The organism is Capnocytophaga sputigena (genome assembly GCF_900446695.1).
Classification (GTDB): Bacteria; Bacteroidota; Bacteroidia; order Flavobacteriales; family Flavobacteriaceae; genus Capnocytophaga; species Capnocytophaga sputigena.
Map to the genome: position 1 here is coordinate 57672 of NZ_UAVP01000008.1, position 112432 is coordinate 170103.

Annotated in this window: 138 protein-coding genes and 4 pseudogenes (1 of these 142 running past the window's edge); 84 read left to right on the forward strand and 58 right to left on the reverse strand. The window is 38.6% G+C overall.

The genetic code is table 11. The features are described from left to right. Positions 1–15 precede the first annotated feature (15 nt). The 3 genes from DR017_RS06620 (at position 16) to DR017_RS14560 (ending at position 2607) form a co-directional block, all read left to right on the forward strand. Complete coding sequence (locus tag DR017_RS06620; RefSeq protein WP_002679339.1) at positions 16–744, forward strand: RNA methyltransferase; 729 nt, start codon at positions 16–18, stop codon at positions 742–744. 33 nt (positions 745–777) lie between these two features. Continuing rightward, entirely contained in the window at positions 778–1833 is a 1056-nt protein-coding gene (locus DR017_RS06625; RefSeq protein WP_002679330.1) for a DUF6688 domain-containing protein, read from the forward strand. A 468-nt stretch (positions 1834–2301) separates the two neighbouring features. Then, on the forward strand, positions 2302–2607 hold the full coding sequence (locus DR017_RS14560) for a hypothetical protein (RefSeq protein ID WP_502243687.1): 306 nt from the start codon (positions 2302–2304) through the stop codon (positions 2605–2607). 97 nt (positions 2608–2704) lie between these two features. Here the strand turns inward: DR017_RS14560 and DR017_RS06635 are convergent, their stop codons facing one another. Together DR017_RS06635 and DR017_RS06640 are read right to left on the reverse strand one after the other, a co-directional pair. Further along, complete coding sequence (locus DR017_RS06635) at positions 2705–3259, reverse strand: hypothetical protein (RefSeq protein ID WP_002679237.1); 555 nt, start codon at positions 3257–3259, stop codon at positions 2705–2707. 84 nt (positions 3260–3343) lie between these two features. After that, positions 3344–4483: a DUF6884 domain-containing protein gene (locus DR017_RS06640; protein ID WP_040361191.1), complete on the reverse strand. Its 1140-nt coding sequence runs from the start codon at positions 4481–4483 to the stop codon at positions 3344–3346. 156 nt (positions 4484–4639) lie between these two features. Here DR017_RS06640 and DR017_RS06645 point away from each other — a divergent pair, with 156 nt between their 5' ends. Further along, entirely contained in the window at positions 4640–5890 is a 1251-nt protein-coding gene (locus tag DR017_RS06645) for a hypothetical protein (RefSeq protein WP_002679425.1), read from the forward strand. Between the two features lie 56 nt (positions 5891–5946). Here DR017_RS06645 and purB read toward each other — a convergent pair whose 3' ends face one another. The 4 genes from purB to DR017_RS06665 all read right to left on the reverse strand — a co-directional run bounded on the left by purB (position 5947) and on the right by DR017_RS06665 (position 9846). Further along, positions 5947–7278: an adenylosuccinate lyase gene (gene purB, locus DR017_RS06650; protein ID WP_002679354.1), complete on the reverse strand. Its 1332-nt coding sequence runs from the start codon at positions 7276–7278 to the stop codon at positions 5947–5949. A gap of 27 nt (positions 7279–7305) precedes the next feature. After that, positions 7306–8430, reverse strand: coding sequence for a DNA polymerase III subunit (locus tag DR017_RS06655; protein WP_002679536.1), 1125 nt, complete (start codon positions 8428–8430; stop codon positions 7306–7308). A gap of 262 nt (positions 8431–8692) precedes the next feature. Next, a complete protein-coding gene (locus DR017_RS06660; protein WP_002679278.1) occupies positions 8693–9067 on the reverse strand; it encodes a hypothetical protein in 375 nt (124 codons plus the stop codon). Further along, a complete protein-coding gene (locus tag DR017_RS06665) occupies positions 9064–9846 on the reverse strand; it encodes a TerC family protein (RefSeq protein ID WP_002679348.1) in 783 nt (260 codons plus the stop codon). The genes DR017_RS06660 and DR017_RS06665 overlap by 4 nt, the downstream gene beginning before the upstream one ends. 145 nt (positions 9847–9991) lie before the next feature. Between DR017_RS06665 and DR017_RS06670 the strand changes: the two genes are divergently transcribed. The 11 genes and pseudogenes from DR017_RS06670 (at position 9992) to DR017_RS06720 (ending at position 18447) form a co-directional block, all read left to right on the forward strand. After that, positions 9992–11860 (forward strand): M1 family metallopeptidase, encoded by a 1869-nt coding sequence (locus DR017_RS06670; protein ID WP_002679422.1) that lies wholly within the window; start codon positions 9992–9994, stop codon positions 11858–11860. Between the two features lie 185 nt (positions 11861–12045). After that, positions 12046–12750: a hypothetical protein gene (locus tag DR017_RS06675; protein ID WP_040361193.1), complete on the forward strand. Its 705-nt coding sequence runs from the start codon at positions 12046–12048 to the stop codon at positions 12748–12750. Between the two features lie 44 nt (positions 12751–12794). Next, positions 12795–13481 (forward strand): hypothetical protein, encoded by a 687-nt coding sequence (locus DR017_RS06680; RefSeq protein WP_002679467.1) that lies wholly within the window; start codon positions 12795–12797, stop codon positions 13479–13481. Between the two features lie 13 nt (positions 13482–13494). Beyond that, positions 13495–14052, forward strand: coding sequence for an RNA 2'-phosphotransferase (locus DR017_RS06685; RefSeq protein WP_002679226.1), 558 nt, complete (start codon positions 13495–13497; stop codon positions 14050–14052). Between the two features lie 6 nt (positions 14053–14058). Further along, positions 14059–15015: a hypothetical protein gene (locus DR017_RS06690; protein WP_002679412.1), complete on the forward strand. Its 957-nt coding sequence runs from the start codon at positions 14059–14061 to the stop codon at positions 15013–15015. A gap of 44 nt (positions 15016–15059) precedes the next feature. Beyond that, positions 15060–15311 (forward strand): hypothetical protein, encoded by a 252-nt coding sequence (locus DR017_RS06695; RefSeq protein ID WP_002679394.1) that lies wholly within the window; start codon positions 15060–15062, stop codon positions 15309–15311. Between the two features lies 1 nt (position 15312). Continuing rightward, positions 15313–16095: pseudogene (locus tag DR017_RS06700) on the forward strand (SMI1/KNR4 family protein). A 66-nt stretch (positions 16096–16161) separates the two neighbouring features. Further along, a complete protein-coding gene (locus DR017_RS06705; protein ID WP_040361195.1) occupies positions 16162–16662 on the forward strand; it encodes a hypothetical protein in 501 nt (166 codons plus the stop codon). A 31-nt stretch (positions 16663–16693) separates the two neighbouring features. Next, a complete protein-coding gene (locus DR017_RS06710) occupies positions 16694–17356 on the forward strand; it encodes a hypothetical protein (protein ID WP_002679231.1) in 663 nt (220 codons plus the stop codon). Then, positions 17349–17936 (forward strand): SUKH-4 family immunity protein, encoded by a 588-nt coding sequence (locus DR017_RS06715; RefSeq protein ID WP_002679220.1) that lies wholly within the window; start codon positions 17349–17351, stop codon positions 17934–17936. Before DR017_RS06710 ends, DR017_RS06715 begins: the two co-directional genes overlap by 8 nt. A 34-nt stretch (positions 17937–17970) precedes the next feature. Further along, the gene (locus DR017_RS06720; protein WP_002679347.1) at positions 17971–18447 is read left to right on the forward strand and encodes a hypothetical protein; all 477 of its coding nucleotides are present in this window, start codon (positions 17971–17973) and stop codon (positions 18445–18447) included. Positions 18448–18449: 2 nt separating this feature from the next. Here the strand turns inward: DR017_RS06720 and DR017_RS06725 are convergent, their stop codons facing one another. Together DR017_RS06725 and DR017_RS06730 are read right to left on the reverse strand one after the other, a co-directional pair. Continuing rightward, positions 18450–18905: a methyltransferase family protein gene (locus tag DR017_RS06725; protein ID WP_002679419.1), complete on the reverse strand. Its 456-nt coding sequence runs from the start codon at positions 18903–18905 to the stop codon at positions 18450–18452. Positions 18906–18926: 21 nt separating this feature from the next. After that, on the reverse strand, positions 18927–19511 hold the full coding sequence (locus tag DR017_RS06730) for a DUF4303 domain-containing protein (protein WP_002679264.1): 585 nt from the start codon (positions 19509–19511) through the stop codon (positions 18927–18929). 142 nt (positions 19512–19653) lie between these two features. Here DR017_RS06730 and DR017_RS06735 point away from each other — a divergent pair, with 142 nt between their 5' ends. The 10 genes from DR017_RS06735 to DR017_RS06780 all read left to right on the forward strand — a co-directional run bounded on the left by DR017_RS06735 (position 19654) and on the right by DR017_RS06780 (position 29870). Continuing rightward, on the forward strand, positions 19654–20178 hold the full coding sequence (locus tag DR017_RS06735) for a hypothetical protein (protein ID WP_002679423.1): 525 nt from the start codon (positions 19654–19656) through the stop codon (positions 20176–20178). A gap of 66 nt (positions 20179–20244) precedes the next feature. Further along, a complete protein-coding gene (locus DR017_RS06740; protein ID WP_002679479.1) occupies positions 20245–21027 on the forward strand; it encodes an SDR family NAD(P)-dependent oxidoreductase in 783 nt (260 codons plus the stop codon). Positions 21028–21045: 18 nt separating this feature from the next. Then, positions 21046–22038 carry an SMI1/KNR4 family protein gene (locus DR017_RS06745; protein ID WP_002679525.1) on the forward strand — a complete coding sequence of 331 codons (993 nt, stop codon included), beginning with the start codon at positions 21046–21048 and terminating at the stop codon, positions 22036–22038. Continuing rightward, the gene (locus DR017_RS06750) at positions 22031–23047 is read left to right on the forward strand and encodes an SMI1/KNR4 family protein (protein ID WP_002679274.1); all 1017 of its coding nucleotides are present in this window, start codon (positions 22031–22033) and stop codon (positions 23045–23047) included. The genes DR017_RS06745 and DR017_RS06750 overlap by 8 nt, the downstream gene beginning before the upstream one ends. Positions 23048–23062: 15 nt before the next feature. Further along, positions 23063–23740 carry a DUF6348 family protein gene (locus DR017_RS06755; RefSeq protein WP_002679458.1) on the forward strand — a complete coding sequence of 226 codons (678 nt, stop codon included), beginning with the start codon at positions 23063–23065 and terminating at the stop codon, positions 23738–23740. Positions 23741–23807: 67 nt separating this feature from the next. Continuing rightward, on the forward strand, positions 23808–24548 hold the full coding sequence (gene sufC / locus DR017_RS06760; protein ID WP_002679493.1) for a Fe-S cluster assembly ATPase SufC: 741 nt from the start codon (positions 23808–23810) through the stop codon (positions 24546–24548). A 36-nt stretch (positions 24549–24584) separates the two neighbouring features. Next, entirely contained in the window at positions 24585–25445 is an 861-nt protein-coding gene (locus DR017_RS06765) for a hypothetical protein (RefSeq protein ID WP_002679374.1), read from the forward strand. A gap of 77 nt (positions 25446–25522) precedes the next feature. Beyond that, positions 25523–26692 carry an immunity 26/phosphotriesterase HocA family protein gene (locus DR017_RS06770; protein ID WP_002679386.1) on the forward strand — a complete coding sequence of 390 codons (1170 nt, stop codon included), beginning with the start codon at positions 25523–25525 and terminating at the stop codon, positions 26690–26692. Positions 26693–26696: 4 nt separating this feature from the next. Further along, a complete protein-coding gene (sufD, locus tag DR017_RS06775) occupies positions 26697–27998 on the forward strand; it encodes a Fe-S cluster assembly protein SufD (protein WP_002679537.1) in 1302 nt (433 codons plus the stop codon). 63 nt (positions 27999–28061) lie between these two features. Further along, a complete protein-coding gene (locus DR017_RS06780) occupies positions 28062–29870 on the forward strand; it encodes a DUF262 domain-containing protein (protein WP_002679331.1) in 1809 nt (602 codons plus the stop codon). A gap of 750 nt (positions 29871–30620) precedes the next feature. Here DR017_RS06780 and DR017_RS06785 read toward each other — a convergent pair. The 34 genes from DR017_RS06785 to rpsL form a co-directional block, all read right to left on the reverse strand. Continuing rightward, positions 30621–31874: a hemolysin family protein gene (locus DR017_RS06785; protein WP_002679469.1), complete on the reverse strand. Its 1254-nt coding sequence runs from the start codon at positions 31872–31874 to the stop codon at positions 30621–30623. 57 nt (positions 31875–31931) lie between these two features. Next, positions 31932–32600 (reverse strand): YceI family protein, encoded by a 669-nt coding sequence (locus DR017_RS06790; protein WP_002679443.1) that lies wholly within the window; start codon positions 32598–32600, stop codon positions 31932–31934. 133 nt (positions 32601–32733) lie between these two features. Next, positions 32734–33225: a 50S ribosomal protein L17 gene (gene rplQ, locus DR017_RS06795; protein WP_002679266.1), complete on the reverse strand. Its 492-nt coding sequence runs from the start codon at positions 33223–33225 to the stop codon at positions 32734–32736. Positions 33226–33256: 31 nt separating this feature from the next. Next, positions 33257–34249, reverse strand: coding sequence for a DNA-directed RNA polymerase subunit alpha (locus DR017_RS06800; protein WP_002679221.1), 993 nt, complete (start codon positions 34247–34249; stop codon positions 33257–33259). 26 nt (positions 34250–34275) lie between these two features. Beyond that, positions 34276–34881: a 30S ribosomal protein S4 gene (rpsD, locus tag DR017_RS06805; RefSeq protein ID WP_002679534.1), complete on the reverse strand. Its 606-nt coding sequence runs from the start codon at positions 34879–34881 to the stop codon at positions 34276–34278. An 83-nt stretch (positions 34882–34964) separates the two neighbouring features. Continuing rightward, complete coding sequence (gene rpsK, locus DR017_RS06810) at positions 34965–35366, reverse strand: 30S ribosomal protein S11 (RefSeq protein WP_002679512.1); 402 nt, start codon at positions 35364–35366, stop codon at positions 34965–34967. 13 nt (positions 35367–35379) lie between these two features. Then, the gene (gene rpsM / locus DR017_RS06815) at positions 35380–35754 is read right to left on the reverse strand and encodes a 30S ribosomal protein S13 (protein WP_002679429.1); all 375 of its coding nucleotides are present in this window, start codon (positions 35752–35754) and stop codon (positions 35380–35382) included. Positions 35755–35756: 2 nt separating this feature from the next. Continuing rightward, the gene (gene ykgO, locus DR017_RS06820; protein WP_002676536.1) at positions 35757–35873 is read right to left on the reverse strand and encodes a type B 50S ribosomal protein L36; all 117 of its coding nucleotides are present in this window, start codon (positions 35871–35873) and stop codon (positions 35757–35759) included. Between the two features lie 274 nt (positions 35874–36147). After that, entirely contained in the window at positions 36148–36363 is a 216-nt protein-coding gene (infA, locus tag DR017_RS06825) for a translation initiation factor IF-1 (protein WP_002675066.1), read from the reverse strand. A 9-nt stretch (positions 36364–36372) separates the two neighbouring features. Next, positions 36373–37716, reverse strand: a complete 1344-nt coding sequence (gene secY, locus DR017_RS06830; RefSeq protein ID WP_002679405.1) for a preprotein translocase subunit SecY — start codon at positions 37714–37716, stop codon at positions 36373–36375. 10 nt (positions 37717–37726) lie between these two features. After that, positions 37727–38179 carry a 50S ribosomal protein L15 gene (gene rplO, locus DR017_RS06835; RefSeq protein ID WP_002679513.1) on the reverse strand — a complete coding sequence of 151 codons (453 nt, stop codon included), beginning with the start codon at positions 38177–38179 and terminating at the stop codon, positions 37727–37729. A gap of 17 nt (positions 38180–38196) precedes the next feature. Continuing rightward, positions 38197–38379 (reverse strand): 50S ribosomal protein L30, encoded by a 183-nt coding sequence (gene rpmD / locus DR017_RS06840; protein ID WP_002679387.1) that lies wholly within the window; start codon positions 38377–38379, stop codon positions 38197–38199. Positions 38380–38390: 11 nt separating this feature from the next. After that, complete coding sequence (gene rpsE, locus DR017_RS06845) at positions 38391–38915, reverse strand: 30S ribosomal protein S5 (protein ID WP_002679388.1); 525 nt, start codon at positions 38913–38915, stop codon at positions 38391–38393. A 5-nt stretch (positions 38916–38920) separates the two neighbouring features. After that, on the reverse strand, positions 38921–39277 hold the full coding sequence (rplR, locus tag DR017_RS06850) for a 50S ribosomal protein L18 (RefSeq protein WP_002679484.1): 357 nt from the start codon (positions 39275–39277) through the stop codon (positions 38921–38923). A gap of 11 nt (positions 39278–39288) precedes the next feature. Beyond that, complete coding sequence (gene rplF, locus DR017_RS06855) at positions 39289–39831, reverse strand: 50S ribosomal protein L6 (protein ID WP_002679470.1); 543 nt, start codon at positions 39829–39831, stop codon at positions 39289–39291. A gap of 21 nt (positions 39832–39852) precedes the next feature. Continuing rightward, entirely contained in the window at positions 39853–40251 is a 399-nt protein-coding gene (rpsH, locus tag DR017_RS06860) for a 30S ribosomal protein S8 (protein WP_002675052.1), read from the reverse strand. Between the two features lie 21 nt (positions 40252–40272). Further along, positions 40273–40542 (reverse strand): 30S ribosomal protein S14, encoded by a 270-nt coding sequence (gene rpsN, locus DR017_RS06865; RefSeq protein ID WP_002675050.1) that lies wholly within the window; start codon positions 40540–40542, stop codon positions 40273–40275. 4 nt (positions 40543–40546) lie between these two features. Beyond that, positions 40547–41098 (reverse strand): 50S ribosomal protein L5, encoded by a 552-nt coding sequence (gene rplE / locus DR017_RS06870; protein WP_002679281.1) that lies wholly within the window; start codon positions 41096–41098, stop codon positions 40547–40549. Position 41099: 1 nt separating this feature from the next. Next, positions 41100–41414, reverse strand: a complete 315-nt coding sequence (gene rplX / locus DR017_RS06875) for a 50S ribosomal protein L24 (protein WP_081450867.1) — start codon at positions 41412–41414, stop codon at positions 41100–41102. 15 nt (positions 41415–41429) lie between these two features. Continuing rightward, complete coding sequence (rplN, locus tag DR017_RS06880) at positions 41430–41798, reverse strand: 50S ribosomal protein L14 (protein WP_002675043.1); 369 nt, start codon at positions 41796–41798, stop codon at positions 41430–41432. A 2-nt stretch (positions 41799–41800) separates the two neighbouring features. Next, a complete protein-coding gene (rpsQ, locus tag DR017_RS06885) occupies positions 41801–42058 on the reverse strand; it encodes a 30S ribosomal protein S17 (protein ID WP_002675041.1) in 258 nt (85 codons plus the stop codon). A gap of 14 nt (positions 42059–42072) precedes the next feature. Next, complete coding sequence (gene rpmC, locus DR017_RS06890; protein ID WP_002675028.1) at positions 42073–42264, reverse strand: 50S ribosomal protein L29; 192 nt, start codon at positions 42262–42264, stop codon at positions 42073–42075. Between the two features lie 10 nt (positions 42265–42274). Beyond that, positions 42275–42694: a 50S ribosomal protein L16 gene (gene rplP / locus DR017_RS06895; RefSeq protein WP_002679503.1), complete on the reverse strand. Its 420-nt coding sequence runs from the start codon at positions 42692–42694 to the stop codon at positions 42275–42277. 20 nt (positions 42695–42714) lie between these two features. Beyond that, entirely contained in the window at positions 42715–43455 is a 741-nt protein-coding gene (gene rpsC / locus DR017_RS06900; RefSeq protein WP_002679516.1) for a 30S ribosomal protein S3, read from the reverse strand. A gap of 8 nt (positions 43456–43463) precedes the next feature. Continuing rightward, entirely contained in the window at positions 43464–43874 is a 411-nt protein-coding gene (gene rplV, locus DR017_RS06905; protein WP_002679352.1) for a 50S ribosomal protein L22, read from the reverse strand. 8 nt (positions 43875–43882) lie between these two features. Beyond that, positions 43883–44161: a 30S ribosomal protein S19 gene (gene rpsS / locus DR017_RS06910; RefSeq protein WP_002675018.1), complete on the reverse strand. Its 279-nt coding sequence runs from the start codon at positions 44159–44161 to the stop codon at positions 43883–43885. Between the two features lie 11 nt (positions 44162–44172). After that, complete coding sequence (gene rplB / locus DR017_RS06915; RefSeq protein WP_002675016.1) at positions 44173–45000, reverse strand: 50S ribosomal protein L2; 828 nt, start codon at positions 44998–45000, stop codon at positions 44173–44175. 21 nt (positions 45001–45021) lie between these two features. Next, a complete protein-coding gene (rplW, locus tag DR017_RS06920; protein WP_002679350.1) occupies positions 45022–45309 on the reverse strand; it encodes a 50S ribosomal protein L23 in 288 nt (95 codons plus the stop codon). Between the two features lie 7 nt (positions 45310–45316). Continuing rightward, positions 45317–45946 carry a 50S ribosomal protein L4 gene (gene rplD, locus DR017_RS06925; RefSeq protein WP_002679296.1) on the reverse strand — a complete coding sequence of 210 codons (630 nt, stop codon included), beginning with the start codon at positions 45944–45946 and terminating at the stop codon, positions 45317–45319. Then, entirely contained in the window at positions 45946–46563 is a 618-nt protein-coding gene (gene rplC / locus DR017_RS06930) for a 50S ribosomal protein L3 (protein ID WP_002675012.1), read from the reverse strand. Before rplC ends, rplD begins: the two co-directional genes overlap by 1 nt. 167 nt (positions 46564–46730) lie before the next feature. Beyond that, complete coding sequence (rpsJ, locus tag DR017_RS06935; RefSeq protein ID WP_002679460.1) at positions 46731–47042, reverse strand: 30S ribosomal protein S10; 312 nt, start codon at positions 47040–47042, stop codon at positions 46731–46733. A gap of 12 nt (positions 47043–47054) precedes the next feature. Further along, positions 47055–49175 (reverse strand): elongation factor G, encoded by a 2121-nt coding sequence (gene fusA / locus DR017_RS06940; protein ID WP_002679399.1) that lies wholly within the window; start codon positions 49173–49175, stop codon positions 47055–47057. Between the two features lie 8 nt (positions 49176–49183). Then, positions 49184–49660: a 30S ribosomal protein S7 gene (gene rpsG, locus DR017_RS06945; RefSeq protein WP_002679527.1), complete on the reverse strand. Its 477-nt coding sequence runs from the start codon at positions 49658–49660 to the stop codon at positions 49184–49186. 32 nt (positions 49661–49692) lie between these two features. Then, the gene (gene rpsL, locus DR017_RS06950) at positions 49693–50106 is read right to left on the reverse strand and encodes a 30S ribosomal protein S12 (protein WP_002679283.1); all 414 of its coding nucleotides are present in this window, start codon (positions 50104–50106) and stop codon (positions 49693–49695) included. A gap of 738 nt (positions 50107–50844) precedes the next feature. Between rpsL and DR017_RS06955 the strand changes: the two genes are divergently transcribed. From DR017_RS06955 to DR017_RS07075, 26 genes are all read left to right on the forward strand, one after another. Then, positions 50845–51996, forward strand: a complete 1152-nt coding sequence (locus DR017_RS06955) for a hypothetical protein (protein ID WP_002679280.1) — start codon at positions 50845–50847, stop codon at positions 51994–51996. A 13-nt stretch (positions 51997–52009) separates the two neighbouring features. After that, the gene (locus DR017_RS06960) at positions 52010–52210 is read left to right on the forward strand and encodes a helix-turn-helix transcriptional regulator (RefSeq protein WP_040361220.1); all 201 of its coding nucleotides are present in this window, start codon (positions 52010–52012) and stop codon (positions 52208–52210) included. Between the two features lie 111 nt (positions 52211–52321). Continuing rightward, on the forward strand, positions 52322–52981 hold the full coding sequence (locus DR017_RS06965; protein ID WP_002679243.1) for a transmembrane-type terpene cyclase: 660 nt from the start codon (positions 52322–52324) through the stop codon (positions 52979–52981). Positions 52982–52994: 13 nt separating this feature from the next. Next, positions 52995–53492 (forward strand): hypothetical protein, encoded by a 498-nt coding sequence (locus DR017_RS06970; protein WP_002679313.1) that lies wholly within the window; start codon positions 52995–52997, stop codon positions 53490–53492. Between the two features lie 8 nt (positions 53493–53500). Continuing rightward, positions 53501–54694, forward strand: coding sequence for a hypothetical protein (locus tag DR017_RS06975; RefSeq protein ID WP_002679369.1), 1194 nt, complete (start codon positions 53501–53503; stop codon positions 54692–54694). A 19-nt stretch (positions 54695–54713) separates the two neighbouring features. Continuing rightward, positions 54714–55286: a Crp/Fnr family transcriptional regulator gene (locus tag DR017_RS06980; RefSeq protein WP_002679373.1), complete on the forward strand. Its 573-nt coding sequence runs from the start codon at positions 54714–54716 to the stop codon at positions 55284–55286. Positions 55287–55359: 73 nt separating this feature from the next. Continuing rightward, a complete protein-coding gene (locus DR017_RS06985) occupies positions 55360–56103 on the forward strand; it encodes a helix-turn-helix domain-containing protein (RefSeq protein WP_002679477.1) in 744 nt (247 codons plus the stop codon). A 29-nt stretch (positions 56104–56132) separates the two neighbouring features. Then, entirely contained in the window at positions 56133–56414 is a 282-nt protein-coding gene (locus DR017_RS06990; RefSeq protein WP_232501553.1) for a hypothetical protein, read from the forward strand. Beyond that, complete coding sequence (locus DR017_RS14320) at positions 56404–56559, forward strand: VOC family protein (RefSeq protein ID WP_232501554.1); 156 nt, start codon at positions 56404–56406, stop codon at positions 56557–56559. Before DR017_RS06990 ends, DR017_RS14320 begins: the two co-directional genes overlap by 11 nt. After that, positions 56559–56912, forward strand: a complete 354-nt coding sequence (locus DR017_RS06995; protein ID WP_002679424.1) for an MmcQ/YjbR family DNA-binding protein — start codon at positions 56559–56561, stop codon at positions 56910–56912. The genes DR017_RS14320 and DR017_RS06995 overlap by 1 nt, the downstream gene beginning before the upstream one ends. 167 nt (positions 56913–57079) lie before the next feature. Next, positions 57080–57550, forward strand: coding sequence for a DinB family protein (locus tag DR017_RS07000; protein WP_002679506.1), 471 nt, complete (start codon positions 57080–57082; stop codon positions 57548–57550). A 3-nt stretch (positions 57551–57553) separates the two neighbouring features. Then, positions 57554–57910: a TfoX/Sxy family protein gene (locus DR017_RS07005; protein ID WP_002679337.1), complete on the forward strand. Its 357-nt coding sequence runs from the start codon at positions 57554–57556 to the stop codon at positions 57908–57910. Between the two features lie 13 nt (positions 57911–57923). Continuing rightward, positions 57924–58583 carry a DUF2461 domain-containing protein gene (locus DR017_RS07010; RefSeq protein WP_002679485.1) on the forward strand — a complete coding sequence of 220 codons (660 nt, stop codon included), beginning with the start codon at positions 57924–57926 and terminating at the stop codon, positions 58581–58583. Positions 58584–58734: 151 nt separating this feature from the next. Next, positions 58735–59517: a DUF481 domain-containing protein gene (locus DR017_RS07015; RefSeq protein ID WP_040361205.1), complete on the forward strand. Its 783-nt coding sequence runs from the start codon at positions 58735–58737 to the stop codon at positions 59515–59517. A 25-nt stretch (positions 59518–59542) separates the two neighbouring features. Then, a complete protein-coding gene (locus DR017_RS07020) occupies positions 59543–59980 on the forward strand; it encodes a DUF2262 domain-containing protein (protein ID WP_002679472.1) in 438 nt (145 codons plus the stop codon). Between the two features lie 15 nt (positions 59981–59995). Continuing rightward, on the forward strand, positions 59996–60466 hold the full coding sequence (locus DR017_RS07025) for a hypothetical protein (RefSeq protein ID WP_040361207.1): 471 nt from the start codon (positions 59996–59998) through the stop codon (positions 60464–60466). Between the two features lie 230 nt (positions 60467–60696). After that, positions 60697–61185: a hypothetical protein gene (locus DR017_RS07030; RefSeq protein ID WP_002679417.1), complete on the forward strand. Its 489-nt coding sequence runs from the start codon at positions 60697–60699 to the stop codon at positions 61183–61185. 61 nt (positions 61186–61246) lie between these two features. Next, on the forward strand, positions 61247–62077 hold the full coding sequence (locus tag DR017_RS07035) for a leucine-rich repeat domain-containing protein (protein ID WP_002679257.1): 831 nt from the start codon (positions 61247–61249) through the stop codon (positions 62075–62077). A 76-nt stretch (positions 62078–62153) separates the two neighbouring features. Continuing rightward, positions 62154–63470, forward strand: coding sequence for a DUF389 domain-containing protein (locus DR017_RS07040; RefSeq protein WP_002679510.1), 1317 nt, complete (start codon positions 62154–62156; stop codon positions 63468–63470). A gap of 118 nt (positions 63471–63588) precedes the next feature. Further along, the gene (locus DR017_RS07045) at positions 63589–65151 is read left to right on the forward strand and encodes a hypothetical protein (protein WP_002679476.1); all 1563 of its coding nucleotides are present in this window, start codon (positions 63589–63591) and stop codon (positions 65149–65151) included. A gap of 52 nt (positions 65152–65203) precedes the next feature. Continuing rightward, complete coding sequence (locus DR017_RS07050; RefSeq protein ID WP_040361211.1) at positions 65204–66373, forward strand: alpha/beta hydrolase; 1170 nt, start codon at positions 65204–65206, stop codon at positions 66371–66373. Positions 66374–66381: 8 nt separating this feature from the next. Further along, on the forward strand, positions 66382–66846 hold the full coding sequence (locus DR017_RS07055) for a DUF302 domain-containing protein (RefSeq protein ID WP_002679332.1): 465 nt from the start codon (positions 66382–66384) through the stop codon (positions 66844–66846). Between the two features lie 238 nt (positions 66847–67084). Then, positions 67085–69190: a subtype B tannase gene (locus tag DR017_RS07060; protein WP_002679530.1), complete on the forward strand. Its 2106-nt coding sequence runs from the start codon at positions 67085–67087 to the stop codon at positions 69188–69190. A gap of 159 nt (positions 69191–69349) precedes the next feature. Next, positions 69350–69775, forward strand: a complete 426-nt coding sequence (locus DR017_RS07065) for a MarR family winged helix-turn-helix transcriptional regulator (protein WP_002679416.1) — start codon at positions 69350–69352, stop codon at positions 69773–69775. 12 nt (positions 69776–69787) lie between these two features. Then, positions 69788–70210, forward strand: a complete 423-nt coding sequence (locus tag DR017_RS07070) for an organic hydroperoxide resistance protein (protein ID WP_002679235.1) — start codon at positions 69788–69790, stop codon at positions 70208–70210. A gap of 18 nt (positions 70211–70228) precedes the next feature. Further along, positions 70229–70822, forward strand: a complete 594-nt coding sequence (locus tag DR017_RS07075) for a nitroreductase family protein (RefSeq protein ID WP_002679529.1) — start codon at positions 70229–70231, stop codon at positions 70820–70822. 135 nt (positions 70823–70957) lie between these two features. Here the strand turns inward: DR017_RS07075 and DR017_RS07080 are convergent, their stop codons facing one another. Next, entirely contained in the window at positions 70958–71806 is an 849-nt protein-coding gene (locus DR017_RS07080) for a CPBP family intramembrane glutamic endopeptidase (RefSeq protein ID WP_002679431.1), read from the reverse strand. Between the two features lie 83 nt (positions 71807–71889). On the opposite strand from DR017_RS07080, the gene DR017_RS07085 reads away from it, so the two are divergent. From DR017_RS07085 to DR017_RS07095, 3 genes are all read left to right on the forward strand, one after another. After that, positions 71890–72534 (forward strand): response regulator transcription factor, encoded by a 645-nt coding sequence (locus DR017_RS07085; protein ID WP_002679294.1) that lies wholly within the window; start codon positions 71890–71892, stop codon positions 72532–72534. 98 nt (positions 72535–72632) lie between these two features. Further along, a complete protein-coding gene (locus DR017_RS07090; RefSeq protein WP_002679414.1) occupies positions 72633–74180 on the forward strand; it encodes a hypothetical protein in 1548 nt (515 codons plus the stop codon). Between the two features lie 48 nt (positions 74181–74228). Next, a complete protein-coding gene (locus DR017_RS07095; RefSeq protein ID WP_002679333.1) occupies positions 74229–75071 on the forward strand; it encodes an aldo/keto reductase in 843 nt (280 codons plus the stop codon). A gap of 83 nt (positions 75072–75154) precedes the next feature. Here DR017_RS07095 and DR017_RS07100 read toward each other — a convergent pair whose 3' ends face one another. Then, the gene (locus tag DR017_RS07100; RefSeq protein WP_002679514.1) at positions 75155–75574 is read right to left on the reverse strand and encodes a hypothetical protein; all 420 of its coding nucleotides are present in this window, start codon (positions 75572–75574) and stop codon (positions 75155–75157) included. Between the two features lie 138 nt (positions 75575–75712). Between DR017_RS07100 and DR017_RS07105 the strand changes: the two genes are divergently transcribed. Continuing rightward, on the forward strand, positions 75713–76540 hold the full coding sequence (locus DR017_RS07105; RefSeq protein ID WP_002679254.1) for a glycoside hydrolase family 16 protein: 828 nt from the start codon (positions 75713–75715) through the stop codon (positions 76538–76540). 100 nt (positions 76541–76640) lie between these two features. On the opposite strand, the pseudogene DR017_RS14325 reads toward DR017_RS07105, so the two are convergent. Then, a pseudogene (locus DR017_RS14325) lies at positions 76641–76772 on the reverse strand (MerR family transcriptional regulator); the annotation flags it as partial. A gap of 2 nt (positions 76773–76774) precedes the next feature. On the opposite strand from DR017_RS14325, the pseudogene DR017_RS07120 reads away from it, so the two are divergent. From DR017_RS07120 to DR017_RS07160, 10 genes and pseudogenes are all read left to right on the forward strand, one after another. Then, positions 76775–76951: pseudogene (locus DR017_RS07120) on the forward strand (SDR family oxidoreductase); the annotation flags it as partial. A gap of 85 nt (positions 76952–77036) precedes the next feature. Further along, positions 77037–77504: a hypothetical protein gene (locus tag DR017_RS07125; RefSeq protein WP_002679273.1), complete on the forward strand. Its 468-nt coding sequence runs from the start codon at positions 77037–77039 to the stop codon at positions 77502–77504. Positions 77505–77523: 19 nt separating this feature from the next. Then, on the forward strand, positions 77524–77700 hold the full coding sequence (locus tag DR017_RS14180; RefSeq protein ID WP_002679446.1) for a hypothetical protein: 177 nt from the start codon (positions 77524–77526) through the stop codon (positions 77698–77700). Between the two features lies 1 nt (position 77701). Continuing rightward, on the forward strand, positions 77702–78178 hold the full coding sequence (locus tag DR017_RS07130; RefSeq protein ID WP_002679377.1) for a hypothetical protein: 477 nt from the start codon (positions 77702–77704) through the stop codon (positions 78176–78178). Between the two features lie 7 nt (positions 78179–78185). Then, the gene (locus tag DR017_RS07135; protein ID WP_002679518.1) at positions 78186–78863 is read left to right on the forward strand and encodes a tetratricopeptide repeat protein; all 678 of its coding nucleotides are present in this window, start codon (positions 78186–78188) and stop codon (positions 78861–78863) included. A gap of 21 nt (positions 78864–78884) precedes the next feature. Further along, entirely contained in the window at positions 78885–79934 is a 1050-nt protein-coding gene (locus DR017_RS07140; RefSeq protein WP_002679433.1) for a hypothetical protein, read from the forward strand. A 188-nt stretch (positions 79935–80122) separates the two neighbouring features. Beyond that, the gene (locus DR017_RS07145; protein ID WP_002679311.1) at positions 80123–81112 is read left to right on the forward strand and encodes a hypothetical protein; all 990 of its coding nucleotides are present in this window, start codon (positions 80123–80125) and stop codon (positions 81110–81112) included. 24 nt (positions 81113–81136) lie between these two features. Further along, complete coding sequence (locus DR017_RS07150; protein WP_002679511.1) at positions 81137–81712, forward strand: DUF4303 domain-containing protein; 576 nt, start codon at positions 81137–81139, stop codon at positions 81710–81712. Between the two features lie 14 nt (positions 81713–81726). Next, a complete protein-coding gene (locus DR017_RS07155; protein WP_002679384.1) occupies positions 81727–82263 on the forward strand; it encodes a DUF4303 domain-containing protein in 537 nt (178 codons plus the stop codon). Positions 82264–82620: 357 nt separating this feature from the next. After that, entirely contained in the window at positions 82621–82926 is a 306-nt protein-coding gene (locus tag DR017_RS07160; RefSeq protein ID WP_002679381.1) for a hypothetical protein, read from the forward strand. Between the two features lie 26 nt (positions 82927–82952). Here DR017_RS07160 and DR017_RS07165 read toward each other — a convergent pair whose 3' ends face one another. After that, positions 82953–84527 (reverse strand): Na+/H+ antiporter, encoded by a 1575-nt coding sequence (locus DR017_RS07165; RefSeq protein ID WP_002679439.1) that lies wholly within the window; start codon positions 84525–84527, stop codon positions 82953–82955. A gap of 98 nt (positions 84528–84625) precedes the next feature. On the opposite strand from DR017_RS07165, the gene DR017_RS07170 reads away from it, so the two are divergent. The 15 genes from DR017_RS07170 (at position 84626) to DR017_RS07235 (ending at position 102697) form a co-directional block, all read left to right on the forward strand. Next, positions 84626–85264, forward strand: coding sequence for an NAD(P)H-binding protein (locus tag DR017_RS07170; RefSeq protein ID WP_002679239.1), 639 nt, complete (start codon positions 84626–84628; stop codon positions 85262–85264). Positions 85265–85328: 64 nt separating this feature from the next. Next, entirely contained in the window at positions 85329–86387 is a 1059-nt protein-coding gene (locus DR017_RS07175) for an AAA family ATPase (protein ID WP_002679382.1), read from the forward strand. Beyond that, positions 86387–87193: a hypothetical protein gene (locus tag DR017_RS07180; protein WP_002679253.1), complete on the forward strand. Its 807-nt coding sequence runs from the start codon at positions 86387–86389 to the stop codon at positions 87191–87193. The genes DR017_RS07175 and DR017_RS07180 overlap by 1 nt, the downstream gene beginning before the upstream one ends. A 96-nt stretch (positions 87194–87289) precedes the next feature. Beyond that, the gene (locus DR017_RS07185) at positions 87290–88225 is read left to right on the forward strand and encodes a DUF6268 family outer membrane beta-barrel protein (protein WP_002679282.1); all 936 of its coding nucleotides are present in this window, start codon (positions 87290–87292) and stop codon (positions 88223–88225) included. A 191-nt stretch (positions 88226–88416) separates the two neighbouring features. Beyond that, positions 88417–89007 (forward strand): porin family protein, encoded by a 591-nt coding sequence (locus DR017_RS07190; protein WP_002679260.1) that lies wholly within the window; start codon positions 88417–88419, stop codon positions 89005–89007. A 111-nt stretch (positions 89008–89118) separates the two neighbouring features. Next, entirely contained in the window at positions 89119–89754 is a 636-nt protein-coding gene (locus DR017_RS07195) for a porin family protein (protein ID WP_002679268.1), read from the forward strand. A 93-nt stretch (positions 89755–89847) separates the two neighbouring features. Continuing rightward, entirely contained in the window at positions 89848–90435 is a 588-nt protein-coding gene (locus DR017_RS07200; RefSeq protein ID WP_002679409.1) for an outer membrane beta-barrel protein, read from the forward strand. Between the two features lie 20 nt (positions 90436–90455). Continuing rightward, a complete protein-coding gene (locus DR017_RS07205) occupies positions 90456–91535 on the forward strand; it encodes a sensor histidine kinase (protein WP_002679482.1) in 1080 nt (359 codons plus the stop codon). Continuing rightward, positions 91532–92224 carry a LytR/AlgR family response regulator transcription factor gene (locus DR017_RS07210; protein ID WP_002679378.1) on the forward strand — a complete coding sequence of 231 codons (693 nt, stop codon included), beginning with the start codon at positions 91532–91534 and terminating at the stop codon, positions 92222–92224. Before DR017_RS07205 ends, DR017_RS07210 begins: the two co-directional genes overlap by 4 nt. A 55-nt stretch (positions 92225–92279) precedes the next feature. Then, a complete protein-coding gene (locus DR017_RS07215) occupies positions 92280–92729 on the forward strand; it encodes a hypothetical protein (protein WP_002679376.1) in 450 nt (149 codons plus the stop codon). A 259-nt stretch (positions 92730–92988) separates the two neighbouring features. Next, on the forward strand, positions 92989–93909 hold the full coding sequence (locus DR017_RS14330) for a hypothetical protein (protein WP_002679277.1): 921 nt from the start codon (positions 92989–92991) through the stop codon (positions 93907–93909). An 11-nt stretch (positions 93910–93920) separates the two neighbouring features. Further along, positions 93921–100733, forward strand: coding sequence for a T9SS type B sorting domain-containing protein (locus DR017_RS07220; RefSeq protein WP_256587554.1), 6813 nt, complete (start codon positions 93921–93923; stop codon positions 100731–100733). Between the two features lie 156 nt (positions 100734–100889). Further along, positions 100890–101384 (forward strand): 3'-5' exonuclease, encoded by a 495-nt coding sequence (locus DR017_RS07225; protein WP_002682376.1) that lies wholly within the window; start codon positions 100890–100892, stop codon positions 101382–101384. A gap of 109 nt (positions 101385–101493) precedes the next feature. Then, positions 101494–102243, forward strand: a complete 750-nt coding sequence (locus DR017_RS07230) for a helix-turn-helix domain-containing protein (RefSeq protein ID WP_172458401.1) — start codon at positions 101494–101496, stop codon at positions 102241–102243. Positions 102244–102319: 76 nt separating this feature from the next. Continuing rightward, a complete protein-coding gene (locus DR017_RS07235) occupies positions 102320–102697 on the forward strand; it encodes a VOC family protein (RefSeq protein ID WP_040362047.1) in 378 nt (125 codons plus the stop codon). Between the two features lie 58 nt (positions 102698–102755). Here DR017_RS07235 and DR017_RS07240 read toward each other — a convergent pair whose 3' ends face one another. Beyond that, complete coding sequence (locus DR017_RS07240; protein WP_040360811.1) at positions 102756–103100, reverse strand: hypothetical protein; 345 nt, start codon at positions 103098–103100, stop codon at positions 102756–102758. Positions 103101–103218: 118 nt separating this feature from the next. Between DR017_RS07240 and DR017_RS07245 the strand changes: the two genes are divergently transcribed. The 4 genes from DR017_RS07245 (at position 103219) to DR017_RS07260 (ending at position 105992) form a co-directional block, all read left to right on the forward strand. Then, the gene (locus DR017_RS07245) at positions 103219–103836 is read left to right on the forward strand and encodes an endonuclease III domain-containing protein (protein ID WP_040360808.1); all 618 of its coding nucleotides are present in this window, start codon (positions 103219–103221) and stop codon (positions 103834–103836) included. A 91-nt stretch (positions 103837–103927) separates the two neighbouring features. Next, the gene (locus DR017_RS07250) at positions 103928–104719 is read left to right on the forward strand and encodes a hypothetical protein (protein ID WP_040360806.1); all 792 of its coding nucleotides are present in this window, start codon (positions 103928–103930) and stop codon (positions 104717–104719) included. Positions 104720–104724: 5 nt separating this feature from the next. After that, positions 104725–105687, forward strand: coding sequence for a bile acid:sodium symporter family protein (locus tag DR017_RS07255; RefSeq protein WP_002677731.1), 963 nt, complete (start codon positions 104725–104727; stop codon positions 105685–105687). A gap of 83 nt (positions 105688–105770) precedes the next feature. Then, positions 105771–105992: a hypothetical protein gene (locus tag DR017_RS07260; protein WP_040360804.1), complete on the forward strand. Its 222-nt coding sequence runs from the start codon at positions 105771–105773 to the stop codon at positions 105990–105992. A gap of 6 nt (positions 105993–105998) precedes the next feature. Here the strand turns inward: DR017_RS07260 and DarG are convergent, their stop codons facing one another. The 11 genes and pseudogenes from DarG to DR017_RS07315 all read right to left on the reverse strand — a co-directional run. Beyond that, complete coding sequence (gene DarG / locus DR017_RS07265; RefSeq protein WP_002677760.1) at positions 105999–106394, reverse strand: flexirubin biosynthesis protein DarG; 396 nt, start codon at positions 106392–106394, stop codon at positions 105999–106001. After that, positions 106391–106828, reverse strand: coding sequence for a hotdog family protein (locus DR017_RS07270; RefSeq protein ID WP_002677947.1), 438 nt, complete (start codon positions 106826–106828; stop codon positions 106391–106393). Before DR017_RS07270 ends, DarG begins: the two co-directional genes overlap by 4 nt. A gap of 23 nt (positions 106829–106851) precedes the next feature. Then, positions 106852–107286: pseudogene (locus DR017_RS07275) on the reverse strand (hotdog family protein). Between the two features lie 2 nt (positions 107287–107288). Beyond that, positions 107289–108416 (reverse strand): dialkylresorcinol biosynthesis protein DarB, encoded by a 1128-nt coding sequence (darB, locus tag DR017_RS07280; protein WP_002677688.1) that lies wholly within the window; start codon positions 108414–108416, stop codon positions 107289–107291. A 51-nt stretch (positions 108417–108467) separates the two neighbouring features. Continuing rightward, entirely contained in the window at positions 108468–108737 is a 270-nt protein-coding gene (locus tag DR017_RS07285; RefSeq protein WP_232501544.1) for a hypothetical protein, read from the reverse strand. A gap of 12 nt (positions 108738–108749) precedes the next feature. After that, positions 108750–109454 carry an HNH endonuclease gene (locus DR017_RS07290; protein WP_002677969.1) on the reverse strand — a complete coding sequence of 235 codons (705 nt, stop codon included), beginning with the start codon at positions 109452–109454 and terminating at the stop codon, positions 108750–108752. A gap of 5 nt (positions 109455–109459) precedes the next feature. Further along, positions 109460–110350 (reverse strand): NADPH-dependent FMN reductase family protein, encoded by an 891-nt coding sequence (locus DR017_RS07295; RefSeq protein WP_002677864.1) that lies wholly within the window; start codon positions 110348–110350, stop codon positions 109460–109462. Beyond that, the gene (locus DR017_RS07300) at positions 110347–111246 is read right to left on the reverse strand and encodes a lysophospholipid acyltransferase family protein (RefSeq protein ID WP_002677677.1); all 900 of its coding nucleotides are present in this window, start codon (positions 111244–111246) and stop codon (positions 110347–110349) included. Before DR017_RS07300 ends, DR017_RS07295 begins: the two co-directional genes overlap by 4 nt. Then, a complete protein-coding gene (locus DR017_RS07305) occupies positions 111236–111484 on the reverse strand; it encodes an acyl carrier protein (RefSeq protein WP_002677904.1) in 249 nt (82 codons plus the stop codon). The genes DR017_RS07300 and DR017_RS07305 overlap by 11 nt, the downstream gene beginning before the upstream one ends. Positions 111485–111541: 57 nt before the next feature. Beyond that, positions 111542–112102 (reverse strand): four helix bundle suffix domain-containing protein, encoded by a 561-nt coding sequence (locus DR017_RS07310; RefSeq protein ID WP_040360801.1) that lies wholly within the window; start codon positions 112100–112102, stop codon positions 111542–111544. 123 nt (positions 112103–112225) lie between these two features. Beyond that, positions 112226–112432 carry the end of a glutamine--tRNA ligase/YqeY domain fusion protein gene (locus DR017_RS07315; RefSeq protein WP_002677782.1) on the reverse strand. The gene runs 1482 nt beyond the window's last position, so the window shows 207 of its 1689 coding nt (coding positions 1483–1689); its start codon lies off the right edge, out of view — the gene reads right to left on this strand; its stop codon occupies positions 112226–112228.

Consider the following 112432-nt stretch of genomic DNA (forward strand, 5'->3'; position numbering starts at 1 on the left):
ATACACAATTATTTTATGCTTAGCAAAAATCAACTCAAATTAATTCAGAAACTACAACAGAAAAAATACCGCAACGAGCTGAATCTCTTTATAGTAGAGGGAAAAAAGAGCATCGTGGAATTTCTGCAAGCAGGCTACCGATTAGAACTGCTCATCGCCACCGAAGTGTTTGCCGAAGTTCTTAGCCATCACCCTATCACGCTGGTGAGCAAAGAGGAATTGAGGAAAGTGAGTGCCCTCAAAAACCCTGATGAGGGCTTGGCAATTTTTCACCAACGCAAGCACAAGGGCATACTGCAAGAGGGGATAATTCTCGCTTTGGACAACGTGCAAGACCCTGGCAATTTAGGCACCCTGATACGCCTCTGCGACTGGTTTGGCATCGAAACTTTGCTCTGTAACACCCAAACCGTAGATTGCTATAACCCTAAAGTAGTGCAAGCCACAATGGGCTCACTTACCCGTGTAGCAGTGCATTATGTAGATTTAGCGGGATTTTTGGCTACTTGTAGTCTGCCAGTATATGTAATGGATTTGGAAGGTGAAAACCTCTATACTACTGAATTTCCCGAAGATTGCGTACTCATCTTAGGCAATGAAGCCAATGGGATAACCCCCGAAGTGCGTTCCTTAGCGAATAAGGCAATCACTATTCCGCGTTTTAGCAAACACCAACAGACAGAAAGCCTGAATGTGGCAATGGCAGGAGCGATTGTTTTAAGTAAGGTAAGAGGCAAGAATTAAGAGATAAGAGGTAATAATTAACAAGTAAGAGTTATGATTTTATTATTGCCAATTTTAATATTAGTAGGTTTATGTTGCTACGGACTTATGAAGCAACAAGTTCCTTTGGCACAAAGTTTAACGATTTTGTGTTATATCTTCTTGTTTTTTCTCTTCCTCATAGGGGTAGCTATCGATGTACATCCTTATGATAAAGCTATTGACCCTATTGACAATGGTTATGAGTTCATCGCTAAACAATACAGCCTTATATATTTAGTATTTTTCTTACTATATCACATTGCTTTAGTGCTTCTTTGGTTTCGCAAATCAGCTTTGCCACCACTTATTTTAGCATTGGGATTGTGCGTGCTCTATATAGGGTTGTTTTTTAACGGGGTACTCATCTTGCAACTTTTAGGCTCACAAGAAGGTGCTGAAATCTTAGCTTGCTTTCCTGTTTTCAGTCTGTTATTAGGTTTGGGTATCATCATTCGCACGCTCATCGATTTGCCTAAAAACCTATCTTTTAGTCCTTCTAAACACCAATGGCTCAACCAGCTAAACGAAAAACTCTCTACAAAAAGTGCGCTGTTTTGCTCCTCGGTAATAGCTATATTGCCTGTGTTTGTGCTCATTACCTTAGTACTGATGCTCTTTGGAGAAGATTACGATGCTGTGAGCAAAGCTCTGACAGAGACTACAACTTGGGGGTTCTCACAACACGACCACCCGCCGCATTTACCCCACCAAGGGCATTATCTTTGCACGGTAGCTGCCTGTGGGAGTCCGCAATTAGTAAAACCTTTGCGCTGGGGGATACGAGGCAAACAGCGCATTATCGTAAACCGACAGTTGCAGATTGCTAACGCCTTTGAAGAACTTATCGCCGACCTCTCTCCTACCCTACACCGCTTTATACGCAAGAACTACGACCGCTATGGCTACAACCTCTCTAAAAAAATCAAAACCCGCTGGGCTTCCAACCTCACTTATATACTGATGAAGCCTTTAGAATGGGGATTCCTACTTTGTCTATACACCTTCTGTTTACGACCAGAGGAGAAGATTAGGAGGCAGTATTCTTTACAATTAACAATTAATAATTAACAACGGACAGATAACAATGAAAAGGTTAGAGGATAGAGTATAAATATTTAATTATCAATTATTAAGTATAGTTGATAGAAATATTGCAAATAAAGAACAGCTAAAAAATTTGCGTATGTATTAAAAAAGTAGTATCTTTGCAACGCAAAACAGATTAAATTCGTTTTGAATGGTGCGGGACGAGACTTTGGGTCTCTATACGCCTTCACCCCTCCGGGAGGCAAATTGATGAAGAGTCAGTTTGCCTCCTTGTTATTTTAGCCTATCTGTTTTATTAGTAATTGACAATTCGCCAATTTGCTCATTAGGAAAGTTAAGGCAATAAAGAACCACCGCTGAGCGAGTAAATGCACAGCGGTGGTTTTTGTTTGATTATCTCTTCTTTAGACACTCAATATTGCTACTGCGATAAAAAAGAGTTTTTTCATTGAGATAAAATAGTTATTTGAGTGTTGATAATTATCTAATTTGTATTTTGAAAAGTTTTTTATAAGCTTCTACACTACCAGTAGGGACAATTTGGTGCTCCAGGTGATGCAGAGGTTAAGATTACAAGATTTATATAAATCCTATTACTTTTTTAGATTGGTATGCGCTTTTGTAAAAAGAGCCCTGTCTCAGATTTATGGTACTTTTGAATTTAAATTACCAGGTGGAGTTACGTTGAACTATTCCACTTTTACTGATAGTGCTAATGATGATATCCAAGAGGTAAAAGAATGGGCTGAGAATAATAGAAGTATAAATTTCTTTTATAATACTAATACTATTTAAAAAAATAAAACAAAATAAAAAAATATCCATTAAGTTTATCTTTTCGAATAACCTAATGGATATTTTTATTTTATTATTGTTATATAAATACCTATCATTAATATTCTATTTTTTCTACTTTTTTATTGGTGTCAATTTTTAGGAAAGCTTCAATTATTTTTTTAGCCCATTTTTCATTAGGATCATTAATATTAATTATTCTTTTATTTATATATTCTTTTTCTATATATTTAGTGCGGTATGCATATATTATATCTTTTTGATCTATATTAGAAGGATTAATGTCTAATAAATAATTCGAGCTGGTGGATTCTACAAAGCCATCTTTTTTATTATAAACGAAAGTAAGCACTTCCCGAGAATCATGAGCCACGTAAATAGTATGTTCATCTCCTATAATAGCATCAATTTCTTTTATTTTATTTATTAATAATTGTTTTTCAGATGCAGGGGACTGGTTATTATTATTACCATTGTTTGGATTACCAGGTTTGATATTATCTGAATCCTCATTAGATGAACCATCATATTCAACTTTATTAGGCTTCTTTAACTCATCCTGCTTATCAGAATCCTTTTGGCAAGATGTGAAAGTTAAACCGAAAACTACTAAAACTACAACTAAAACTGATTTTTTTAAGATTGATTTCATTACTTTTGACTTTTATTTAATTGTTAATAAATTGATTTTGTTTTTACGATAGGATAGTTGTTATTAATTGCTAAACTACAAATATTAGAGTTTGTATTTAGCATTAGATTGTTGTATTATTTGCAAAAGTTGTTGCAACTCAGCAAGGGTAAGAGGGAGACCATTCATATCATCATCTTGCCAAAGACCACTTGCTTTAACATTGGGATTAGACGAGTGCTTACCTAACCAATTATTTGATGATTTTATAATTCCATTTTTACCGGCTTGACCAAGGGTGGATATGAGTTTATTTTCCCAGAATTCCCGCTCGTTTTGAGTTTCTACTTCAAAAACGACAAACGAAAAATTCTCTTTCATATAATTAGAAACTTCTTTTTCTATATCTGTGATAGAATGTTTAGCTTTGTTTTGCAGGCTATTCCCTACATATTTTCTAAAACTACTTGCTTTCATATTCCCTCTAAAATGCTGATCTAAACGGCTAAATAGCTTATTACCTCTTTGAGAATCTTTATCACTATCTTTTGTGTGAATTCCCACTCTCACAATTCTATCTTGTGAATAGCCTTGTGGATTTGTGTATATTTCTCCTTTTTCAAAGAAGACATAGATACCATTACGAGGTACAATCCATTTTTTACCTCTTTTCTTTTGGTAAGGGTAAGAAAAACGTCTTAGGGTATTAAAGAAATCGTGTAGCGCAGAAAGGAAAGTTTCGCTTGCTACAGTAGTGGAGTTGAGGGCAGCAATTCTTTTGCTTATTTTCTGTAATTCAGCGCCCATTAGTTTTTGCTCTGCTACCCATTGTTTTTCTTCTTCTTCATTGAGTATTTGGAGCATTTCGCCATTTCCTTTTACACCTTCAAAAGGAAGTTCAACATTTTTTAAACTACCTTTGAGAGACTTTACATAGTCCTTGCCAGCCAAGATGATAAACTTATCATTTTGCAGGTCGGCTACTTTTTTGAGGTGCTCAATTACTTTAGCACCCCACGCTTTATTTTCAGCTTTTTTGTTGCTTACTCTTTGATTGTAAGGTTCTATTACCTTATCTAAAGGCAGTAGGTAATGCTTTGCTGAAAGAATGTAGATAGCATCAGGATTTAGTTTTTTAGCGTGTGCTAAATTTTTCTTAAACAGAGGGCTTGTATACAATTGTTCAGCAGTTGTTGCTGCATTTGCTTTTTTAGAAGCACACGAAATAAGTACAATTGTTCTCATTTTACAATTCATTTTTTCAGCGGCAAAAGTATAATCGCTCCAAAAAATACGAAAGTCCAATTTTGTACAATTGTGTATAAATTTTCTGTACAATTTTGTACAGCTTAGTGTTTTTGTGTATATTTGCACCCCAATTATAAATACTTGACGTGGAAAATGACAAATGATTTAGCTACTGATAACGCTTATAAACAACACATTAACCGCTTACAAAACGAAGTAAACCGCTCCTTTGGAAAAACAGTTTTCTCAACCACTGACTTTGAAAAATTATCAGAAGAAACACGTCTATCTACCCAAACCTTGCGCCGCTTTTTTGGGAAAATTGACAAGGAGAAACAACTAAGTATTACAAGTTTAAACCTGTTGTGTAACTACATTGGTTTTGTTGACTGGCAGAGCTTTTGCAACAACACAACCCCTGCTACCCCTACACAACTGCGCGAGGTTATCAACTCTTTCTACGACACTATTGCTTTCTCGGGCGCGAGTTTTTTCGACGTTAAACTGCGTGACACTCACGAGGCTTACGCTCCTATCATTTTGAACGATTTACCTTATGCTTATTCGTTCTTGGAACGCTATAAGAACACCCCAAAAATCACTCAGTCGCTTTACCCTTGGTTTCCATACTACGACTATATGGCACAAGCAAGCTATGTACATCTCATCGAAACCTATCTCGCTACTCAGCCTTTGGAACACTTGAGAGTGTGTCAGAATTCTTTTCTTGCTTATGGTGTGTTTTGCAGTACAAAATGGGGGGAAGGTGGAGCAGGTCTTGTAGAAAAATATACTAAAGAAGCTGATAAATACATTGAATCGGTATGGCGAGATTATCCTGATAGTTTCTTTCATTATCCTGAAACGCGTTATACCATAGCCAAAGTAGTATTGGCTTACTTAAACAACAACGAACAAGAAGCGATTCGCGTGGCTGAAGCTGCTTTACATCGCAACCTACGCGCTAAACCCTTACACGTGTTTGATGAGGAATTTAACACTCCTGATATCCTCATTTCTAAACTGTGTAATGCACTTATATGGATGGGAAAAGTGGATTTTGCAATAGAGATTTATAGTACTTTTAGCGAAGAACTTTTTCTAACGAAAGATCCTGTAGAAAATATGTCGCAGCGTTTTGTATATGAGCGCGACACTCAATTTGCTGCCCAAACGGTGGATATGTTGCGTTTGTTTGATCCTTCAATTCCTGAGCTTGTTTCTAAACGTCAGCCGCATTGGAAAACGAGGGTATATGAAGAAATTCAGCAACTTCTCATCGATTTGAAGCGCTGTAAAAAAGGAGAGTTGAGCAAGCGTTTGACCTTAAAAGAGCGCTTGCGCACCCTTGCTAAGCAAACCAACTTCGGGGTCATAGAAAATTTGATACAACTATTCCAATAAAAAAATGCTCAGGGATTTACCTGAGCATTTTTCTTACTTCTTATCTCTTACCTAAACTAAACTCCTGTGTAGTTCTCGGGGGTGATGACTTTTAGTTCAGCCTTTACATCTTCACTTACTTCCAAGGTATCGATAAAACTGCTGATAGTCTCGGCTGTGATAGCGGTATTGGTGCGCGTGAGAGCTTTGAGGGCTTCATACGGATTAGGATAGCCTTCACGACGCAAAATCGTTTGGATAGCCTCGGCTACTACTGCCCAATGGTCTTGTAAATCTTGGCGGATTTTATCTTCGTTTAAAAGGAGTTTGTTGAGTCCTTTGAGGGTAGATTGCAGGGCGATGAGTATATGACCAAAAGGCACCCCTACATTGCGCAATACTGTACTATCGGTGAGGTCGCGCTGCAGGCGGGAAATAGGCAATTTCGCCGATAAATGCTCTAAAAGAGCGTTGGCAATGCCTAAATTACCTTCAGAATTTTCAAAATCAATAGGATTTACCTTATGAGGCATAGCCGAAGAGCCTACCTCGCCTGCTTTTATCTGTTGTTTGAAGTAGTCCATAGAGATATACGTCCAAATATCGCGATTCAAATCGATGAGAATGGTATTGATGCGTTTGAGCGCATCAAAAAGAGCGGCTAAATGGTCGTAATGCTCAATTTGGGTAGTGGGGAATGAGTGGTGTAACACCAATATTTCCTCTACAAAGCGGGTTCCGAAAGCCTTCCAATCGATATTAGGGTAGGCTACTTTATGAGCGTTGTAATTACCGGTTGCTCCCCCAAATTTGGCAGCATAAGGCACTGCGATAAGGGTTTGTAACTGTTGTTCCATACGAACGACAAACACCTCGAATTCCTTGCCCAAACGCGTAGGAGATGCCGGCTGACCGTGAGTGCGTGCTAATAATGGTACGTCTTCCCATTGGGCTACTAAACTTCTCAGTTTGCTGAGCAATTGTTCCAAAGCAGGCAAATACACTTGTTGTACGGCTTCCTTGATGCTAAGTGGAATAGCGGTATTGTTGATGTCCTGAGAGGTGAGCCCGAAGTGTATAAACTCCTTATAGGGTTGCAGTTGCAGATAATCAAAAGCTTCTTTGATGAAATATTCTACCGCTTTCACATCGTGATTGGTAGTCTGCTCTATTTCTTTTACTTTTAGAGCCTCCTCTTCGGTGAAATTTTGGTAGAGTTTTCTCAAATCGGTGTATTTTTCCTTAGGAAAGGCAGCGAGTTGAGGCAAGGGGAGTTCACAGAGCGCGATGAAGTACTCTACTTCCACTTGCACACGATAACGAATAAGTGCCATTTCGGAAAAGAAAGGCACAAGGGAAGTCGTTTTATCGGCATAACGACCATCGATGGGGGAAATTGCTTTGAGCATAGTTTATTAGGTGTTAGGGGTCAGTTTTCAGGTGTTAGGGGTGTGTAATAGTCGGGTGAGTTTGATAGCCAAATCGGTAAAAATAACTTTGCCATTGCCGTTGCGCTCTACGTGTAACTGGGCTTCTTCGAGGAGGTTGTGTATTGCCTCAATATTGTTGCCGTGAATAAAAGGCGCAAATTTGGCAAGTTGGAAAGTAGGGTCGTTAAATTGCATATACACCAAATTGGAGGCTGTGTAGTTAAGCAGAAATGCCTGACGGAATACCTCAGCGCAGTACTGCAAAAACTGTTTTTGCGCCTCACGCCCTACCGTATTAATCTCGTCGCTCCATTGCAAGAGTCCTTGTATAGAGGCTTTGTTGCCACGCGCGCGGTAGGCAGTACGCACCCACGCAATAAACCAACGTTCAAAAGTAGTTTCTTCGCTTTCTTTGTTGTCCATCAGTTGGAGGGCTTTGTTGAAGTTTCCTTGAGCGCGTAGGGCTATTTTAGTTGCTTCGGCTTCAGCCAAACCACGTGTGATGAGTGCTTCCTTGATAGCTTTCTCACTGAGTGGCGGAAAGCGCAGAATTTGGCAACGCGATTTGATAGTGTCTAACAAGGCATTTTCATCTTCTACCACCAAGAGAAAGACCGTTTTATCGGCGGGTTCTTCAAGGAGTTTGAGGAGCTTGTTAGAGGCTTCTACGTTCATCTTCTCTGCCATCCAGATAATCATTATCTTATAACCGCCCTCAAATGATTTCAGCGCTAACTTATTGGTAATCTCTTTAGCTTCGTTTACTCCTATGTTGGCTTGTTTCTTCTCAATACCAAGGAACACGAGCCAATCGAAAAGAGAGCCATAGGGCTGTTCTTTTACAAAAGTGCGCCATTCGTCCATAAAGAGCGAGCTAATAGGGTCTTTTTTCACCTTGTCGTTAGTAGCTGTAGGAAATGCAAAATGAAGGTCGGGGTGAGCGAGTTGGGTGCATTGGTTTTTTGCTTTAGGGTTGTCGTGCGAAAGAATGAGAGTTGCGTAGGCAATTGCCATTGGCAGTCCTCCTTGTCCTTCGCCAGCGACAAATAACTGAGCGTGTGGAATGCGACCTGCTTCCACACTGGCTTGCAAATAGTTTTTTATAGTGTCATATCCTAAAATATTGTCCATTGTTTTTACTATTTTTTTAATTTATCAATTTCATTACAAACATTTTGAATATGATCTAAACCATAAAGTAGTATCTTTAAAATCATCAAAAACCATTATGTTTTTTTGTTGTTTCTAAAATTATTCGTATTTTTGCCCCAATTTTATTCCCGATAGGTCTCTGAGCAATCAAACTATCGGGTTTTGTTTTTCTATAACTTATACAACTTCAGCAATTTTACTAAGATGTGTCAAGATGTATTATTTTATATTTTCTGGTAAGTTATTCTCTTTGCGACTTTCTTCTAAAAAGCACTTGGTTAAAACTGCTTACTCTGCTGCGGTCTTGCTGGGTGATAATCGCATAAACAGCCCACGGAATCAGTAAATAGCCTCCTAATACAATGTAGTTTTTTCCCGCAAAAGCATAGATAAGAGCAGGCACTCCCAAAATAAGAATAACTAAGGCTACTATTTGCCCTATTTTTGAGGGTTTGGCGCGAAAATCGTTAGGTTCATAAGTAAAACGGCGGTTACAATTAGGGCAGACGAGTGATTTTTCTTCCCCTTCTCGCATCGCAAATTCTACACGATCAGTAGCTTCTGTAGTACAAGAGATTTCTTCAGCGCAATGTTTGCATTTAGTATATACTTTCATTTTTCAGTCTTCTTCCGCATTCTCATATTCAAAAACTCAACGCCCAATGAGAAGGCAATGGCAAAGTATAAATAGCCCTTAGGCACTGCCCCTACCGTTTGTCCAGCGAGTACCGCTTCTGATAGGTGCATACTCTCAGTGATAAGCATAAAGCCAATGAGTATCAGGAATGAAAGTGCTAATATTTGGATTGACGGATTGCGGTTCACAAAATTACCTACTGGGTTAGCAAAGAGCATCATTATTGCCACTGAAAGGATTACAGCGATAATCATTAGGTAAATTGCACCTTCCAATCCATTAGTCATTCCCACAGCTGTGAGGATACTATCTATTGAAAAGATGATGTCTATCAGTAAGATTTGCACGATAACTCCGCTAAAAGAAGCCTGTTGTCGCGCTTGAGGCTGTTCCGATTCGGTAACGTGTTCTATATGATTTACTTTAGCGTGAATTTCTTTAGTTGATTTGTAGAGTAAGAAAATACCTCCCGCGAGAAGTATCAGTGCTTGTCCGTTGAAATGTGCTGAGAACCAACCCCAATCAAAACTTATAAGCGGGTCTTTGAGGCGAATGAGGAAGGAAATTCCCAATAGCAAACCTATACGCATAAACATTGCCAAGAAGAGTCCCAAGCGAGTAGCACGTTTGCGTTGGTTTTCGGGTAATTTACCTGTAACGATAGAGATAAATATCACATTATCAATCCCCAAAACGATTTCGAGGAAAGTAAGGGTAAGGAGTGCCACAAGGGCATCAACAGAAAATAAAAAATCCATAATATTTCAATTAACAATTGACAATGAATAATTAACAATAATTGAGGCGACAAAGGTAGTAAAGAATTTGCTAATGAGCAAATTTGGAAATGAGCAAATTAACCTTTATCTTTGCGCTTTCTAAAAAACTAAAACAATTCATCTGATGAGAAAAATGCTATTAGCCCTTTGTGGCTTCGCTTTTGCGCTGAATGTAAGTGCGCAAGACAATCCTTGGCAACAACAAGCTGATTACCAAATGGACGTAACAATGGACGTGAAAACCTTTCAGTACAAAGGCACTCAAAAACTCACGTATACGAACAACTCCCCCGACACTCTTCGCGTGGTGTTCTATCACCTCTACTACAATGCTTTTCAGCCTAATAGCGAGATGGACAGCAACTTGCAAGCTCTCCCCGACCCCGATAGACGTATGGCTAACAACGTAGGTACTAAACAAAAACCTGTCTACGAGAGTAGAATTGCCAAACTATCACCTTCCGAAATAGGCTCTTTGCGCATTACAGCTATGACTCAAGATGGGCAAAAAGCAACTTTCACTCACGAGAGTACTATCTTAAAAGTTACCCTTCCCTCCCCTATCCTCCCTCATAGCAAAACTGTGCTCGATATGACTTTTGAAGGTCAGTTGCCCGTAATGATACGCCGTGCAGGGCGCAACAACCCCGATGGTGTAGCTCTTTCAATGGCACAATGGTACCCCAAAATGGTGGCTTACGATCACCAAGGTTGGCACACCACCGAGTACTTAGGACGTGAGTTCTATGGCGTTTGGGGTAATTTTGATGTAAAAATCACCTTGGACAAAACCTATGTGGTAGCTGGTTCGGGTATACTCCAAAACGCTAATGAAATAGGCTTTGGCTATGAAGATGAAGGGATAAAAGTTCCTGCCCTACCTAAAAAAGCTAAAACCAGAACTTGGCACTTTGTCGCTGAACGCGTACACGATTTTACTTGGGCTGCCGACCCTCAGTTTGTTCACGACAAACACAAACTCAGCGATGGTAAAACTATGCACTTCTTCTACAAAAAATATCCTGAAACTTGGAAACGCATTCAGCCTGATATGCTAAAAGTATTTGATTTTTTCAACAAGCTCATCGGTGCTTACCCTTGGCCTCAATACTCTTTTATCCAAGGTGGTGACGGCGGTATGGAATACGCAATGTGTACCCTTATGGTAGGTGGTGAAAAATATGAAAAATTAGTAGGCACAGCCACTCACGAATTGGCTCACGCTTGGTTTCAACACCTTTTAGCTACTGATGAAGCTGCTTATCCGTGGATGGACGAGGGCTTTACTTCGTATATACAAACCCTTGCCGAACAACAAGTTTTAGGACTTATCCCTCAAAACGAATACCCTTTTGAAGATGCTTATGAGGGCTACTTCAATTTGGTGAAATCGAGATTGCAAGAACCTACTATCACTCATTCCGATCGTTATGCGACCAACTACGCCTATAGCATTGCCGCTTATTACAAAGGTCAGTTGTTTCTCACCCAGTTAGATTACCTAATGGGTAATGAGGCACTACTAAAAACTCTCAAACGTTACTACCGCGAATTTGCTTTCAAAAACCCTACTCCTAACGATTTTATTCGCATTGCCGAAAAAGTATCGGGTTTGCAATTGCAGTGGTTCCTCAACGAGTTTATGCAAACTGACCACGTAGCCGATTACGCTATCGACAAGGTGACTGCCAAAGGTAATAAAACTAGCGTTACCCTCAAGCGTTTAGGCAGATTGCCTCTCTCTATCGACCTTTTTGTAACTGATAAAGCTGGAAAAACTCAATATGTATATGTACCTTCGCGAATGACTTACGGCGAAAAACCTAATACTTATCCTGCTTACTCTCGCCTTGTACTCCCTGCTTGGGGCTGGGGTAACCTCACTTACACTTTTGAGCTTGATATGCCACTGAGTGATATCCAAAGCATAGTGCTAGACCCTAACAACAGAAGTGTGGATATCAATAGAGAAAACAACGTGTTTAAACAATAGGTTTTAAATAATAATCAAGGGTTGAAGGTGGTGTAAAGGAAAGCAAAACCATTTTTCAACCTTTGATTTTTTACTAAACTTTTGACTTTTAAGAAGAATATAACGAGACATTTCGATTGAAATAATTAAAACTATAAAAGATTCTTTCTTAGCAATAGACAAACAAATATTTGACTGAAAACACAATGAAACACCTCCTATTATTCTTTTGCTTGGTTACAGCCCCTATATGGGCGCAACAAACGAAAACCATACACGTTTTGGTAGCCCTCTGCGATAATAAGTATCAGGGCATTGTGCCAGTACCCAAAGGGATTGGCAATGGGCAAGATGCCGATAGTAACCTTTATTGGGGTTGTGGTTATGGCGTGCGCACTTATTTTAAACGCAGTAAGGAATGGAAGTTCGTAAAATCGGAAAAGCCTTATAGTGATATTATTTTGGAGCGAGTAACCTTTAAGCACGCTACTAAAAACTATACGCTCATCGCCGATGCTTACGACGGCAAATATATCAAAACTTGTACAGAAAACTTCTTGAAAAATGCCGCTGCTGGCAATGCCGATTTGGTTGCGTATGTAGGACACGACGGACTGATGGATTTTCAGCTCAATACCACTTATAAAAATACCGATGGCAAGACACGCGATGTGATTATCTTGGCGTGCTATAGCAAGCGTTTTTTCGAGCCTCACCTGCAGCACGCAAAGGTAAATCCACTGGTTTGGACTTCAGGATTGATGGCTGCCGAAGCCTACACGCTTCACGATGCACTTACGGGCTATGTGAATGGTGAAAGCGATGAACAGATACGCCTGCGTGCTGCTAAGGCTTATGCTAAACACCAAAAATGCAGTGAGAAAGCAGCGAGGAACTTGTTTCGGAAATAATTGTTAAATAGCAACTAAAAGCTAACCCCTAAATAATTATCATTATGTATTTTGCAAACACTTGGCACAAAAGTTTTAATTTTGTAATCACTCCTGAGGAGTTTGAAGCGGTATTCAGTAGAGATGATTATGAGTTTGTAACTAGCAATATGCTAGTGGATATAGACTATATCAGCACTGAAAAGCAGGAAATCTTTAATGCTTATCAACAATATTATGAAAAAATACTACTCCGTGAGGAAAAGTATAATCACAAAACTTTATGGACTATCGAGGATAAGATGCGACAAAGTATGATTGATCAAACCAAAAAACTCATTTTCCTCGAAGTAGAGGACAACAAGAAAGATGCTGTTAAGTATAAACGAGTGCGTACGAAAGAGCCTTTTATGAATCTTGATCCATTTTATCTTCTCTATAAAAAGGAAAAAAACTTGCTCTCTACCATTTATCACGCGCCTGAAAACACATTCGGGCTCAAGCTCACCTATCCTAAAACCATCAGTCTTGCAGACAAGAACGATAACCTAAGAGGTAATTACGACACCGAAAAGTACCCTATGTATGCCATTTTCAAGGATATCATCAAGCAGATTAAGAAAATCAGCCATAAAGCAAAGATAATGAAAGGAGAGCAATTGCTCAAACCCGATTTTTGGATTTCCGACAAGGCAAAAGAACAAGTAGGGAAGAACTATTACTTACAGCAAATAGGATTGGTGTTTGTTTAAAGGATATAGAACAATGTCTAAAGAAGAAAAATATAAAAAAGAGAGCAAGTTTCTCAGTTTGGTACTGCGACACCACCCTGAGGCGATTGGTATTAGCCTCGACACACACGGTTGGGCTGAGGTGAATGTGCTCATTAAGAATATGAAGCGTAAATTCCCAGTGTTCAGTCTTAAAATATTAGAAGAAATCGTCGCTACTGATAGCAAACAGCGATATGCTTTTAGCGAGGATAACACAAAAATACGCGCCAATCAAGGGCATTCGCTTGCCGTAACATTAGAATTACAGCCCCAAACACCTCCTGAATGTTTGTATCACGGCACTGCCAGCAGGTTTGTAGAGAGCATTCTCAAAAGCGGACTCCAAAAGCAAACCCGCCAACACGTACACCTTAGTATGGATATAGCAACCGCAACCAAAGTAGGTGCGCGACACGGCAAACCTGTCATTTTTAAAGTAAATACAATAGCAATGCATAAGGCAGGGTATGTTTTTTACCTCTCTGCCAACGGGGTTTGGCTTACCGATGAAGTACCACCGAAGTTTTTAAACCTAATCGTTAATAATTAAAACACTATGCAAACAGAAATCATTTGGAAAACAACACTGAAAAACGGTATTTTTGGGAGTCTTACTCCTCCACTTGCCGACCCTTTTAATTCCGACCATTTTTATGTAGCTGATGGTTGGGGCTCAATGTATGCCTCTATGCGATTGCACAAGCTCTCCTTCTCTACGGGTAAAGAAGTAGCCAATGTGTTGATACGCAACACTGTGCGCTGTATGTATTTCAGCGCAGATGGGCAACATATATTTGCTATTACTGATAATAAGATATTTCAACTGAGCAGAGAGACTTTGGCAGTAGTCAAAAAACACGAAAAAGGCATACCTAAGTTTTCTGATTATATAGCCTCCAATGACCAAGACACCCTTATACTAATGAATTTCAACAGTATAACTGTTACCGCTTACAACTATATAGAAGAAAGTACAAGGAAAAAGAGAATCAAAGGAGAAGGCTGTGCCTTGATAACACGAGAAAAAGCAGACACTTACATCATAGCTTCTGACCAAAATGGAGTAATACAGCGCTATGATACCACAACTAACAAAATAGAACTCCTTTTTAAAACAGACAGCTTTCATTCTGTTTGCCGAGATAGTAAGGGCAATTGGTATTTCCATTTGGGAAAATATACGCCACCAAAGACTTATGCCAATTATGGAACAGGAGCTAAAATGGATCCTTTGTACATCATACGAGTACTGAAAACAGATGGTTCTCAAAAGGATTATCAATTGGATATACCTTTTTATAATCCTATACAACTTTCAGAGGATGAGCAATCACTCTTTTTAAGCAATGACCACAATCTATGGAAGTTCTCTTTGCAAGAAGAGAGGATAACAGATACAACTGTAATCTCAGGAGGCGAGAAGCTCATTCATTTCTTTGAAAAACAGCAGTTTTTATTATGTGTAGAAGCTGATAGTGATTATAAAAAATTGGTAGGACGTAGCCTTCAATAGTAACAATTTGTTACCCACAGTCAAGCACTAATAATTATTTTAGTATGAAATTATTCAAGCAAAAAACGTGGCAGTTTGAAACCTCGGGAGTAGAAGGCGAGGTAAAACTCTTTGGCGTAAATATATTTGACTACAAATGGCAAGAAACGGGAGAATATGTAAAAGTAACAGACCCTCTCTATCACGCCGAAAGGTCTTTTTGTCTTTATAAAGTAGTGATAAACAGCGAGACACACAGCTTTGTAGCAGGAGAGTTTAGCAATATGATATGGGGCTTTTATTTGCTGAAATATTGATATGGAAAACATCAAAAAATTATACAATCTCACGGCAAAGGACTGCAAGGGCTTCTCGGAAGCACAGTTGTTAAAAGCTGAAAAATGCTTACACATCACCTTGCCTGAGGAGTTCCGAGCCTATTACTTACAGTTAGGGGCAACCAAAAGTGTAAACCAATCCTATAACTCGTTGGCTACACCTCAGCAATTGTATTTTGCAGGGGATTACTTATGCTTTTGTGAAGAAAACCAAGGAGTAGTGATATGGGCAATTCGCAAAGAAGATTTAAACACCCCTAACCCTCCCGTTTGGGGTAATTACGGCTCTGAAACCGACCCCAATTGGATACAAGAAACTCAAAGTCTCTCCGACTTTTGGCTCTACCTCGCCATTTACAATGGTGTGATGGGAGGCTTGCCCTACAATGCCAATGCAATGGGCGGTTGGGGTATGGAAAACTTTGAAGTACCCGAGCAAGCAGTTGCTCATATAGAAAAACAATATACCGAGCTTACCTCCCTCAGCTGGAAAGGGCAACGCACCTTTACCGATGCCGATTTTCAAATAGTCATTACCCTTGCCATACATTGAGACACAAACCGAGCCACAGCTATTTTTATAGGCAGCACTCAACAAGAGTTATTTGATACTCTTTTAGATGCTATGGAAAACTTTGGCTTGGAATGGGGTTACACTTCCTACGACGATGACGATGATGACGATGATGACGATGGTTTTCAAGTAGTCTCGGAAGCTGAATTAAATGAACTAAAAGCCAAAGGCTTATGGACGCTAAGTTAGATGTTTTTACACTATCAATGATAGTATAGTAACGATTTTGAAGAGTTTTAAAAGAAATCTATCTTTATGAAAAGGAAAATACTGGGGTATACATACATCCTTTCGTATGGGGTTTTACTTGTTATGATTATTGGAGGTTTGATATTAATGATAATTTCATTTGTGCAGCATCGTGATATGATCTTTAATCCCGATACCTATACCAAAAGGTTTGTAACACTTGATTCTGTCATATATTCTACTACAAAAGGGGCTCCACGCTACCCTCGGCAGGCTTATTCAAACCAAGTGAACAAGGGTAAAACTACTATTGAAATTGTGAATATTGAAAAAGGTACTTTTTATAACTATGTTCAAAAGGAAAATGATAAAAACTATATATACATTTGGTACAAGCCTAATGAGGAGTATGCTTATTTAGCTAAAAAAGAAGAAACTATTTTTCCAGTAAAGGAATATTTGCGCGATGATAGAAATCTAATAATTGTATTTTTAGCAACAATTATCCTCAATAGGGTACTCCACCGATACCTGTTTAAAAGATGGTGGACTTTACCACGCAAATAGCTTTATAAGTCCCTTTAAATTATTAAAAAATATGACCGAAGCAGTAGCAAAACACATCAAAAAGCTCCATCAGTTGGAGAAAAAAGGCAATTTGGAGGTAGAAGACCTCTTGAAAATTCTCAAAACGCCTAATAAGGAATACATTACTCCCTTGCAGGAAATGGTAGCGCAATACCATTGGCAACCACTCAATGATGAGCTTATTGTGCCTTTCGCCTCGTGGGTAGATGCCCTTTGCATTTATTTAGAAGAAGGGGTACAAGGCTTGGTAAAATCAATACACAAAACAAAAGACTTTTTTAGCATCATTTTTGGAGTATTGAAAGGGTTACCTACTGAGGAATCACTCCCTGCTTTTCTGGAAATTGCCCAAAATTTTTCTGCTAAAATCACCGATGAACAGGAGGATTTTGTAAAAGAATACACCTATGAACTTTGTGATATATCACACCAGCTCAAAGGCGAGAAAGTAAACAAAGACCTTCACGAGGCTTTTGTACCTATCTTAAAGCAAATTATCAGCTTTGGGCAGTCTAAAAAAGACGAAATACTAATGTGTAGTGCAGCAGTGTGTTTTCAAGCATTTGGTAACAAGAGTGATATCCCCTACCTCAAAGCACTCTCTTTTACAGAAGCCTATTACAAAAACACAGGAAAAACTATTGCCAAAAGAATAGAGAAGAAATATGCTTAGTTTTACAAAAGACGATATAGAAGCCCTACACCAAGCCGGCATTACCGCTGAGTTGCATTCTCCTCAACCCCAGCTAATGAGCCTTGATGAGGTACTGCAAAACAAGTTTGCCCTACTAAATGACTATCCACAAATGGGGTTTTACTTCATTCGCTTTCCCGATGAACTTGTACCTATGCAACAGCAAGGGCAGCACTTCCAATGTTTTGAAAAATGTTGTTATGGTTATTTTGTACTGAATACCAAGGGGAATGTATACTTACTCTCTACTAACGACGATTATACCGACGCCTCTGTGGTGTGGGTGAATCATTCACTCGACGAGTTTATCAAAAGTTATAGTCGCTTATTAGCAGGGGTATTTCAGCTCAAAGGTAGTGATACATCTACCCAAGAAAAACTTTTTGCAATACTGGATAAAGTCGCCCAGCAAGTAACCGAGTCTATTCGTGAACTTAATCCTAAATTATTAGAGGAAGGAAGTCTTTGGGAGCAATTTATTTATATGATAGAAGACGGCTGGTTTAACATCGCTTATCACGAAATATTCTATATCAGAGAAGGAAGAAGAAGTCTATAATAATTTTGACAATTTGTTAATTAAAAATACCCCTATGCAAAAATACAAGGAACTATTTCCATCCACAGAAGACTACCATCGCTATATAGAGCAATTGGAAAAGAAAATAAGCACCTTTGCGACTTCGTATATGAGCAATGCCAAATGGCGCAAACTCTTTACGGCTATCATCGCTCATAAAAATCTTATCAAGCAGTGCGAAATATATGATTTCTTTGGCTATTGTGTGAACGAAATCGCTTGGCACAAAGTAGGCAATGACAGCGATTTGTACATTCAAGAAGATTATATTTCGGAAAATATTACCACTGGTGAACACCCTACTTATTACCGCGAAATTGAATATATAGAGTTCAAAGCACGCTGGCAAAAGGCATATATTGGCAAGTCAGTCCCTCCCATTTACGAGACACAAGACCTCAACGCTATCGAAACCTTGCTCCACAGTATATGTCAGTTTCAGTTATTAAAAACAGAAGATAGTTTGAGGGTATTGGGGTATGGCAATTAAAATTATAGCCAGCGACGTACTTTCAAGCAATAGTTTTCGTATTCTTTGCCAAATTTCAGTCTGAGAGCGCGCTCTTCTGGAATGATTTGGAAGCGTGTCATATAAGCTATAAATAGCGGTATTCCTATCCAAGTTAAAAGATAAGATAGCCATATCGCCCAAGCGAGCAAACAGCAAGCCAAGCCTACGTACATTGGGTTACGGCTCAGCTGGTATACCCCTTTTGAAACAAAATGAGTAGCCTGCGATGGCTCAAGAGGATTGATAGTAGTGCGGACTTTGTAAAAACTCCAAAGACTAGCTAATCCAACTCCTATACCTATCCCTGCGACAGCTATAGCCAGTGCAGGCAAGTGAGGCAATGCGCCAAAAGGCAATAAACGAGCAAGCACCCACATTATCAAGGCACAGATAAACCATACTGCAGCTGGTGGGATTTTAAGTTCTAAATTCTTCATTTATAAATCAACTAATGTTTTTTAGAAAGGAGCATACACCCCCAAGTCTTCTCCCCAATCCAATTCGGCAAAACGAGTACTAAAAGCCTCATACACTTCTCTGGAATTGATTTGTAAAGCGGTGTAGTTCTCAATTTCTTGTAGTTTTGAAATATCAGTAAATGATACAAAAATAGGCAGGTTGCTATGCTTTAATGAGTTTTCTATTTGAGGTTTGGCTTTAGCAAGAGCAGCCATACACACTTCAAGCATAGTTTTCCTATAGTTATCACAATCACTTTTGATAGCACTCACCTCTTCCCTAAGTTTTTTATTAAAGGCTTTCAACTGACTATCTTCTAAATCATAACTCATACACAACCATTCATTAGGCGACCATTTAAAATATAGAAAATCGTCAGTATCAGTAGGTGTTACCTCATTTTCTGATAGAATCTTCTCCAAGTCTTCAGTATTGGCTAATGCTAAAAAGAAATGCTCCATAGTATCATTGCCAACCAATGCCAAGGCATAAGGTTGTTTGTGAGTGTCCTTCATTTGGTTCAAATCGCTCACAATACTATTGCACAAGGTACTGGTGAGTTCTTCTATTTTTTGTTTATCCATAACGTTATTATTCTAATAGCAAAGGTAGTGATATTTTGGTAATTAGCAAATTATCTATATCTTTGTAGCCTAAAAAATGAAAAAGTGTCATTAGTGAGTTATCCTGATTTGCACTTTTTCAGCTTATAAAATTAATAAACTAATGAACACTTTAAGAAAAGAACTACGCCCCGATTTTGCGACAGCAGAAAAGCTGTATCCACTTGTACTAAAACGTTTGGAAGACTACGAAGCTTTTCATGATGCCCAAAGTGAAGACACTCCTGAGGAAGTATTTGATAAAGAATACAAGGCGATGGAGCAATATCTTAGTGAGCTTACGGGCAAAGACCTTTCCGATATTTGGCTATGGGAATGGTGGGAAGGCAATGGTATTGAGGTTTTTGCCTTTGATCTGGCAATGCCCGACCCTGTAAAGCATAACAACCTCACTCGTGAAGATATCACTGCTTTTGTTCGTATCATTATAGACAATGAATTTGAGTGCGAAAACGACTTTCAGGAGGAGTTTATGCCTTATATGTTCTACGCACATCAATACTTTTATAAGTTTTTAGCACTCAACTGTCCACACTTCGACCCTACTGTGTTCAATACCACTAAGGATAAAAAAGGCAAGTATCACGAGCCTACTGTCGAGGAGGTAATGAAGAAAATATGGAGGTAGGTGTCAGGTGTCAGGTATCAGGCGTCAGGGAATAGAATTGACAATTAATCTTAAAAATCTAAACAAATGGAACTAAATCGTATCAAAGGAAAAATCGCTTTTATCTCGGGCGCCAGCAGTGGGATAGGTAAAGCCGTAGCCGAAAAGCTGGCACAAATGGGCGTAAACCTCATTCTTTGCGCACGCCGTGCTGAGGTGTTGGCTGAATTGAAAACCCAACTCGAAAAAGAACACGCTATAGAGGTCATTACCTTAGCTTTCGACGTGAGAAACTACCAAGAGGTGGCGAAAAATATCCAATCCTTACCCGAAAAATGGCAACAAATTGAGATTCTCATCAACAATGCAGGGTTGGCAATAGGATTGCAACACCTCCATACCTACGCCATAGAAGATATAGACCAGATGATCGACACCAATATCAAAGGGTTTACCTATATTGCCAACAGTGTGATTCCGCTAATGATTGCCACTGGTAAGGTGGGCACGATAGTGAATGTCGGCTCGGTAGCGGGAGAAATAGCCTACCCCAATGGCAGTATTTATTGCGCAACCAAGTTTGCCGTAAGAGCCCTCAGCGATGCGATGCGCATAGAGCTAATGGACAAAAATATAAAGGTAACCAACGTAAAACCAGGGTTGGTAGAGACCAATTTCAGCAAGGTGCGTTTCAAAGGCGACCAGCAGAAAGCGGATAATGTATACAAAGGCATCACACCCCTATATGCCGAAGATATTGCCGACACTATCGCCTATATCGTCAATCTACCTGATAAAGTGCAGATTACCGATATTACCGTCACCCCCCTCCACCAATCGGATGCTATTCACGTACACAAAGAAGTATAGTTTGCTAATTTCCTCCTTATGTTAAAAACCTTAGAACAACAATACCAATTTCAATATCCTGAACTATATCATCGGCTTTATGTTGACCAAATGCTCGATATAGGCGAATACACTTCACATTGGAGTAAAGAAGTATATCCACAACTTAAAAATCACCCACCGCTTTTTTTGTACAGCGGTGATTTTGAGTTAATCCCACTTACTAATATTGCCGAAACTGTTGAAGAACTCAATGGCGAGGACAGTTGGTTCAGTATCAATCCCGATTACCTTTTTATTCCATTCGGACAAACGGGTGGCGGTGATTATTATTGCTTTTTGTACGACCAAAATCACCCTAAACCCACACCTCCTATTGCCTTGTTACAACACGACTCGGACGAGGCTGAACTATTAGCAAACACCCTCGAAGACTTTTTTTTCTATGAGATGCTCAACTCGGTGAACGATATATACGAGGGGTCGCTCGTACGCAGTGAAGGTGATTTCTACGAGAATATTACCCGCCTACTACAAAGCCACCTGCCTTACATAAGCAACGAGGCGCAACGGCAAGTAATACAAGATGTTTACAGCCGGAAACTCACCGATTTCACACGTGTGTTGCCACATTCTACCCAAACCTATCAAGGATTATTATCCGATGAAGAATTGGAGCAACTTCTGCAGCAATATATCCCCATAGCAGGCGAAAAGACCTTTGTATATACAACTGAAAATGAAGTAGAAAGTACCCCTCCACGATATATAGACGGAACACTCTATGTACGGGTAAGTCCTATTCCTGCTAAAAACGACAAAGTGTATGATGCCCTCAAAGCCCTCAATTGGCGACAAAACAAAGCCGTTACCGACCGCTTAGAGTACAGCAAGAAAATGCAATTGTACTACAACGACCAGTATGGTATCCCGTGGGAAGAGTATATTTTAGGTGCTTTCAAAGAGCGTATTGAGGTGCTGAAGCAATTCCCCAATGTAACCGTAACTTTTGAACAAGAAAATAATGACTAAACAAGAAAAAGATTTCAGCGACCTCTCTCAAAAACTCCTCACCACTACCGATGGCAGTGAGTATCACGAATTGGTAAGAAAAATAGTAAAGAAGTACGGCGAGAAAATGCGTCAAGAAACCTTACAAACCTTAGTACGATCAGTAAAAGAAAGCAAAATTACCCACGCTCGCAACTTTGTAATCGCACGTATCTCGGAACTTGTGACCGAAAACGACACTGCGCTCGCACCTTTCTTCTACGAAATGATATCCAAAGGCTTACCCTATTGGGCTTTTAGCGGACTGCTGAAAGTAGAGGGAGACAAGTGCTATCCTTTTTTGGTAGACTACTTGCAAAAGGAGGATAACAAAGAAAATAAAGGCAGTGCTATCATCGCCTTAGCTGAACATAGCGGACAGCCTTTTAATAACGACCTCCCCTCCGACCCTGCTTATTGGCAAGCCCTACCTATAGAAAAAGTACTTGAATGGCAGGCGCAAGGTTACCCAAGAAAACAAGCACACAGCGAGTTTCCTTTTTTGCTACAAAATCCACAAACCGACTTAGAAAAGGCAATGGCTAAAATAGAGCAGGCTTTAGCAAAGGAGAGAGCGTTTTGGCACGTAAAATCATATCAATACAACCGCGCTATTTTGGAAGTACCCGAAAAGCAAGTTATCGACAATATTAAAACGCGTTGGGAACTGCCTGCGGTTTATCTCACTTTCTTAGAGCGCTTTTCGCCTGCTGATGATGCTTTCCTCAAGGGCATCAATCTGTATGGTGCTAATACTTTAATAAAGCATCAATGCGGTTATGCTTTCAGTAGTCCCGATGATGAACTCTTCCCCGATTGGAAAGCCCATTGGCTCGTAATCGCCGATAAAGATGCCGACCCTTATATACTCAACCTTTCCAAAAGTGATGGCAACGATGCGCCTATCTACAAAGCTCCCCACGGAGCAGGTCAGTGGAAATGGCGCAAAGTAGCGGGAAGTTTCTTAGAATTTTTAGAGAAATTAAGCTAATGAATTATATATATTATGGAAGAAATAATACTTTTAGAACTTTCTAAACAGATAAGAGATCAAGGCTATGATGCCACTCCTGATTTGCCTAATCTTATGATACGAATAGGCGACAAAATGCGTATTGAGCTCGATCCTATCCCTATCACCCCCGATATTCATAAAAGTGTGTTGCCAATGCATATAGGCACTTATTTAGAGGATGGTTTTTTCCCACAAGGAATTTTGGATAATATAGCAGGTTTTGGTGATACCGATGAAGAAAAGATAGATTCATTCATAGAAAATTATCTTTCTACTACATTCCAAGCCATCATCAATAGTTTGGGTTGCCTTTTTGATAAAGGTTGCGATATCTATCGGGACAATTATCATTGGCATACCTCTATAGGCAACCTATATTTGTTAGGAAAATGGCAAACGCCTCCCAATGAAAGAGATTTCTACAACCTTCTGATAGACATTCTGCCTCAAAAATTCACTACCGAATACCGTATCCAGTCGCTAAAATGTTTTGTAGCACGTACAAAAAGCGGATATGTAACCGAGTGCTTGTTAAACAATGAAGATTGGGATGAAGGAGCAGAACGCCTGCGCCAATACGCCCAAACTTGGCAAGACGAAGCCTCATTCCTATCTATAAAACAACTACTGATATTCCGCCTTTGTGACGCAATACACAATGAGAAATAAACGCCTAATTTTGCATAATTCAAAATAATATCGGAACTTTGCGCCCTTAACGCTAAACTCAATTAAAATGTTAATAATAAAAAATCTCCACGCTGGTGTGGACGGCAAAGAAATCCTCAAGGGGATTGACTTAGAAATAAAAGCAGGTGAAGTACACGCCATTATGGGACCTAACGGAGCCGGAAAATCTACCCTCTCTTCGGTAATTTCAGGCAACGAAAACTTCGAAGTAACCGAGGGTGATATCCTCTTAGAAGGCGAAAGTCTGTTAGAAGATGCCCCCGAAGAGCGCGCTCACAAAGGTATCTTTATGTCTTTCCAATACCCAGTGGAAATCCCTGGTATATCTGTAACGAACTTCATCAAAACAGCTATCAACGAGAGTCGCAAAGCAAAAGGACTCCCCGATATGCCTGCTGCCGAACTCCTCAAGAAAATACGCGAAAAAGCTGCCCTTCTTGAAATAAACCCCGATTTCCTCTCTCGCTCCCTCAACCAAGGATTCTCTGGCGGTGAGAAGAAACGCAACGAAATCTTTCAAATGGCAATGCTTGAGCCCAAAGTCGCTATCCTCGACGAAACCGATTCTGGTCTCGATATCGATGCCCTCCGCATTGTCGCCAATGGGGTGAACAAACTCAAAAACGAAAACAACGCAGTGCTCGTTATCACCCACTACCAACGCCTCTTAGACTACATCGTCCCCGATTATGTACACGTGCTTTCCGATGGTAAAATCGTAAAAACAGGCGACAAAAACCTCGCCTTAGAATTGGAAGCTAAAGGTTATGATTGGCTGAAAGGATAATGGTTAATTATTAATTATTAATGATTAATTACGGTTATGCTCATTGAAAAATACACAGAAACCTTAACAAACCCTTTGTTACCTGAGGCGTTTCAGTTCTCAAAAAGAAAAGACATCTTTGCTATCAACTATGAACATCAGCAAATAGGCGTATGCAATGAGTCAGAAGGATTTTCACTCTACACTTTTGAAAAAGAACTGCTTTGGCAAATAAACAAACCTATTGTGGGGGCTTTATTAGCGATAGAACGCCAGCAAATTTGGCTTGCCCAGCGCCACGATGCCCAGCACATCACCGTATGGGTGTATGACCTGCAAGGGAAGGCTTTGGCGTCTATACCTATGGACGACGAAATCTACGATGCTAATATAGAGCTGAAAGCATTGCCTAATAACAAAGTGGTCATCACTTTCTATGGCGGACAAGATGGTTGTATGAGCTATCTGCTATCTTTTGAAAACGAAAAACTAAAAGTAGCCAAACAATTGCCTAATGATGTAGATTTCTGCTGTATGCTCAGTGAAAAAGAAGCTGTATTCACCAATTTCTACGAGGCAGAGCTTTATGTAATGAGTTATCCATCGCTAAAAACACTCAAAAAACACCATTTCTCCAAGGATTGGGGAGCCATAGCACAACCTTTCAAAGGTGACAAAATACTGATTACTGATATGTATTGCAATCGGCATTACATTTTTGATATCAGTACCCTCACAGTGGAAGACGAAATCATTTTCAAAGGTTTTGAACCTTATCAAGATGAGGTAGAAGAGTTTTTAGTAAGCGATATCGACGAACTCTACTATCACAACGGTCAGCTGATAGGAGGATATACCGAAGTAGATAGCGATCGTAACGCCATATACCATTGGCTCATTAGTAAATTAGAATATTAGCAATCACCCGTACGGTTCATACTGGCTTGTCCCCCTTCGGGGGAACGGGGGCTAAATCGACAAATTGACAAATCGGTATGTTTGAACTCAACAACGAACAACGCAAATACGTAGGCTTAGACCCTATATTACCTCATTGGGATAGGGTTTTATTGGCAGGCGACAAACACCGCCCTGAGAGCATATTGTATTTTGACGGCGATATCATCAAAAGGCAAATCATCTCCACAAAGGAAAAGTATATTGAAAAACAGTACGAGGAAGCGACACGCAACCGCAAAATATTGTTACCTAAAACCCAAAAAGGTAAAGAAGTGCCTTTGCAAGCCAATCATTTTGAAAAACGCACCCCTATTGGTGTGTGGGTAGAAATCAAAAATGACCGGTTGGCAATAACAAGCTACACCTCCGAAATCACTTTTTACGACACTCTTTGGGAAAAGCCTTCCGATAGAAAGCAAACCTCTATCCCACAGCAAATAGCTGATTTTATCGCTCAATCACCAGCAAATCATTTAGAGGAAATAGCCGAATTTAAACAACAGAAACGAAAGCACGTAAAATTCAAAAAAGGCGATATTTTCTGTTTTAAACTCAATCGCACCCAATATGGATTTGGCAGAGTGGTTTTAGATATCTATAAGGTTCAAAAAGAAAATATTATCCCCAAAAACCATTTTTGGAGATTTCTTTTCGGTCGACCTGTGATGATACAGTTCTTTGTATATGCTTCCGATACTAAAAATGTAGCTATAGAAGTATTGCAACAGCAGAAAACAATGCCCTCTAACGTGATGATGGACAACAATTTGTTCTATGGCGAATACGAAATTATAGGCAACGTTCCTATCCCCGATGAAGAATACGACTTCCCTATCAACTTTGAAGACGATGGATTTATGTTATACGGCGGTCCTAAATATTTTTTGCAATGGGGATTGATACAATTAGGAATGAGTGAAGCCGCCTTTGACGAAAGAGCCGAAAAACTCAAAACCCTCACCGATAATTTGGATTATAACAATAGAGGAAATGGTATTTCACCACAGATGTATAGAAAACATCGTTTAGCGCAAATGCTCAGTGGCGAGGACTTATGCTGGTGTGATAGAGATTTGCGCGCTCCTTTCAACAAAGCTATCAAAGATGAAATCCTTACAATTTTCGGTCTTGACCCTACAGCAAGCTATGCCGCAAATTGCAAGAAGTTATACACAATACCCTTACCAAGTGAATTAAAAGATTAAGAAGATGAATTTAAAAGAAAAATGGGTTACTGCCTTCGAGGCATTCCCTCATAAAGACGATATATTAAATGACATTCGCAAAGAAGCCCTTAGTTTCTTTGCCGAAAAAGGTTTCCCACATAAAAAAGTAGAAGCGTGGAAATACACTTCACTCTCTGACCTCCAAGCTACTGATTACAGTTTGTGGCAACCTATTCACAATAAAACAACCCTCTCACCCGAAGTGTTACACAAGTACGCTATCGCAGATTGCTATCAGCTTGTGTTTGTAAACGGCTATTACTGCCCCGAAATGTCGAGCAAAGAGATTGCAGGCGCTACTATTAGCCCTCTATTAGAGGCGTTGCACAAGGGCGGAGAAGCCTTTATCAAAAAATACTTTAATACCAATACCGAAAAAGGTGATATATTCACAGCCCTCAACACAGCTTTTACCTCAGAAGGGCTCTATATAGAAGTACCTAAAGGGAAAGTAGTAGATAAACCTATACAATTGTTGTATTTCAACGACAGAAAAGAAACCACTTGCTATCAGCCGCGCAATATTATTGCCGTGGGAGAGAATGCACAGCTCAAAGTCATTGAAGTACACCAAAACCTATCGGATACTGCTACGGCTATCCTTACCAATGCAGTAACCGAGGCATTTGTAGCCAAAGAAGCTTTCCTCGACTATTACAAATTGCAAAACGATAGTCTTAGCGCTTCTCTTATTGATAACACCTATATTTCGCAAGAAGCAAATAGCCACGCCAGCGTGCATACCTTCTCATTTGGGGGTACACTCACTCGCAACAACCTCAATTTCTATCACCAAGGCGAGCATTTAGAATCTACCCTCAAAGGGTTGAGTATCCTCAAAGGCTCACAACACACCGACCATTATACGCTGGTGAACCACGCATATCCTAACTGTGAGAGTCATCAGGATTATAAGAGTATCGTAAGTGATGAAGCTACCAATGTGTTCAATGGTAAGATAATGGTAGAACAAATCGCCCAGAAAACGAATGCTTATCAGCAGAATGACAATATCCTCCTCTCCGATAAGGCAACAGTATACACCAAGCCCCAACTCGAAATCTTCGCCGATGATGTGAAGTGTTCCCACGGTTGTACCGTAGGCTCTCTCAGCGCAGACTCTTTATTCTATCTGCAAACACGAGGCATAGGCAAAAAAGAAGCGGCTGCCCTACTCACTTATGCTTTTGCTAATACTGTATTAGAAAGCGTAAAAATCCCTGCTCTTTCAGCCTATATCAATGCTATTATTGCTGAAAAATTAGGCGTAACCGTAGATTTTTAAGAGAAGAAGCATGAGCTAACAACGTGTAAAATACTCTTTAATAAACATAACCAACATAAATATATGGCAGTAAAATCAAATGACACTAATCTTTCTGAATTGCTTAAGACAGTAGGCAACGGGAAAAGCCAATTACCCGACTTTCAACGCAGTTGGGTATGGGATGATATGAGAATTTGCAAACTCATAGAAAGTTTAACTTCCGATTTCCCTATGGGAGCAGCAATGTTTCTTGATTATAGTGCAGATACAGGTATAAAATTCAAGTATCGTTTATTTGAGGGGGTAGACAAGCAATACGAGAGTGTAGTGCCCGATTCATTGGTTTTGGATGGACAACAGCGTCTCACTACTCTCTACCAAGTGTTTATGAGTAAAAATCCTGTTGTTACAAGAATGGATACAGATAAAGATAGTACCATCAAGCGATACTATTATATTGATATAGAGAAAGCAATTAACCCAGAAATAGACCGATTAGATGCTATTATATCAATATCTGAGGATAAAATTAAGACAGAAAATATAGGACGAGAAATCATTCTTGATTTGCGTACAAGAGAAGATGAGTATAAGAACCTGATGTTTCCTCTTAACCTAACCTTTTCAGACACTATGGATTGGATATGGGGATTAATCACTTATAATAAAGAGGCAATGCCTATTGTTCAAAAGTTTCAGCAAGAAATTTTGGAACCTTTGAAGAAATATACATTCCCTGTTATTACCCTTGCCAAAGATACTACTCCAGAGGCTGTATGCCAAATCTTTGAGAATGTAAATACAGGTGGTGTTACACTCACAGTATTCGAGCTTGTTACTGCAAAATTTGCTGCAATGGGCAGTAAAAATCTAAGAGAGGAGTGGAATACGCTAAAAACAGATTTCAACAAGAGAAACGACAAATTACTTAAAGACCTTTCAGGACCAAATTTTCTTACCTCAATGACTCTCCTTTTATCATACTTAAAAATGAAAAAAGGAGTGCGACAAACAGTATCTTGTAAGAAAAAGGATGTGTTAAAGTTAGAATATGATGATTTTTTCACCCATCTTGAAGATTTGAAGCAGGGTTTCACTTGTGCCGCTAATTTTATGGTTCAACAAGGAATCTACAAATCAATAGACATTCCCTATAGTACTCAGCTCATTCCACTTGCAGCCATTTTTGCATACGATAATTTGAATGGCAAAAAACTAAGTTTAATGCAAAATTTAGATTTATTAGCTAAGTGGTTTTGGTGTGGTGTTTTTGGTGAACTTTATGGCAGTGCCAATGAAACTAGATTTGCCCAAGATATAGTAGGAATCTTTGAATGGATGGAGAATGAGAATGCTGTGCCTGAAACCGTTACAAGAGCAACTTTTGATGCTACCCGGTTATTATGGTTGCAAACTCGCAACAGTGCTGCATACAAAGGTGTTATGGCTTTAATCAACAAGCAACACCCTAAAGATTTTATGAGTGGACAAGATATGGAAATTGCTAATTATCTCTTAGAACTTACGGATATTCATCATATTTTCCCACAAGCATATTGCACAAAGGAAAATCTGCCACAAAGAAAATGGAACTCTGTAATAAATAAGACACCCATCTACGCTACAACCAATCGTTCAATAGGTGGTAAAGCTCCAAGTCTTTATATTCAGACCATTCGGAACAAAGGAGTTTCAGAAGATAAAATAGATTATGCTTTAGAATCCCATAATATAAACCCAACTTTACTTAAAATAGATAGTTTTGATGCCTTTATTGTAGATAGAGCAAAACGTCTGCTCAATCTAATTGAAAAGGCTATGGGCAAAGCTGTCTCTGGAAGAGAAAGTAATTCAACAATTCAACATTTTGGGGAAGCTCTAACTGAATAGTTATAAACAAGTTTGAACTATTTTTTTAAAGATATAATTCCTCTCTCAGTGCTATTTTACTACAATTATTGCTAAAAAATTAGGGGTAACCGTAGATTTTTAAGAGAAGAAGTATGAGCTAACAACGTGTAAAATGAGAAAGTTATACAAAATTCTTGTGTAGCGCATATACAAAAAGTGTTAAAATCAGTTTTTGGCACGAGGCATCAAAACTTTATTTAACACTGATAATAAGCAACTTATATGTAAAACAGATAGACTTTTCATTTTTGGCACGCTATTTTCTATATAGTAAGTGTAAGTTTGACAGACGGGATGTTAGTAAAACTTGCAAGTGCATCATAAATCATAATAAATGATTATACTGAAAATTGCTTGAAAAAACTGAATTAAACAAATTACTGAAAAATTGCTATAAGAAACATTGTTAGATAAAGATTATTTCATTGAAAACAAGATTTTGAGAAACAGAGATTGCTAATATGTTAATCAAAATTGCTTACTATAAGAAACATCATTAAAGCAAAATTTGAAAAAAATTAAATTACTGAAAAAGATCATTTATTAAGCTATTTATAGACAAAATTTTATGAGAAAAACAAATACTTTTAAGTTCATAAAATTTTTTATAAGCTTAAAAGTATTAATTTTGGAGTTAGTAGTAGTATTTATATGCATTGTGAAAAAAGGCTCTTCCGAAAGGGAGAGTCTTTTTTTCATTAGCACATTCAACTAATTATCAATTAACAATTATTCGTTGTTCACTACAAGTCTTACGGTCTCTATTTTGGTTTGAGAACAAGCTTCTATAACAAAAGAAAATGGGGGAATTTGTATGAGCTCACCTTGGGTGGGGATACCCTCGTTGTGAAGTACTATAAAGCCGCCTAAAGTCTCGTATTCTTCACTTTCAGGAATTTCTAAGTGATAGGTTTCATTGAGGTATTCTACCTCCAAACGAGCTGAAAATAGGTATTCAGTTTCTGATAGTTGTTCTTCTATAAATTTATCTTTATCGTGTTCGTCTTCAATTTCGCCAAAGAGTTCTTCTACAATATCCTCTAAGGTTACAATCCCCGAGGTACCGCCATACTCATCGAGTACTACCGCCATACTTTTGCGTTTGCGGGTAAGAATATTCAACACTTCGTTTATTTGAATAGTTTCAGGAATATTTACAATAGGAATAAGCACCTCTTTGATATTTTTGGGTTTCTTGAACATATCAAATGAGTGGACATAACCCAAAATATCATCTATATTTTCGTTGTATATCAATATTTTGGAGAAGCCCGAAGAGACAAAAGTAGCAATCAGATTTTCTATAGACTCATTGAGTTCTACAGCTACTATTTCGGTACGTGGTATCATTATCTCACGCGCTTTTACTCCCGAAAACTCTAAAGCGTTCTGGAACATCTGCACTTCACTATCCATTTCCTCTTTTTTAGGCACATTTTCGAGCTGTTCGGAGATGTAGTCTACTAATTCTACTTTAGTAAACGAAAGAGGCACGTAATCCCCTTTTGTTTTGAAGAATACTCGCAATACAAAATCGGAAATCCACATCACCAAACTTGAAAGCGGGTAGAACAACAAGTAGAAAAAGTAAGCAGGAATAGCAAACAGTTTCAACAACTGATTGGCGTAAATCTGGAAGAATACTTTAGGCATAAACTCTGCCGTGATGAGGATAATAAGAGTGGAAATGATAGTATGCCAAAGCACATTTTGGAAGAAATCGGGTAGAAGGGCGGTCATTACTTTGCCCATTTCAAACCCATAGACTACTAAGGCAACATTATTGCCCACGAGCATAGTAGCCAACAGTTTAGAAGGCTTTCGGGTGAGTTTAGTAAGGACATTTGCTATCACACCCTCTTGTTTTTTAAGGATTTCTAAGTGTACTTTGTTAGACGATACGTAGGCTATTTCAAAGCCCGAAAAAAAGGCTGAAAGTACCAGCGTAGTAAGGATAATAATTATAGAAATAGGTTCAACCATAAGAATAATAGAAAAAGGCAGTTGCTACCAACTGCCTTTTATTTATGAAAAGAATTTTTACTTGGTAGCCTTAGCTTTTACTACTAACTCTACATCATCGTTGATGAATTTGTCTTTCAAATCATCAAACACTGATTTAGAACCGTAGTTTACTCCAAAATCTACACGATTGATTTTGAAGGGTTGAGAAACGATGCTCACTTCGTTATCGGTAATAGTAACAGTAGCAGGGAAAGACACTTCTTTAGTTTTACCTTTGATAGTAAGGTCGCCAGTAAGGTTTTTACCATCAAATTTTTTGAATACGAAAGAAGCTGTAGGGAAATCTTTCACATTGAAGAAGTGGTCTACCTTTTCAGGATCAGTACCTTTAAGGTGAGCTTCGAGGTCTTCTTTACCTTTGCCAGCTTGAAGGTCAAGCACTGTAATTGTATTCATATCCAATATAAATTCGGCTTTGGTAATAGCACCATTCTCCACATTTACACCACCTTTAGTAACATTCACAGTACCATTGTGTTTTCCTGCAGGTTTACTACCTACCCATTCTACTACTGAAGTAGGATCAACTGAGTAAGCAAAAGCAGGAGCTTGAACAGCTTCAGGAGCAGTTGCTTGCTCGGTAGTAGGGGTAGTTGTTTCAGCATTTTGCTGAGTGTTTGTGTTATTGCAACTCACAAGTGCAACGCTTGCTATAACAGCTAAGCTCAAAACGATTTTTTTCATTAATGATTCTTATTTTAAGTTATTAATTGGGCAAAAGTATGAAATATATTTTATTCTGCCAAATTTATTTAGGAAACAAAAAGAGGCTTGCCGTGGCAAACCTCTTTATTTTTATTAACTTTAACAACTGTAATTATTCAGCTGCTTCAGCTTTAACTTCAGATTTTACTTCTGCTTTTGCTTCAGTTGCAGTTTCTTCAGTTGCTTTTTTTCTACCACGACGAGTAGTTTTCTTTTTAGCTGCTTTATTAGCTACGTTGTAAGTAGTGTTATAGTCTACGAACTCAATCATAGCCATTTCGGCGTTATCGCCTAAACGATTTCCTAATTTGATGATACGAGTGTATCCACCTGGGCGGTCGCCTACTTTTACTGCTACTCCTTTGAAGAGTTCGGTTACAGCGTATTTGTTGCGCAATTTACTAAAAGCGATACGACGATTGTGAGTAGTATCTTCTTTAGATTTAGTTACCAATGGCTCTACAAAAAGTTTTAGAGCTTTTGCTTTTGCCAAGGTAGTATTGATGCGTTTATGCTCGATAAGAGAGCAAGCCATATTGGCGAGCATTGAATTTCTATGAGCAGATTTTCTTCCTAAATGATTAATTTTATTTCCGTGTCTCATTTTTCCTTAGTTAAAATATCGCAAGAGCGAGTTAATCTTTATCCAATTTATACTTTGAGGTATCCATACCGAACACCAAACCTTTGTTAGCCACTAATTCGTCGAGCTCGATGAGAGATTTTTTACCAAAGTTTCTAAATTTCATCAAATCGGCTTTGTTGAATGACACTAAGTCACCTAATGTTTCTACTTCAGCGGCTTTCAAGCAGTTGAGAGCGCGCACTGAAAGGTCCATATCTACCAATTTAGTTTTGAGTAACTGACGCATGTGCAATGATTCTTCATCGTAAGCATCGGTTTGAGCTACTTCATCGGCTTCGAGGGTAATTCTCTCATCGGAGAATAGCATAAAGTGGTGGATAAGTGTTTTAGCGGCTTCAGTAAGGGCTTGTTTAGGGTGGATGGAACCGTCGGTTTTAATTTCGAAGACTAATTTTTCGTAGTCAGTTTTTTGTTCAACACGATAATTTTCAATGGTGTATTTCACGTTTTTGATAGGAGTAAAGATTGAATCGGTAGCAATCACTCCTATAGCGGCGTTTGGTTTTGCGTTTTCTTCGGCAGATACGTAACCACGACCTTTTTCAATGGTAATTTCCATTGTAAAAGATGCAGAAGTTTCCATATTGCAAATTACCAAATCGGGGTTTAGCACTTGAAAACCTGAAAGAGTTTTTTGAAAATCACCGGCAGTCAATTGTTTTTTACCAGAAACAGTAATGGTAGCTGTTTCATCTTCTACGTCTTCCACTTGGCGTTTGAAGCGAACTTGTTTCAAGTTGAGAATGATTTCGGTTACATCTTCTCTCACGCCTGGTATAGTAGAAAATTCGTGGTCTACTTTATCAAATTTCACAGAGGTAATAGCGAAACCTTCGAGAGAAGAGAGCATAACTCTGCGCAATGCGTTACCTATAGTTAAACCATATCCTGGTTCCAAAGGGCGAAATTCAAATCGCCCTTCGAAATCAGATGATTCAATCATTATAACTTTATCTGGTTTTTGAAAGTTAAATAATGCCATATTTTGACTGCTGTCTTTTTTATTTATTATTTAGAGTACAACTCTACGATTAACTGTTCTTTAATATTTTCAGGAATCTGAATACGTTGAGGTACAGCTACGAAAGTACCTTCTAATTTTTCAGGGTTCCAAGTGATCCATTCGTATACGGTGCTGTGAGCAGCCAATGAATTTTCGATCACGCTTAAAGATTTTGATTTTTCGCGAACGCCTACTACATCACCAGGTTTAAGGGAATAAGAAGGGATGTTTACGATGTTACCGTTCACAGTGATGTGGCGGTGAGACACCAATTGACGGGCGGCGCTACGAGTAGGTGCGATACCCATACGGTATACGACGTTGTCTAAGCGAGATTCGCAAAGTTGAAGAAGCACCTCACCGGTGATGTGTTTACTTCTTTTAGCTTTTTCATATAGGTTATGGAATTGTTTTTCGAGGATTCCATAAGTATATTTAGCTTTTTGTTTTTCTTGTAGCTGGATGGCGTATTCAGAGCGTTTTGCTCTACGGCGAGCCAAGCCGTGTTGTCCGGGAGGATAGTTTTTTCTTTCAAAAGATTTATCATCTCCGAAGATAGCTTCACCAAATTTACGAGCTATTTTAGTTTTTGGTCCTGTATATCTTGCCATTTTGAATTGTTTAAAATGAAAGGCAGTTATGAATTAAGGCATTCCTTCGATAACAACTCACCTTTCTTAAATGTTATTAAAAATTATACTCTACGTTTTTTAGGAGGGCGGCATCCGTTGTGAGGAAGAGGAGTAACGTCGATAATTTCAGTTACTTCGATACCAGCGTTGTGGATAGTACGGATAGCAGATTCTCTACCGTTACCTGGTCCTTTTACGTATACTTTTACTTTTTTAAGACCTGCGTCGAAAGCTACTTTTGCTGCATCTTCTGCTGCTACTTGGGCTGCATAAGGGGTATTTTTCTTAGAACCTCTAAAGCCCATTTTACCTGCTGACGACCAAGCAATTACATCTCCTTTTTTGTTGGTAAGAGAAATGATAACGTTGTTGAAAGTAGCTGAAACGTGAGCTTCGCCTACGGACTCAACGACTACTTTTCTCTTTTTAGAGACTTTTGCATTTTTTGCATTTTGTTTTGCCATACTCTACTACTTATTATTTAGTTGCTTTTTTCTTGTTCGCAACAGTTTTTCTTTTACCTTTTCTTGTACGAGAATTGTTTTTAGTTTTTTGTCCGCGCAAAGGTAATCCGTTACGGTGGCGGATACCGCGGTAGCAACCGATGTCCATCAAACGTTTGATGTTTAATTGGATTTCGGAGCGCAATTCTCCTTCAATTTTATAAGACGCAACAATTTCGCGAATGCGGCTGATTTCGTCATCATTCCATTCGCTTACTTTAGTGTCTTCGTTTACTTGAGCTCTACTTAAGATTTCTTTAGCTCTACTTTTTCCGATACCAAAAATGTAGGTTAAACCAATAACCCCTCTTTTGTTTTTTGGTAAGTCAATACCTGCAATTCGTGCCATAATTATCCTTGTCGTTGTTTAAATTTAGGATTTTTCTTGTTAATTACGTACAATCGTCCTTTTCTGCGCACAATGATGCACTCGGAACTTCTTTTTTTAATTGATGCTCTAACTTTCATTTTGTTTTGTTTATATCAATAGAGTGCGCAAAACTACAATTTTTTTTTGTAATAGCCACATTTTTAGTGTACAAAAATTTCATTTTGCATTTAATTCACTCGTTTTTGAGCGTAAATTTTATATTCAACAAATTGAATACAAACGTTTTACGCTAAAATACCACAAATAAAAAATTCTTATTTTATGATTGTAATTTCTCACAGATATAACTAAAATGGTTTTATCTGTGAGAAATTATCAACCAAAATATTGGAAGAATTCTCTTAATTAAAACTAATAACGGTAGGTGATGCGAGCTTTGCTTAGGTCGTAAGGGCTCATTTCGAGTTTTACTTTATCGCCTGGGAGTAGTTTGATGTAGTGCATACGCATTTTTCCTGAGATGTGTGCAATCACTACGTGTCCATTGTCTAACTCCACTCTGAACATTGCATTAGACAGTGCTTCTACAATAGTTCCGTCCTGTTCAATTGCTGCTTGTTTAGCCATAAATTTTAATTAAGATACTTTTCTATTTTTACCTGTTTTCATCAAACCATCATAATGGCGATTGAGCAGATATGAATTTACTTGTTGCATAGTATCAATAGCAACCCCTACTAAGATGAGTAGTGAGGTACCTCCGTAGAACAATGCCCATTGGTCTTGCATACCAATAATTTTGAGCAGTGATGGGAAGATAGCTACCAAGGCTATACATATAGAACCAGGGAATGTGATGAGCGACATAATTTTATCTAAATAGTCGCCTGTTTCTTTACCTGGGCGTATACCTGGGATGAAACCTCCGCTGCGTTTTAGGTCATCGGCCATTTTATTGGTAGGTACTGTGATTGCAGTATAGAAATACGTGAATAGTATAATCATAGCTGCGAATAGCAGATTGTACCAAAAACCGAAGACATTAGAGAAGGCTGCTTGAACGCTTTTAGCAAATTCGGATTGTGATAATCCGGCTACAGTGGCTGGAATGAACATCAGGGCTTGAGCGAAGATGATAGGCATTACCCCTGCAGCGTTGAGTTTTAAAGGAATGTATTGACGAGCGCCAAATATATTTTTCTCGTTAGCGACTCCTCCGTCGGCTGTTCTACGGGCGTACTGTACTGGGATTTGTCGTACTGCTTTGATCAGGTAGATACATAGCAGGATGATGACGAACCAAAGGATTATCTCGATTAGGATTAAAAGAGGTCCTCCAGTACCGGTAAGTCTAGAAGCGGTTTCGGAGAGGAATGCGCGAGGGAGGCGTGCGATGATACCTACCATAATGAGTAGGGAGATACCGTTACCAATTCCTTTATCGGTGATTTTTTCACCTAACCACATTGCGAAAATAGTTCCTGTTACTAAGATAAGCACCGCTGGTACTATAAAAGAGAGTCCCTTGCCTAAAAGGAAGGCAGCATCAGGGACTCCTAATCTATTGATACCGTATAGGTATACGGGTGCTTGTACAATACATATTGCAATAGTAAGCCATCGAGTGATTTGGTTTATCTTTCGGCGTCCGCTTTCACCTTCTTTTTGTAGTTTTTGGAGATAAGGAATAGCGATTCCCATCAACTGAACGACGATAGAAGCTGAGATGTAGGGCATAATCCCGAGGGCGAATACTGAGGCATTAGAGAAAGCGCCACCAGTAAAAGCGTTGAGGATGTCGAGGAGACCACCGCCAGAGGTTTTAGTAGACAACTCGTGCAATTGAGCGGAGTCGATACCAGGGAGGACGATGTGAGCTCCGAAGCGATAAACTAACAAAATTCCGAGAGTTAAAATGATTCTATTTTTTAACTCTTCAATTTTCCAAATATTGGTCAGGTTCTCGATAAACTTCTTCATAAATTGAATATTACAAGGTTACTGCTTCGCCACCAGCAGCTTCGATAGCGGCTTTAGCACTTGCAGTAAACTTATGAACAGATATTTTTAGTTTAGATTTTAGTTCGCCACCGCCTAGTATTTTGACTAAGTCAGATTTTTTAGCTAGGTTTAGTTGAACTAAGGTTTCGAGGTCGACTTTATCAGTAATTTTGCCGTTATCAACGAGTTCTTGGATGCGACCCAAGTTGATACCGACGTATTCTTTACGGTTAAAGTTTTTGAAACCGAATTTTGGTACGCGTCGTTGTAGGGGCATTTGACCACCTTCGAAGCCAATCTTATTAGAAAAGCCAGAACGAGATTTAGCTCCTTTGTGACCGCGGGTAGAAGTTCCTCCTTTACCAGAACCTTGACCGCGACCTACGCGCTTCCCTTCTCTGTGAATTGAACCCTGTGCGGGTTGTAAATTACTCAAGTTCATAACTTTGTATAAAAATATTATTTAACTTCTTCTACAGAAATTAAGTGTTTTACCTTATTGATCATACCAAGGATGCTTGGTGTAGCGTCGTGTTCGACAGTTCTACCGATACGAGTAAGACCTAATGCTTCGAGAGTAAGTTTTTGGTCTTTAGGGCGTTTGATGCTACTTTTAATTTGAGTTACTTTAATTTTTGCCATAGCTATATAAATTAACCTTTAAACAATTTTTCTAAAGAGATGCCACGTTGAGCAGCGACAGTTTTAGCGCTACGCAATTGTAATAAAGCGTCGAAAGTAGCTTTCACCACGTTGTGAGGGTTAGAAGAGCCTTGAGATTTAGAGAGTACGTTATGGATACCTACAGATTCCAAAACGGCACGTACTGCACCACCAGCAATAACTCCAGTACCATCGGTAGCGGGTTGTAGGAATACACGGGCACCGCCGTATTTTCCTTTTTGTTCGTGAGGCAAGGTAGTACCGTTGAGGGGGATACGCACTAAGTTTTTCTTAGCGTCTTCCACAGCTTTAGCGATAGCTTCGGAAACCTCTTTAGATTTACCTAAACCGTGACCTACGACTCCGTTTTCGTCGCCAACTACAACGATAGCGGAGAAACCGAAAGCGCGACCACCTTTAGTTACTTTAGTAACACGTTGTACACCTACCAAACGGTCTTTCAATTCCAAACCACTTGGTTTTACATATTCTACATTTTTATATTTCTGATACATAGTTATTAGAATTTAAGTCCGCCTTCTCGAGCACCGTCGGCTAATGATTTTACACGTCCGTGGTAAAGGTAGCCTCCGCGGTCGAAGGATACTTTTTCGATACCTTGTTTCAAAGCTTTTTCAGCAATAGCTTTACCGACCAATGCTGCTTTTTCAGTTTTAGTACCTTTGGCGGCACTAATTTCTTTATCGCGTGAAGATGCAGCCAACAGGGTAGTACCTTTAGTATCGTCTATGATTTGGACATAGATTTCGTTATTACTTCTGAAAACAGCCAAACGAGGTTGTTCAGCAGTACCTTTTACTACTTTTCTGATTCTGCTTTTAATACGTTGTCTTCTTTCTATTCTTGATAATGCCATTGTTCTAACTATTAAGCTGATTTACCTGCTTTTCTTCTCAACACTTCGCCTACGAATTTAACGCCTTTACCTTTGTAAGGTTCAGGTTTACGGAAGCTACGGATTTTAGCCGCTACTTGACCGAGTAGTTGTTTGTCGTGAGAAGTTAATTTAATGATAGGGTTTTTACCTTTCTCGTTGATTGTCTCGAGTTTAATTTCGCTTGGCAATTCGAGAATGATGTTGTGAGAGAAACCAAGGGCTAAGTCTAGCTTTTGACCTTGGTTAGCTGCACGGTATCCAACCCCTACTAACTCTAATTCTTTAGTGAAACCTTCAGAGACACCTACGACCATATTGTGTACTAAGGCACGGTATAGTCCGTGTTTAGCGTTTTGGTCTTTGGTAGTATCTGTAGTTTCAAACACTAAATGTCCATCTTCTTGCTTTACAGCAATGTCTTTAACCTCTTGGGTTAATTCGCCTAATTTCCCCTTTACGGTTACGACGTTATCTTTGATAGTAACGGTAACTCCTGCGGGAATATTGATGGGTGCTTTACCTATTCTTGACATTGTTTATTGTCTTTTTATTGATTAGTAAACGTAACAAATTACCTCTCCACCGATATTGAGTTCTCTAGCTTTTTTACCTGTCATCACGCCTTGTGATGTAGAGATAATAGCGATACCCAATCCGTTTAATACTCGAGGTAGGTTATCAGCGCCAGCGTACTTTCTCAGACCTGGTCGGCTGGCTCTTTCAATATGCCTAATAACGGGTTCTTTGGTTACTTTGTCGTATTTCAAAGCTATTTTGATGGTACCTTGTACGGTAGAGTCATCGAATTTATAGCTAAGGATGAACCCTTGGTCAAAAAGGATTTTAGTAATTTCCTTTTTGAGTTTAGAGGCTGGGATCTCAACGACTCTGTGACCAGCGCTATTAGCATTTCTAATTCTTGTTAAATAATCTGCGATAGGATCTGTATACATAAATTTTGTCCTTTTAAATTATTACCAACTTGCTTTTTTTACACCAGGAATTAATCCTTTGTTTGCCATTTCGCGGAATAACACACGTGAAATTCCAAAAGTGCGCATATACCCTTTAGGGCGACCAGTAAGTTTGCAACGGTTGTGCAGACGCACTGGAGAAGCATTTTTAGGGATTAGCTGAAGTGCTTCATAATCACCAGCTTCTTTTAGAGCTTTGCGTTTAGCAGCGTATTTAGCTACTAACTTTTGACGTTTCACCTCGCGGGCTTTCATTGATTCTTTAGCCATATACTTAGTTCTTTTTAAAAGGTAATCCTAATTCGCTTAATAATGATTTAGCTTCTTTATCAGTGTGAGCTGAAGTAACGAAGGTAATATCCATACCTGCGATCTTGTTGATTTTATCAATGTCGATTTCAGGGAATATGATTTGTTCGGTAACGCCTAAGTTGTAGTTACCTCTACCATCGAAGCCATTTGCTTTCACGCCTTGGAAGTCTCTTACACGAGGAAGAGCTGTAGTGATAAGGCGGTCTAAGAACTCATACATTCTTTCTCCACGAAGGGTAACTTTGGCACCGATAGCCATACCTTTACGGAGTTTGAAAGAAGCTACGTCCTTTTTAGAATAAGTGGCAACAGCTTTCTGACCAGTAATTTTGGTAAGTTCGTCTACAGCATAGTCGATTTGTTTTTTATCGGCTACTGCAGAACCAACACCGCGGCTCACAACTATTTTTTCAAGTTTAGGAACCTGCATTACATTTTTATAGCCAAATTCTTCTTTTAGAGCCGCAACGATGCGCTCTTTGTATTCTTGTTTTAATCTAGGTACGTAAGCCATATTATATTACTACATTAGATTTTTTAGAAATTCGCACTTTTTTGCCGTCGCGTACTTCGATACCTACACGAGTAGTTTTTTTCGTTTTAGGGTCGATGAGTGCGAGGTTAGAAATGTGAATAGATGCTTCTTTTTCTACGATTCCACCTTGAGGGTTTTGAGCGTTAGGTTTGGTGTGTTTTTTGACCAAGTTTAGCCCCTCAACAATCGCTCTGTTCTTCTCGCGATCTACACGTAATACTTTGCCTTCTTTACCTTTTTCTTCTCCAGCAATTATTTTTACGGTATCTCCAGTTTTAATTTTTAGTTTCATCATTTACTTTATTAAAAATTAAAGCACTTCTGGTGCTAATGAAACGATCTTCATAAATTGTTTATCACGAAGTTCTCTCGCTACGGGTCCGAATACACGGGTACCTCTCATTTCACCAGCTGCGTTCAAGAGAACGCAAGCGTTTTCATCAAATCGGATATAAGAACCATCGGCACGGCGTACTTCTTTTTTAGTTCTTACTACCACCGCTGTAGAAACTTGTCCTTTTTTTACGTTTCCGTTAGGAGTAGCTTCTTTAACGGTAACTACAATCTTATCGCCTACTGAGGCATATCTGCGCTTGGTACCACCGAGTACACGGATAGTAAGCACTTCTTTAGCGCCAGTATTATCGGCTACTTTTAGTCTTGATTCTTGTTGTACCATAATTACTTAGCTCTTTCAATGATTTCTACTAATCTCCAGCATTTGGTTTTGCTCAATGGACGTGTTTCCATTATACGCACAGTATCACCAATGTTGCAATCGTTTTTTTCGTCGTGCGCAACATATTTTTTAGTGCGCAACACGAACTTACCATACATAGGGTGTTTTACACGTTTCACTTCTGAAACTACGATAGATTTATCCATTTTGTTGCTTGTAACAACCCCTATTCTTTCTTTTCTTAAATTTCTTTTTTCCATAAGGCAGGTTCGAATTATTGTAATTCTCGTTTAGTTAGCTCACAAGCCAATCTCGCGATAGTTCTTCTTACGTTACGTAATTGAATTGGTTTTTCCAATGACGAAATTGCGTGTGCCATTTTCAAATCTGCATACGATTTCTTAAACTCACCAAGCTTTTCTTGTAGCTCAGTTATTGTCAATTTGTTAATTTCAGACTGTTTCATTGTTCTTTAATTAATTTTGATAATCTCTTGCTACAACGAATTTTGTTTTTACGGGTAGCTTTTGAGCTGCGAGGCGTAGCGCTTCTTTAGCTACGTCGAGCGGCACGCCGCCTACCTCAAACATTATTCTTCCTGGTTTTACTACGGCTGCCCAGTATTCTACGGCACCTTTACCTTTACCCATACGTACTTCCAAAGGCTTTTTGGTAATAGGTTTATCTGGGAAGATTTTGATCCAAAGTTGACCTTCACGTTTCATATAACGGGTAGCAGCTACACGAGCTGACTCGATTTGGCGAGAAGTGATGAATGCTGAATCTAACGATTTAATTCCGAAAGTACCATTAGAAAGGAGCGCACCGCGGTGAGCTACGCCTTTCATTCTGCCTTTTTGTTGTTTACGATATTTCGTTCTTTTTGGCTGTAACATCTTTCTTGTTCTTTAAAAAATTACTTTTTGCGACGCGCTCTTTTGGGTGCACCAGCAGGCTTGTCAGTTGATTTACCAGAGAAATTTCCGCCAGTGGCTTTTTTAGTCATACCTACAAGTGGGGAGAGTTCTCTTTTACCATAGATTTCGCCTTTCATAATCCACACTTTGATGCCCATACGGCCATAAGTAGTGTGAGCTTCGTCAATAGCGTAATCGATATCAGCTCTAAAGGTTGAAAGAGGGATACGACCTTCTTTAAAGCTTTCGGAACGTGCCATTTCGGCTCCATTCAAACGACCTGAAATCATTACCTTGATACCTTCAGCGTTCATACGCATAGCTGAAGCGATAGCCATTTTGATAGCGCGTTTGTAAGAAACACGACCTTCGATTTGGCGAGCGATGCTTGCTGCAACGAGAGCTGCGTCGAGCTCAGGGCGTTTGATTTCAAAAATGTTGATTTGGATGTCTTTACCGGTGATTTTCTTAAGTTCTTCTTTCAACTTGTCTACCTCCTGACCGCCTTTACCGATGATGATACCAGGGCGAGCGGTGGTGATAGTAACGGTTACAAGTTTGAAAGTACGTTCGATAATCACGTGAGCAACACTAGCTTTAGATAAACGAGCGAGAACATATTTTCTGATTTTGTCGTCTTCAGCGAGTTTATCTCCGTAATCATTGCCTCCATACCAGTTAGACTCCCATCCTCTGATAATTCCTAGGCGATTTCCGATTGGATTTGTCTTTTGTCCCATAGTTTATCTTAGCTTTCTGTGTTAAAATTTTTAGCTCCAAGCACCAAAGTTATGTGGTTAGAGCGTTTTCTAATTCTGTGTGCTCTTCCTTGTGGGGCTGGGCGTAAGCGTTTAAGGATAGCGCCACCGTCCACGCGGATTTCTTTGATGAATACTCCTGCTTCTTCCAAGTTAGCGTCCTCGTTTTTAGCTTGCCAGTTAGCGATAGCTGAACGCAACAATTTTTCTAAACGAGCTGCTGCTTCTTTTTGGTTGAATTTCAAAATAGCCAAGGCTTTGTCTACTTGCTGTCCACGAACTAAATCCGCTACTAGGCGCATTTTTCGGGGAGAAGTAGGGCAGTTATTTAACTTCGCGAAAGCCAAGCTTTTTTTAGCTTCTTTTATTTCGTCTGCTTTTAATTTTTTTCTAACTCCCATAGCCTTAATTATTTTTTACCTTTATTTTTTGCACCTGCGTGTCCACGGAAGGAACGGGTAGGTGAAAATTCTCCTAATTTATGTCCCACCATATTTTCAGTGATGTATACAGGGACAAACTGACGACCGTTGTGAACTGCAATAGTTTGGCCAACGAAGTCTGGAGTAATCATAGAAGCGCGTGACCAAGTTTTGATAACGTTTTTCTTACCAGACTGTATATTTTGTTGGATTTTCTTTTCCAAGCTATAGTGAACGTAAGGTCCTTTTTTTAATGAACGTGCCATTTGTTAGTCTCTTATTTTTTTCTGCGTTCTACAATATACTTATTACTTGCTTTGGTTTTAGAACGAGTTCTATAACCTTTTGCTGGGATACCTTTACGTGAGCGTGGGTGACCACCGGTAGCACGACCTTCACCACCACCCATTGGGTGATCGACAGGGTTCATAACTACTGCACGGGTACGAGGACGGCGTCCTAACCAGCGTGAGCGACCTGCTTTACCTGAAAGTACCAATTGGTGATCGGAGTTTGATACGGCTCCTATGGTTGCGAGACAAGTGAGGAGGATCATACGGGTTTCACCTGAAGGTAGCTTTACAGTAGCATACTTACCATCTTTTGCCATTAGTTGAGCAAAAGTTCCTGCAGAACGAGCGATGTTAGCTCCTTGTCCAGGGCGCAATTCAATACAAGAAATTACAGTACCGAGAGGGATTTGAGAGAGCGGCATTGCGTTACCGATTTCAGGGGCGATGTTTTCTTGACCTGAAACGATTACTTGATCTACTTTCAAACCAGCGGGAGCGATGATGTAACGCTTTTCACCGTCGGTGTATTGAACGAGAGCAATAAACGCTGTTCTGTTAGGGTCGTACTCGATAGAAACTACTTTGGCGTCTACGCCGAATTTGTTTCGTTTGAAGTCGATGATACGGTACTTTTTCTTATGACCACCACCAATGTAACGCATGGTCATTTTTCCTTGATTGTTTCTACCACCGGTCTTTTTCAACGGAACGAGCAAGCTCTTTTCCGGCTTATCAGTAGTAATGGTGTCGAATTCGTTTACTACTCTAAAACGCTGACCGGGGGTAATCGGTTTTAATTTTCTAACTGACATTTTTGTCTATTTGTTAAATACTTATATATTACTATAAAAATCTATAGTTCCATCTTCTACTTGCACAACTGCTTTTTTCACTGCGTTAGTTTTAGCGATTTGCAAGCCTGTTTTTGTATAACGAGTAGATCGTTTAGGACCGTAGTTAAGGGTACGTACGGATTTTACTTTAACGCCATAAGTAGCTTCAACTTCATTTTTGATTTGAATCTTGTTAGCGTCCTTAGCTACTACGAAAGTATAGCAGTTTCTTAACTCGCTATTTTCGGTTGCTTTTTCTGTATTTACAGGTTTAATTAATACGCTCATTTTCTTCTTATTTTGTTAAAATTGACTCTAAAACTGCTACTGAGCTCTCAGTAAGTACTACATTTGAAGCGTTCACCAATTGGTAAGTGTTTAACTCTGAAGCAGTTACTACGCTTGAAGTAGGTACATTACGAGAGGACAAATATACGTTATTATTTGTATTTGGCAACACAAAAATTGATTTTTTATTTTCTAAGCCCAAAGATTTTACAACAGCTGTGAAATCTTTAGTTTTTGGAGCGTCGAAATTTAAATCTTCAACTACAACGAGGGCTTGGTTTTGCACTTTAGCGCTGAGGGCAGAACGGCGAGCCAAGCGTTTTACGTTTTTAGTAAGTTTTTGTGTATAGTCTTTAGGACGAGGACCGAATATGCGTCCGCCACCCACAAATACAGGAGATTTTACGCTACCTGCACGAGCTGTACCAGTACCTTTTTGTTTTTTGATTTTGCGAGTACTTCCAGCCACTTCGTTTCTTTCTTTAGCCTTGTGAGTACCTTGACGTTTGTTAGCTAAATAGCGTTTAACATCTAAGTATACTACGTGATTGTTAGGCTCGATACCGAACACAGCATCAGAAAGGGTTACCTTTCTACCTGTTTCTTTTCCTTGTATGTTTAATACTGCTACTTCCATTATTTGTGAATAGTTACGTAAGCATTTTTGTGACCTGGGATACAACCTTTTACTACTAAAAGATTTTTCTCAGCAACCACTTTCAATACTTTCAAGTTTTGTACTGTTACCTTTTCAGCTCCCATACGTCCAGCCATACGCATACCTTTGAATACGCGAGAAGGGTAAGACGAAGCACCTACTGAACCTGGTGCTCTGAGGCGGTTGTGCTGACCGTGAGTAGTTTGACCTACTCCGCCAAAACCGTGGCGACGTACCACCCCTTGGAAACCTTTACCTTTAGAAACGCCTGTGATATCCACAAACTCACCTTCGGTGAAGAAATCTACGGTGATAGTATCACCTAATTTGTAATTGTCTTCAAAACCTTGGAATTCAACAACTTTTTTCTTTACAGAAGTACCTGCTTTTTTGAAGTGACCAAGCTCTGCTTTGGTAGCACGTTTTTCTGCTTTGTCATCGAAACCAAGTTGAAGAGCATCATAGCCATCAACCTCTTTGGTTCTGACTTGGGTAACTACGCAAGGACCTGCTTCGATGATGGTACAAGGAATATTTTTTCCGTTCTCATCAAAAATGCTGGTCATTCCTACTTTTTTTCCGATTAACCCAGACATAAAATTAAATATTAAATTAGTTATTAGTTTTTTTTTGAATCGACAATTAAGTTTTGCCAATTATTATAATGTTCCAGGGTCAAAAAATGCCTTAGGCTTTTTAACCCTGAATCATTTTTATCCGTTTTTCCCTAACCCGCAGTTTCGGGACATTTTAGTAAAGTTACTTAAACTTTGATATCTACGTCTACACCACTTGGTAATTCCAATTTCATCAAAGCGTCGATAGTTTTAGATGAAGAGCTGTAGATGTCGAGGAGACGTTTGTGAGAGCTCAATTGGAATTGCTCACGAGCTTTTTTGTTTACGTGAGGAGAGCGCAATACAGTAAATATTTTTTTGTGGGTAGGTAGAGGAATAGGTCCTACTACTACAGCACCGGCTGCTTTTACTGTTTTTACGATTTTCTCAGCAGATTTATCTACCAAGTTGTGGTCGTAAGATTTTAACTTTATTCTTATTTTTTGTTGATTACTCATTTGCTTAATAATTTAGTTGCCTTTGGCTTTTTTAATTACTTCGTCTGCAATGTTAGATGGAGCTTCGGCGTAGTGAGAGAACTCCATTGTAGAAGTTGCACGACCAGATGAAAGGGTTCTAAGGGTAGTTACATAACCGAACATTTCGGATAGAGGCACGAATGCTTTTACTACTTTAGCACCATTACGGTCGCTCATATCGTTTACTTGACCACGGCGGCGGTTCAAGTCGCCTACGATATCACCCATATTTTCTTCTGGAGTAATAACTTCCAATTTCATAATAGGCTCCATCAATACGGCTTTTGCGGCACGAGCAGCTTCTTTGTAACCTAATTTGGCAGCCAACTCGAATGACAATGAATCTGAATCGACAGGGTGGAATGAACCATCAATAAGGGTAATTTTCATTGCGTCCATTTCGAATCCAGCTAAAGGTCCGTTTTTCATTGCTTCTTTGAAACCTTTTTCTACTGATGGTACATATTCTTTAGGGATGTTACCACCTTTGATTTCGTTTACAAATTCGAGACCTACTTTACCTTCTTCGGCTGGTTCCATACGGAATACGATATCAGCAAACTTACCACGACCACCTGTTTGTTTTTTGTAGACTTCGCGGTGATCTGCTTTACCAGTGATAGCCTCTTTGTATTCAACTTGAGGTTCACCTTGGTTTACTTCCACTTTGAACTCACGTTTGAGACGATCGACAATGATATCCAAGTGTAACTCACCCATACCAGAGATGATAGTTTGACCAGAGGCTTGGTCGGTTTTTACTTGGAAGGTAGGGTCTTCTTCAGCAAGTTTAGCTAAAGCCATACCTAATTTATCAACGTCAGCTTTTGTTTTAGGTTCTACAGCGATACCGATTACTGGATCGGGGAATACCATACTTTCGAGAACGATAGGGTATTTTTCATCGCAAAGAGTATCACCTGTTTTGATATCTTTAAAACCTACAGCAGCGCCTATATCACCAGCTTCGATGTATTCGATAGGATTTTGTTTATTAGCGTGCATTTGGTAGATACGAGAGATACGTTCTTTGCTGTTTGAACGGGTGTTCAATACGTAAGAACCTGCATCGAGGTGACCAGAATAAGCACGGAAGAATGCTAAACGACCTACATAAGGGTCAGTTGCGATTTTGAATGCCAAGGCTGAGAAAGGAGCATCAACAGCTGGTTTGCGGAGTGCTACTTCACCGGTATCGGGGTTAGTACCTTCGATAGCTTCTTTATCAAGTGGTGAAGGCAAGTAACGGCAAACAGCGTCGAGCATAAATTGTACTCCTTTGTTTTTGAATGATGAACCACATACCATAGGGATGATAGCCATATCCATTACGGCAGCGCGCAATGCTTTGTGGATTTCTTCCTCGGTGATAGAATGTTCATCTTCCATAAATTTTTCAAGAAGACCTTCGTCATAACCAGCTACTTCTTCGATCAATTGGGCACGGTATTTGGCTACATCTTCTTTCATATCTGCAGGGATTTCAACAACGTCGAAAGTAGAACCTGAGTTTTCTTCGTGCCATACGATGGCGCGGTTTTTAATCAAATCTACAACACCTTTGAAATCAGCTTCGTCACCGATAGGCAATACGATAGGCACAGCGTTAGATTTGAGCATATCTTTTACTTGGTTGCAAACATTGAGGAAGTTAGCACCTTGACGGTCCATTTTATTAACGAAGCCTATACGAGGTACTTTGTAGTTATCAGCCAAGCGCCAGTTAGTTTCAGATTGAGGTTCCACACCGTCTACGGCAGAGAAGAGGAATACTAATCCGTCGAGCACACGGAGAGAGCGGTTTACCTCAACGGTAAAATCCACGTGACCGGGAGTATCGATAATATTGAAGTGATACTCTTTAGCATCGGCAGTAGGTTTACCATTTTCGGTAGGGAAGTTCCATTTACAAGTGGTTGCAGCAGATTGGATAGTGATACCGCGTTCAGCTTCTTGTTCCATCCAGTCCATAGTAGATGCACCATCGTGAACTTCACCGATTTTGTGAGTTTTACCGGTATAGAAAAGTATACGTTCGGTAGTGGTGGTTTTACCAGCATCGATGTGAGCGGCAATACCTATGTTTCTTGTATATTTTAAATCTCTACTCATCGTGTTAATTAAAATCTAAAGTGTGAGAATGCTTTGTTAGCTTCAGCCATACGGTGCGTATCCATTTTTTTCTTCACGGCAGCACCTTCTTCTTTAGAGGCAGCAATAATTTCGGCAGCCAATTTCTGAGCCATAGATTTCTCGTTACGTTTACGAGCGTACCCGATGAGCCATTTCATAGCCATAGAGACTTTACGGTCTGGGCGAATTTGCATAGGGATTTGGAAGGTAGCACCCCCTACACGGCGAGAGCGAACTTCTACGTGAGGCATTACGTTGCTAAGAGCGTCTTTCCAAACTTCTAATGCCGACTTTTCGTCGTTATTTTTCTTTTGTTCTACGATATCAATAGCGTCGTAGAATACTTTAAAAGCCACTGATTTTTTACCGTCCCACATAAGGTTATTCACGAAGCGCGTAACCAATTGGTCGTTGAACTTAGGATCCGGTAAAAGGGGGCGTTTTTTAGCCTGTCTTTTTCTCATTTCTTTTCAGTTAAAAGATTTTGTGTGTTAAATTACTTTTTCTTACCTTTAGCTGGTGCGGCAGCGGCTTGTCCTGGTTTAGGGCGTTTAGCACCGTATTTAGAGCGACGTTGCGTTCTACCGGCAACACCGGCAGTATCAAGTGCACCACGCACGATGTGATATCTAACACCTGGTAAATCTTTTACCCTTCCGCCTCGTACCAATACTATCGAGTGCTCTTGGAGGTTGTGACCTTCACCTGGGATGTAAGCGTTCACCTCATTGCCATTAGTTAAACGAACACGAGCTACTTTACGCATAGCAGAGTTCGGTTTTTTAGGCGTAGTGGTGTACACACGTGTACATACACCGCGGCGTTGTGGGCACGAATCCAAAGCAACCGATTTACTCTTCTTGGTAATTCTGGTTCTTCCTTTTCGTACTAATTGTGAAATTGTTGGCATAATTTACAATACTATATATTTGTTTATTTGTTTACTTGAGTTTTAGGCTTTAATTATCCAAAGCGGGTGCAAAAGTACAATTATTTTTTAAAACTGCAAAACTATCTGAAAGATAAGAGGTAAGAAGGAGTTAGGGGTTAGGGGTTAGGGGTTAGACGTAGTAATTACTTATTATATATTGATTATCAATATATTACATATTCAATTTTTGTAGAAGTAATTATATTATAAGGAGTTATATGTTTTTAATTTTGTTACAAATATCACAAAAAAGTTGTTTTTTTAGATAAGAGATAAGAGGTAAGAGGTAAGAAAGCGTAAGGTGTTTAAAATGTTTTGTTTGTAGGAAGGACGTTTGCAGCACATACTCAGCTATCGCTGACTTTCCTACATAACATACTACAAAAGTAATTGATTATCAAAACTCCACAAATTTTTATTGATGGTGAATTATCAGGAGATTTGGATTTAAATGCCTACCCCCGTTCCCTCACATACTCCGCTCTCGCGGACTTTCCGAGAGGAAGGGGGCAATCCGCAAAAGTAACTTTTTTAATGAGAAAACTTCTAATATTTTCTACTATTGTGGAGTTTATTTCTGTAATTTATCAAAAAAAAATAAACCTATTATTTTAAATGCTAATAGCATTGTGAATTACGAATCTATTTGTTTTTGTTATTAGAAAGTATTACCTTTGCTTTTATTTCTTTATTATTACCCTAAATACAGATAAACAAATGCCAAAAACTTACGGAAAATTTACACTGTCTCTCACAGGAAAGGACAGTCACAAGGTGAATATTACGCCAGGACAAGGACGCTTTACTATAGCCCCTAAGACCTCGGGAGAGAAAGCAGATGCTTATGTAGATGCTGACACCCCTATACAATGGGAAGTTTTCAACGATTTTAAAGTGCCTGCAGGAGGCAACTGGCCTCGTGTGATGGACTATATGGGGAATGACACCCGCTTTATAAAATGGACTGAGCAGCGCGAAATGGAGAGCTTTGACTGGACTCTAATGGCTCCTGCAACAGTAGATTTCTCTAAAGCAAAGATTGAATATTTATCGGTAGACAATAATGATTATCCTCTTCATATTAAGCTCGGTAACAAGTGGCTGAAGGGGCTTAGTTTGGAAGGAAATCCGCATAAGATAACGCTTGAAGTGGTAGTTCCTTTGAAGAGTATCTCGTTTGATATCAGTACTGAAAAGAAGAATAATACCCCTGTGTTCTTGCCTAAATTTGAAGCGCTAAAAGACATTACTACTATCAATATAGATACACCGGTAGGGGGACAACCCTTTGACTGCAGTAGCTTGTTGCAGTTCAAAAAACTCAAGACTGTGAGATTGAATGGAAATATGTGTAATATGGAGGCTTTGGGTAAATTAAACCTTAGCGGTATTGAGGTGCGTTATTGCCCTGATATGACTGGATTACCCCCTTTGAGTACTTGGGCAGACTTCAGCTATTGTATTTTCTGGAATGTGGAAGAGGTAAGAGGTAAGGTACTGAGAAAAGAACTGAAAGAATTGGAGAAAACGCGAGGGTTGGGTGAATATGCTTCAGTCTCTAACTTGCACCCTAAGAGTTGGTTTGCTACAGAGTTCAACATTCCTTTTGCTTCGTGGGAAGGCAAGAATGGTAGAGAGGCAATGAAAGCCTATAAGGAAACCCTAAAAGCAGTAAAAAAAGCTAAAGACGAAAAAGAAGTTAGAAGCTTATTAGAGGGGCTTATCGCTGTTATCAATGGGTTGCCCAATATAGAAACCACTGAGCGAGAGGACACCTACGAAGCTGTATGTCAGCTAGCAGAAGTAGCACCTTTTGCTATTGAGGAAGAGAAAATAACGCAGTGGTTTGACAAGGCGAGAGAATTTTAATTAACCATTGAGAATTAGTATTCCTTCTTTTGTAAAGGAAAGACGTAAGCAGTTACGCCTTACGCAGCCTGAGTTGGCAATGCGAGCGGGAGTTGGGTTGCGCTTTGTACGCGAACTGGAGCAGGGTAAAAAAACCTTGCGTTTGGATAAAGTAAATCAAGTATTGGCTCTCTTTGGTGCCGAAGTAGGGGTCGTAAGTATTATTGAAGAATGAAACAAGTAGTAAGCATTACCTACTTGGCGACAGTGGATTGAGCGTAGTTTTCTTTCTGATTTTCAATACAATATTATTACTCATTTTTTAACATTTTTGAATAACTTCATCATGAATACAACATTATTTTTAGTAGCCCTTAGTGGTATTTGTTGGACAGTGGTCTATGTAGATGCTATCCGAATAGGTTTTAGAAATAAAACTTATGCTATTCCTTTTTGGGCATTAGCTTTAAACTTTGCTTGGGAATTGCTTTGCACTATAATTGGTTATCAAGAAATTGGAATCAATGACCAAATGATTGCTAATATTGTATGGTTATTTTGTGATGCCTTTATACTCATTACTTATTTCAAATATGGAAAATTATACTACCCTATAGTTGTCCAAAAATACTTTTATTTGAATGGAATCGTGATATTGTTTATTTCATTTGTAGTACAATATGCCTTTATCAGAGAATTTGGTTTAATAATGGGAAGTAGTTATTCTGCCTTTTTACAAAATCTATTAATGTCTATACTATTTATTGGTTGGGCATTAGACAATAATAGAATTTCTTCCCAGTCTATACTTATAGGTATATCTAAATGTATAGGTACATTAGCTCCCACTATATTATTTGGAATGATAGGCAGTGAACGTCTTGGAGGAGCTAATACCTTTTTATTATACATAGGATTGATAATTTTTGTGTTAGATATAGTGTATATTACTTGTATATTACTTATAAAAAGGAATACAAAATCCCGTACAATTGAAACCTATTAAAATCTTTCTTAATATGTCATATAACTTTAGCGAACTCGACACCCTTACTGATCGCCTTATAGATGAGGAAATAGGAACGTATGACCTGCCTTATTATATAGAACCACTACTTGAAGGTGCTACTCTTATAGATCTGCTCAAAGCTTATTTAAATGATGCCATTACCCATAAAAATGCCAGCCGTATAGAGTGTGCTATCATTCTTGCAGGAGCATTGGGTGAGGATAAAAAGCTGTTGTCACAATACGAAAAGTTGCTTTTGGAAGATTGGCATCACAGTCACGAAGATCTTGTGGATATCATTGAATCTTATGGTAATACCTCGAACGTTGCTACTTTACAGAAGGCTTTCAACCTCTACCTGCCTTATATGGCGTATAACCATCATTATTCTTTTCACCGCAAGCTACTCTACGCCATCTTAAAGTTAGCCCCTCAGCAATTTGTCCAAATACGCAAGGCTGTACAAGGCAAACTTTGTGCTACATTGAAAAAGGAATCGTTTAAATGATAATTAAAATGATTAGAAAAATAATTTATCTTTTCTTCCTTATAGGAGTACTTGTCTCTTGTGATTTTATTAATAATCAAAGTAATAACAATCAAAACAAACAAGAGGAAGAATTAGATTGTGAAGGGATTATTTCAAAAATCGTACAATCGAGCTCTTTAGATTGGAAACATTACCCCAAAGCTTTCACAAGAATAGATCGCATTTCGGGAGATAGTATATTTATCAAAGTGTTTTTTGATATGGATATTACTGATGAGAATGAACCTAATACCAAACAAGTGGTTGAAAACACCATTGCTTGGTTATTGCTTTGTGTGAAGGAAAAAAAACTGTACAATATAACTTACGATATAGAAAATCCTATTATTCTAAGTTTCGACAAAAATTTACTTACTGCGGATAAGATTGAAAAAATATGTAAAGAGAGTAATGAAAACAAAATTATATCGGAATCTGAAAGTAGTAACCATACCAAGATAAAGAAGAATTTAGTGGATAAAAGATATGAGGGGAAATGGGAATGTTTTAAATACATTAAAGATGCTGGAAATGACAATGAAAAATTTAGTGAGAACTATGCTAAGCAATTTTCTCATTTTGCCCAATTTTCACTCAAAAAAGACTCTTTAATACTTTCTAACCAATGTGCTAAACACTTTTTTCAGTATAAATACCCCACAAAATTAAAAAAGGATAATGAGGAGGATAGTTACATAATATTTTTAAAACCTAAACAAGATAGTATTAGTATTATCAAAGGGATTGATGATGATTTGCAGTGTGATAATATTTTTAATACATTGTGTCTCAATGACAGTACTATTATTTTCCGTGACCGAGGCTATTTCTTCTATTTTAAAAAGAAATACAAAGATGATTCTGCAAGTAAAAACTTTCATATAGAAGGAATTCCTGGTGATGATAGAAATTATTGGAAAGTAGAAAAAGAATATAATTTTAGCAACCTCCAAGAGGCATACAATTGCTTTTTAACTGATTTTCCTTATGCTTCAGAAAACTTATTGAATAAAATACCTCTAAAAAGTTTCTATGATAATAAACACTATATAAGTTACACAATACAGAAAAACAGTGTTATTATAGAAAAAGAAGTGCCCTCAGGAATTGTTTCAATCAGCTTAAAAAAGAAGAATAACGTATGTGTTTTGTCTTATGAAATAAAGTATCCGGAGGAGTAATAAAATATGAAGAACAACAATGATACATAACTTATTTCAAAACATCTACAAACACCCTCTGATAGGGGCGCAAGAACTGCAACAGATACAAAAAGCCCATCAGCCTATTGCTTTTCGCAAAGGCGATTTTATTTTGCGAAAAGACGAAATAGCTCGTGGTTATCTCATTTTACAGATAGGAGTTGCTCGCGCCTTTGTGTATGACTATGAAGGGAATGATATCACTACCGACTTCTTTTGTGAAGGTGAAATTATCGTGCAAGAACTTTCTCTTTTTAAGCATTTACCTTCTGCCGAAAATATCCAAGCCCTTACCGATTGTGAGGGCTGGCATATCGATTATGAGGATTTTCAAGAACTCTATCACAGTTTGAAAGGATATTCCGAATGGGGGCGACTCTTTATGACAGAGAAATTGTTTGAGGCAAAGAAACGTTCTCTTGAAATGATTACACTCCCTGCCAAAGAGCGCTATATGCAGTTTATTAAGGAAAAACCCAGTGCTATAAAGCACGCTCCCTTAAAACATATAGCCACTTATTTAGGCATCACAGATACTTCGCTAAGCAGAATACGAAAGGAGGTTTGTTGAGAAAATCTTGTCGTTTTAAAAATTACCAGTAGAGGCTTTCCGCTAATTTTGTACCCTGATTGAATTATAAAAAATGAAATACAGAGAAATAAAACCCATTGGGTTCTTGACGAACTTTATTCAAAGTTTTTGGGAATATGAAACCTTTAGTACAGAATTTGAACATACGATTATTCCAGATGGATACTTCGACCTTATTGTAGAATTTGAAAACAATTCATTTAAACAAATAAAACTAACTGGGGTTTGGATAATGCCTATTAATGTAGTGATACCGAAATCAACTAAACTTTTTGGCATTCGGTTCAAACTTTTGGCAGCTGAATATATATTTCAGCGAGAAATAAAATCTATTCTGAACACAAACATAATTTTACACGATACATTCTGGAACATATCAAGTTATCAAACCAATGACTTTGAAATATTTGTTTCAGAAATCTCGAATTATTTGGAAAATTCAATCAAACATTTTAAGGAAATAGACAACAGAAAACTCAAACTTTTTGAATTAGTTTACCAAAGGCAAAATTTATCTGTTGAAGAACTTTCAAAAAGTGTGTTTTGGAGCAGCCGACAGATAAATCGGTATTTTAATCAGATGTTTGGGTTTTCATTGAAGCTATTTTTAAACATTGTTCGCTGTAATGCTTCATATAAAGACATCTCGAAAGGAATTCTTTATCCAAGTGAAAACTATTTTGACCAAGCTCATTTCATTAAAGAAATAAAAAAATATACGGAAAAAACACCGAGAGAGTTGTCAAAAAACGAGAATGTCCGATTTTTACAATTAGCAACCAAGCGCAACGAGTAATTTTGCATTTTAAATTTAAAAGATTTATTATGAAGATTACAAAACTTACCCCAAATTTTGAAGTAACGGATGTGAAAAAATCGGTTGCTTATTATGAAAAAAACTTCGGGTTCAAATTGATTATGACTGTTCCTGCAACTCAAGACGGAATTGAACAAAGTTTTACCGAAGGTAAAGAATATGTTTATGCTATGATGCAAAAAGATAATGTTGAAATTTTCTTTCAACGTACCGATACATTTAAGGAAGATGTTGTTTTTGCAACAGGTTTGCCAATCGGAGCTTCCGTTTCTTTTTTATATGGATATTGAGGGAATAGACGAATTTCATCAACAAATGAAAGCGAAAAAGTTAGAAATAACCGAATTAAAAACAACTTGGTACGGAATGAAGGAGTTTTACCTAAAAGACATTAATGGATACATTCTCGGATTTGCCGAAAAAGCTGAACAATAATGAATATTGAAGAATTGAGAAATTTTTGTTTATCATTAAAAGGCGCAGAAGAATCTATGCCTTTTGACGATAAAACGCTTGTGTTTTCCGTAAAAGGGAAAATGTTTTGTGCCACCGACATAAATACTTATGAGTTTGTTAATTTAAAATGTGATCCTGATAAAGCTATTCAGTTACGAGAACAATATAACGAAGTAATTGAAGGATATTATATGAATAAGAAACATTGGAACAGTGTAAAAACCAAAGGGAAAATTACTGACAAACAGTTTCAAGAATGGATAAAAGATTCGTATGATTTAGTTGTATTAGCTCTTCCAAAGAAAATACAAAAAGAACTCAACGATGAATAAAAACGCCATATAACAGGCGTTTGGTTATTTTTGGACAACCCAACAGCCGAAGATGATTTCTGGGGATAAACATTCATCATTGAAAACTTAAAAATCTTGTCTTATGGCAAGATTTTTTTTGTTTGAAGGCAGTACTTTTGCCCCCGATTTCTAAAAAACATTTAAAAATGACAAAAACAAAACACTTTGATTTTCTTTTATCCATTCGCAAAAACCTATTGACTTACTTAGATAATCTTACTCCTGAACAATTAGGTTATATCCCAACAGGTTTTTCTAATAATATCTTTTGGAATATAGCACATTGTATTGCTGTACAGCAATTCTTATGTTATCAGCTCAGTGGAAATAAACTGCTAATCAGCACTGATTTTTTAGAGAAATACAATCGTGGTACCTTTCCTCAAAAGATTACACCTTCAAAGGAAGAAATCTACCAAGTAAAGGAATTGTTACTCAGTACGGCAAATCAATTACAAGAAGATTATCAAGGAAGGCTATTCAATGAGTTCCCAACGGTTAAGGTAGGTTTATTTTCTATTGATACTATAGAAGAAGCTATGTATGTAAACAATATGCACGAATCGAGACATTTGGGAACTGTAGTAGCTTTAAACTATTTTAGCTCAAAAATTTAATATATGGCTTATAGTATAACACTTGCAAATAGAGTCCGCGAATATTTAGCTAAAATTCCTCATATCACGGTGGAAGAAAAGGCGATGTTTGGCGGTTTGGCTTTCTTAGTGAATGACAAGATGTGCATCAACATAGGAGAGGATTGCCTAATGTGTAGGTTTGACCCTAAGCAGACAGAAGAAATTGCCGAAAGACAAGGCTTCTCGCCAGTAGTAATGAGAGGCAAAGAGCTCTCTGGCTATTGCTATGTAGACCCTACGGGGTACAACCAAAAAGAAGACTTTGATTTTTGGTTACAACTCTGTTTAGAGTTCAACAGCAAAGCAAAGAGTTCAAAGAAAAAGAATAAAAACAAGTAATTTTCAATAATATATGTTTGATTTCCTTACAGAACTTACAGAAAACAACAATAAAGAATGGTTTGACGCTCATAAAGCTCAATACGAATCGGCTAAATTGGAAGCCACTACACTTTTTAAGCATATTTATTCTATACTTACTGAGAATGACACTTTGTCTTCACTAAAAATATATCGCATTCATCGTGATTTGCGTTTTTCTAATGACAAAACACCTTATAAAACACACTTTGGATGTTATATACAGCGCAAAGAACCCCACTATCTCGGCGGATATTATGTATGTGTTAGTCCCCAAGAGACTTTTATAGGAGGTGGTTTTTTTGAACCCAATAAAGATGAATTATTACGTATCCGTCAGGAGATATCATTTAACGCTGAGAAATTTAGGGCAGTAATGAAGAATGAGGGCATACAAAAAGAATTTGGCGGACAATTATGGGGAGAAGAACTCAAAACAGCCCCTAAAAGTTTTCAGAAAGACGATCCAATGATAGACTATCTGCGTAAAAAGCAATTCCTTCTCAAGCACGATTACTCTTTAGAAGAAGCTACATCAAATAACTTTGCTGAGAAAGCGATTCAAGGATTATTAGCTATGCGTCCTTTTTTTGACTTTATGACCGAAGCTCTCACTACAAATCTCAATGGAGAACAGCAGTTTTACAGATAAGTTTGGCATTGGTTGGATGTTTTTATGCTAACCTCTTAAAAACTAAAAAAATCCTCGTGCGGTGATACCTCACGGGGATTTTTTATTAGCTAACTTGCTAATTTACTAATTATTCTTACTTTTGCCCCTTGAAAAAGAAAACCTTAAGACAATGAGAAAATTACTTTATGTGTTATTAACACTATTATCTTCGGCTTCTGCCTACTCACAGATGCTTTTTTCGGAAAATCTCACGATGAAGATTGATAGTACTAAAACCTTACAAGGAATGATTTTACCTGTCTTAAATTTTAAAACTGAAAAGGAAAACGTCCTTACTTTTATAAACACGGCTAATCTAAACCTACTGATAAATCATAATAAGGTTATCAATATCATCAATAAATTTGAGTTTGCTACCTATGGCAATAAAGTGCTTGTAAGTGGGGGATATGTGCATGCTGAATACCGCTATTTGTTACGTCCTACTTTTGAGGTATATCCTTATATAGAAGCACAATGGGCAGAGAGTAGAGGAATGAAACATAAAGTTTCTACAGGGTTACAATCGCGTTATCGCTTGCTCAATACCGATACTTCTCTGATGTTTGCTGCTATGTGTCTATTCTTTGAGTATGAAAAGTGGCAATATCCTGCTCCTGATAATATTGTAGCTACTTATGCTTATAGCCGTAGTATCAAAACCCATTTATCACTTAGCTACAGACTTCAATTAGCTGAAAAATGGGAACTTATTACCACTGTGATTTATCAAACCAAACCTGATAGCACTTTCAAAAAACCACGCTATGGTGGGGCTATTGATCTAAAATACGACATTACTCCTACGGTAGGCATACGCGGTATTTACCGACTTATTTATGACACCGCTCCTATTGTACCGGTGAGAAAAGACTACAACATAGTAGAAGTAGGGCTTAATATTTCATTTTAATTTCGCAATTATTTTAAACAAACTTATGAAACAGTACAAAATTAAAGATTTTACACAGCACACTGATGACCCTACTTCTTATGATGGTACGGTGGTTATCAATGGAAAAGAATTAAGTGTGGATATCATCCTTGAAGATGAAGGCGAAACTGAAAAGATAGAACAGCAGATGAATACCTTTCTCAGTGAGATAAACACTCTATTGCTCAAAGCCAAAGAATGTATTGCTGAGAAATATTTAGACCTCTACAATAACAATTGGCGTTTTGGCGATGAGGATGATCCTGATAAACCTGAGCTTACTAAAAAGGAATTTATAGAAGCCCTCAGTTTGCAGAGTCTGTTGTTTTACAGCGAAGACGTAGAAGTCTTCTTTGATGACAACGATATGTTCTTGGGGCACTCACTTATCGCCTCAGAGTTTGACGGTGAGAATTTCAATGATGCGCAAATGTTTGGTTAGAATAATTGATTGAAAATGACCTTAGAAACGATCATTACCCATTACAGAAATTGCTTGACCTCATCACCCGATGCCATACTTATAGGCGAAATCCCCGAAGGTGCTAAAAATATTTCCCCAGAGGTGTTACAACTCATAGCCCCTGCACATTGTGCTTTTTTAAAACTTTGCAATGGTGGTTCTTTTGGCGATATCATTCTGTGGAGTACAGAGGAACTATTAGATAACCAATATCGCGTCCCCGCCAATCAATCTTCGTGGTGCGAGATTGGGCAGCTGTTATATGAGCCTCTTTTCCTTGATAAAGATACCCAACACGTAATTTTCCCTGCCGATAGCTATGAAGGTATTGAGGAGATTGATGTTGATTTTGATACTTTTGTAAAGGAATACATCTTTGGCAGTAAGTACAAGGAAAAAATTATAGGTTATGACAATGCCGATGATGATTGGTCAGTATTTTTAAACAATTCTTCTATATGTTAAACCGCTATGTAGTGGAGTTACAGGGCATAAAAACATCAAAAAATGGATAAGGAAAAAGCAATTATGGAGGTTTTATATTCTAAATATGGATCTATTTTAGAAAGTATGGTTATAAACCTAATAAAGCGAAAAACAAATACAGCATCAAAACAAAAAACAATCTATCAGAGGTTAGTTTTCTTTTTTCTAAACGCAGTAATATCCTGCATCTTGTATATTCGTATACAGATTTGAAAGCAGGAAAATTACATATAGATATAGAAAATCAAATCCGTATGGAAGAAGGAGAAAATGCGCTTAAATTTCTGCGACCCACCTTTATCATCACCGATTGGAAAGATATCTTTACCTTGTATGGTTATGACTATCGCGAAATGACAGGTTGGTTTTCTTCAATTGAAACTATTGAACATTTGGAGGAAAAAACAAAAAATACATTTCCACAAGCCTTAGAAATAATCATTGATTTAGATGAGAAATTTAAAACATTGGATGGGATATTAGATGTTTTATGGAAAAAGAACAATATAAATGAATATATGGATGTTTATGATGCCATCAATATATTGGTAATAAACAAATTAAAAAGTGAAGAAAATCTATTAGAATCCTATCAAAATATCATTTCTTGCTCTCAATATAAAAGCCTTCCAGAGAACACCCTACAAGAAATTACAAAATATTTCAACACAATGAAAAAATCTAATTCCTTATACTAAAAAGAAACATTTCACAGCTCCCCTACCCTTACAGCAATGAATTAAAAAATAAGTTTTTCGTATGCAAATAAAGAATTTTCCTGTAAACTCTAAAAACTCTTATGTCGTTTTTGAAAATAATGACAAAATAGAAGAATTAGAACCTTTTATGAAGGAAAACAAGCTATCACGCATTATTTTCTCAGGATTTTTAGGGTATAACAAATCTGTTCTTCCCTTCAATGAGAACATAGATTTGATTGAAGAAATTTCCCTTCAATGTTCAAAAATAACTGATTTGACCCCTCTTTATCATTTAAGTAACATTAAAAAAATCAGTATAGAAGAAAATGCGGTTCTTGCCCATCCGTTTGATATTAGAAAAATAGTTAGCCTCACTGATTTCTTTACCGATGACACGCTTAAAATAGACGGTTTTTTTGACCACCCTACACTGAAACAGTTACACATAGAGCCTAAAAAAGCAAAAAAATTAGACATACATAACAAAAATAATATTTTAGAAAGTCTTAGCATTGCCAATAGTCATATACTAGATTTATCCGATTGTAAGAAATTTACCAACCTAAAAGGTTTATATATAGCTTATTTGCCTAAAATTGAAGATATTAATTTCATTTTAGGTATGCCTACACTCACAGATGTTGAAATATGTTCCTGCAAAAAAATTAACAACTTGATTGCTACACTTGCTCAAAAAAATAACTTAGAAAAACTAACTCTTTGGAATCAAGGCAATTTAGACAGTATCATTCCATTATCAAAATTAGAACATCTAACCACCCTTAACATTTGGGAGCAAACCAAAATTATTGATGGAAAGATTTCATTTTTGGAAGAAATGCCAAATCTAAAAAAAATAGATATAAGAAAATATACACACTACCATTAAAGCTAATTTGCTAATTAGCAAATTATTACTATCTTTGCCCCTAATATTTAAACTAACATCATAAATACTTAACATTATGAGTTTTTTGAAAAACCTACTTAATCTGCACCAAGGCGAAGAAAAAAAAGAAAAAGTAATAGAAGATATTCTTAGCAATATCTCTCTTCGCGGTGCCAATCTATGGATTTTGGCTTGTGCTATTGTTATTGCATCTATCGGACTAAACGTCAATTCTACGGCAGTCATTATCGGGGCGATGCTTATCTCTCCGCTTATGGGGCCTATTGTGGGGGCAGGCTTTGCATTAGCTACCTACGATTTTGACTTATTGAAAAAAACAGGACGCAGTTTGCTTATCGCTACGGTAGTGAGCCTTATAGTATCGTTTATCTACTTCTATATCAGTCCGTTTAAGGATGTGCAATCGGAGCTTTTAGCCCGTACCTCGCCTACTATTTACGATGTGTTCATCGCTTTTGTGGGTGGGTTGGTAGGTGCTATCTCCCTCACCCGTCAAGACAAAGGAAATCCTATCCCAGGGGTGGCAATTGCTACTGCTTTGATGCCTCCACTTTGTACAGCAGGCTTTGGTTTGGCAACAGGCAATATTAGTTTTTTTTTAGGGGCTTTCTACCTCTATAGCATCAACTGTTTCTTCATTGGGATTGCTACTTTCCTCATCATCAAATACCTGAAATACACTCCTAAAAACACGGGTAATGAAGCGCTTAACAAGCGTTTGCGCGTTGTTATCACCACATTGGTCATCCTCATTGTTACCCCCAGTTTGTATTTGGCATATAGTCTTTTGAAAGAGAAGGAATTCCACGAGAATGTAGCTCATTATATCACTGCCGAGTTCGAAAACAACGGTTATACCATTATTTACAAGAAAATACACTACAATACGAACCCTAAAAGCATTGAATTGGCTTTTTTAGACAAGAAATTTACCGATGAGGAAGTAAAAACACTACAAAGTAACCTCAAAAACTTCAAATTACATAATACCAAACTCATCATCAGACAAAAAGAATCGGAAATTGATAAAGAAATACTATCGGAAATCAACAAAAACAAGTCGTCGCTCTCTAGTAAAGATGTGATGATAAAGAACCTAACTGACGAGCTGGAAAAATACAAGCCTACTGATGCTACTTTTGCTAAAGAAATGCAGGTATTATTCCCAAGCATAGACGATTTTTATTTTGGTAAGCTGAACCTCTTGTCTAATAAAGATTCTCTACAAACGGCTACTGTACTGCTCTACACCCTGAAAAAAGATACTATAAAGGGCAAAGAAGTGACTAAAGAAATAGATGCCGCGCGATTGCAACAATGGCTCGCTGAGAAGTTTGGCGATAAGAAAGTAATTTGCCGAGTAGCAGATTAAGTCGTAGCACGACAAGCTGTAATAAAACTCCCCGTGTAGTAAATAACTCCACGGGGAGTTTTTAATTTGCTAATTCACTAATTATTACTATCTTTGCCAACAAAAACCTTAGGACGATATGTTAAAAAATATCACTCTTATCATTGCTCTCTTGCTCACTTCTTTAGCGCAAGCACAAAAAGAAACTTCAACCCGTCATATCGATATCCTCGCTTATAACTCTGATGGGGGACTTTATTTTTATACTCAAAAACAGAAAGACAAGTTTTCAGAGTTAGAATTTGATGCTCAAGAAGATGAAAATCTAGATACCGATACCGAAGTCTACGATCTCAAATTGGTTGATTATAATGAGGAGATTTTAGAGACCCTGAGCGAGATAAAAGAGGACGACAACAAAATTATCTACCTCAAAGATATACAACGCACTACCCCTAGCGATTTTGTAGGCAAAACCTTTAACACACTTCCTCCTATCTATGACGAGGATACTCAAACAATTGTCAAGATACTTACCCCTCACTTGGTTTTGTTATGTGATATAGACACAGAAGAAGAAAAACCTTATCAAAGAACAGACTATTATGCACTACACACTATCCATCTAAAAAAGGGGCGAAACATTTACCTCTTGAGTGATGGAGGAAATATCGAGGGTTTTATGGTACCCTTAAAAGATAAAACCTTGTTTTTAACTGACAGAGAGACAACGGTGCTTGCGCCAACTCAATTCCCTTCGTCCTATAAAGATGACTTTATAGATTATGAGCCAGAAGAGCATCTCATACTTCGCCCCAAAGGCAAGCGTTATGAGCTTATGAATACCTATAAAGAAAAAGTGCTTTCAGGCAGATACGATACAATCTATTATGACAAATTTGGCGTTATAGCCAGAAGAGGAAGCAAATTCACTCTCTATGATAGTTACTTACAAAAAAAATCGTTCAAAGGGATGCGCAGTGCTTATTTCTACCGCGATGGCATTGAAATGCTTAACAAGCAAGGAGCAGCATATTACACAATAGAAGGCGAACGTATCGAGAAATTTCCAAAAATCAGTTACTCACTCTGCGGAACAGTATATGAAACGCGTTATTCATTGAAAAAAGACCCTGAAAAATCAGAAAACCCACATTATATGCTTTATGGTTTTGGAGGCTTTGCTTCAAAGTTCGAAGCCGAAAAACGAAACTATCTTTCTGATAGAAGTGCCGATGAAACACTTTCTTTCATTAATGGTAGTAGGTATTTTGAATGGGATGAGAATGACTTTTTTGTCGATAACATTTATCATCACCCAGAGCTTATACGTGTGCAACGCGGGAACAAATACGGACTGTTCAAATACAATTATCAAAAGATTTCAGAAAAAGAATTATATATTGAGGGAATAGAGGAGGATAAAGAAAATGAAGAAGAAAATAGTTTTAAACGCAATGTACGCAAATATGCTTCAGCACATCTCATAGGAGACGAACAGCTCCCTATCATCTACGATAATATTCAGCAACATAAGGATGGACTTATCTATTTCTACAAAGATAATAAGATAGGAATCTACCCCCAGCATAAAAAGGTTATATACGAAAAAATAGAACCCCAAACCCACTCTTTCTATCAGATTGTAAAGAAAGGTAAAAAAGGTTATCTAGACATCAGAACAATGAAAGAGTATTTTTAATCCTTCATTACTTTTATACTTTAAGATTACAATTTCCTCACTGTATTAGCAAATGAAAATGAAAAAGATGTATATCCTTATCACCATACTATTGCTCTTGCTCGTGGCAGGGGCTTACTATATATTTCGCCCGACCCTTTTTGCAAAACCTACAGGCAAGTATGCTGTTGGCACAGTAACCTATTGTGTAACCGACCCTAATAGGGAAGAAATTTTCATCACTGATAAACACCAAGCCAGACAAATCCCCATACAAGTGTGGTACCCTGCCGAAAATACCTCTCACCCTGATTACGCCCCTTATATCCCTGAAGCTACAAAGGTGAGCGAGGCTATTTCACAGCTTTTGCACATCCCAAAGGCATTGCTTTATCCATTGCAATTCAAGCGTTCGAATGCCTTAGTAAAAGCTCCTGTAAACAAGGAAAAAGCGCAATATCCTGTACTTTTGTACCTCACAGGACTTTATGGTCACCGATGTATAAATACTTTTCAGATACAAGAGTTGGTCTCTCAAGGCTATATAGTAGTGGGTATTGATTGTCCGATAGCGGTAGCCTTGGTGACTTTCCCCGATGGCAGTACGCTCAAAAGCCTGCCGCGAACACTCATCGACCCTATGCTCAATGAGAGCTTAACAGAAGAAAATCCTCTTCTGAGTTATAATGGAAAAACTTTTGAAGGGGGATTGATAGCCTACTTCGCCAAAGATGTATCGCAAGTAATAGATTTCCTCACCACACTGAATACCAACGACCCTAACAATCTTCTTTACAATAAACTCAACTTGGATAAATTAGGAGCTTTTGGGGTCTCCCTCGGAGGAATTATCGTATCAGAAGCCTCGTGGAAAGACCCCCGTATCAAGGCTAATTTGATTATGGAATCACAGATTCCGCTAAAAATAGCACAAACGGGCTTGCGTGTTCCTACAATGGTGATCACACGTCCGGCAGAAGCTATGCGCACAGAAAGAGAACGCTCAGGGGGGTGGACAGAAAGCGATATTCAAGAGCACCTCAGCACAATGGAAAACCTATGCAAAAACACAGCCGAAAGTGAATTTGTACAAATCCCTGATATCTTCCACGTAGATTTTACCGATGCGCCTTTGTGGGTGCCTTTTCCTCATCTTTTGGGATTTAGTGGCAAAAACCCTATTGAGCAGACCCACCACAAACTAAATGAACTTACCCTTACTTTCTTTGCAAAACATTTATAATAAACTATATGAAACACTTAATTATCTTCTTATTATTCCCATTCTTAGCTGCGGCACAACCTATTATTAGCTGTACAGATATGATAAAACCTTATGCTGATTTTGAGAGTCCATTGGCTTTTGAAGAGACTGTAGCAGCACTTCAGAAAACACTGAACAGCAAAGGGATTACCATTTTTGCTACTATCGAACACCACAAGGCAGCCGAGGCAGTAGGCGAAAATATGCAGCCCGCGACTGTACTTATAGTGGGCAACCCCAAAGTAGGTACTGCTCTAATGCAAGAAAACCCTCGCTTGGCTATTGAACTTCCTTTGAAAATTCTCATCTACAAGGAGGAAAAAATTGTACGCATACGCTACGAGAAAATCTCTGCTATCGCCGAAAAATACCATATAAAGCAAAACTTCGCTACGGCAGAAAAGATAGACACCGCAATGCAACATTTGATTAAATTAGCAATTGAAAAATAAGCAAATTAGGTCGTAGCACGAGTCATAGCACAACACACAATAAAACAACTCCCCGTAGCGCAAACAGCCTATGCAGCTGGCACCACTGGGAGTTTTAGTATTATTGATTTTATTTAGGCATGTCACGCGAAACCCTTAGCCGTTTGTATTTTGCCTTATCCCAAAAAAAATGATATACCTCTCAGCAATATACATATTTTAGATGTATCTTTGCCCCGAATTTTAAAAAGAAAAAACAATGAAAAAATTAGTAGTATTGCTCACCCTTATCTACAGTGTAGCTGGGGTAGCACAGAACAAAAAAGTACTTTTTGTAGTAACAAACCATACCCAACTGGGAAATACAGGTGAAACTACAGGCTATTTTCTATCGGAAGTGACTCACCCCTTAGAAGTGCTTACTGAGGCTGGCTATAAGGTCGATTTTGTAAGTCCGAAAGGTGGTAGCACTACTGCCTATGGTGTGAAGTTAGACGACCCTATCAATAAAAAATATTGGGAAAGTACCGACTATCAAAAACAATTAGCTCATACCCTTGCCCCTTCGCAGGTAAAAGCTAAGGACTATGCCGCTATCTTTTATGCAGGAGGACACGGCACAATGTGGGATTTTGCCAGCAGTGAAGCCCTTGCCAAAATAGCCCAACAGATTTACGAAAAAGGAGGTGTAGTAGCTGCAGTGTGCCACGGGCCATCGGGTTTAGTGAATATTAAGCTCTCTAACGGCAAATATTTAGTAAGTGGCAAAACTTTGAGTCCTTTCACCAATGAAGAAGAAGAGGCTGTAAAACTCAGCCAAGTAGTGCCTTATTCGTTAGAAAACAAGCTCAAAGAGCGCGGGGCTATCATTGATAAAGCGGGCTTGTGGCAAGACAAAGTGAGCGTAGATAATCGCGTAATTACAGGGCAAAACCCGCAATCAGCTAAGAGTGTAGGCGAAGCAATCTTAAAAGAACTGCAAAAATCACCTCTCCGCTTTGATGCTACTAAATACACTACCCAGCAAGTAACACAAGGTAACCAGACTCTTGCAGTACGTGCCTATGAAGGAATTGTATATGTAGCCAATCCAGTAGAAGAACAATACCAACAACTCAATATCTACATTCCTGAAGCCTACTTCAATGGCGAAACAATCAACGGCTTTAACGCTCAAACTGCCCCTATCTTCTTTCCTAATGGTGTAGGAGGCTATATGCCTGCCAAGCCTCTTTCGCTTACCGGAGGTAAGTTTAAAGACACAAATAATTCGCTTATTATGGCTCTTAGCAAAGGTTTTGTGGTTGCCTCACCTGGTGCGCGCGGGCGTACCTCGGCTACCGGCAAAGCCCCCGCTGTGATTGTAGACCTAAAAGCTGCCGTGCGTTACCTCAAATACAACGATAAAGAAATACCAGGCGATGCCAATAAAATCATTTCTAATGGTACGAGTGCAGGAGGCGCCTCATCTGCCCTTTTAGGAGCTTCGGGCGACCAAGCCGATTACGAGCCTTACTTAAAGGAATTAGGTGCTGCCCCTGCTACCGATGCTATTTTTGCCGTATCAGCCTACTGCCCTATTACCAACTTAGAGAACGCCGATAAAGCCTATGAATGGCAGTTTGGTAACCTTAGTCAGTATAAAACGATGGAGGTTTCTATGCTTGATTACAACGTACAACGCACTTATAAGACAGGGACTTTTACCGCTGAGCAAGCTAAAGTTTCTGCTGACCTTAGAAAAGACTTCCCCGCTTACCTCAATAGTCTAAAGCTAAAAGACAGTAAAGGCAAACAGCTTACTCTAAACTCCAAAGGCGAAGGTAGCTTTAAAGAACTACTAAAACAAACGATTATAGCTGCTGCTGAAAAAGCACAAAAAGAAGGTACTGATCTTAGTCAATATTCTTTCCTTACCCTTAAAAACGGTAAAGTTACGGCTATCAATTGGGAAGGCTACATCACTTATATGGAGCGACACAAAAGTCCTCCAGCCTTCGATGCCCTCGACCTAAGCACAGGAGAGAACCAACTCTTTGGCGATAGCACCACCGATAAAAAGCATTTCACCCCTTATGCTTTTAAGAACAGTATTGTAGAGAGCCAAATGGCAGATGCCAATATCGTAAAACTGATGAACCCAATGAGTTTTATAGGTAAAAAGAATGCTCATTTGCCAAAATATTGGCGCATACGCCACGGGGCTAAGGACAGTGATACCTCAGCAGCTATATCCTTAATTCTTGCTACTACACTCCAAAATCACCGCTACGCTGTAGATTATGCCCTCCCTTGGGATAAACCTCATAGTGGTGATTACGACCTCGAAGAACTCTTCGATTGGGCTGAGAAAATTAGTAAATAAACGCATAAAATCCCTCGTGTAGTACCTGCTACACGGGGGATTCTTAGTTATTGAACTACCTAATAATTCATTATAAAATTACATTGTGCAAAATTTATTTGTAAAAAATTTTGTTGTTTAAAATATTTATTATACTTTTGCCCCCGAAATCAAGAAGTGATGATAGAAGAAAACTTACAATTAAGTGCTCAGGTATGCTTTCCGCTCTATGCGGCTTCGCGTAAGATTACACAGCAATATGCTAAATATCTTACCCCCTTAGACCTTACCTATCCGCAGTATTTGGTACTTTTAGTGCTCAGAGAAGAAGGCTCTCTCACGGTGAATGCCATAGGAGAAAGGCTCTACTTAGACAGTGGTACCCTTACCCCTTTGCTTAAGCGAATGGAAGCCAAAGAATTGCTCACTCGTATCCGCTGCAAGAAGGACGAACGCATTATGTGGATAGCACTGACCGAAAAGGGGCAACAGCTACAAGAAACCATCAAAGACATTCCTTCGCGATTGAAAGAGTCAATAGCACTTACCGCTGAAGAATTAGAGACTCTTAGGACATTAGTAAACAAATTATTAAATCATAAATAAAAAAGAAGACAGATGACAGCAATGTACACAGCAGTGGCTACCGCTACCGGAGCCCCTAATAGAAAAGTAACTTCCGACAATGGCGTATTAAGCCTCGAACTTCGCTCTCCTAAAGCCTTAGGAGGAGCTAATGATGATTATACCAATCCAGAGCAACTCTTTGCAGCAGGGTATGCAGCTTGTTTTGATACCGCACTGAACTTGGTTATTAAGCAAGCTAAAGTAACCACAGGGGTAACTACTGTAACAGCACACGTATCTATAGGAAAGCTTGATACTGGTGGTTTTATCTTTGCTGTAACCTTACAAGTGAATGTACCTGGGGTATCACTTGAGCAAGCCAAAGAACTTGCGGACAAAGCACACCAAGTATGTCCGTATTCTAACTCTACTCGTGGGAATATAGAAGTAACTACAGAGGTAACAAACAACTAATTATAAGAAATAGAAAATATGAATTTTTTAGAAATCGCACAAAAGAGATATGCTGCCAAAGCATATCGCAATGAGAAGATAAGTGAAGCTAAAATCAAAGAATTGGCAGAAATTCTCCGCTTATCTCCTTCTTCAGTAAATAGTCAGCCTTGGAAATTTGCTATCATAGGTGATGAAGCCCTCAAAGCCGACTTGGCAGCGCATTCATTCTTCAACGAACAGAAGATAAAAGAGGCTAGTCACCTCATCGTGTTTTTCGCTTATGATGATACAGCCGCTTTTGAAAACCATTTCAAAGCCAATCAGCCACAACCTGTAGTAGATTATTACGAAAGTGTAAAAGCTGGTGATGATGAAAAAGCGAAGGCGTGGTTTCAAAAACAAGTGTATTTGGCAACAGGTTTCTTTGTAGCCGCTTGTGGAGCAGAGGGTATCGATGCCACCCCTATGGAAGGAATTGATACGGCTTATTACACTGAAAAATTGCAAGTAAAAGGCTGTAAAGCGGTACTTGCTGTAGCAGTAGGCTATCACAGTGAAGCCGATGGCAACCACCCAAGTAAGACTCCTAAGAAGAGACTTCCACTGGAAGAAGTAGTGGAAATTCGTTAATTAGGTTGTAATAGATAGACAATAAACAACTCCCCGTAATGCAAACTGCCTATGTAGCTTGCATCACGGGGAGTTTTCGTAACTCGTCTCTCGTCATTCGTCTCTCGTCATTCGTCTCTCGTAACTCGTCTCTCGTCATTCGTCTCTCGTCATTCGTAACTTCCTCAGCCATAAACCTACACCGAGATACAACAGACAAGGGATAATCCCCGAAACTGGCGAAATGAGTATCTCTCTACCCGCTTCTATAAAAATATGCTTGTCGTATATCAGGCTGTTGATAGTCGTATCCTCAATAGCGTGCATCCACACCCCAGCCCATATCGACTTTGTAAGGCGGAAAAGTTCGGTATACATCACTGTCCACGAGGTGCAGCACACTAATGCCATTACGCAAAAAGTAACCTTATCATAAGGGAATACCGCAAATAGCTGTTCAGGTTTTAGGAAGTAGAAAAAGTAAGGCAAATGCCACGAACACCACACTACCCCCACAATGAGATAGAGCCACACGTCTTTAATTTTCAAACTGAGCAAACGAGCCGTAAGATACCCCCGCCACGACGATTCTTCAAAGAAATTCTTTACAAATTCGGCTACTACAAAAATACCAAAGCCCGCAAAATAGTCCGTCCACCGGATTTGCACGTCCAGCCAGCCTAACAACTCGCCTATAAGCAGGGTAATGGCAATCACCGCAGGGTAAATAAGGGTTGCCACTCCATACCAACGCAGGTTTTTCTTGATAAGCGGACGCAACCCTGCATCGCTCCAACCATCGCCCATAAAGGCGCGCAACAAGAGCCAAGTAAGCAGGGGAGCCACTATAAAAATACCCATTCCGCTAGTACCATTATTAGTATCGCTGAAATCGCCTGTCGTTTCACCCGTAAGCGAATCTACCCATACGCCCACCCAGCCACAACTGAGGGCTACGAAAATAAAAATACATAAATTCCTAATGGTTCGTGCTTGATGCTTCATCTTTTAAAAATATTTGATTATCTTTGGCGCAAAATTACGGCGGTGCGCATCACTACACAATACTGAATAATAACCATTTTGAAATGACAACCGATAAAAGCATAGAGGAAATAGCACAGGAATACATTCCACACTTAAAAATCTTAGAACAAGCAGGGAGTTTTGCCGTTTTTCTATCGGATAAATTCGGGCATTACTATTATGTAACCGAATATATTGAAGCATCTCAAGAGCTCAATATTGAGAAATTGGTACATCCTGATGATTTAGAGGTGGTAAGAAGAATTGATAAAAAAGTATGGGAGTTTTTAGACACACTCCCCAAGGAAGAAAAGCTCACTTACAAATACATCTATGAAATGAGAGTCTTGGATAGAGGGAAATATGTACGAATGATTTACCAAATGCGTATATTGGCATTCAAAGACGATAATTTTTTGGCTATGGGTATGATAGACCTCGCTCCCGAGCAATCGGCAAACACTTCAGTGCGTTTTCAGATAAAAAACTGTCTTACCGATGAAGTAGTACCTTTTGTTATCGAAAGTGCTACCGATGTCCTGCTCACTCCGCGCGAAAGAGAGATACTCGCCCTTGCCAAAGAAGGAATGTTCAGCAAAGAAATCTCCGAAAAACTGAACATCAGCATACATACCGTAAACCGCCACCGCCAAAATATCCTCGAAAAACTACAAGTAGATAATATAATTGAAGCCATAAGGTCGTAACACAACACGCTGTAAATAAAAACTCTATGTTTGTACAAACAAATAATTGATTTATTAACTAATTATTCGTATCTTTGCGGGGTGTAAAATGGAATATTATGTTGAAACAATTGACCTTTATCGCAACTTTGTTGTTTGCCTTATGGGGGCAAGCACAGACAGAAACCAGCTTCCGCCATATAGATGTCCTTGCCTATAATACTGAGGGAGATCTCTATTTTTATTGGCAAAAAGGGAAAGATAAGTTCTTAGAGCTGGATCTTGACTACGAGGAAGATGAAAAAGCAGATTATAAGCAAGAACTCTACGATCTTAAGTTGACTTATAATGATAAGGAGGATTGGGAGACTCTGAAGGATATAAAAAGAGGAGAGAAGAAAATTATCTATCTCAAAGATATTCAACGTACTACTCTAAAGGATTTTGTAGGAAAAACCTTTAAGACACTTCCGCCTATCTATGACAAGAATACCCAAACAATTCTCAAGATACTTAACCCACAATTGGCATTACTATGTGATATAGATATAGAAGAAAAAGACCCTTATCAAGATAGGGATTATTATTCACTGCGTGCTATCAACTTGGGAAAGGGTAGGAATATATACCTCTTGAGTGATAATAGTTATATAGAAGGATTTATAGTACCTTTGAAGGATAAAACCCTATTCTTGAACGACAGAGAGACGACAAAACTTATGGTAACTCAATATCCTTCATCTTATAAAGATGATTTCATAAATTATAAGCCAAAAGAATATATGTTACTTCGTCCTAAAGGCAAGCGCTATGAACTTATTAATATCTATAAGCAAAAAGTACTTTCGGGTAGATATGATACGATCTATTATAACGAATTTGGCATAATAGGCAAAAGAGGGCGTAAGTATGTACTCTACGACAGTTATTTACAAAAAAAGAAATTCAAAGGGATGCAAAGTGTCTATTTCTACCGAGATGGGATAGAGATGCTTAATAGAGAGGGAGCAGGCTATTACCAGATAAGTGGAGAGCGAATAGAGGCGTTTCCTAAAATCGTTTATTCCCTCTGTGGTACAGTGCATGAGAAGAGCTATTCATTGGAAAAAGACCCTAATAAGAGAGAATACCCATACTATATACTTTATAGTTCTGGAGGTTTTGCTTCTGAGTATGAAGCTAAGAAGGAGCATTATCTCTCGGATAGAGGTGCTGAGGAAACTCTTTCGTTTGTCAATGGTAAACATCGTATTGTATGGGACGAGAATGACTCTTTTACGGGCACTATCTATCCCCACCCTGAGCTTATACGAGTACAACAAGGCAATAAGTATGGACTTTTTGGCTACACCTACCAAGAGAAGTTGGAAGGGGGCGACTATATAGAGATAGAGCTGGAAGGAAGTCCTTTTTATAAGCGTATGCTGCGTGTATATCCTGATGTATATCTATTAGGAGATGAGCTACTCCCCATTATTTATGACAATATAGAACAACAAAAGGATGGACTTATCTACATCTACAAAGATCATAAAATAGGTATATACCCCCAGCAGAAAAAAGTGGTATATGAAAAAATAACACCTCAAACTTCTTCATTCTATAAGATTATCAAAAACGGTAAAGAGGGGTACTTGGACATAAGAACTATGAGGGAGTATTACTAAAAATCTATTTGGAAATAAAATCAAAAAAACTAAAAATAAGAATTACAAATGAAAAACATTGAGTTAAACAACGGGGTACAAATGCCCCTATTGGGCTATGGTGTATACCAAGTAAACCCCGAAGAATGTGAACGTTGCGTAAGCGATGCTATCGCGGTAGGCTACCAAATGATTGACACTGCCCAAATCTATCACAATGAAGAGGGTGTAGGCAATGCTATTAAGAAAAGTGGTATCGACCGCAAAGAGTTCTTTATCGTTACCAAAGTGTGGGTAAGCAATGCAGGCTACGAAAAAGCTAAAGCCTCTATCGAAACCTCTTTGCGCAAACTACAAACGGATTATATTGATTTGCTACTCGTTCACCAACCTTTTGGCGATTATTACGGCTCTTATCGCGCTATGGAAGAAGCCTACAAAGAAGGCAAAGTGCGCGCTATTGGGGTGAGCAACTTCTATGCCGATAGATACCTCGATTTGACATACCACTGCGAGATAAAACCTGCTGTAAACCAAATGGAAACGCACGTATTCTATCAACAGCAAGACCTCCAAGATCTAATGAAAAAATACGACACCAAACTAATGTCGTGGGGACCTTTTGCCGAAGGTAAAAATGATTTCTTTGCCAATCCTACTCTTAATGCTATTGGAGAAAAGTATCACAAAACTGCTGCCCAAGTAGCTTTGCGTTATCTCTTGCAACGCGATATTATCTGCATTCCTAAGTCGGTGCGCAAAGAGCGTATGGAACAGAACTTTAATGTATTTGACTTCCAACTCTCAGCAGAGGATATGAGCCAAATAGCCACTCTCGACACCCAACAAACGCTTTTCGCTTCTCACCGAGACCCTGCTTTTGTAGAGATGATACTACAATATGGTAATTAGATCGTAGCACGACAAGCAATAAATAAAAATCCTTGTGTGGTAATACCATACAAGGATTTTTTAATAAAACATCTAACTTGCATCTATTTGCTAAATTCTACTTCAGCATTTAGTTCAGTTATCTTTTCTTGCAATTTAGTGATGTCTTTTTGCAATTTCTCAATACGGCGATTACTTTTGGCTAAATTCTTGTTAGCCTTTTGAGCTTTGCGCAATGCCTTTTGAGCTTTGTCCGCTCTTTTAGCACTTGCCGAAGCCGAACTCGCATCACTAAAAGCATCCGTGCGATCAGTAGCTTCTTCATTAGCCTGTGCAGCCTCAGTTTGCAACGACTGATTATTGGTTTGCTCTTGTGTGAGTTTCATTTCCAATTCGTTGAGCTCGGTATTGAGTTTCAAGGCTTGTTGTTGTTTTTCCAAGCGTATCATCTCTGGTGATTTAGCTGTACCACAGCTCGCTAACATAAAGGAAGCTAACACTCCCATTAAAAGTACTTTTCTCATAATTACATTATTAATATTTTAATGCCACAAAAGTAATACTTAATTGCCTAATATGCAAATTCGCTAATTTACTAATTTGCTAATTATCGAATTATCACTACCTTTGCATTTAGAATAACTTAGAAACAATACAATATTATGAGAAAAACTTTTATTATTTTATGCATTTGGAGCATCATTGTAGGCTGTTCTCAAGAACAAAATGAAGATGACTCTTCTGACATAGAAAAAGAGGGATGGAATTTAGTTTGGCACGACGAGTTCAACCGCGATGATATTTTCGCTACCGGTATATGGTCTAAAATATGGGGATGCCCTACTTCCACTGCCGATTGGTGCAAAACAATGAATCACGACCCCAGTCTGTTTGAGATAAAGGATGGCAATCTTATTCTCTTGGGCAAGCCCAGAACTGACCCTACCAAGCACAAAACGCCTTACATTACGGGAGGAATAACTAGCCAAGGAAAGAAATATTTTCAAAACGGGCGTTTAGAAATCCGTTGCAAGCTCGAAGCTCATCAAGGCGCTTGGCCCTCTCTCTGGATGGTACCCGATGCACCTTGGCCTACGGGTGGTGAGATAGACATCGTAGAGCGACTCAACTACGAGCCTTTTGTACACCATACAGTACATTCCACTTACACCCAAGAGGGCAAAAAAGACAAATCTAAGCGTACTCCCCCAAGCACCGCTACTGCCCCTATCAACCCCGATGATTACAACATTTATGCCGTAGAACTCGACACCGATGAGGTGCGTTTTTATGTAAATGGCAAACAAACTTTCAGTTATGCCCGCGTGCCTGAAAAAGAGAGTGAAGGGCAATTTCCTTTTACTCGCCCCTATATGTTGCGTATCGATATGCAATTAGGCGGTAGTTGGGTAGGTGAAGTAAAACCTTTTACCAAGCCAATAAGAATGTATGTAGACTGGGTACGGTTTTATCAGAGAGTTAACAAATAAAATTTGGAGGGCAAATACCGCGCCCTCCCTCCTATTGTAGAAGGCGATATAGTTCAATCAGTTAAATTTCCTGAACTCTATGTATCAACTGAGGATATTTTTAGACAGTAACTAATTGACTCATTTTGGTGAGCGTTTCCTCTATCATCGCCATACGCTTCTTTACTTTCTCTACCGAAGCATCTAATGTATACCCCTCATCAAGGAGTTCTTTGATGAGGAGTATTTTTTTATGCTCTTACTCCCGAAAAACAAGCGGCTTTTGAGGCTATGGTAAAGGAAATCTACCCGTTGCAACACATTGGCACACCTGAAGATATAGCCAAAGCTTGTGTATTCTTAGCCAGCGACAATGCTTCGTGGATTACAGGCACTGTGCTCGCCGTTGATGGCGGACTCACTACAAATTAAAATTTGCGAATCCCTTAATTTGCTAATTTGCTAATTATTACTATCTTTGCCCTAATATTAGTAAATCAACAAATTAAAATAACGTATGAAAAAGATGAGTTTTATAGCTCTTTTGGTGCTATCACTCGCTGCCAATGTAGTATTGGTACGCAAATTATTTGTAGGAAATACCCAAGTAATTGAAGGCGACTCACGTATAAGTATTGTGGTAAGTCAGCCTAACCGTGATTTTGTGATGAGCGAAATGCGCAATTTCGTAGAAACCTTACATCAAATCAATATGGGAATTGAGCAAAACGATTCCTCACTGATAGTGGAAGCAGCACGTAGTTCAGGAGGTTCGGTAGCACATCACGCTCCTGCAGGACTCATAGCTTCTATCCCTATGGGATTCAAAACTATAGGCTTCGACACGCACGCTAAATTCGATAGCATTGCCAATAGCGCCGAAAAGAACTTCGACCCTAAAGTTACACAACAACAAGTAACTGCCCTACTCGGCAACTGTGTAGCCTGCCACCGCAGCTATCGTATGGATGTGAAAAAGGATTAGCAAAAACACATAATACACTATGAATTTGAACATATTCATTACCCTACACCTTTTAGAGAAACGCCAAAAGACCTTTGGGAGTATGCTAAGGACAATCCTCTTGTTTCCATTAGCAATTGTAGGGGATACGTGTTTGGTGATAGCTTATTTAATAGCTTTGATAGTGAGTAATATACTTAAAAAATACAATAATTAAAATGAAAAAACTTTTTTTACTGCTATGTGTATGGGCAACAATCCCTGCTGTAGCGCAAACCTCGAAAGACAAAACCCTGATTATAGATGCGAGTTACCTCAAACAAGGTAGTAGCTACGGACAGTTAGGAGTGCATTTCAACTATTATGACAGCAATAAGTTGGCACTATTTGCGGGATTGGCGGGCAACTTCCGTTCGGAAAACGGATTAGTTGCTATCCCCGAAGCGCAACTCTCGGCGTGGATAAGAGCAGATAATGAGCGTGGAGGCTTTGTTGATATTCCAGTCTTGCTCTTGCGCCCTCAACTGAATTTATCTCCTTATTACTTTGCCCCCGAAGCAGGTATACAAATTTTTATTTTCTATGTAAAAGCAGGCTACGCATTTCCTTGGGGTAAAATGAGTGACAACTATCCTTTTGACACGGGTAAATTCCGCCTTTCAGTAGGAGCTATTATACCGCTAAATATTAAATAAAAATAATATGAACCCAATAATCAAACAATGGGACACTGCTAAATCTCTAAAAAGAGCCAACCAATATGAAGAGGCTTTGGCTATCTATGAAACGCTCTGCCCAAAGGTAGAGACAGAACTCTCGGATACTTTTGATAGGGCTATGTTTTTTGGGGATTACTTTGGCTTATTGGCAGATGTTGCCCAGTATGACAAAGCGGAAGCTATGGCTGCTAAAGCCCTAAAATACATAACTGAAAATGAGTATACTACTCTAAACTATATCTTCTATAACTATGGGAATATGTATCTTCATCAAGCTAAATGGGAAGAAGCTATTCCTTGGCTCGAAAAAGCGCTCAACAGAAATAGCGATGGGTGGATTAATGAAAAACGAAAAGCCTACTATGGTACTGCTTTAGGGGGCGCTCTATTCCATTTGGGGCGTACAGACGAAGCCGAAGAAGAGTTGCTTAAGGCGGTAGAGGCAGGCAAATATACTGTAGCTAATAAGGATTGGGAACCTTTTTTCTACCTCAAAGAAATATACAAGCAAAAAGGTGACGAGAAACTAATGGCAAAATATGAAAAAATGTACCTTACCCGACTTAAAAAGGTAAAGGAAGAAGATCTTATCTATCCTCTATCAGAACATCGGGCAAACAAACAAGCCCTTGAAGACTGGAAAAAACTTAATAACCCTTAATCATTTTACAAATAAAACTCTATGAACGAACAAGCAAGAAAACTTTACGACCAAGCCCAAGCGGATTACCCAAAGTTAAAAGCCCAAATAGAGGCGCAGGTAGTGCGTTGGTTTTGGGCAGCAGGAGGCGTAGGATACTTTTCTTTAGAGCCTTTTTATTTTGAACAAAACCGTTTCTCGAAGTCTAAAATTCTTAAAGATGCTCCAGAAGATTCCGACAATAAGTATCAATATGGCGTGAATGCCAACGATGAGATTATCGTCGAACGCAGTTATACTGAGTTTAAAGGACAGTGTTATGAAACTTTCTATTTCCGTAAAGAAAACCAAATTATCAGTTATCGTTTTGAGTACTCTGAGGAAAAGGAGTGTGACAATGTAAAGGTTTTTATTTATAAAGATGGATTACTTCAATATATCTATAGTGCTTTTGAAGAACATTATTTGGAAGAGACAATGTATTATGAGGGGAATAAACTCATACGACGCAAAACTAAAGGATTAGATTATTATTCAAACCCCATTGATAATACCCTTCTCTATACCTATGATATGTTAGGGAAACTCAATAGTATTACCAACGAAACCGGCTATGTATATTATCAGAAGAAGGATAAGAAAATCAGCTATAAAGCCCTCTCTGAAAAAGCTGCAGAACGCTACTATGCCCTATTACTACCTACCATTAAGGCATATCCTGTAAAAGAGCCTTTGTATTGTATCAACCTATCGTTTGACTACCAAAACATACTGCCTACAAGAATAGGCTTTGGTACTGAAAGCGAAAGACAAGAATACCAAAAGTATGGCAAAGAGGCAAAACACTACCTTTGGAACACTGCCGAATATGCTCATACTATAGATATAGAACCCAACGAAGAAGACGCTGCCCTCTTTGACCTTTTCAATCAAGAAACCGAGATGCAAGAAAAGAGCAGTGCAGCCACGAAGCTATTAGTCGCTTGTGCCAAACGCCTCAAAGAAGAATGGGCATCATTGAGCATTCCCTCCACCGATGACTTTGTAGTAGTGGTAAGTGATGAAGAAGAATCTTTTTTGAAGAAAGTGTAATTTTGAAAATTAAAAAAATCTAAAAGAATCATATTTTTGAACAATGGGCACTTTTAGCCGAAACCCAAAGTTATATCGCCCTGCTTAAGGATTTGTATAAAAAAGTCAATAAGATAAAGTAATACAGAAACTCTATGAACGAATAAGCAAGAAAACTCTATGACCAAGTCCAAGCGAATTACCCAGCATTGAAAGCGCAAATAGAGGCGCAGGTAGTGCGTTGGTTTTGGGCAGCGGGAGGCGTGGGACTCTTTTCTTTAGAGCCTTTTTACTTTGAACAAAACCGTTTTCCAAAGTCTAAAATCCTAAAAGAAGCTCCAAAAGACACTGACAATAAGTATCAATATGGCGTGAATGAAAAAGATGAGATAATTGTAGCACACTCTTATATTGGATGTGAAGGCGATTATTACGAAGAGTTTTATTTCCGTGAGGAAAACCAAATTATCAGTTATCACTTTGATTTTGCCTCTAAGAAAAAATGTATAAGTACTAAAATATTCATCTATAAGGACGAACTCTTGCAATCAATCTACTCCGCTTTCGATAATAATACTTGGAGTGAAAGGACTATGTATTACGAGGGGAACAAACTCATCCGCCAAGAGAAAAAAGGAATAGATTATATTGATAATACGCTCCTCTATACCTATGATATGTCGGGGAAACTCAATAGTATTACCAGCGAAACCGGCTATGTATATTATCAGAAGAAGGATAAGAAAATCAGTTATAAAGCCCTTTCGGAAAAAGCTATGGAACGCTACTATGCACTATTGGTGCCTACCATTAAGGCATATCCCATAAAAGAGCCCTTGTATTGTATCAACCTATCGTTTGACTACCAAAACATACTACCTACAAGAATAGGCTTCGGACTTGAAAGTGACAGACAAAAATGGAACGAGACTTACGGGGAAAGAGTTGATAGATATCTTTGGAACACTGCCGAATATGCTCATATTATAGATATAGAACCCAATGAAGAAGACGCTACCCTCTTCGACCTTTTCAATCAAGAAACCGAAATGCAAGAAAAGAGCAGTGCTGCCACGAAGCTATTAGTCGCTTGTGCCAAACGCCTGAAAGAAGAATGCGCATCACTAGGCATTCCCTCCACCGATGACTTTGTAATAGTAGTAGGTGATGAAGAAGAATTCTTTTTCAAGAAAGTATAATCCTATTTTAAAACTAAAAATAAAATGACTCAAGAACAAAAAAACCACATTCAACAGTTGGCGAAAGAACATTTTCGTTACTCATTTTCTCACATCAAAGCCAAAGCCGATAGTAAAGGAGCTCATTTAGAGGCTTATTATCTATTCTTAGTAGACGATTTTTTTGCCGTTGGTGATGCCGCTATCAGTCGGGAAGCTATTAAGGCTTATGACCCCAATGCTACTATATTAGACGCTATATGGAGTGGCGAATGTGAAGAGGACTACAATGGTTCTTATGTACCTGTACAAGAAAATGCCGACAACTGGCTCGACAACCAAAGTCATTTGTACAAAGAAATTTATCTCTTAGTACAGGCTTTAGAAGGTGACGATGAAGAAGAACAATACAATGCTTTGCGTAAGGACTTTGAGGATTGTCTGCTCAATGCCCTTGCCGAGTGTGATAAAGAAGGGCTTTTTGGCAATCGCGAGGAAAACGGCTTACTTCTTTTTGCCTTTTATATAGATGATTACGACGAAAATGACGAAGGCTCACTCTTGTATCGTTCCACCGAACTCCTTAACCCTAAAAAAGATTGGGACAAATTGAAAGGATAAAATTTAAAAACAAAATGACCCCCGAACTACAACCATTAGGCGGTGCTATTTTTGAGGCTACTCAAAAAGCATTTTTAAAGCTCTTTGAAAACGGAGAGCATTATTACTATTGTGTGTTACTCACTACGGGGGAGGCACTTCCCCCTTGTATTGCGGCGTGGTCGGTGGAAGCCTTAGAGCGATTCGTAAATGAAAATGCTATCCCCCAAGAGGAAATACCATACTATAAATACTCATTTGCCGATAGCCCCTATTACGCTTTTGGTTATGAGGAATATTTTCAGCAGGTAAAGCAGTTGTTTGAGCAGCGCGACTCTCTTATAGATTACAACAATGAGGAGCAATGGAACGAGGAATACAACCTCCGACTTGCTGCTATGGTATATGCGATGAAAAAACTTGACGAGACGGGTATTTTTGCCCTCAACCAACCACGAGAACAAGTGTATATCAACGTAGAACTAATGCCCCCCGACGATACCGATATAGAAAGAGCCTTGTCGCTTAACAATTCTGAAGATATCAAAGAATGGCTTTCTATATTCAGCTAATCATTTCTTTTGCATCACACTTGCATAATTCAAAAAAATGATATACTTTTGTGGCGTGAATTTATTTTCCATTTTTTAACCTTTCATTTCTTACTTTAAAATGCTTTCTTCTAACAAACTAAACTATATTGAAGGTGTACAAAAACACGCAAAACGTGTAGCTACCACTACAATAGTACTATCGGTGATAGTGCTAACAATCTTAATTGTAATTCATACAATTATAAATCACAGAAAACTCGCCGATATTATCTACAACCCTTTTTTTCGGTAATAGTTTTAATATTATCATTCTTTTTCTTCATTCTTTACCGAGGAAAACAAAGAGCCTTAAAACTACAAAAACTCATAGAACAGATGAGCGAAGAGGAGTTTCAGTTCTTATGGCAAATACAATCTTCCTTATCTTTTCACTACAAACACGCCCCTACATTTGTACTTTGTTGTGAGCAACTCTATTTATTTACTCCCTTCAAAATCAAGAATATCGACCCTAAAAAAGTAGAAAAAGTAGGTTATCACTATGCAAGGGGAGGCAGCTTTTTGGTAGAGATTCAATCGCCCGAAACTACCAAATTTGAGGTGTATAATAGTGTTTATCCTTACTTTGCAAGCCTTATCGAAATGTACAACCCTAATGCTGATATAGAAAATTATGAATAATGATATTCAAAAAATATTCTTATAATTCACTCTTCCCATTTTTCTTCTTCTAAATTCAACTGCCGGTGGAAATTGCGTATTTGCTCCTCATCAATACGTGGGTTCTTATTCAGTTGTCGTAGTATCTCCCGCTGATGATGCAAAATAGCAATGTATTTCTTTCGCTCTTCAGGAGTAGTAGTATTGCTCTTCGACAAATCGAGTTGGTATTGCCATATATCTTTCTGATTCTGTAATAGAAGACTATCGTTTATTCCTTCTTTGTAATGCTTTTGCATATAATCTAAAGCCGCTTGCGCTAATGATTTACGAATAAGACTTTCGGCTTCAGCTTCAGGAATATGGTCTTCATAATCAGGGAATTTAGCCCATCGAATAAGCGCTGGCAAACTAAGCCCTTGTACGAGTAGGGTTGCCAATATCACTATAAAAGTAATGTAGAGAATCAGGCTGCGATGCGGAAAAGGCTCACCGTTCTCTAAAGTTAGAGGAATAGAAAGGGCTACCGCGAGTGAAAGCACCCCGCGCATTCCTGCCCAACCAAGTACCAAAGGTAACCGAAAGCCAAGGTTCCGCCTGTCGGCTACTGTGATAAAGTGTTTCATTACTTGAGTAATGAGTAAAGCCCCGTATGACGATAGCAGTCGTACCCCTACTACTACCCCTGTGATGAGCAACCCATAATTTGTAGCTGTAGCAAGACTCATACCTTCGGCTTCTATACCTATCAGCACTTCAGGCAAAGCAAGTCCTATCAGCATAAAGGCAAGTCCGTTCAGTACAAAACCTAAAATATCCCATACCGCCCACCCTTTGTTGCTTGTGGAGGCAGCAAGAATACTAGTAAGGTGGAACGACATATACATACCTCCAGCCACTACTGCCAACACTCCGGACGCCCCTACCTCGTTAGCTACAATATACATTATATAAGGAACAATAAAGGTAAGGATAACATCCATATTAGCATCGGTAGGAAGATACTTGTGTAGTTTACGCATCACCCACGCTACTCCCAAGCCTATAAGCGTTCCGCCAATAACTACCCAAAGGAAATTCAGTGCCATATCCGTCCACACCAGCTGACCGGTAGTTACTACCAAAGCGGCAAACCTAAAAACTATTAGTGAAGAAGCATCGTTTAGCAAACTCTCGCTTTCTATGATGGTTGAAATGCGTTTAGGCACCTTTACAAACTTCATAATCGTTGAAGCACTCACCGCATCGGTAGAGCCTATCACGCCCCCCAAAAGGAAACCTAACGCCAACGAAAACCCAGGGAATACCATATTGGCTACCCACGCCACCGCAGCAGCCGTAATAAAAACTACTATAAAGGCAAAGCTAAAGATAATGCGGCGCCATTTCCACATCTCTTTCAGCGATAGCGAAAAAACATCGGCATACAGAAGAGGCGGTAAGAAAATGATAAGTACCAAATCGGGATTCAGTGTAATGGTTGGGACATTGGGAATAAAGCTAATTGCCAATCCTCCTAACACCAAAAGAATAGGGTACGCTACCTTGAGCCGGTTTGCAAACATTATCAGTAGCATAATAGCCACCATCAAAAGTAATAAGTAAGGGAAATATTGTACCATAGTTTATAAGTTATGAGGCGGCAAAAATAGTAAAAAATATTTTTTAATCATAATTGATAAGTATTTTTTTGTATCTTTGCACTAATAAATTAATTCTTATGAAAGGACTTATTATTGGCGCTACGGGCGCTACCGGAAAAGATTTAGTAACACAACTTTTAGCCGACGACACTTATAGCGAGGTGCATTGCTTTGTACGTAAACCTATGAGCATCACCCACCCCAAGCTATACGCTCATGTAGTGAATTTTGAGACTCCCGAGGCGTGGGCAGATTTGTTGCACGGCGATGTAGCTTTCTCTTGTTTAGGCACTACCTTAGCTGTGGCAGATAGTAAAGATGCTCAATGGCGGGTGGATTATGACTATCAGTACGCTTTTGCTGAGCATTGCAAGAATAACGGAGTACCTACCTTTGTGCTCATCTCGGCAGCAGGAGCTACAGCGCAATCTAAACTGTTCTACAACCGTATGAAAGGACAGTTGGAAGACGCCATAAAAGCACTTGATTTCTCGTGCTTACTCATCTTCCAACCCTCTATACTCATCCGTTCTAACAGTGATAGAGGTATTGAGAATTTCACAGTAAAAGCCTTCAAATTTTTAAACAAATTAGGTATTTTAAAACGTTACCGCCCTATGCCTACCGAAATATTAGCTGAAAAAATATTATCAGCTATATACAACTTCCGTAAAGGAACTTTTACCTTTGCTTTAAATAAAATTTTTGAGTTATAGTAAATTGGCAAATCGGTAAATTATTTCTATCTTTGCCTTCTCTAAGTTCAATAGTAAAAAGAATATGAAAATAAAAGAGATAACTCTTCGCAATTACAAACGTTTTGTAGAACAAAAGACTATTTTTTTTCACAAAGATGGTGAGATAAATGATCTGACCCTGATTGTAGGAAATAATGGTACAGGAAAAACCTCTCTGCTACAAGCTATTGTAATGATGATAGCCCCCCTTACACGTGATCACTTTAGTGTAGAAGATATTGATTGGAGTGGTTTTGAATACCGTTTTATACAAAGCGGAGGACGTATGCCTTTAAAGGTAGAGGCTACTATTGACTTTTCAGAAGAAGAATTAGAAAAAACACTTCTTTATGCTAAGAGAATAGATAAATATGGCAAGAAAATAGTTTTTCCTAACAAAAATAAAATGATTAATGTCTTTTTTGACTATGAAAAAAAGAAACCTATTGTTAGAGGTAAGGGAGGGGGAAATCTTTTTCAATTCTTTGGGCATCAATACGCTAAACAACTCACTTCTTTTGAGATTGATAAAAATAAACTTTTTGAAGGAGTAGGTAATATCTATTGGTATACAGAACAGCGTACTTCTTATAGTGTAAACAATATGTTTGAAGGAGAAGTCTCTCAGTTAGATGCTATTCGTTCTTTTTTAGCTAATGCTTATAGTTTTCATATAGCCATAACTGAGGGACGGAGAACACTAAAAGCAGGGGAATTTGATTTTTACCAAAAAATATCAGAACTATATGGTAAGGTTTTTACAGATAGAAAATTTGTAGGCGCTACCCCTCGTTTTGATATTTATGAAAAAAGTACTGCTCCCGATTTCTTTTTAAACGATGGCAAAAACGACTATGAACTCTCTGAAATGTCGGCTGGTGAGCGCGCTATTTTTCCTATCTTGATGGATTTTGCAAGATACAACATCAACAATTCTATCGTTATTATTGATGAAATAGAATTGCACCTGCACGCTCCTCTACAACAGGCTTTTATTCGCGCTTTGCCTAAATTAGGACACAACAACCAATTTATACTCACCTCACATTCTGATTATGTTACCACAATGTTTGAGGAGAACCAAATTATCAAGCTTAACTAATGAAAATCATCAACCTATACTGCGAAGGAAAAAGAGGTAGCCACGACTTTGACATTCTTGAAAAAGTAATTGAAGGGCGACTCATCACTATCAAACCCATTGGTAGTAAATATGGTGCCAATGCTATTATGGAATACCAAGAGAAAAACGGCAATGTGCGTTCCTATTTCTATCTTCTTTTTAGAGACAGAGATTTTGATCAACCTATCCCTGAAGAAGAAAAACTTATTATTGATAGAAAAACCTATTACAGCTATCGTACTACCATTGAAAACTATCTATTGGATGTGAGTACATTCTTTCACTTTCTCCAAGAACAAAAAAACAACTACAAACTCGATACAGAAGAAGCTGTAAAAGCACTCTTTATAAAAGTAGCCAAAAAACTGAAATACTATCAAGCTGTAAGGCATACCTTAGGAAAATTACGCTTTAATAATAGTTTCAACACTACTTGGGTAACAGGAAGTGGTACTTTGCCTAATGCATTAGATTTAGAAACTTGTAGAGGTGAAGCTTGGCAACTGATTGAAAATATACTTAACAAAAGTAATCAACAATGGACAAAAGAAATCTTTGAAGCTACCCTACAAGAATTCTTAACCCTATTTGAGGCAGAATCATTCTTTGATGAACTGAAGTTTTTAGTCTATTATCAAGGAAAAGATTTTGCTAAAGCTCTCACTAAAGAACTACCTAACTTTTCAATAGAAAACTACTACAAATACGCTAAAAAACATTTTGATTACACAAAATACCTCGATCTTGTAGAACTGAGAGCTATTATAGAAAAACACTTAGTATAGCAATTCCTGCTTTTGGTATAGAAAACACCTTTTTATTCTTCTTATAACCCCTTTTCTCTATACTTTTGCCGCTGTAATACTTTAATCTTCATTACAGTGAAAGAAATATTTACCTTTATAACCCTCTTTTTGGGAGTGAATTCTTTTGCGCAAATTAGCGTGAAAACGGAATACATCAGCAATTCCAAATTCTACGATGCGGTAAGTGATAGCAATATAGGCGACGGCTCAGCGATGATTTATTCGGTAGGAGCTTTGGTACCCCTTTCGATGAAAGCCCCTGAGGAAGACGACCTTTACCAGCGACCTACCCTGTGGGGCGTATCGCTCAGTGGTTCTTTTGTAAAGATGAACAACCACAACTTCCCTATTGGCAAAGAACTTCCCTCGCAGGTGATGAACCTTGGGGCTACATTCCTGCATTTACGTCCGCTAAAAGAACGTTGGTCTATGCTAATGGCACTCGGTGCGGGAAGTTATACCCCCGAAAATCGACTTTCGTCTATTCATATAGGTGAAAATGTGGTAGCTAATGGCGCTTTTGTGCTTGTATGGCACTGGCGACCTAATATCGAAATAGGTGGTGGGGTGGCGCTGAATAATACTTTTGGGTATCCTATGGTATTTCCTGCATTTTATTTTAAATACAACGGTGCTTTTAGCGATAAATTTACTATTGAAGTGGGGAGTATTGATGGGCTAAAAGTTACCTTAGGGTATAACTACCGCGAAAACCTCGACTTTAAATTAATAGCTAATATGGGAGGTTATTCCGCTTACCTCAGGCGCAATGGAGAAAAGGAAATATTCAGTCAGCAGACTTTTGTTGTAGGATTGCAACCTGAGTTCAAGATAGGTAAACACGTGAGTATTCCACTTACTGTAGGAGGAAGTTTTATCCGTTCAGGGCGTTATAGAGAGCGCAAACTCAGTGCTATGTTTGCCTCAGAAGCTAAAAATGAAGACGGCAGTGCGCGCTCAAGTGTATTTCTGCCTGCGTTATACTTTGCTGCCGGAGTCACAATTAAATAATTAACAATGAACAATTATTAAGTAAGTGAATTAGAGATTCCCTGAAAGCCCTGAGCTTCTCAGAGTTTCTCACAACTCAAGAGTCATAATTAGATAATGAACAATTAACAACTAATAATTAACAATTAGAGATTCCCTGAAAGCCCTGAGCTTCTCGGAGTTTCTCATAACTAATAAACAAATAAAAACAAATGAAAAGAATTATTATCTTAACAGCCTTAATAGCATTCACTGCTACGGCTACAGCACAAGTGAAATTTGGAGTGCGTGGAGGCTATACTTTGAGCCCCGTGAGTAAAAGTATTCACACCGACCGTTATGAAAACCAAGCTCATAGTGAATCAGCGAGTAGTTGTGGGTCGGCTTATGCAGGACTTACCGCTGAAATACCCGCTTCTGAAAAATTACTCTTTGATGTAGGACTCATCTATATCAATCAAGTAACCATAGGCGAAGGAAGTACTATGTTGCACAATATCAATTTGCCTATTGCAGTGAAATACGATATTTCGGGCTTCCGTCCTAAAGTAGGGCTCTACGCCAGCTATATCCCTGCGGTAACTTCTTTTGAAGATGAGCATCGTTCGCTTACTAAAAACGACCTTAAAAAATTCGACTATGGAGCTACTTTTGGTTTGGAATACAACTTCTTTGATAGATTTTTTATAGAAGCCAATTTCAACTTAGGAATAGCCAATCTCCTAAAAGAAGACCCTCGCCACAGTAGTGACTATTTGCGCACACGCTCTATTCTTATAGGAGTAGGATACAGATTCAATTAACAATGAACAATGAATAATTAACAATCAACAATTATTAAGTAAATGAATTTGAGATTCCCTGAAAGCCCTGAGCTTCTCGGAGTTTCTCATAACTAATAAATATATAAAAAAATGAAAAAAATTATTACCTTTGTAGCCTTGATAGCACTCACTGCTACAGCTACAGCACAAAATGAAAGTATGGGTTTTGGTATTCGTGGTGGAGGAAGCATCACCGGATACAATGGAAAAACAGAAGCCAATTATACCAATGTAAAATACAAAGCAGGGTATTACGTAGGTATTTTTAGTGATTCTCAGTTGCTTCCTTTCCTCGACTTGCGCACTGAACTACTTTTCAGTAGTTATGGAGCAAAATGGGAATTTACACAAGGAAATGAGAAATATTCCAACACCCTTCATACGCAATATATCAACCTACCTATCTTGGCGCGCCTTAAAATAGGTAATTTAGGTATTTTGGCAGGAGTTCAAGGGGGTATTTTGGTAAACAAACCTTCTCTTGAAAACACTTTCAACGGTCGTACTGTAAAACTCGACAGAAGTGATTTTGCTAAATTTGATTTTGGAGCAGTGGTAGGAGCTGAATTTAATGTAACCGACCATTTCCTTATTGATATTCGTTTCAATCAAGGATTGGTCAACGCACTTAATTCCTCTAATTCCTCTGTGAGAAACCTTAACATAAGCAGTAACAATAACTTTTTGAACGTTTCTTATACCTTAGGAGTGGGATACAGATTTTAATGAACAATAAACAATGAATAATTAACAATCGGAGATTCCCTGAAAGCCCTGAGCTTCTCGGAGTTTCTCATCACTAATAAACACATATAAAAAATGAAAAAAATTATTACAATTATAGCCTTAATAGCACTCACCGCTACGGCTACAGCACAAGTAAAATTTGGCGTCCATGCGGGTGCTGGAATTGGATTGATGAGCAAAGATGTTCACGACGACCGATATGAAGGACAAAACAAAACGGACAAAGAGCCTTTTAGCACCTCTTCTTATGGTGGTTTCTTTGTTGAAATCCCTGCTTCTGAGAAATTATTGTTAGATCTTGGGGCAATGTATACCAATTATTCCACTATAGGAAAGGGAAAAACAATGCTTCACAGAATTGATGTGCCTCTGGCTATCAAATACGATATCAGTGGGTTACGTCCTAAAGTAGGAGGCTATGTGAGTTATATACCTGGGGTTACTTCTTTTGAAAACAAATACCGTTCATTAACCAGAAAGGATATTGAAAAATTTGACTATGGGGCGCTCTTCGGTTTGGAATACAACTTCAACGAAAAACTCTTTATAGAAACCAATTTCTATTTAGGATTAGCCAATCTCCTCACCAAAGATCCTCGCCACAGTAGTGACTATTTGCGCACACGCTCTATCCTTATAGGAGTAGGATACAGATTTTAATGAATAATGATTAATGGTTAATGAATGAAAATCCATACATATTTTTAAAGAATAATTTCTTCTTGCAGTTCCTTATTGCCGATAGATTTCGTATCTATCGGCATATTGTGGCTTGTAGCTCATTATTGCTATTTTTCATACTGGGCAGACAATGGGGTGATTACGAAGGAATGATAGATTATTGGGATTGGATAGAGAAATGGCTGGGGATTACTGCTACTTTTTACCTAAATATGTATGTGCTCATTCCGCGCTTTTTCTTCAAAGGGAAGCTCGCTACCTATATCATCCTCCTTACGCTATGGGTACTTTTTATGTTGGGCTCTACCTATTATCTCAATTTTGTACTATGGAAAGACTATATGATTGGGAAAGAAATCAAAATAGCATCAGAAATTCCTGTTTCTGTAGCAATTTTTTCTAGTATGGTATATATAGTACCCTTTATAATGACTTCTACGCTTATCAAAATCTTTCAAGTATGGGTAAAAGATAGCGAAAGAATGCAAGAATTGGAGCGACAAGCCACCGAAAGTGAACTGCAAGCCCTAAGAAGCCAAATACAACCGCACTTTTTGTTCAATATGCTCAACAGCATCAACACGTTGTTGTATATCGACCCTGAAAAAGCCTCTTATACCATCACAAAACTATCCGATTTCTTGCGACATTTGCTCTATCAAACGCACGAAGAACAGGTTTTTCTCAGTTCGGAACTGCGTTTTTTAAACGATTATCTCTCTTTGGAAGCAATGCGTCGCGATGATTTTACTTATGAGCTTACTTACAGCGAAAAGAACGTACAAGGCATACAAATTCCCCCTAATATTCTGCTTATCTTAGCAGAAAACGCTGTAAAACACAGCGTTGACACCCTCTCCCCTACTTATATTTATATGAAATGTGAGGAAAAAGAAGGACTTCTGCACTTTTCAGTACGCAATTCGGTACCTTTAGAGCCTCATCGCAAACACAAGTGTAGTGGAATAGGTTTACCCAACCTAAATCGGCGATTGGAATTGCTCTATGGTGAGCGTTTTAGCTTGTCGCAAGAGCGTTTGCCACAAGAATATATAGTAACCTTAACTTTGCCCTTATGAATTGTTTGATTATAGACGACGAACCTTTGGCGCGTATCGGGATGGAGCGCCTCATTAGGCAATACAGCAACTTAAAGGTAGTAGGCACTTTTAAGAATGCGGTAGGTGTTACCGACTTCTTGAAAAAGAACGAAGTGCATTTGCTCTTCTTAGACATCGAGATGCCAGGAATCAATGGTTTGGAACTGGCTAAAATCCTACCCGAGCAAACACTCGTTATCTTCACCACAGCCTACAGTCAGTATGCTTTAGAGAGTTATGAGGTAGATGCCCTTGATTATTTGGTAAAGCCCATCACCCCTGAGCGTTTCAAAAAAGCTATTGCCAAAGCCGAGAGTTATCACCAGTTGCTCTCTGAGCAAAAAACCGACTTAGAAGCGACCGATGCTCAATATATCAGCATTCGTGCGAACCGGCGCAACTATCGCATTGCACACAGCGATATCCTCTATATAGAAGCACTAAAAGATTATGTGATTATCCATACCTTCACCGACCGCTACATCACGTGGATTAATCTGAAAAACATACATAGCCAGCTTCCTGAGTCGGTATTTGTACGCGTCAATAAGAGTTATGTAGTGAATATACAACACATTAGTTCCTACACCCACCAGTTTGTATATATAGGGGATACCGAAATCCCTATCGGTAGAACGTATGAAGTTATTGAGAAATTAGGAAATTAGCTAATTTGCTAATTATTTTCGTATCTTTGCCCCTAAATCATCAAATTCAAATCCAATGAAAAAGATTTTTTTATTCTGTTTAGCCCTTGTGGGCTTTGTAGCTACAGCACAAACCTACGAATTTAAAGTCGTAACTGCTGTAGAATCAGTCGTACCTTATGGAGTCGGTCGTTCTCGTTTGATCTCAACTAACGATGAGCGCAATTACAAGGATTTCACCACCACCCGTTCAGAAGAAGGGGATGAACGTAACAAAAGCGACCGTGATGAGATTCGTGTAAAAGGTTTTGACGAAACCAAGTTGCTGAACTTCTTTAATATCGGGGGGATTCGTTTTCAAAATATCGCTGCCAACGATGCCCTTATCACTTCCAAACTCAATGCAATGAGTGAAGAGGGATGGGAACTCGCCTTTGTTAGCAGTGGTGTAGAAAGTAATTCAGGTAAAGACGATTCTACAGGGCTTTTTATCACTCGCTTTGTTTTTAAGCGATTAAAAAAATAACCTTTAAATTAGCAGATATTCCTGCTTGTAGGCTGAGCTTACAAGCAGGAATTTTATATAACTAACATATTTACTAATTATCTACACAAGTTTTCTCACTACTAACTGATATTACAATTAACAATCCCTTAATACCTTAATTGTTAAAATTTCCTAATGTTTTTTGTTGCATCATTTTTTAGCAGTACTTTTGCCGATAAAATGTTTATTTTTTAGCCAAAAACAATGGCTTTTATAGATTTAACTTAAATTTAAAAAAATGCAATCATTAAAAAAACAATGGGTAAAGTGTTGTACACTTTTCCTTTTGCTATTTACGGGAATGGTTAAAGGGCAGGTAGTAAGCGTTCTTACCGAAAGCCCTATACACATTGCTGACTCTGCTGATTTTTCAGCAGGAGTAGTAACAATTACTTTCAATATGCCGGCAGGCAAAACAAGTGGGGAGCTGGAGGTAACACTACCCGCTGGTATTGAATATGCTCAAGGGCTAACGGCTACTGGAGGTACTGTTACGTGGAAAACGGGCTCACCTGCTAATAAGCCCGTATTTACAATTAGCGGTGCTGGAGCTGTAGTAACTGTAAGTTTCAAACGTAAAGTTACTAAGGCTATTTTGTCTAACCCCGATTTTGGTGAAGGCTTTTTAGACACTGCTGTTTTAAAAATAGATGGTGCAAGTACACCTGCTAAACACAATGACACAAAATACCAGCTGCAACGCCCAACGCTTGCCGTACAGTTTACTGGAGCAGCGGGTTCAGAAGATATAGGAACCCATACCAGAACTTTTACCATTCGCAACACGGGTAATGGTAAGGCAAAAGATGTCTATTTTTCTGTAGATTACCCTACCGATGTAACAGGAAATGGTTTTTGGCATAACAATACCAAACTTACATCAATGACCATCAATGGAAAGACGGTATATAAGGTGCCCAATGTAAATTTAGCAAATAATGATTTTGTTACAATTACTGAGAATTACACAATCAGTAAATGTAGTAATGCTATGCAAAATATTTACTATGCTCATTGGGGTAAGGATAATGAGATTTTTGAAACTACTTCAAGCGCTAGAAATATACAAGTTAAAACAGGTACACCTTCCATAGAGTTAGATACAAATAATACTAGCACCTATTTTGAATGGGGTAATGGACTTATGGGAATACTTTAGGTACTTTTACTTTGAAGTATAAAAACAATGGTAAGGGAGAAAACCCCACTGCCTATAATATAATTCTTGACTTATTCGAACGCTGGAATGGACAAACTTTTGTTAGCTATAAACCCTCCAATATTAGATTAGTAGCTGCAGATGGTACTGAACTTATTATTCCATCAACAGCACTTAGTACTCCAGATGGTACAAATGGAAAAATTGTAATAGATTTTAGTAAAATTACAGCTCTAAAAACTAATGATGCTACCTATGGCAGTAAGGATTTTGGCTTTACTGATGAAAATGGAGATGGTTTTAAAAGAGAATTGAAAAAAGATGCTGCCTTTACGCTGCGTTTTGATTATGTAAAGAACCAAACAATTAGCTGCTTGATGAACACAGCTAGTAAGGATTTGAATATTTCTCCATTTACATATTTATATACTAAAAATGTGTGTGGTCAGGATATACCTCGTAAAGAGACTCCTATACATTCATATACCTTTACACGATTGTTGAGTTCAGGAGATAGTTCAAAATTTCCTATTCAGTTGTTTCACAATGTGCCTATGGCAGGTTATGTGATGGCTGCGACTACAGGTTTTGCCGCTACCGAACGCACAAAAGGGAATAACAACAAAAATAATGACAGTAGATTAAAATATCAAATTAAACTTCCTGCAGGGGTAGCTTTAAAAAATATCAAATTCTACAAAGCTACTGCTTATGGCACTTCTACCAAAGCACCTATAGATTTGGGGAATGCTGCAGCTGGAACTACTTTCAACTATACTACAGCTGATACTGAATTTGGATATATTACTTTTGATATAGTATTAGAAAACTGTGTGGGCAATAGTGTAAAATTTGATTACTCTGCTTGGTTTTTAGATAAAAATGAAAAAACTAATACTTATTCTGAAGTACCTCTGGTTTGCGTAACTAATAAGTCAATAACAGCTATTTGTTCAAGCCCTTGTGGTTTGAATGGTCCTGAAATGTTAAGCACTAAAGTAGAACGTGCTGATAACTCTTATGGATGGACTGACCATAATATGACTACTCGCACTCAACGCTCTCAAGTATCTGAATTGCAACGCCAACGCGCTTTGTACTTAGATGACATCGAAGTAATTTCTACGGGTAAACAGCTAAATGTTACTACAAAGAACTTGTATTACCACGCTTCATTTGCCAAAGGAGCTGGTGTAACACCTAAATCTATCACTTTCAATACAGCTACTCATTCAATTACTTTACAAGCAAGTAATACTATAGTTACCAAAACTACTGTAGGTGAAAGAGATTACTTCCTTTGGGATCTTACTTCTGCCTTGCCTTCAGCAGGTATTCCTGCTAATGGCACTTTCACAACTGTAGCCACTTATCAGCTTACCAATGGAGAAGAGAGATATTCAAATTCTAAAGATATTGAATCTGGAGGAGAGAGCTTCTACTATCGTTTAAACGATCCTACTACCGATACAGTTAAAAATGCTCAAGGTTATCATACAGCACAAATTCACTGTGGAGCTAATTTATATGCTACTTTCTACTTTGCAGGATTATATTCAGCGGTAGCTACCAATGATTATGTTTTAAATGGTTGTGCACCTGTTAATTTAGGAAATTATCAAGTACACTCTGCGCGTAGGTTTAACACAGGAGGTACTTACTTTACTGATGAGTTCCGCCCTGCTCGCCTTGTCAAGAAAGTAACATTCACGGTTCCTAGTTCAGTAAACTATGTGGATAAGGTTACTTATATGTATAGAACAAAGTACCCTAAAACTGAAGAGATAAACATCCCTATATCAAAATTTGTTTTGGAAAGTGACAACGGTACTTATAAAGTGTATAGTTATACCAATCCACCTAAAGGGCAACCAGGACACTTACCTGTAGGTGAGATTTCAGCAGAAAATGCTTACGATAGTTATTTTCAACCTTGGATGCAAGCTACTTGCAAAACCAAAGTTGTAAAGAACTTAAATGAGGCTAAAGCTGCCAATATGTTAGTAACATCTAAATTGGAATATGAGGATTTTTATTACCATTATGCAGCACGAGGTGGACAAAAAATTACTTCAGGTGAGATTCCTGAAAACAAAATGCCTCTATATTTTAAAGATGTACCAAGTATAGATATCACTCCACAAACCGCTTTATCTGTAAAAGCTAGTAAAAGAGAGCAAATATTAGAATTTAAACTGTCTAACAATTCATTCTCAGATGCTCCTTATGCTTGGGTCTCTATTCCAAATATAGCAGGTGTAGATATACTTTCTCTAACCGAAATCAGCAGTACTAAAGCACACGTATATACTTATACTGCCCAAAGTAACATTTCGGGTGAGCAAATGTTCTTTTTAAGTGACAAAGGAGGTAATGGTACGATTGCAAAAGGTGAAAATCGTTATTTCCGTGTAATTTATAAAATTACTAACTGTGAGGCTCCCTTACACACGCTTAAACTATATGCTGGTTGGAACTGTAACAGCAACCCTACTTCGGGCTACCAAAGCACTTGTAGCGACAAGAGTCTTACTTACAACATTACTGTAGCTAAGAGTAGAAAAGAAATAGAGCCTGATGCCAATAACCCTGGTCAAAATAAACCTGATAAAGTAGGTACCATCCCAATGTGTACAGCTACCCCTTATAGTTATATTATCAACAGTGCTAGTGAAGGAGATATCTACGATGCCAAATTGGTAGTAACTCAAGGTGCGGGTATTAGTTTCAGTGATATCGAAGTAGAATACCCTCTCAATAGTGGTAATAAATTCTATGTAAATAGCGGAACTAAAAGAATAGGATATAGCCAATCTGGTAACACTCATACTTTCGATATTAGTAATATATTACCTGGTGGCAGCCTCCCTGGCTCAATATCAGAACCCAATGATGCCAATCAAAGGAAGTTTAAACTTACTTTCAAAGTAACTCCTGATTGTGATTTCACTGCCGGATCTTCATTTGATATAGACATTGAAGGTAATAATCTTTGTGGCAAACCAGCTGCAGGTGATAAAACACGTGCTATTATAGCAGGTATCACTGGGGTAAACATCAGTGAATACAGTATTAACCTTGACAATTTAACTTATGTAAATGGTAATGGTTCTGCTTGCGATACGGGGGTTACTTATCGCACTCGTGTAACTGTAAACGCTAGTAATCCAGCTTTTGAAATTGGAGATAATGCCCGCTTGCGTTTCCGTATCCCTAAAGGATATGAATTTGTATCAGGAGCAATACAATCACGCTCTTCTGGTACTTCTTGGACTGATCCTGCTCGCAAAACAGCAGAAGATAAAGATGTGCGCAATGAAAGAGAAATTTCAGTAACTGTTCCTAAAGGAATGAAAAATGGTCATTCTTTTGAGTATAATGTTACTATCAAACAGAAAAATAATGCAACTATAGATTGTGCAACTCCTAAAGAACTTAGTGCTTTCACAACAGATACAGTTACAGGAGTTACTTGTGCAACGGCACAAGGAGGCAAATGTGGTACTTTCACAGTGAACTCTTCTCCTCGCCGTTCTATTGTAATTAAAAATGAGCGTCCATCGTTGTCGTTTAGCAATGTAGCTGTAAGTTCTAAGGCTGAAAACAACAAAGAGAAAATCACTGTAACATACAAAATCACTAATGGGGCTACAGCATCAGCTACCCTTACAGCTCGTCCTGTAGTGGCTAGTTTGTACTATGATGCTAACAACAATGGCGAAGTAGATGCTAATGACACTAAACTTACTACTTACACTAGTACAGAAACTTTAGCCAAAGGTGCTACTTCTGCCGAAAGAAGTTTCACTCACTTAGTGGATGCTGATAAAGTATGTAGATTGTTATTAGCACTTAAAAATGAAGATAATGTTTGCCTTTGTGGTGATGTAGTAAGTGCGTTGCCTGCACCTACTACTATCGAAGGACTCACTCAATCATTTACTACTTGTGCTACTAGCAGTATAACACTTGCTTATCCAGCAGCAGCTGCTACCTACACCGGTTATACGTGGAGCGCTGTAAGTCCAGCTAACGCCTTAGGTTATTTGTCAGCAAATAATGTAGCCACTCCTACATTCTTGTACAATGGTGCAAACATCACCTCTCCTCTTGTGGTTACTTATAAACTTACGTTGAAACGCTATCACGGTTGTGAAGCTGTTCAAACTGTAACTGTACAAGTAAGTCCTCAAGGAATAAACTTAACAACTCCAGCTCCTTTGGTAGTAAACTGCAAAAATGCTACGGCAAGTATCACTCAGTGGCTCAACTCTGCTTCAGCTGCCGATACCTGCGGAAATGCGGCAAGTGTTACTCATAATTACGACACTGTAAAACCTGCCGATCTTTGCAATAACAGTGGTATTGTAACTGTAACCTTTGTAGGTAAAGATGCTTTGGGCAACACTGCTACCCAAACTCGCACCATTACTTTGGTAAATATAGATGCAGTAGATGATGACTTTACTTTTACTGATGGTTCAGTATCTACTACCTCAACTCGAACTGTATTAGTAAACGATAAAGTAGGTAACCAAACAGCTACGATAGGTACTGTAAGTTTAACTGTCATTACTCCAGCAGTAGGAGCTGCAGGTTCTGCAACACCTACACTCAATGCGAATGGTACAGTTACTGTTCCAGCAGGAACTAAATCGGGTACTTATTATATTGGATATAGAATTTGCAGCACTGTTGCAAGTATATCAGTTTGTGACACAGCAACAGCTACTATTATAGTAGGCACGCCAACTATCACCGCTGATCCTGATACCTTTACTATCACTACTGGTACTAGCACTAAGTCTGTACTTGATAACGATAAGATTGGTACGGCAACAGCTACTACTAATACCGTAAGTATTTCAGTAGTTACAGGCGCTACTCCTAAACAACCAGGTACTAACACACCTACTTTGGATAGCGATGGTAAAGTAACCGTTCCTAACAATACACCAGCAGGTACTTACACTATTGTTTATCAAATCTGTGATAAGTTAAATAGCGGAAATTGCGCTACCACCACAGCTACTGTTGTAGTAGGTAATCCTACCATCACCGCTGATCCTGATACCTTTACTATCACTACTGGTACTAGCACTAAATCAGTACTCGATAACGATAAGATTGGTACGGCAACAGCGACTACCAATACCGTAAGTATTTCAGTAGTTACAGGTGCTACTCCTAAACAACCAGGTACTAACACACCTACTTTGGATAGCGACGGTAAAGTAACTGTTCCTAACAACACCCCTGCAGGTACTTACACTATTGTTTATCAAATCTGTGATAAGTTAAACAGCGGAAATTGTGCTACCACCACAGCTACTGTTGTAGTAGGTAATCCTACCATCACCGCTGATCCTGATACCTTTACTATCACTACTGGTACTAGCACCAAGTCTGTACTTGATAACGATAAGATTGGCACGGCAACAGCGACTACCAATACTGTAAGTATTTCAGTAGTTACAGGCGCTACTCCTAAACAACCAGGTACTAACACACCTACTTTGGATAGCGACGGTAAAGTAACCGTTCCTAACAACACCCCAGCAGGTACTTACACTATTGTTTATCAAATCTGTGATAAGTTAAATAGCGGAAATTGTGCTACTACTACAGCTACTGTTGTAGTAGGTACGCCAACTATCACCGCTGATCCTGATACCTTTACTATCACTACTGGTACTAGCACCAAGTCTGTACTTGATAACGATAAGATTGGTACGGCAACAGCGACTACTAATACCGTAAGTATTTCAGTAGTTACGGGCGCTACTCCTAAACAACCAGGTACTAACACACCTACTTTGGATAGCGACGGTAAAGTAACTGTTCCTAACAACACCCCTGCAGGTACTTACACTATTGTTTATCAAATCTGTGATAAGTTAAATAGCGGAAATTGTGCTACTACTACAGCTACTGTTGTAGTAGGTACGCCAACTATCACCGCTGATCCTGATACCTTTACTATCACTACTGGTACTAGCACCAAGTCTGTACTTGATAACGATAAGATTGGTACGGCAACAGCGACTACTAATACCGTAAGTATTTCAGTAGTTACGGGCGCTACTCCTAAACAACCAGGTACTAACACACCTACTTTGGATAGCGACGGTAAAGTAACTGTTCCTAACAACACCCCTGCAGGTACTTACACTATTGTTTATCAAATCTGTGATAAGTTAAATAGCGGAAATTGCGCTACTACCACAGCTACTGTTGTAGTAGGCACAACAACACCTACAGCTCCAGTTCCTGTAGCAGTTGATGACAGAGCAACTACACCACTTAATACGCCAGTAACTATCAACGTATTAGGTAACGACACCCCTGAAGGTGCTACACCTAATGTTACCACAAACCCTGCGAATGGTTCAGTATCGGTAAATAGTGATGGCTCTATTGAATACCGCCCTCACACCGACTTTGCAGGTACTGATACCTTTGTATACGAGCTTTGTAATGCCAGTGGTTGTGCAACTGCAACTGTAACCGTGGAGGTAATAAAAAGTATTGTTGTCTACAACGCTATATCGTTAAGTAGTGACAAGAACGACCACTTCCACATAGCAGGTATTGAAAGTTACCCTAACAATGTGGTACGTATTTACAACCGTTGGGGTGTGAAAGTATGGGAAGCTGAACATTACGACAACATTCGAAATGTATTCAAAGGCATTTCTAACGGACGTGTAACTGTAGAAGCTCCTAACAAACTTCCACAAGGTACTTACTATTATGTAATTGAATATACCGATGAGCGTAACCAACAACAAAGCAAAACAGGTTGGTTGTATATCAAGAAATAAGCTCCGCAGTATCCACGCTTAAAAAGATTAAAAGCGTAAAACAACAACTCCCCGCTCGTAAACGATACGAGCGGGGAGTTTTTTCATAATTTACACATTAGCTAATTAGCCAATTATTTTTGTACCTTTGTCTTTTCAATAAATTTCCTAAATAAAATGAACTCTTTTGTAGCCTTAGACTTTGAAACCGCCAACCAATACCGCAGCAGTGTCTGCAGTATCGGACTCGTTTTTGTAGAAAACAACGAGATTGTCGATACTTATTACCAACTGATAAAACCTGCACCAAACTTTTATAGTTATTTTAATACTCAAGTACACGGACTTTCGCAGTACGACACCGAAAATGCTCCTCTCTTCCCTGAAGTATGGACAGAAATACTTCCAAAAATAAAAGATTTACCCCTCGTTGCTCACAATAGTATGTTTGATGAAGGCTGTTTGCGGGAAGTATTAGCTTATTACGCGCTCCCACAGCACACCAATCCTTTCTTTTGCACTTTGAGAGCAGCGCGCAAGAGCCTCCCTCAGCTTGTAAATCACAAGCTAAACACTGTATCCGCTTATTTTGGTTTTGATCTCAAGCAACATCACCACGCCTTAGCCGATGCCGAGGCTTGCGCACATATCGCTTTAGAACTTTTCAAGTAAGATAGCAAGCAAAAATTTTAGCAAATCTAAAAAATTGGCTAATTATTTGTACTTTTGCACTCTATCAATAGCAAACAACGTGTTATCACTTCGCTCCTATTATCACCCTATGCAATCCGTTATTCCTGCAGAAGAAAAAGAGGTTACCTATACCGAGTTTCTTCCGTGTGAGGCTTTGCACCCATTTATCTATTGCTATTGGGAACTGAAATCTCCTCCACGTAACACGCCTTTCTTTTACCGAGTAGTTGCCGATGGTTGTATAGACCTATTTTTTGACTGCAACGCCCCGCAGATGAGTTCCCTTATGGGGTATTGCAATACATACATAGAGTTTCCTATAACGGGGGCTTTCCATTATGTAGGGGTGCGCTTTCTGCCCAGTGCTTTTCCGCTGATTTTTGGTCAGGATGCTTTTGAAATCAGCGCACAAGAAATCCCTTTGAGCGAGGTAGTACCTGCACTGGCTACTTTTATAGCTCAGCAGTTGGAAGCTCCACTTTCGTTACCTAACATAGCACAACATTTGGACAACTATTTTCTCCGCCACCTATCACAACGCCCTTTGCAGATAGACAACCGCTTTTTCTCGGCACTTTTGCAGATATTACAAAGCAAAGGCACGATGCACATCAGTGAGTTAGATACCGGTATCAGTGCCCGACAGTTACGCCGCCTTTTCGAGTACTACATAGGTGATAGTCCTAAAACTTTTAGCAACATTGTGCGCTTCCAACATATACTAAGTACAAAAGCCTATCACAACCATTCCTTTTTAGACACTTATTACGACCAAGCCCATTTTATCAAATCTTTTAAAACATTCTATGGCGATACACCGAGCAAGGTGTTGGGCTGAAGAATGTCCGTTTTTTACAATTGTATTCCCTGTGCTTGCGGTACTTTTGCTGCCGAATAACAAATACATTATCAGAATGAAATTAAACGCAGGGATTATAACCGAGAAATTAGCCGAGAGCAAGGCTTTCTACACCCAAGTATTGCAATTTGGCGTTACTTTTGAAAACGACTTTTATTTGCTGTTGCACACCCCTAATCAAGAGGCAGAAATCAGTTTTTTGTTGCCTAACCACCCTTCGCAACAGTCTCTCTTCCAAAAACCTTTTACCCAACAGGGTGTATACCTCACCATTGAAGTAGAGAATGTAGATGAGTATTACCACAAGTTAAAAGAGCAGGGCGTACCCATTTCCATAGACTTACGCGAAGAGCCTTGGGGCGATCGCCATTTTGCCATTATAGACCCCAATGGCATCGGTATTGATATTGTAACCTATTCCGCACCTGAGTAAGGTATTAACGATAAATAAAAATCTCCCCGCTTGTAACAAGCGGGGAGATTTTTATTTGTTACTTCTCTAATTTGCTAATTTCCTCAATGCGTTTGTTGAGTTTTTTCAATTTCTTTTTGATTTGTTTTTCTTGGCGTTTGGCACCTCGTTCGACAGTCTTAGCAAACTTTTTTTGCTTTTTGCTGATATGCCTATTAAAAGCAAACGCTACATCCGCGTATTTACCTGTTAAAGAATTTTTTGCATTTTCTTTGTCTTCGAGGACTTTAGCGAGTTTGGCTTCCAATCTTTCTTTTTCAGCTTGTAACTCGGCAAGGGTTGAGGGTTGCTCTTGAGATTGTGCTGTGGCAATACCTCCTAAAAATAGCGTGAATAACGCTGCTATCAAAAATCTTTTCTTCATCTTTTTGTATGATATTTTTTAAAGGGCGCAAAGATAATAATAATTAGTCAATTTGCTAATTAGAAAATTAGAAAATTATTTACTACTTTTGCCTCATTACAAATCGGCAAATTATTTTATGCCTCAAAAAATCAAAGTTTTCAATAAATTATTAGCCCATTACGGCAAGCAATATTGGTGGAATGACCCCAATCGCATTACCGACTGGATTTCGATGATTCTCATTCAGCAAACTACCCAAGAGAATACCGAAAAAGCGCTTGCAAACTTAGAGGGTAAACTATCGGTAGAGGTTTTACACGCTATGGAACTGAACACTTTACAAGAATATATACGTCCGGCAGGCTTCTACAAGCAAAAAAGCACTTACATCAAAGCCCTCATAGAATGGTACGTGTCACATGGAGCGTCCTTACAGAAGTTTCAAGCTATCCCTACAGAGGAACTTCGCAAGGAACTGCTCTCTATCAAAGGTGTGGGGGAAGAAACTGCTGATGCAATGTTGTTGTACATCTTTGAGCGAAAGGTCTTCATAGCCGACCAGTACGCTATACGACTTTTGAACCGCCTGAATCTCTCTTCTGCACAAACCTATAAAGCCCTCCGTGAAGAGTGTATGCCCTTAGTGGCTGAAATTCCGTTAGAAACCTGTCAAGAATGGCACGCTGTGATTGATGTACACGGCAAGGCTTACCGCAAAGGTTTTACTGATGAACAGTGGTTGTTAGAGCAATAAAATGGAAGGTATAAAGAGCTGTACTTTTGCCTCTTAGGAGAATTGCGATAAGGCGTGTAACGGAAATTGGTACTATTATTACAAGTAAAAGATGAATCAGCTAACAAAAAAAGTCTCTAAAAAAGGACAGAAAAAGGAAGAGCTTTTCGGAGAAAAGTTATTGAAAATAGGACGTATAATCCTAATTGTACTTTTGTGTTTCTCTCTGTTAGAACTTCTATTTTTAGCCCGAAACTTTACCCTTAGCAAGGAACTTATAGACGAGATTATAATCCCGATCCTCTCATTAACAGTCTTAATAGGGTTATATGGCTTTTTTTACAGATGGGTGATGGACAAACGTATGCGCTATAGCCAATATACAAGAGGGGAATTGCCTTCCACCATCAGGGTAAAAGCTCTGAAAGACAAAACTTTTCAATGGATAAAATTCCTGTCGATTGTAGTTTTTTACACAATAGTATTCTGGATAAGCATCCAAATGATAAAAGAAAGTAATGAGGGGGTAGCCAAATATTTTTATTTACTTATAGGAATTGCTGTTTTAATAGTTATTATAGTGCTTTTTGGCAAAGATCTTATAAAAAACACCCATAATACTTTCTATGCCTTAGAGATAAAAAATGGAACTCTTTTCATTTTTTATAAAGAAGAACTTACCCAAACTATCGATTTAAAATCCATTCATCATATCCATTTTTTCCTCCAAAAAGTGAGAAAAGGGGATGAATCTGATAGAATACACCCGCGTATGCAAATTTACACTTCAAAAACAAACAAAGTATTGCACATCAAATTGAGTATTGACAACTATCTTTTACTAAAAGCCTATTTTTCTCATAACCATTTGAATGTAACAGACGAATATAATCTGTTTATTTAATTACAATGTCTAACATTCTTCAATTTATAAAGAACTGGACGCTCCCCTTCTCTATGGGTATAGGAGCAGTGGTATATTTGGTGTTTTACTATGTACCAGCTTTGGAGGGAGCTTCACAGTGGTTTGCCCCCTTGTTCAACAGTATATTGCCGCTATTTATGTTTCTTATCCTGTATGTTACCTTTTGCAAGGTCGATTTTAAGAAATTAGCCCCAGTGAAGTGGCACTTTTGGACGACTGCTTGTCAGTTACTTTTGGTAATGAGCATTGTAGGGGCTATTCTCTTTTTCCATATCAGTGGGAAGCAACTGATACTTTTAGAGAGCATACTCGCTTGCATTATAAGTCCGTGTGCTGCAGCGGCTGCCGTAGTAACTCTCAAACTCGGGGGCAATTTAGAGCAAATGACCACTTATACTTTTCTTTCCAACCTGCTCTGCGCACTGCTCATTCCCGTGTGTTTCCCACTGATAGAACCCGCTTCACAAATGACCTTTTGGGGTGCTTTCTCGCTGATAATGCAGAAAGTATGTTTGGTACTGGTCGTACCGATGTTATTGGCATTGCTCACCAAAAGTCTCCCCCTACTCCACCGCTTTCACCAATGGCTTATCCACATTCCCGACCTCTCTTTTTATCTTTGGGGCTGCTCACTGATGATAGTTACCGGCACTACGCTGAAGAACATTTTCCACGCAGGGACAAGTGTTTTATTTTTATTGCTCATAGGATTTTCGGGATTGGTGTTATGTCTGCTACAATATGGCGTAGGGCGCTATATAGGTAGGTTTTTTGGCACTTCCATAGAATCGGGGCAAGGCTTAGGACAGAAGAATACCGCTTTTGCTATATGGATAGCTACCACCTACCTGCACCCACTTTCTACTGTAGGTCCCGGTTGTTATATCCTTTGGCAGAATATCATCAATTCTATTGAAATTTGGAAAAAAGGGAAGTATAACGCATAAAAATCAATTAACAATTGACAATTAACAAATTGGCAATTTGGAAAATTATTTTTATCTTTGCCATTGTTAAAGAATATAGCTTTATGAAAAAATCATCAATGTCACCAACGGGGAGAATTGTAATGATTATTATCTCGTCAATTGCTTTTTTTGTATGTTTATCTCAATTGAAACGAGTATATGGGGTAATCTATTGGTTGGTACTTTTCAATGTAGTAATGTGGTTAGCGAATGCGGTTGCCTCAACTATTATACTCATTCGTGACTATAAAAGGAAGAAAAACAGCAGAGAAGAGGCTAAATAAACATCATTAGTGCGGTATTTCACAAAGTTCTTCCACTGTGATACCAAATACCTCAGCGTATTGTTGTAGCGTTTTATCCGATAGTTTCTTGAATACTGAAGGTTTGGCGTGACGCTTGATAACCCATTGCCAGCAGTGCATAGCATCGGCGAGGACAGCCCAATCCATACGGTTGAGAAGCATATAATAGACTATGGGACTTTTGCGTCCTGCTATGGCATCTTCTTTAGCTTCATCAATCTGCTCTTGTAACCTGCCTAAAGAGGCTTCTAAAGCTACATTTTTCACTTCCCATCCCGAACTGAGGCGGGTAGTGTAGTTTCCTTCGTCATCGGTTACGTAGCACAATTCCGTAAGGTCGCGCAAGGCACCTTTTTCCTGAGGTAGTTCAGATTCTTTCATTCCGTTAAGTTTTTAATCACTAAATTTAATTCGGCTGTTGCCATAAGAATATCGCCTACAAAAGCATCACAACGCATTGAGCAGATGTAATACTCATCGCTATCGAAACGAGAAAGCAATTCGGCTTCGGTACGCACAACTTCTTGTACCTTAGGCAAAGTGAAGATTTCCAATTTCTTAATCGCACTGATGTAGCCTATCACATAGTTTGACGAATCTTCTATACCAAAGAGAAACTGCCCCACAATTGCCGAGCAGGTTTGCGCCATATTTTCGATAAGTCCCACTTCTACAAACAATCCTTCATCTAGAAAAATACAATCATCGGTTACCGTAAATTCGGTAACTACGTGCGTATTACTGATGTCGGTAATGGTATCTACCATTTGCATCGGCGGGTGATGAGGAAGATATTTGTGGATAGAGATGTTCATATTAGGTGTTAGGGGCTAGGGGGTTAGGAATTGGGTGCGAGTACGGTTTTCATTTCGCCTTGGGCGATGAGAGTATCACCTATAAAGGTTTGCATTGTTACGAGAGTCACATCCATAAACTCTTGGAGAATGGTAATATGAGTTTTGAGGGCATCGCCTACTTTGGGTAGTGATTGTATTTCTATGTTTTTAATAGCTCCTATATACCCCATAGGAGCAGGTTTTCCGTTGAGATAGTAGTAATAGCCTTTGTGCAAGGCGATGCTTTGGGCAATATGCTCTATGAGTCCGCTTTCTAAGAATATCCCTTGCTGTACAAAGAGGTTATTAGAAGCAATGGTGAGTCCTGCCACACCCTAGGTGGGCGTATATTCCCAAAGAGCATCTACCATTACAATAGGATTGCGCTGGGGTATAAGGGTGAGAATTTCGTTTTTATCTGTAATTGGTAAAACCATAATTAAACGACCTTTAAGAAAGCATAAGAATAGGAGAATCTACCACTCTCGGGCACTGATAGCAAAACAGTATCGCCCGTTTTGAGCTTGCCTGAGTGCATCAAGGCTTCTAACATCAAATAAGCGGAAGCAGAGCCTACATTGCCTACTTCGGGGAGGTTGATAAACCAACGTTCTAACGGAAGGTCGATACCTACTGTTTTGAGGGCTTCATACAAGCGTTCTTTGAAATAACAAGACGAGATATGAGGCAAGAAATAGGTAATATCATCTGCCGACAGCTGGTGTTTATCTAAGGTAGCGCGCATACTTTCAGCGCCTTTTAGCAAAATATTCTCATTGAGTAGCTTCACATCTTGCTTGATAGCAAAAATAGATTCACTAAGCCACGCTTCAGCAGGGTATTCACTCCAAGCTTTGAGGTTGCCATCGGGGAGCTTGTCGCCACCGGCATACATACACGCTTCAAGCTCGTGAGCATACGAATAAGCGTCCATCCACTCTATTTGCAAAGCACCTTCGCGCGGTTTGTTTTCTAACAGAAAAGCCCCAGCCCCATCGGAGAGCATAAAGCGCAAGAAATCTTTTTTAAAGGCAATTGCAGGGTGCGCTTCCAACTCGGCTAAGAGTTGTACTTCGTTTTCGTATTTATCGGCACGTAACCACGCCGATACACGTTCAGAGCCCGTGCATACTGCATTCACACTATTGCCCGCCTTTACTGATAAATAGCCAAATTTGAGGGCATTCATTCCTGAGTTACACACCCCCGATGAGGCATTCAGTTCTACTGAGTGTCCGCCCAAAATGCCGTGTACCATAGAGGTGTGCGAGGGCAAGAGCACATCGGGGGTAGAGGTACCACAAGAGAGCACCTCAATAGTATCCCAAGGCACTTCGCCATCCAATAGGTTTTGTACTGCCAAAGCCGTAAGCTGGGCATTGTTATGAGTAGGGTTACCTTGCTCATCGAGAGCATAGTAACGGGTGAGAATACCATTGTTGCGGAGCACGAGGCGTCGTGCTTTAGAGGCATTTTGGTTTATGAGACCTAAGAAAGTCTCCATTTGCTCATTACCAATGGGATCGTTAGGTAAATATTTACTTGCTTTTGTTATATAAACATTCATATTATTTTAGGTAATAAGTAATAGGTAACAGGTTGTTATTCAAAACAACTACTACAAGACTCCTAATCTCTCGGCTTGTTTTCTTACATACTCTTTTGCTTCTTCTTCGGTTAAAGAACTCATAAACCTTCTTGAACTTCTCGCCGCCAAGAGCCCGTTCATTGTTTGTTGTAGCCATCCAATACCATACTTCTCGTAACTGTCCAGCAACATATCGACTGTTAGTAGATTGTTGTCGTGTGGTTCTATTTGTAGAATATTGTTCTTTTTAGATATATCTTGTTGTTCCATTTTATTATTTTCTTTGTATATGTTTATCAAAAATAGACTATATTATTCCTGATGAAATACTATTCTTCTATGTTCTTCTAAGTAAGGTTTGTTTTCATCATAAACCTTAAAGAGTTCATCATTAGGACTAATACCTAAAACTTTATACTCTTCTTCTTTTATAAGAGGAGAAATAATTATTTTGCCATTATCTTCAAAAGAAATAAGTCCTTTGTCAAATAATTTGTCGTAGTTAGGTAATAGCAAGAGTCCATTATAAGGGTCTAACTTTTCTATATTAGTAGATTTACTCCAAGGTTTTATATGTGATGCGATTAATAATTCTGTCATTTCACATTTAGAAACAGCACATTTCTTCCAAAGATTTATTAATTTATTTCTATAATTTCCTTGTCCTATTCTTGCAGATATTAATTGCTCTTTCTCTGTTTTAGGAATAATTTCATCTTTTATAATTGTTTCTATATCATCAATTAAATCAGATTTCTCAGCAATAAACTTTCTGTACTTATTGAGAGCAGCTTTAAAATCAGAATAATCATTATTGTTTTCATTTAGATATATACTTCTCTTCGATTTATTCTTTTCAAGATGATTTATAATAGTATCATTATCAACTAAATCTCTACTAATACTGAATCCCTCTTTGGCTATAAAACGTAACCAAGTAATATAATTTCCATAAGCTTTTAAACCTTCTTTTTTCATAAAGGCTTTAAACTCATTTTCAAATTCTATATATTCCATATTCTTTAATTGTTAATTATTAATTGTTTAACATCTCGTTCTACTTTCCAAAAGAATAATGGATAAGTGAGCCAGTATAGCAACCATACGATGGGCATCAGTACCCAGATAGCGATATACAGATAGATACGGAAGCATTTTAGCAGGAATTTACGTTTCTTACTGCCGTAAATCATCTTTGCCCAGATGCCAAAAAGGCGGTTGCCTTTCTTCTCTGCCGAAAGGAGAAAACGCTTGTAATGCACGCCTCCGTGGGCTACTATTTCTTTTTGCAGTCCTGTGTAATCACCGGTTTGTAGATGCTGGGCAATGAGAGAGCCGTATACACTCGCAACTTGTACATCTTTATCGGCGACACCTGCTTTGGGGAACACACCGAGATAGCGTTTGTTCTTATCGCCTGAAAAGAGCCATTGTACAATGGTAATCACACTGATATGATTGTGATGCCTATCGGTAAGGGCAATATTACCTACTAAATGTGCCCCACAATCGGTTAAGAGTTTTTTTACTTTCTGGTGTGCCATTACCCACATATTGCGAGTGCCCGAAATGGTAATGACAGGTTTACCACTGAGGAGCTTTTTAGCTTCGGGGTGTTGCAAAAAAGAACTCAATGGGATAGAGGGCGAGAGATACCACACTTGGTAGCCCAAAATCACTAAATCGTAATCGGTATGGGGGAGGTTAAAAGGTTGTAGAGGTTGGGGAATTTGCAAGTAGGACTCAGGGAAGGCGTCAAAGAATGTATCGTCTGTCCACGGAAAAGGGAAAGGAGTCGCAGTATCAATAGGCAAAAAGTCGATAGTTACCTCCGTGAGTGGGGATAGTACACTATCGATAATCTCTTTGAGTTGCCCCGATTGGGTGTAATATACTACTAATACGCGTTTCATTGTTCATCCCAAAAGTTGAAATAGTTAAACCATTGCAGTGGGTACTTTTTGAGCATCTGCTCCATATTTTCGGTATAAGCATCGAGTAGAGTTTGAGTATCGCGATTTTTCACTTCAGCAACTCGGGCATATAGGTGGTAATGCAACCTACTTTCCTTCATCACATAGACAAAAAGCACAGGCACTTTCAAGCGGGAAGCTATAAAAAAAGGACCTGCGGGAAAGGTAGCTTCTGCGCCCAAGAGTGTTCCTTTGAGTGAGCGCACGCCCTCAAAATATCGGTCGCCAGTGAAACACACTATCTTGTTATCGCCAATAGCATCATTGATTTTGAAGATATGCGACATATCTTCTTTTACATAGATAAATTGGTTAGAGGGTTTGTTTTTAGAAATAGACTCCAAATACTCTTTAATTACAGAATGTTCCATATCGGTAGTTACCGTACTGATTTGCAAATTGAGGTCTATCTTTCTAAAAAAAGGTTCAGCTATTTCAAAATTACCTATATGCGCTGAAATAAGTACGCCACTTTGTCGCTGGTCGAGGAGTTTATACAAGTTTTCGACACCATCGAACTCATAGGTAAATTTATCTTCGAGTCCTGCCAAAATAGCAATTTTATCAATAATAGTTTGTCCAAAAGTAAAGTAGTTGAGGTAGAGGCAAGCAACAGCTTTAAGAGGGTTATATCCTAAGCGATGGCGGAAATAGTAATACATATAGCCATTGGAGCGCCATTCAAACAAAAAGTAGTAGAATGCCACAAATATTAATAGTATATAAGCAGCATAAATACCTAGGTGCTTCATCAGCCATACAAAGATACTGTAACCGAGCACAGTACCTTTGGATTTTCCTTGCCATTTGGTTTTGCCTTCGTCGTTAGTGTGCATTCACTTTATTTTCTAAGGTAGTATAAAAGTCATTGAAGGTTACGATAGGTTTAAAATCGGCTTCTACTAATTTCACACCGAATTCTTGTTCAATCATCACCACCAAATCTACGTAGTCGAGGCTGTCTAATCCTAAGGAATCGCGGAAGTTAGCCTCAGGGGCAATCACACTGCCATCTACTTCAAATTCATCTACAAAAATACGGGTAGTAAGGTCTATTATTTCTTGTCTGTTCATTATTACGGTTTTTAATATACTTTTTAAAAAGGGACAAAGGTATGAATTAATTATAGATTAATCAAATTTTTCATTGTGATACTTATTTTTACTTCTTGCGAAAGACATTTGTTCTCTTATACCTCCTTGTTGTAAAAACATTTCTTGTTGTTTTTCTATTAAATGTCTAAGCATATAAGTTGCTTGTTGGATGAGAGTGATACAGAGGTTTGCCAATGCTTCATCATCACATTTAGGGAGTAAAGTAGGATACCTCCAAGAGATTTCCTGACTACGAGCAAAAGTACGAACTTTTTCAAAACGAGGATGCCCCTTTTTCCATTGAACTTTATTTCGTACTCTTAAATAATCTTCATAATCAAGCAATAGTTCTTCAAGGCTCGCTTTTGCAACATTTGTTAGCTTTATTTCTGTTTCTGCAGAGGTGGTAGCAGCCTGACTTCCTTCTGCAATATTCTGTTTCCCAGAACGTGCTGCTTGCAACATTTGGTCAATGGTGCGGTCTCCTTTTTTAAGAAAGTGTTGCACAAAATAAAAGGTTATGTCATAAATAATCACTGATACTTGATAAACACGTAATTTCTTATATCCTCCTTTTTGTTTCAAAAAAGTTGTCATTTTTAAAGTGGTTTATTAATTTTGTTAGACTATTGGGACAAGTCGGACAAAGCAGAGTTATCAGACAAGTCAGACGAGTCAGACGAGTCGGATGAGGCTAACAAGTAGAATGAGAGTTTAGGGTTATTCATTTTTTATCTTTTCCCAAGTATCTTTTAAGCCGACGGTTTTGTTGAACACCAATTTTTCGGGGGTAGTATCGGGGTCTACACTGAAATAGCCCAAACGTTGGAACTGTACTGTGTCGCCTGCTTGAGCAGTTTTGAGACTTGGTTCTACATAAGCAGTTACCACCTTTAGAGAATCGGGGTTGATGTAGTTTAAGAAACT

What these genes read in the sequence shown, in the direction of transcription:
- DR017_RS06620 (WP_002679339.1), top strand. Translation starts at nt 16, where the DNA reads ATGCTTAGCAAAAATCAACTCAAATTAATTCAGAAACTACAACAGAAA.
- DR017_RS06625 (WP_002679330.1), top strand. Translation starts at nt 778, where the DNA reads ATGATTTTATTATTGCCAATTTTAATATTAGTAGGTTTATGTTGCTAC.
- DR017_RS06635 (WP_002679237.1), bottom strand. Translation starts at nt 3,259, where the DNA reads ATGAAATCAATCTTAAAAAAATCAGTTTTAGTTGTAGTTTTAGTAGTT.
- DR017_RS06640 (WP_040361191.1), bottom strand. Translation starts at nt 4,483, where the DNA reads ATGAGAACAATTGTACTTATTTCGTGTGCTTCTAAAAAAGCAAATGCA.
- DR017_RS06645 (WP_002679425.1), top strand. Translation starts at nt 4,640, where the DNA reads ATGACAAATGATTTAGCTACTGATAACGCTTATAAACAACACATTAAC.
- purB (WP_002679354.1), bottom strand. Translation starts at nt 7,278, where the DNA reads ATGCTCAAAGCAATTTCCCCCATCGATGGTCGTTATGCCGATAAAACG.
- DR017_RS06655 (WP_002679536.1), bottom strand. Translation starts at nt 8,430, where the DNA reads ATGGACAATATTTTAGGATATGACACTATAAAAAACTATTTGCAAGCC.
- DR017_RS06660 (WP_002679278.1), bottom strand. Translation starts at nt 9,067, where the DNA reads ATGAAAGTATATACTAAATGCAAACATTGCGCTGAAGAAATCTCTTGT.
- DR017_RS06665 (WP_002679348.1), bottom strand. Translation starts at nt 9,846, where the DNA reads ATGGATTTTTTATTTTCTGTTGATGCCCTTGTGGCACTCCTTACCCTT.
- DR017_RS06670 (WP_002679422.1), top strand. Translation starts at nt 9,992, where the DNA reads ATGAGAAAAATGCTATTAGCCCTTTGTGGCTTCGCTTTTGCGCTGAAT.
- DR017_RS06675 (WP_040361193.1), top strand. Translation starts at nt 12,046, where the DNA reads ATGAAACACCTCCTATTATTCTTTTGCTTGGTTACAGCCCCTATATGG.
- DR017_RS06680 (WP_002679467.1), top strand. Translation starts at nt 12,795, where the DNA reads ATGTATTTTGCAAACACTTGGCACAAAAGTTTTAATTTTGTAATCACT.
- DR017_RS06685 (WP_002679226.1), top strand. Translation starts at nt 13,495, where the DNA reads ATGTCTAAAGAAGAAAAATATAAAAAAGAGAGCAAGTTTCTCAGTTTG.
- DR017_RS06690 (WP_002679412.1), top strand. Translation starts at nt 14,059, where the DNA reads ATGCAAACAGAAATCATTTGGAAAACAACACTGAAAAACGGTATTTTT.
- DR017_RS06695 (WP_002679394.1), top strand. Translation starts at nt 15,060, where the DNA reads ATGAAATTATTCAAGCAAAAAACGTGGCAGTTTGAAACCTCGGGAGTA.
- DR017_RS06705 (WP_040361195.1), top strand. Translation starts at nt 16,162, where the DNA reads ATGAAAAGGAAAATACTGGGGTATACATACATCCTTTCGTATGGGGTT.
- DR017_RS06710 (WP_002679231.1), top strand. Translation starts at nt 16,694, where the DNA reads ATGACCGAAGCAGTAGCAAAACACATCAAAAAGCTCCATCAGTTGGAG.
- DR017_RS06715 (WP_002679220.1), top strand. Translation starts at nt 17,349, where the DNA reads ATGCTTAGTTTTACAAAAGACGATATAGAAGCCCTACACCAAGCCGGC.
- DR017_RS06720 (WP_002679347.1), top strand. Translation starts at nt 17,971, where the DNA reads ATGCAAAAATACAAGGAACTATTTCCATCCACAGAAGACTACCATCGC.
- DR017_RS06725 (WP_002679419.1), bottom strand. Translation starts at nt 18,905, where the DNA reads ATGAAGAATTTAGAACTTAAAATCCCACCAGCTGCAGTATGGTTTATC.
- DR017_RS06730 (WP_002679264.1), bottom strand. Translation starts at nt 19,511, where the DNA reads ATGGATAAACAAAAAATAGAAGAACTCACCAGTACCTTGTGCAATAGT.
- DR017_RS06735 (WP_002679423.1), top strand. Translation starts at nt 19,654, where the DNA reads ATGAACACTTTAAGAAAAGAACTACGCCCCGATTTTGCGACAGCAGAA.
- DR017_RS06740 (WP_002679479.1), top strand. Translation starts at nt 20,245, where the DNA reads ATGGAACTAAATCGTATCAAAGGAAAAATCGCTTTTATCTCGGGCGCC.
- DR017_RS06745 (WP_002679525.1), top strand. Translation starts at nt 21,046, where the DNA reads ATGTTAAAAACCTTAGAACAACAATACCAATTTCAATATCCTGAACTA.
- DR017_RS06750 (WP_002679274.1), top strand. Translation starts at nt 22,031, where the DNA reads ATGACTAAACAAGAAAAAGATTTCAGCGACCTCTCTCAAAAACTCCTC.
- DR017_RS06755 (WP_002679458.1), top strand. Translation starts at nt 23,063, where the DNA reads ATGGAAGAAATAATACTTTTAGAACTTTCTAAACAGATAAGAGATCAA.
- sufC (WP_002679493.1), top strand. Translation starts at nt 23,808, where the DNA reads ATGTTAATAATAAAAAATCTCCACGCTGGTGTGGACGGCAAAGAAATC.
- DR017_RS06765 (WP_002679374.1), top strand. Translation starts at nt 24,585, where the DNA reads ATGCTCATTGAAAAATACACAGAAACCTTAACAAACCCTTTGTTACCT.
- DR017_RS06770 (WP_002679386.1), top strand. Translation starts at nt 25,523, where the DNA reads ATGTTTGAACTCAACAACGAACAACGCAAATACGTAGGCTTAGACCCT.
- sufD (WP_002679537.1), top strand. Translation starts at nt 26,697, where the DNA reads ATGAATTTAAAAGAAAAATGGGTTACTGCCTTCGAGGCATTCCCTCAT.
- DR017_RS06780 (WP_002679331.1), top strand. Translation starts at nt 28,062, where the DNA reads ATGGCAGTAAAATCAAATGACACTAATCTTTCTGAATTGCTTAAGACA.
- DR017_RS06785 (WP_002679469.1), bottom strand. Translation starts at nt 31,874, where the DNA reads ATGGTTGAACCTATTTCTATAATTATTATCCTTACTACGCTGGTACTT.
- DR017_RS06790 (WP_002679443.1), bottom strand. Translation starts at nt 32,600, where the DNA reads ATGAAAAAAATCGTTTTGAGCTTAGCTGTTATAGCAAGCGTTGCACTT.
- rplQ (WP_002679266.1), bottom strand. Translation starts at nt 33,225, where the DNA reads ATGAGACACGGAAATAAAATTAATCATTTAGGAAGAAAATCTGCTCAT.
- DR017_RS06800 (WP_002679221.1), bottom strand. Translation starts at nt 34,249, where the DNA reads ATGGCATTATTTAACTTTCAAAAACCAGATAAAGTTATAATGATTGAA.
- rpsD (WP_002679534.1), bottom strand. Translation starts at nt 34,881, where the DNA reads ATGGCAAGATATACAGGACCAAAAACTAAAATAGCTCGTAAATTTGGT.
- rpsK (WP_002679512.1), bottom strand. Translation starts at nt 35,366, where the DNA reads ATGGCAAAACAAAATGCAAAAAATGCAAAAGTCTCTAAAAAGAGAAAA.
- rpsM (WP_002679429.1), bottom strand. Translation starts at nt 35,754, where the DNA reads ATGGCACGAATTGCAGGTATTGACTTACCAAAAAACAAAAGAGGGGTT.
- ykgO (WP_002676536.1), bottom strand. Translation starts at nt 35,873, where the DNA reads ATGAAAGTTAGAGCATCAATTAAAAAAAGAAGTTCCGAGTGCATCATT.
- infA (WP_002675066.1), bottom strand. Translation starts at nt 36,363, where the DNA reads ATGGCTAAACAAGCAGCAATTGAACAGGACGGAACTATTGTAGAAGCA.
- secY (WP_002679405.1), bottom strand. Translation starts at nt 37,716, where the DNA reads ATGAAGAAGTTTATCGAGAACCTGACCAATATTTGGAAAATTGAAGAG.
- rplO (WP_002679513.1), bottom strand. Translation starts at nt 38,179, where the DNA reads ATGAACTTGAGTAATTTACAACCCGCACAGGGTTCAATTCACAGAGAA.
- rpmD (WP_002679387.1), bottom strand. Translation starts at nt 38,379, where the DNA reads ATGGCAAAAATTAAAGTAACTCAAATTAAAAGTAGCATCAAACGCCCT.
- rpsE (WP_002679388.1), bottom strand. Translation starts at nt 38,915, where the DNA reads ATGTATCAGAAATATAAAAATGTAGAATATGTAAAACCAAGTGGTTTG.
- rplR (WP_002679484.1), bottom strand. Translation starts at nt 39,277, where the DNA reads ATGGCATTATCAAGAATAGAAAGAAGACAACGTATTAAAAGCAGAATC.
- rplF (WP_002679470.1), bottom strand. Translation starts at nt 39,831, where the DNA reads ATGTCAAGAATAGGTAAAGCACCCATCAATATTCCCGCAGGAGTTACC.
- rpsH (WP_002675052.1), bottom strand. Translation starts at nt 40,251, where the DNA reads ATGTATACAGATCCTATCGCAGATTATTTAACAAGAATTAGAAATGCT.
- rpsN (WP_002675050.1), bottom strand. Translation starts at nt 40,542, where the DNA reads ATGGCTAAAGAATCAATGAAAGCCCGCGAGGTGAAACGTCAAAAGTTA.
- rplE (WP_002679281.1), bottom strand. Translation starts at nt 41,098, where the DNA reads ATGGCTTACGTACCTAGATTAAAACAAGAATACAAAGAGCGCATCGTT.
- rplX (WP_081450867.1), bottom strand. Translation starts at nt 41,414, where the DNA reads ATGATGAAACTAAAAATTAAAACTGGAGATACCGTAAAAATAATTGCT.
- rplN (WP_002675043.1), bottom strand. Translation starts at nt 41,798, where the DNA reads ATGGTACAACAAGAATCAAGACTAAAAGTAGCCGATAATACTGGCGCT.
- rpsQ (WP_002675041.1), bottom strand. Translation starts at nt 42,058, where the DNA reads ATGGAAAAAAGAAATTTAAGAAAAGAAAGAATAGGGGTTGTTACAAGC.
- rpmC (WP_002675028.1), bottom strand. Translation starts at nt 42,264, where the DNA reads ATGAAACAGTCTGAAATTAACAAATTGACAATAACTGAGCTACAAGAA.
- rplP (WP_002679503.1), bottom strand. Translation starts at nt 42,694, where the DNA reads ATGTTACAGCCAAAAAGAACGAAATATCGTAAACAACAAAAAGGCAGA.
- rpsC (WP_002679516.1), bottom strand. Translation starts at nt 43,455, where the DNA reads ATGGGACAAAAGACAAATCCAATCGGAAATCGCCTAGGAATTATCAGA.
- rplV (WP_002679352.1), bottom strand. Translation starts at nt 43,874, where the DNA reads ATGGGAGTTAGAAAAAAATTAAAAGCAGACGAAATAAAAGAAGCTAAA.
- rpsS (WP_002675018.1), bottom strand. Translation starts at nt 44,161, where the DNA reads ATGGCACGTTCATTAAAAAAAGGACCTTACGTTCACTATAGCTTGGAA.
- rplB (WP_002675016.1), bottom strand. Translation starts at nt 45,000, where the DNA reads ATGTCAGTTAGAAAATTAAAACCGATTACCCCCGGTCAGCGTTTTAGA.
- rplW (WP_002679350.1), bottom strand. Translation starts at nt 45,309, where the DNA reads ATGAGCGTATTAATTAAACCTGTAAATACAGAAAAAGCAACCGAAAAT.
- rplD (WP_002679296.1), bottom strand. Translation starts at nt 45,946, where the DNA reads ATGGAAGTAGCAGTATTAAACATACAAGGAAAAGAAACAGGTAGAAAG.
- rplC (WP_002675012.1), bottom strand. Translation starts at nt 46,563, where the DNA reads ATGTCTGGGTTAATCGGAAAAAAAGTAGGAATGACCAGCATTTTTGAT.
- rpsJ (WP_002679460.1), bottom strand. Translation starts at nt 47,042, where the DNA reads ATGAGTAATCAACAAAAAATAAGAATAAAGTTAAAATCTTACGACCAC.
- fusA (WP_002679399.1), bottom strand. Translation starts at nt 49,175, where the DNA reads ATGAGTAGAGATTTAAAATATACAAGAAACATAGGTATTGCCGCTCAC.
- rpsG (WP_002679527.1), bottom strand. Translation starts at nt 49,660, where the DNA reads ATGAGAAAAAGACAGGCTAAAAAACGCCCCCTTTTACCGGATCCTAAG.
- rpsL (WP_002679283.1), bottom strand. Translation starts at nt 50,106, where the DNA reads ATGCCAACAATTTCACAATTAGTACGAAAAGGAAGAACCAGAATTACC.
- DR017_RS06955 (WP_002679280.1), top strand. Translation starts at nt 50,845, where the DNA reads ATGCCAAAAACTTACGGAAAATTTACACTGTCTCTCACAGGAAAGGAC.
- DR017_RS06965 (WP_002679243.1), top strand. Translation starts at nt 52,322, where the DNA reads ATGAATACAACATTATTTTTAGTAGCCCTTAGTGGTATTTGTTGGACA.
- DR017_RS06970 (WP_002679313.1), top strand. Translation starts at nt 52,995, where the DNA reads ATGTCATATAACTTTAGCGAACTCGACACCCTTACTGATCGCCTTATA.
- DR017_RS06975 (WP_002679369.1), top strand. Translation starts at nt 53,501, where the DNA reads ATGATTAGAAAAATAATTTATCTTTTCTTCCTTATAGGAGTACTTGTC.
- DR017_RS06980 (WP_002679373.1), top strand. Translation starts at nt 54,714, where the DNA reads ATGATACATAACTTATTTCAAAACATCTACAAACACCCTCTGATAGGG.
- DR017_RS06985 (WP_002679477.1), top strand. Translation starts at nt 55,360, where the DNA reads ATGAAATACAGAGAAATAAAACCCATTGGGTTCTTGACGAACTTTATT.
- DR017_RS06990 (WP_232501553.1), top strand. Translation starts at nt 56,133, where the DNA reads ATGAAGATTACAAAACTTACCCCAAATTTTGAAGTAACGGATGTGAAA.
- DR017_RS14320 (WP_232501554.1), top strand. Translation starts at nt 56,404, where the DNA reads ATGGATATTGAGGGAATAGACGAATTTCATCAACAAATGAAAGCGAAA.
- DR017_RS06995 (WP_002679424.1), top strand. Translation starts at nt 56,559, where the DNA reads ATGAATATTGAAGAATTGAGAAATTTTTGTTTATCATTAAAAGGCGCA.
- DR017_RS07000 (WP_002679506.1), top strand. Translation starts at nt 57,080, where the DNA reads ATGACAAAAACAAAACACTTTGATTTTCTTTTATCCATTCGCAAAAAC.
- DR017_RS07005 (WP_002679337.1), top strand. Translation starts at nt 57,554, where the DNA reads ATGGCTTATAGTATAACACTTGCAAATAGAGTCCGCGAATATTTAGCT.
- DR017_RS07010 (WP_002679485.1), top strand. Translation starts at nt 57,924, where the DNA reads ATGTTTGATTTCCTTACAGAACTTACAGAAAACAACAATAAAGAATGG.
- DR017_RS07015 (WP_040361205.1), top strand. Translation starts at nt 58,735, where the DNA reads ATGAGAAAATTACTTTATGTGTTATTAACACTATTATCTTCGGCTTCT.
- DR017_RS07020 (WP_002679472.1), top strand. Translation starts at nt 59,543, where the DNA reads ATGAAACAGTACAAAATTAAAGATTTTACACAGCACACTGATGACCCT.
- DR017_RS07025 (WP_040361207.1), top strand. Translation starts at nt 59,996, where the DNA reads ATGACCTTAGAAACGATCATTACCCATTACAGAAATTGCTTGACCTCA.
- DR017_RS07035 (WP_002679257.1), top strand. Translation starts at nt 61,247, where the DNA reads ATGCAAATAAAGAATTTTCCTGTAAACTCTAAAAACTCTTATGTCGTT.
- DR017_RS07040 (WP_002679510.1), top strand. Translation starts at nt 62,154, where the DNA reads ATGAGTTTTTTGAAAAACCTACTTAATCTGCACCAAGGCGAAGAAAAA.
- DR017_RS07045 (WP_002679476.1), top strand. Translation starts at nt 63,589, where the DNA reads ATGTTAAAAAATATCACTCTTATCATTGCTCTCTTGCTCACTTCTTTA.
- DR017_RS07050 (WP_040361211.1), top strand. Translation starts at nt 65,204, where the DNA reads ATGAAAATGAAAAAGATGTATATCCTTATCACCATACTATTGCTCTTG.
- DR017_RS07055 (WP_002679332.1), top strand. Translation starts at nt 66,382, where the DNA reads ATGAAACACTTAATTATCTTCTTATTATTCCCATTCTTAGCTGCGGCA.
- DR017_RS07060 (WP_002679530.1), top strand. Translation starts at nt 67,085, where the DNA reads ATGAAAAAATTAGTAGTATTGCTCACCCTTATCTACAGTGTAGCTGGG.
- DR017_RS07065 (WP_002679416.1), top strand. Translation starts at nt 69,350, where the DNA reads ATGATAGAAGAAAACTTACAATTAAGTGCTCAGGTATGCTTTCCGCTC.
- DR017_RS07070 (WP_002679235.1), top strand. Translation starts at nt 69,788, where the DNA reads ATGACAGCAATGTACACAGCAGTGGCTACCGCTACCGGAGCCCCTAAT.
- DR017_RS07075 (WP_002679529.1), top strand. Translation starts at nt 70,229, where the DNA reads ATGAATTTTTTAGAAATCGCACAAAAGAGATATGCTGCCAAAGCATAT.
- DR017_RS07080 (WP_002679431.1), bottom strand. Translation starts at nt 71,806, where the DNA reads ATGAAGCATCAAGCACGAACCATTAGGAATTTATGTATTTTTATTTTC.
- DR017_RS07085 (WP_002679294.1), top strand. Translation starts at nt 71,890, where the DNA reads ATGACAACCGATAAAAGCATAGAGGAAATAGCACAGGAATACATTCCA.
- DR017_RS07090 (WP_002679414.1), top strand. Translation starts at nt 72,633, where the DNA reads ATGTTGAAACAATTGACCTTTATCGCAACTTTGTTGTTTGCCTTATGG.
- DR017_RS07095 (WP_002679333.1), top strand. Translation starts at nt 74,229, where the DNA reads ATGAAAAACATTGAGTTAAACAACGGGGTACAAATGCCCCTATTGGGC.
- DR017_RS07100 (WP_002679514.1), bottom strand. Translation starts at nt 75,574, where the DNA reads ATGAGAAAAGTACTTTTAATGGGAGTGTTAGCTTCCTTTATGTTAGCG.
- DR017_RS07105 (WP_002679254.1), top strand. Translation starts at nt 75,713, where the DNA reads ATGAGAAAAACTTTTATTATTTTATGCATTTGGAGCATCATTGTAGGC.
- DR017_RS07125 (WP_002679273.1), top strand. Translation starts at nt 77,037, where the DNA reads ATGAAAAAGATGAGTTTTATAGCTCTTTTGGTGCTATCACTCGCTGCC.
- DR017_RS14180 (WP_002679446.1), top strand. Translation starts at nt 77,524, where the DNA reads ATGAATTTGAACATATTCATTACCCTACACCTTTTAGAGAAACGCCAA.
- DR017_RS07130 (WP_002679377.1), top strand. Translation starts at nt 77,702, where the DNA reads ATGAAAAAACTTTTTTTACTGCTATGTGTATGGGCAACAATCCCTGCT.
- DR017_RS07135 (WP_002679518.1), top strand. Translation starts at nt 78,186, where the DNA reads ATGAACCCAATAATCAAACAATGGGACACTGCTAAATCTCTAAAAAGA.
- DR017_RS07140 (WP_002679433.1), top strand. Translation starts at nt 78,885, where the DNA reads ATGAACGAACAAGCAAGAAAACTTTACGACCAAGCCCAAGCGGATTAC.
- DR017_RS07150 (WP_002679511.1), top strand. Translation starts at nt 81,137, where the DNA reads ATGACTCAAGAACAAAAAAACCACATTCAACAGTTGGCGAAAGAACAT.
- DR017_RS07155 (WP_002679384.1), top strand. Translation starts at nt 81,727, where the DNA reads ATGACCCCCGAACTACAACCATTAGGCGGTGCTATTTTTGAGGCTACT.
- DR017_RS07160 (WP_002679381.1), top strand. Translation starts at nt 82,621, where the DNA reads ATGAGCGAAGAGGAGTTTCAGTTCTTATGGCAAATACAATCTTCCTTA.
- DR017_RS07165 (WP_002679439.1), bottom strand. Translation starts at nt 84,527, where the DNA reads ATGGTACAATATTTCCCTTACTTATTACTTTTGATGGTGGCTATTATG.
- DR017_RS07170 (WP_002679239.1), top strand. Translation starts at nt 84,626, where the DNA reads ATGAAAGGACTTATTATTGGCGCTACGGGCGCTACCGGAAAAGATTTA.
- DR017_RS07175 (WP_002679382.1), top strand. Translation starts at nt 85,329, where the DNA reads ATGAAAATAAAAGAGATAACTCTTCGCAATTACAAACGTTTTGTAGAA.
- DR017_RS07180 (WP_002679253.1), top strand. Translation starts at nt 86,387, where the DNA reads ATGAAAATCATCAACCTATACTGCGAAGGAAAAAGAGGTAGCCACGAC.
- DR017_RS07190 (WP_002679260.1), top strand. Translation starts at nt 88,417, where the DNA reads ATGAAAAGAATTATTATCTTAACAGCCTTAATAGCATTCACTGCTACG.
- DR017_RS07195 (WP_002679268.1), top strand. Translation starts at nt 89,119, where the DNA reads ATGAAAAAAATTATTACCTTTGTAGCCTTGATAGCACTCACTGCTACA.
- DR017_RS07200 (WP_002679409.1), top strand. Translation starts at nt 89,848, where the DNA reads ATGAAAAAAATTATTACAATTATAGCCTTAATAGCACTCACCGCTACG.
- DR017_RS07205 (WP_002679482.1), top strand. Translation starts at nt 90,456, where the DNA reads ATGAATGAAAATCCATACATATTTTTAAAGAATAATTTCTTCTTGCAG.
- DR017_RS07210 (WP_002679378.1), top strand. Translation starts at nt 91,532, where the DNA reads ATGAATTGTTTGATTATAGACGACGAACCTTTGGCGCGTATCGGGATG.
- DR017_RS07215 (WP_002679376.1), top strand. Translation starts at nt 92,280, where the DNA reads ATGAAAAAGATTTTTTTATTCTGTTTAGCCCTTGTGGGCTTTGTAGCT.
- DR017_RS14330 (WP_002679277.1), top strand. Translation starts at nt 92,989, where the DNA reads ATGCAATCATTAAAAAAACAATGGGTAAAGTGTTGTACACTTTTCCTT.
- DR017_RS07225 (WP_002682376.1), top strand. Translation starts at nt 100,890, where the DNA reads ATGAACTCTTTTGTAGCCTTAGACTTTGAAACCGCCAACCAATACCGC.
- DR017_RS07230 (WP_172458401.1), top strand. Translation starts at nt 101,494, where the DNA reads ATGCAATCCGTTATTCCTGCAGAAGAAAAAGAGGTTACCTATACCGAG.
- DR017_RS07235 (WP_040362047.1), top strand. Translation starts at nt 102,320, where the DNA reads ATGAAATTAAACGCAGGGATTATAACCGAGAAATTAGCCGAGAGCAAG.
- DR017_RS07240 (WP_040360811.1), bottom strand. Translation starts at nt 103,100, where the DNA reads ATGAAGAAAAGATTTTTGATAGCAGCGTTATTCACGCTATTTTTAGGA.
- DR017_RS07245 (WP_040360808.1), top strand. Translation starts at nt 103,219, where the DNA reads ATGCCTCAAAAAATCAAAGTTTTCAATAAATTATTAGCCCATTACGGC.
- DR017_RS07250 (WP_040360806.1), top strand. Translation starts at nt 103,928, where the DNA reads ATGAATCAGCTAACAAAAAAAGTCTCTAAAAAAGGACAGAAAAAGGAA.
- DR017_RS07255 (WP_002677731.1), top strand. Translation starts at nt 104,725, where the DNA reads ATGTCTAACATTCTTCAATTTATAAAGAACTGGACGCTCCCCTTCTCT.
- DR017_RS07260 (WP_040360804.1), top strand. Translation starts at nt 105,771, where the DNA reads ATGAAAAAATCATCAATGTCACCAACGGGGAGAATTGTAATGATTATT.
- DarG (WP_002677760.1), bottom strand. Translation starts at nt 106,394, where the DNA reads ATGAAAGAATCTGAACTACCTCAGGAAAAAGGTGCCTTGCGCGACCTT.
- DR017_RS07270 (WP_002677947.1), bottom strand. Translation starts at nt 106,828, where the DNA reads ATGAACATCTCTATCCACAAATATCTTCCTCATCACCCGCCGATGCAA.
- darB (WP_002677688.1), bottom strand. Translation starts at nt 108,416, where the DNA reads ATGAATGTTTATATAACAAAAGCAAGTAAATATTTACCTAACGATCCC.
- DR017_RS07290 (WP_002677969.1), bottom strand. Translation starts at nt 109,454, where the DNA reads ATGGAATATATAGAATTTGAAAATGAGTTTAAAGCCTTTATGAAAAAA.
- DR017_RS07295 (WP_002677864.1), bottom strand. Translation starts at nt 110,350, where the DNA reads ATGAAACGCGTATTAGTAGTATATTACACCCAATCGGGGCAACTCAAA.
- DR017_RS07300 (WP_002677677.1), bottom strand. Translation starts at nt 111,246, where the DNA reads ATGCACACTAACGACGAAGGCAAAACCAAATGGCAAGGAAAATCCAAA.
- DR017_RS07305 (WP_002677904.1), bottom strand. Translation starts at nt 111,484, where the DNA reads ATGAACAGACAAGAAATAATAGACCTTACTACCCGTATTTTTGTAGAT.
- DR017_RS07310 (WP_040360801.1), bottom strand. Translation starts at nt 112,102, where the DNA reads ATGACAACTTTTTTGAAACAAAAAGGAGGATATAAGAAATTACGTGTT.